Annotated in this window: 113 protein-coding genes, 1 tRNA gene, 4 pseudogenes and 1 riboswitch (2 of these 119 running past the window's edge); of the genes and pseudogenes, 80 read left to right on the top strand and 38 right to left on the bottom strand. The window is 68.1% G+C overall.

The window, feature by feature from the left end; translation table 11 throughout:
- The 4 genes from N0A24_04755 to N0A24_04740 form a co-directional block, all read left to right on the top strand.
- A protein-coding gene (locus N0A24_04755) for a 2-dehydropantoate 2-reductase (protein ID MCS7172705.1) crosses the window boundary here: on the top strand, positions 1-727 show its 3' portion. The gene continues 230 nt to the left of window position 1, outside the view; the window shows 727 of its 957 coding nt (coding positions 231-957); the start codon falls outside the window, past its left edge; it ends in the stop codon at positions 725-727.
- A gap of 114 nt (positions 728-841) precedes the next feature.
- Positions 842-2,446, top strand: coding sequence for a methylenetetrahydrofolate reductase C-terminal domain-containing protein (locus tag N0A24_04750; protein ID MCS7172704.1), 1,605 nt, complete (start codon positions 842-844; stop codon positions 2,444-2,446).
- A gap of 22 nt (positions 2,447-2,468) precedes the next feature.
- Positions 2,469-3,485 carry an ABC transporter substrate-binding protein gene (locus N0A24_04745; protein ID MCS7172703.1) on the top strand — a complete coding sequence of 339 codons (1,017 nt, stop codon included), beginning with the start codon at positions 2,469-2,471 and terminating at the stop codon, positions 3,483-3,485.
- Between the two features lie 9 nt (positions 3,486-3,494).
- Positions 3,495-4,517 (top strand): amidohydrolase, encoded by a 1,023-nt coding sequence (locus N0A24_04740; protein ID MCS7172702.1) that lies wholly within the window; start codon positions 3,495-3,497, stop codon positions 4,515-4,517.
- Between the two features lie 10 nt (positions 4,518-4,527).
- Here the strand turns inward: N0A24_04740 and N0A24_04735 are convergent, their stop codons facing one another.
- Genes N0A24_04735 through N0A24_04720 form a run of 4 tightly spaced genes read right to left on the bottom strand, consistent with a single transcriptional unit; the run spans position 4,528 to position 9,271 of the window.
- A complete protein-coding gene (locus tag N0A24_04735; protein MCS7172701.1) occupies positions 4,528-5,277 on the bottom strand; it encodes an ABC transporter ATP-binding protein in 750 nt (249 codons plus the stop codon).
- Entirely contained in the window at positions 5,274-7,040 is a 1,767-nt protein-coding gene (locus N0A24_04730) for a branched-chain amino acid ABC transporter ATP-binding protein/permease (protein MCS7172700.1), read from the bottom strand. Before N0A24_04730 ends, N0A24_04735 begins: the two co-directional genes overlap by 4 nt.
- The gene (locus N0A24_04725) at positions 7,037-8,050 is read right to left on the bottom strand and encodes a branched-chain amino acid ABC transporter permease (GenBank protein ID MCS7172699.1); all 1,014 of its coding nucleotides are present in this window, start codon (positions 8,048-8,050) and stop codon (positions 7,037-7,039) included. Before N0A24_04725 ends, N0A24_04730 begins: the two co-directional genes overlap by 4 nt.
- 18 nt (positions 8,051-8,068) lie before the next feature.
- A complete protein-coding gene (locus N0A24_04720) occupies positions 8,069-9,271 on the bottom strand; it encodes an ABC transporter substrate-binding protein (protein MCS7172698.1) in 1,203 nt (400 codons plus the stop codon).
- A gap of 145 nt (positions 9,272-9,416) precedes the next feature.
- Between N0A24_04720 and mnmA the strand changes: the two genes are divergently transcribed.
- The 5 genes and pseudogenes from mnmA to N0A24_04695 all read left to right on the top strand — a co-directional run bounded on the left by mnmA (position 9,417) and on the right by N0A24_04695 (position 13,478).
- Positions 9,417-10,541, top strand: coding sequence for a tRNA 2-thiouridine(34) synthase MnmA (mnmA, locus tag N0A24_04715; GenBank protein ID MCS7172697.1), 1,125 nt, complete (start codon positions 9,417-9,419; stop codon positions 10,539-10,541).
- Positions 10,542-10,554: 13 nt separating this feature from the next.
- Positions 10,555-10,731 (top strand): annotated as a pseudogene (locus N0A24_04710) (YtxH domain-containing protein).
- A gap of 149 nt (positions 10,732-10,880) precedes the next feature.
- Positions 10,881-12,251 carry a CCA tRNA nucleotidyltransferase gene (locus tag N0A24_04705; protein MCS7172696.1) on the top strand — a complete coding sequence of 457 codons (1,371 nt, stop codon included), beginning with the start codon at positions 10,881-10,883 and terminating at the stop codon, positions 12,249-12,251.
- Between the two features lie 44 nt (positions 12,252-12,295).
- Positions 12,296-13,177 (top strand): AAA family ATPase, encoded by an 882-nt coding sequence (locus N0A24_04700; GenBank protein MCS7172695.1) that lies wholly within the window; start codon positions 12,296-12,298, stop codon positions 13,175-13,177.
- A gap of 97 nt (positions 13,178-13,274) precedes the next feature.
- The gene (locus N0A24_04695; GenBank protein ID MCS7172694.1) at positions 13,275-13,478 is read left to right on the top strand and encodes a hypothetical protein; all 204 of its coding nucleotides are present in this window, start codon (positions 13,275-13,277) and stop codon (positions 13,476-13,478) included.
- Here the strand turns inward: N0A24_04695 and pfp are convergent.
- Entirely contained in the window at positions 13,462-14,763 is a 1,302-nt protein-coding gene (gene pfp, locus N0A24_04690; GenBank protein MCS7172693.1) for a diphosphate--fructose-6-phosphate 1-phosphotransferase, read from the bottom strand. The genes N0A24_04695 and pfp overlap by 17 nt on opposite strands.
- A gap of 87 nt (positions 14,764-14,850) precedes the next feature.
- On the opposite strand from pfp, the gene asnS reads away from it, so the two are divergent.
- From asnS to recA, 23 genes are all read left to right on the top strand, one after another.
- The gene (gene asnS, locus N0A24_04685; protein ID MCS7172692.1) at positions 14,851-16,149 is read left to right on the top strand and encodes an asparagine--tRNA ligase; all 1,299 of its coding nucleotides are present in this window, start codon (positions 14,851-14,853) and stop codon (positions 16,147-16,149) included.
- A gap of 181 nt (positions 16,150-16,330) precedes the next feature.
- The gene (locus N0A24_04680; protein ID MCS7172691.1) at positions 16,331-16,825 is read left to right on the top strand and encodes a ribosome maturation factor RimP; all 495 of its coding nucleotides are present in this window, start codon (positions 16,331-16,333) and stop codon (positions 16,823-16,825) included.
- Positions 16,826-16,871: 46 nt separating this feature from the next.
- On the top strand, positions 16,872-17,987 hold the full coding sequence (nusA, locus tag N0A24_04675) for a transcription termination factor NusA (GenBank protein MCS7172690.1): 1,116 nt from the start codon (positions 16,872-16,874) through the stop codon (positions 17,985-17,987).
- A gap of 3 nt (positions 17,988-17,990) precedes the next feature.
- The gene (locus tag N0A24_04670) at positions 17,991-18,305 is read left to right on the top strand and encodes a YlxR family protein (protein ID MCS7172689.1); all 315 of its coding nucleotides are present in this window, start codon (positions 17,991-17,993) and stop codon (positions 18,303-18,305) included.
- Positions 18,306-20,747, top strand: coding sequence for a translation initiation factor IF-2 (gene infB / locus N0A24_04665; protein MCS7172688.1), 2,442 nt, complete (start codon positions 18,306-18,308; stop codon positions 20,745-20,747).
- A gap of 21 nt (positions 20,748-20,768) precedes the next feature.
- A complete protein-coding gene (locus N0A24_04660) occupies positions 20,769-21,050 on the top strand; it encodes a DUF503 domain-containing protein (protein ID MCS7172687.1) in 282 nt (93 codons plus the stop codon).
- Positions 21,051-21,066: 16 nt separating this feature from the next.
- Positions 21,067-21,474 carry a 30S ribosome-binding factor RbfA gene (rbfA, locus tag N0A24_04655; protein ID MCS7172686.1) on the top strand — a complete coding sequence of 136 codons (408 nt, stop codon included), beginning with the start codon at positions 21,067-21,069 and terminating at the stop codon, positions 21,472-21,474.
- Positions 21,437-22,456, top strand: a complete 1,020-nt coding sequence (locus N0A24_04650; protein ID MCS7172685.1) for a bifunctional oligoribonuclease/PAP phosphatase NrnA — start codon at positions 21,437-21,439, stop codon at positions 22,454-22,456. The genes rbfA and N0A24_04650 overlap by 38 nt, the downstream gene beginning before the upstream one ends.
- Positions 22,441-23,343, top strand: a complete 903-nt coding sequence (gene truB / locus N0A24_04645; GenBank protein ID MCS7172684.1) for a tRNA pseudouridine(55) synthase TruB — start codon at positions 22,441-22,443, stop codon at positions 23,341-23,343. Before N0A24_04650 ends, truB begins: the two co-directional genes overlap by 16 nt.
- A complete protein-coding gene (locus N0A24_04640; GenBank protein MCS7172683.1) occupies positions 23,343-24,161 on the top strand; it encodes an FAD synthetase family protein in 819 nt (272 codons plus the stop codon). The genes truB and N0A24_04640 overlap by 1 nt, the downstream gene beginning before the upstream one ends.
- A gap of 34 nt (positions 24,162-24,195) precedes the next feature.
- Positions 24,196-24,465 (top strand): 30S ribosomal protein S15, encoded by a 270-nt coding sequence (gene rpsO, locus N0A24_04635; GenBank protein MCS7172682.1) that lies wholly within the window; start codon positions 24,196-24,198, stop codon positions 24,463-24,465.
- A 186-nt stretch (positions 24,466-24,651) separates the two neighbouring features.
- On the top strand, positions 24,652-26,895 hold the full coding sequence (locus N0A24_04630; GenBank protein ID MCS7172681.1) for a polyribonucleotide nucleotidyltransferase: 2,244 nt from the start codon (positions 24,652-24,654) through the stop codon (positions 26,893-26,895).
- A gap of 9 nt (positions 26,896-26,904) precedes the next feature.
- Positions 26,905-28,182 (top strand): insulinase family protein, encoded by a 1,278-nt coding sequence (locus N0A24_04625; GenBank protein MCS7172680.1) that lies wholly within the window; start codon positions 26,905-26,907, stop codon positions 28,180-28,182.
- On the top strand, positions 28,179-29,000 hold the full coding sequence (gene dapB / locus N0A24_04620; GenBank protein MCS7172679.1) for a 4-hydroxy-tetrahydrodipicolinate reductase: 822 nt from the start codon (positions 28,179-28,181) through the stop codon (positions 28,998-29,000). Before N0A24_04625 ends, dapB begins: the two co-directional genes overlap by 4 nt.
- Before the next feature lie 22 nt (positions 29,001-29,022).
- Positions 29,023-30,063: an aspartate-semialdehyde dehydrogenase gene (locus N0A24_04615; GenBank protein ID MCS7172678.1), complete on the top strand. Its 1,041-nt coding sequence runs from the start codon at positions 29,023-29,025 to the stop codon at positions 30,061-30,063.
- A 52-nt stretch (positions 30,064-30,115) separates the two neighbouring features.
- Entirely contained in the window at positions 30,116-31,009 is an 894-nt protein-coding gene (dapA, locus tag N0A24_04610; protein ID MCS7172677.1) for a 4-hydroxy-tetrahydrodipicolinate synthase, read from the top strand.
- Positions 31,010-32,680: a ribonuclease J gene (locus N0A24_04605; protein ID MCS7172676.1), complete on the top strand. Its 1,671-nt coding sequence runs from the start codon at positions 31,010-31,012 to the stop codon at positions 32,678-32,680.
- A 6-nt stretch (positions 32,681-32,686) separates the two neighbouring features.
- Positions 32,687-33,505 carry an undecaprenyl-diphosphate phosphatase gene (locus tag N0A24_04600; GenBank protein ID MCS7172675.1) on the top strand — a complete coding sequence of 273 codons (819 nt, stop codon included), beginning with the start codon at positions 32,687-32,689 and terminating at the stop codon, positions 33,503-33,505.
- A complete protein-coding gene (locus N0A24_04595) occupies positions 33,502-35,730 on the top strand; it encodes a DNA translocase FtsK (protein MCS7172674.1) in 2,229 nt (742 codons plus the stop codon). The genes N0A24_04600 and N0A24_04595 overlap by 4 nt, the downstream gene beginning before the upstream one ends.
- Before the next feature lie 45 nt (positions 35,731-35,775).
- Entirely contained in the window at positions 35,776-36,534 is a 759-nt protein-coding gene (locus N0A24_04590) for a DUF4115 domain-containing protein (GenBank protein ID MCS7172673.1), read from the top strand.
- Positions 36,521-37,783, top strand: coding sequence for a competence/damage-inducible protein A (locus tag N0A24_04585; protein MCS7172672.1), 1,263 nt, complete (start codon positions 36,521-36,523; stop codon positions 37,781-37,783). The genes N0A24_04590 and N0A24_04585 overlap by 14 nt, the downstream gene beginning before the upstream one ends.
- A 2-nt stretch (positions 37,784-37,785) precedes the next feature.
- Positions 37,786-38,349: an RNA 2',3'-cyclic phosphodiesterase gene (gene thpR / locus N0A24_04580; protein ID MCS7172671.1), complete on the top strand. Its 564-nt coding sequence runs from the start codon at positions 37,786-37,788 to the stop codon at positions 38,347-38,349.
- A gap of 54 nt (positions 38,350-38,403) precedes the next feature.
- Positions 38,404-39,477, top strand: coding sequence for a recombinase RecA (recA, locus tag N0A24_04575; protein MCS7172670.1), 1,074 nt, complete (start codon positions 38,404-38,406; stop codon positions 39,475-39,477).
- A gap of 24 nt (positions 39,478-39,501) precedes the next feature.
- Here the strand turns inward: recA and acs are convergent, their stop codons facing one another.
- The 7 genes and pseudogenes from acs to N0A24_04540 all read right to left on the bottom strand — a co-directional run bounded on the left by acs (position 39,502) and on the right by N0A24_04540 (position 47,664).
- Positions 39,502-41,478 (bottom strand): acetate--CoA ligase, encoded by a 1,977-nt coding sequence (gene acs / locus N0A24_04570; GenBank protein MCS7172669.1) that lies wholly within the window; start codon positions 41,476-41,478, stop codon positions 39,502-39,504.
- Positions 41,479-41,607: 129 nt separating this feature from the next.
- A pseudogene (locus N0A24_04565) lies at positions 41,608-42,600 on the bottom strand (lipid-A-disaccharide synthase-related protein).
- Positions 42,601-42,629: 29 nt separating this feature from the next.
- Entirely contained in the window at positions 42,630-43,619 is a 990-nt protein-coding gene (locus tag N0A24_04560) for a glycosyltransferase (protein MCS7172668.1), read from the bottom strand.
- On the bottom strand, positions 43,592-44,503 hold the full coding sequence (locus tag N0A24_04555) for a glycosyltransferase (GenBank protein MCS7172667.1): 912 nt from the start codon (positions 44,501-44,503) through the stop codon (positions 43,592-43,594). Before N0A24_04555 ends, N0A24_04560 begins: the two co-directional genes overlap by 28 nt.
- A 2-nt stretch (positions 44,504-44,505) precedes the next feature.
- A complete protein-coding gene (locus N0A24_04550; GenBank protein MCS7172666.1) occupies positions 44,506-46,242 on the bottom strand; it encodes an ABC transporter ATP-binding protein/permease in 1,737 nt (578 codons plus the stop codon).
- Positions 46,239-47,360, bottom strand: a complete 1,122-nt coding sequence (locus N0A24_04545; GenBank protein ID MCS7172665.1) for a hypothetical protein — start codon at positions 47,358-47,360, stop codon at positions 46,239-46,241. The genes N0A24_04550 and N0A24_04545 overlap by 4 nt, the downstream gene beginning before the upstream one ends.
- Positions 47,361-47,460: 100 nt before the next feature.
- Positions 47,461-47,664, bottom strand: a pseudogene (locus N0A24_04540) (hypothetical protein).
- A gap of 1,271 nt (positions 47,665-48,935) precedes the next feature.
- On the opposite strand from N0A24_04540, the gene N0A24_04535 reads away from it, so the two are divergent.
- The 6 genes from N0A24_04535 to N0A24_04510 all read left to right on the top strand — a co-directional run bounded on the left by N0A24_04535 (position 48,936) and on the right by N0A24_04510 (position 55,328).
- Positions 48,936-50,333, top strand: coding sequence for a phosphomannomutase/phosphoglucomutase (locus N0A24_04535; protein ID MCS7172664.1), 1,398 nt, complete (start codon positions 48,936-48,938; stop codon positions 50,331-50,333).
- A complete protein-coding gene (locus N0A24_04530) occupies positions 50,330-51,052 on the top strand; it encodes a DUF2993 domain-containing protein (GenBank protein ID MCS7172663.1) in 723 nt (240 codons plus the stop codon). Before N0A24_04535 ends, N0A24_04530 begins: the two co-directional genes overlap by 4 nt.
- A 10-nt stretch (positions 51,053-51,062) precedes the next feature.
- On the top strand, positions 51,063-51,629 hold the full coding sequence (gene rfbC, locus N0A24_04525) for a dTDP-4-dehydrorhamnose 3,5-epimerase (protein MCS7172662.1): 567 nt from the start codon (positions 51,063-51,065) through the stop codon (positions 51,627-51,629).
- 47 nt (positions 51,630-51,676) lie between these two features.
- Entirely contained in the window at positions 51,677-52,597 is a 921-nt protein-coding gene (rfbD, locus tag N0A24_04520) for a dTDP-4-dehydrorhamnose reductase (protein ID MCS7172661.1), read from the top strand.
- An 85-nt stretch (positions 52,598-52,682) separates the two neighbouring features.
- Positions 52,683-54,221, top strand: coding sequence for an ABC transporter substrate-binding protein (locus tag N0A24_04515; protein MCS7172660.1), 1,539 nt, complete (start codon positions 52,683-52,685; stop codon positions 54,219-54,221).
- 18 nt (positions 54,222-54,239) lie between these two features.
- Positions 54,240-55,328, top strand: a complete 1,089-nt coding sequence (locus N0A24_04510) for a Zn-dependent alcohol dehydrogenase (GenBank protein MCS7172659.1) — start codon at positions 54,240-54,242, stop codon at positions 55,326-55,328.
- Positions 55,329-55,369: 41 nt separating this feature from the next.
- Here the strand turns inward: N0A24_04510 and N0A24_04505 are convergent.
- From N0A24_04505 to N0A24_04425, 17 genes and pseudogenes are all read right to left on the bottom strand, one after another.
- A pseudogene (locus N0A24_04505) lies at positions 55,370-55,777 on the bottom strand (ATP-binding cassette domain-containing protein).
- 47 nt (positions 55,778-55,824) lie between these two features.
- Entirely contained in the window at positions 55,825-56,778 is a 954-nt protein-coding gene (locus N0A24_04500) for a sugar-binding protein (GenBank protein ID MCS7172658.1), read from the bottom strand.
- 65 nt (positions 56,779-56,843) lie between these two features.
- Entirely contained in the window at positions 56,844-57,842 is a 999-nt protein-coding gene (locus N0A24_04495) for an ABC transporter permease (protein MCS7172657.1), read from the bottom strand.
- Position 57,843: 1 nt separating this feature from the next.
- Complete coding sequence (locus N0A24_04490; protein ID MCS7172656.1) at positions 57,844-58,590, bottom strand: ATP-binding cassette domain-containing protein; 747 nt, start codon at positions 58,588-58,590, stop codon at positions 57,844-57,846.
- The gene (locus N0A24_04485) at positions 58,587-59,573 is read right to left on the bottom strand and encodes a sugar-binding protein (GenBank protein MCS7172655.1); all 987 of its coding nucleotides are present in this window, start codon (positions 59,571-59,573) and stop codon (positions 58,587-58,589) included. Before N0A24_04485 ends, N0A24_04490 begins: the two co-directional genes overlap by 4 nt.
- A gap of 14 nt (positions 59,574-59,587) precedes the next feature.
- Complete coding sequence (locus tag N0A24_04480) at positions 59,588-60,046, bottom strand: ABC transporter permease (GenBank protein MCS7172654.1); 459 nt, start codon at positions 60,044-60,046, stop codon at positions 59,588-59,590.
- A 271-nt stretch (positions 60,047-60,317) separates the two neighbouring features.
- The gene (locus N0A24_04475; GenBank protein MCS7172653.1) at positions 60,318-60,905 is read right to left on the bottom strand and encodes an FGGY-family carbohydrate kinase; all 588 of its coding nucleotides are present in this window, start codon (positions 60,903-60,905) and stop codon (positions 60,318-60,320) included.
- Positions 60,884-61,912 carry a TIM barrel protein gene (locus N0A24_04470; GenBank protein ID MCS7172652.1) on the bottom strand — a complete coding sequence of 343 codons (1,029 nt, stop codon included), beginning with the start codon at positions 61,910-61,912 and terminating at the stop codon, positions 60,884-60,886. The genes N0A24_04475 and N0A24_04470 overlap by 22 nt, the downstream gene beginning before the upstream one ends.
- Positions 61,913-62,012: 100 nt before the next feature.
- On the bottom strand, positions 62,013-62,870 hold the full coding sequence (locus tag N0A24_04465; protein MCS7172651.1) for a carbohydrate kinase family protein: 858 nt from the start codon (positions 62,868-62,870) through the stop codon (positions 62,013-62,015).
- 2 nt (positions 62,871-62,872) lie between these two features.
- A complete protein-coding gene (locus tag N0A24_04460; protein MCS7172650.1) occupies positions 62,873-63,160 on the bottom strand; it encodes an ABC transporter permease subunit in 288 nt (95 codons plus the stop codon).
- Complete coding sequence (locus tag N0A24_04455; protein MCS7172649.1) at positions 63,139-63,702, bottom strand: hypothetical protein; 564 nt, start codon at positions 63,700-63,702, stop codon at positions 63,139-63,141. Before N0A24_04455 ends, N0A24_04460 begins: the two co-directional genes overlap by 22 nt.
- A gap of 32 nt (positions 63,703-63,734) precedes the next feature.
- A complete protein-coding gene (locus N0A24_04450; protein ID MCS7172648.1) occupies positions 63,735-64,598 on the bottom strand; it encodes a sugar ABC transporter permease in 864 nt (287 codons plus the stop codon).
- Positions 64,599-64,607: 9 nt separating this feature from the next.
- Positions 64,608-65,963 (bottom strand): ABC transporter substrate-binding protein, encoded by a 1,356-nt coding sequence (locus tag N0A24_04445; GenBank protein MCS7172647.1) that lies wholly within the window; start codon positions 65,961-65,963, stop codon positions 64,608-64,610.
- Positions 65,964-65,968: 5 nt separating this feature from the next.
- The gene (locus tag N0A24_04440) at positions 65,969-66,172 is read right to left on the bottom strand and encodes a hypothetical protein (GenBank protein ID MCS7172646.1); all 204 of its coding nucleotides are present in this window, start codon (positions 66,170-66,172) and stop codon (positions 65,969-65,971) included.
- A 28-nt stretch (positions 66,173-66,200) separates the two neighbouring features.
- Complete coding sequence (locus tag N0A24_04435) at positions 66,201-66,584, bottom strand: hypothetical protein (GenBank protein MCS7172645.1); 384 nt, start codon at positions 66,582-66,584, stop codon at positions 66,201-66,203.
- 5 nt (positions 66,585-66,589) lie between these two features.
- On the bottom strand, positions 66,590-67,357 hold the full coding sequence (locus N0A24_04430; GenBank protein MCS7172644.1) for a hypothetical protein: 768 nt from the start codon (positions 67,355-67,357) through the stop codon (positions 66,590-66,592).
- A gap of 4 nt (positions 67,358-67,361) precedes the next feature.
- Positions 67,362-68,354 (bottom strand): LacI family transcriptional regulator, encoded by a 993-nt coding sequence (locus tag N0A24_04425; GenBank protein MCS7172643.1) that lies wholly within the window; start codon positions 68,352-68,354, stop codon positions 67,362-67,364.
- 110 nt (positions 68,355-68,464) lie between these two features.
- On the opposite strand from N0A24_04425, the gene miaB reads away from it, so the two are divergent.
- Positions 68,465-69,799 (top strand): tRNA (N6-isopentenyl adenosine(37)-C2)-methylthiotransferase MiaB, encoded by a 1,335-nt coding sequence (miaB, locus tag N0A24_04420; GenBank protein ID MCS7172642.1) that lies wholly within the window; start codon positions 68,465-68,467, stop codon positions 69,797-69,799.
- Between the two features lie 33 nt (positions 69,800-69,832).
- Here miaB and mutL read toward each other — a convergent pair whose 3' ends face one another.
- Together mutL and mutS are read right to left on the bottom strand one after the other, a co-directional pair.
- Positions 69,833-71,509, bottom strand: coding sequence for a DNA mismatch repair endonuclease MutL (gene mutL, locus N0A24_04415; GenBank protein ID MCS7172641.1), 1,677 nt, complete (start codon positions 71,507-71,509; stop codon positions 69,833-69,835).
- Positions 71,487-74,063, bottom strand: coding sequence for a DNA mismatch repair protein MutS (mutS, locus tag N0A24_04410; protein MCS7172640.1), 2,577 nt, complete (start codon positions 74,061-74,063; stop codon positions 71,487-71,489). The genes mutL and mutS overlap by 23 nt, the downstream gene beginning before the upstream one ends.
- Before the next feature lie 78 nt (positions 74,064-74,141).
- On the opposite strand from mutS, the gene miaA reads away from it, so the two are divergent.
- From miaA to hflX, 3 genes are read left to right on the top strand one after another with little or no spacing between them, the layout of a single operon-like run.
- Positions 74,142-75,089 carry a tRNA (adenosine(37)-N6)-dimethylallyltransferase MiaA gene (gene miaA / locus N0A24_04405; protein ID MCS7172639.1) on the top strand — a complete coding sequence of 316 codons (948 nt, stop codon included), beginning with the start codon at positions 74,142-74,144 and terminating at the stop codon, positions 75,087-75,089.
- 16 nt (positions 75,090-75,105) lie between these two features.
- Positions 75,106-76,263: an LL-diaminopimelate aminotransferase gene (locus tag N0A24_04400; protein ID MCS7172638.1), complete on the top strand. Its 1,158-nt coding sequence runs from the start codon at positions 75,106-75,108 to the stop codon at positions 76,261-76,263.
- 1 nt (position 76,264) lies between these two features.
- Positions 76,265-78,112 carry a GTPase HflX gene (hflX, locus tag N0A24_04395; GenBank protein ID MCS7172637.1) on the top strand — a complete coding sequence of 616 codons (1,848 nt, stop codon included), beginning with the start codon at positions 76,265-76,267 and terminating at the stop codon, positions 78,110-78,112.
- Here hflX and lexA read toward each other — a convergent pair.
- Positions 78,051-78,665, bottom strand: coding sequence for a transcriptional repressor LexA (gene lexA, locus N0A24_04390; GenBank protein MCS7172636.1), 615 nt, complete (start codon positions 78,663-78,665; stop codon positions 78,051-78,053). The two genes, hflX and lexA, sit on opposite strands and share 62 nt — an antisense overlap.
- 132 nt (positions 78,666-78,797) lie before the next feature.
- Here lexA and rny point away from each other — a divergent pair, with 132 nt between their 5' ends.
- The 12 genes from rny to N0A24_04330 all read left to right on the top strand — a co-directional run bounded on the left by rny (position 78,798) and on the right by N0A24_04330 (position 88,936).
- Positions 78,798-80,327 (top strand): ribonuclease Y, encoded by a 1,530-nt coding sequence (gene rny, locus N0A24_04385; protein MCS7172635.1) that lies wholly within the window; start codon positions 78,798-78,800, stop codon positions 80,325-80,327.
- A 6-nt stretch (positions 80,328-80,333) separates the two neighbouring features.
- On the top strand, positions 80,334-80,867 hold the full coding sequence (locus N0A24_04380) for a hypothetical protein (GenBank protein MCS7172634.1): 534 nt from the start codon (positions 80,334-80,336) through the stop codon (positions 80,865-80,867).
- Positions 80,868-80,871: 4 nt separating this feature from the next.
- Entirely contained in the window at positions 80,872-81,654 is a 783-nt protein-coding gene (locus N0A24_04375) for a TIGR00282 family metallophosphoesterase (protein ID MCS7172633.1), read from the top strand.
- Positions 81,644-82,486, top strand: a complete 843-nt coding sequence (locus N0A24_04370) for a PHP domain-containing protein (protein MCS7172632.1) — start codon at positions 81,644-81,646, stop codon at positions 82,484-82,486. Before N0A24_04375 ends, N0A24_04370 begins: the two co-directional genes overlap by 11 nt.
- Positions 82,461-82,679, top strand: coding sequence for a zinc-ribbon domain-containing protein (locus N0A24_04365; protein ID MCS7172631.1), 219 nt, complete (start codon positions 82,461-82,463; stop codon positions 82,677-82,679). The genes N0A24_04370 and N0A24_04365 overlap by 26 nt, the downstream gene beginning before the upstream one ends.
- Positions 82,680-82,699: 20 nt before the next feature.
- A complete protein-coding gene (selA, locus tag N0A24_04360) occupies positions 82,700-84,082 on the top strand; it encodes an L-seryl-tRNA(Sec) selenium transferase (protein ID MCS7172630.1) in 1,383 nt (460 codons plus the stop codon).
- Positions 84,054-85,982, top strand: coding sequence for a selenocysteine-specific translation elongation factor (gene selB, locus N0A24_04355; protein MCS7172629.1), 1,929 nt, complete (start codon positions 84,054-84,056; stop codon positions 85,980-85,982). Before selA ends, selB begins: the two co-directional genes overlap by 29 nt.
- Before the next feature lies 1 nt (position 85,983).
- Positions 85,984-86,076, top strand: a tRNA-Sec gene (locus N0A24_04350).
- A gap of 77 nt (positions 86,077-86,153) precedes the next feature.
- Complete coding sequence (locus N0A24_04345) at positions 86,154-86,633, top strand: SRPBCC family protein (GenBank protein ID MCS7172628.1); 480 nt, start codon at positions 86,154-86,156, stop codon at positions 86,631-86,633.
- A 4-nt stretch (positions 86,634-86,637) separates the two neighbouring features.
- The gene (locus N0A24_04340; protein MCS7172627.1) at positions 86,638-86,793 is read left to right on the top strand and encodes a hypothetical protein; all 156 of its coding nucleotides are present in this window, start codon (positions 86,638-86,640) and stop codon (positions 86,791-86,793) included.
- A 77-nt stretch (positions 86,794-86,870) separates the two neighbouring features.
- On the top strand, positions 86,871-87,983 hold the full coding sequence (locus N0A24_04335) for a DegT/DnrJ/EryC1/StrS family aminotransferase (protein MCS7172626.1): 1,113 nt from the start codon (positions 86,871-86,873) through the stop codon (positions 87,981-87,983).
- Positions 87,980-88,936 (top strand): Gfo/Idh/MocA family oxidoreductase, encoded by a 957-nt coding sequence (locus N0A24_04330; protein MCS7172625.1) that lies wholly within the window; start codon positions 87,980-87,982, stop codon positions 88,934-88,936. Before N0A24_04335 ends, N0A24_04330 begins: the two co-directional genes overlap by 4 nt.
- Here the strand turns inward: N0A24_04330 and N0A24_04325 are convergent.
- Together N0A24_04325 and N0A24_04320 are read right to left on the bottom strand one after the other, a co-directional pair.
- Positions 88,933-89,160, bottom strand: a complete 228-nt coding sequence (locus N0A24_04325) for an Lrp/AsnC ligand binding domain-containing protein (GenBank protein MCS7172624.1) — start codon at positions 89,158-89,160, stop codon at positions 88,933-88,935. The genes N0A24_04330 and N0A24_04325 overlap by 4 nt on opposite strands.
- 141 nt (positions 89,161-89,301) lie before the next feature.
- Positions 89,302-90,705, bottom strand: coding sequence for a PLP-dependent aminotransferase family protein (locus tag N0A24_04320; GenBank protein ID MCS7172623.1), 1,404 nt, complete (start codon positions 90,703-90,705; stop codon positions 89,302-89,304).
- A gap of 94 nt (positions 90,706-90,799) precedes the next feature.
- Between N0A24_04320 and N0A24_04315 the strand changes: the two genes are divergently transcribed.
- From N0A24_04315 to hslO, 12 genes are all read left to right on the top strand, one after another.
- Positions 90,800-91,321, top strand: a complete 522-nt coding sequence (locus N0A24_04315) for an ECF transporter S component (GenBank protein MCS7172622.1) — start codon at positions 90,800-90,802, stop codon at positions 91,319-91,321.
- Positions 91,321-92,319, top strand: a complete 999-nt coding sequence (locus tag N0A24_04310; protein ID MCS7172621.1) for an AIR synthase family protein — start codon at positions 91,321-91,323, stop codon at positions 92,317-92,319. Before N0A24_04315 ends, N0A24_04310 begins: the two co-directional genes overlap by 1 nt.
- The gene (gene pdxS / locus N0A24_04305; protein ID MCS7172620.1) at positions 92,316-93,200 is read left to right on the top strand and encodes a pyridoxal 5'-phosphate synthase lyase subunit PdxS; all 885 of its coding nucleotides are present in this window, start codon (positions 92,316-92,318) and stop codon (positions 93,198-93,200) included. Before N0A24_04310 ends, pdxS begins: the two co-directional genes overlap by 4 nt.
- Position 93,201: 1 nt before the next feature.
- The gene (gene pdxT, locus N0A24_04300; protein MCS7172619.1) at positions 93,202-93,774 is read left to right on the top strand and encodes a pyridoxal 5'-phosphate synthase glutaminase subunit PdxT; all 573 of its coding nucleotides are present in this window, start codon (positions 93,202-93,204) and stop codon (positions 93,772-93,774) included.
- 97 nt (positions 93,775-93,871) lie between these two features.
- Positions 93,872-94,009, top strand: a riboswitch (TPP riboswitch).
- Positions 94,010-94,050: 41 nt separating this feature from the next.
- Complete coding sequence (locus tag N0A24_04295; GenBank protein ID MCS7172618.1) at positions 94,051-94,671, top strand: TenA family protein; 621 nt, start codon at positions 94,051-94,053, stop codon at positions 94,669-94,671.
- On the top strand, positions 94,668-95,288 hold the full coding sequence (locus N0A24_04290) for a TenA family transcriptional regulator (GenBank protein ID MCS7172617.1): 621 nt from the start codon (positions 94,668-94,670) through the stop codon (positions 95,286-95,288). Before N0A24_04295 ends, N0A24_04290 begins: the two co-directional genes overlap by 4 nt.
- Positions 95,285-96,661 (top strand): putative hydroxymethylpyrimidine transporter CytX, encoded by a 1,377-nt coding sequence (gene cytX, locus N0A24_04285; GenBank protein MCS7172616.1) that lies wholly within the window; start codon positions 95,285-95,287, stop codon positions 96,659-96,661. Before N0A24_04290 ends, cytX begins: the two co-directional genes overlap by 4 nt.
- Entirely contained in the window at positions 96,651-97,301 is a 651-nt protein-coding gene (gene thiE / locus N0A24_04280) for a thiamine phosphate synthase (GenBank protein MCS7172615.1), read from the top strand. Before cytX ends, thiE begins: the two co-directional genes overlap by 11 nt.
- Positions 97,298-98,107 (top strand): bifunctional hydroxymethylpyrimidine kinase/phosphomethylpyrimidine kinase, encoded by an 810-nt coding sequence (gene thiD / locus N0A24_04275; protein MCS7172614.1) that lies wholly within the window; start codon positions 97,298-97,300, stop codon positions 98,105-98,107. Before thiE ends, thiD begins: the two co-directional genes overlap by 4 nt.
- Positions 98,104-98,610 (top strand): energy-coupled thiamine transporter ThiT, encoded by a 507-nt coding sequence (gene thiT / locus N0A24_04270; protein ID MCS7172613.1) that lies wholly within the window; start codon positions 98,104-98,106, stop codon positions 98,608-98,610. The genes thiD and thiT overlap by 4 nt, the downstream gene beginning before the upstream one ends.
- Before the next feature lie 10 nt (positions 98,611-98,620).
- Positions 98,621-99,271, top strand: coding sequence for a thiamine diphosphokinase (locus N0A24_04265; GenBank protein MCS7172612.1), 651 nt, complete (start codon positions 98,621-98,623; stop codon positions 99,269-99,271).
- Positions 99,272-99,275: 4 nt separating this feature from the next.
- A complete protein-coding gene (gene hslO, locus N0A24_04260; GenBank protein ID MCS7172611.1) occupies positions 99,276-100,148 on the top strand; it encodes an Hsp33 family molecular chaperone HslO in 873 nt (290 codons plus the stop codon).
- Here hslO and rpmB read toward each other — a convergent pair.
- Entirely contained in the window at positions 100,145-100,336 is a 192-nt protein-coding gene (gene rpmB / locus N0A24_04255) for a 50S ribosomal protein L28 (protein MCS7172610.1), read from the bottom strand. The genes hslO and rpmB overlap by 4 nt on opposite strands.
- A gap of 71 nt (positions 100,337-100,407) precedes the next feature.
- Here rpmB and recG point away from each other — a divergent pair, with 71 nt between their 5' ends.
- The 14 genes from recG to N0A24_04185 all read left to right on the top strand — a co-directional run bounded on the left by recG (position 100,408) and on the right by N0A24_04185 (position 110,810).
- The gene (gene recG / locus N0A24_04250) at positions 100,408-102,525 is read left to right on the top strand and encodes an ATP-dependent DNA helicase RecG (protein ID MCS7172609.1); all 2,118 of its coding nucleotides are present in this window, start codon (positions 100,408-100,410) and stop codon (positions 102,523-102,525) included.
- Positions 102,526-102,527: 2 nt separating this feature from the next.
- A complete protein-coding gene (rsmD, locus tag N0A24_04245; GenBank protein ID MCS7172608.1) occupies positions 102,528-103,070 on the top strand; it encodes a 16S rRNA (guanine(966)-N(2))-methyltransferase RsmD in 543 nt (180 codons plus the stop codon).
- Positions 103,067-103,546: a pantetheine-phosphate adenylyltransferase gene (gene coaD / locus N0A24_04240; GenBank protein MCS7172607.1), complete on the top strand. Its 480-nt coding sequence runs from the start codon at positions 103,067-103,069 to the stop codon at positions 103,544-103,546. Before rsmD ends, coaD begins: the two co-directional genes overlap by 4 nt.
- 2 nt (positions 103,547-103,548) lie before the next feature.
- Positions 103,549-103,998 (top strand): hypothetical protein, encoded by a 450-nt coding sequence (locus tag N0A24_04235; protein MCS7172606.1) that lies wholly within the window; start codon positions 103,549-103,551, stop codon positions 103,996-103,998.
- A gap of 39 nt (positions 103,999-104,037) precedes the next feature.
- Positions 104,038-104,541 carry a DUF177 domain-containing protein gene (locus N0A24_04230; GenBank protein ID MCS7172605.1) on the top strand — a complete coding sequence of 168 codons (504 nt, stop codon included), beginning with the start codon at positions 104,038-104,040 and terminating at the stop codon, positions 104,539-104,541.
- Positions 104,542-104,567: 26 nt separating this feature from the next.
- The gene (gene rpmF / locus N0A24_04225; protein ID MCS7172604.1) at positions 104,568-104,756 is read left to right on the top strand and encodes a 50S ribosomal protein L32; all 189 of its coding nucleotides are present in this window, start codon (positions 104,568-104,570) and stop codon (positions 104,754-104,756) included.
- A 75-nt stretch (positions 104,757-104,831) separates the two neighbouring features.
- Positions 104,832-105,818 (top strand): ketoacyl-ACP synthase III, encoded by a 987-nt coding sequence (locus N0A24_04220; protein ID MCS7172603.1) that lies wholly within the window; start codon positions 104,832-104,834, stop codon positions 105,816-105,818.
- Between the two features lie 2 nt (positions 105,819-105,820).
- A complete protein-coding gene (fabD, locus tag N0A24_04215) occupies positions 105,821-106,759 on the top strand; it encodes an ACP S-malonyltransferase (protein MCS7172602.1) in 939 nt (312 codons plus the stop codon).
- A complete protein-coding gene (fabG, locus tag N0A24_04210; protein MCS7172601.1) occupies positions 106,756-107,511 on the top strand; it encodes a 3-oxoacyl-[acyl-carrier-protein] reductase in 756 nt (251 codons plus the stop codon). The genes fabD and fabG overlap by 4 nt, the downstream gene beginning before the upstream one ends.
- Positions 107,512-107,547: 36 nt before the next feature.
- Positions 107,548-107,802: an acyl carrier protein gene (gene acpP / locus N0A24_04205; protein MCS7172600.1), complete on the top strand. Its 255-nt coding sequence runs from the start codon at positions 107,548-107,550 to the stop codon at positions 107,800-107,802.
- Positions 107,799-109,043, top strand: a complete 1,245-nt coding sequence (gene fabF / locus N0A24_04200) for a beta-ketoacyl-ACP synthase II (protein ID MCS7172599.1) — start codon at positions 107,799-107,801, stop codon at positions 109,041-109,043. Before acpP ends, fabF begins: the two co-directional genes overlap by 4 nt.
- Before the next feature lie 11 nt (positions 109,044-109,054).
- Positions 109,055-109,768, top strand: a complete 714-nt coding sequence (rnc, locus tag N0A24_04195; GenBank protein MCS7172598.1) for a ribonuclease III — start codon at positions 109,055-109,057, stop codon at positions 109,766-109,768.
- A 2-nt stretch (positions 109,769-109,770) separates the two neighbouring features.
- On the top strand, positions 109,771-110,256 hold the full coding sequence (locus N0A24_04190) for an HIT domain-containing protein (GenBank protein ID MCS7172597.1): 486 nt from the start codon (positions 109,771-109,773) through the stop codon (positions 110,254-110,256).
- A gap of 128 nt (positions 110,257-110,384) precedes the next feature.
- On the top strand, positions 110,385-110,810 hold the full coding sequence (locus tag N0A24_04185) for a DUF420 domain-containing protein (GenBank protein MCS7172596.1): 426 nt from the start codon (positions 110,385-110,387) through the stop codon (positions 110,808-110,810).
- Here the strand turns inward: N0A24_04185 and ilvD are convergent.
- The 3 genes in view from ilvD to cimA are tightly spaced (at most 17 nt apart) and all read right to left on the bottom strand, a layout consistent with a single transcriptional unit that may run on beyond the window.
- On the bottom strand, positions 110,796-112,463 hold the full coding sequence (gene ilvD / locus N0A24_04180; GenBank protein ID MCS7172595.1) for a dihydroxy-acid dehydratase: 1,668 nt from the start codon (positions 112,461-112,463) through the stop codon (positions 110,796-110,798). The genes N0A24_04185 and ilvD overlap by 15 nt on opposite strands.
- Before the next feature lie 17 nt (positions 112,464-112,480).
- Entirely contained in the window at positions 112,481-113,539 is a 1,059-nt protein-coding gene (gene leuB / locus N0A24_04175) for a 3-isopropylmalate dehydrogenase (GenBank protein ID MCS7172594.1), read from the bottom strand.
- Positions 113,532-113,693, bottom strand: partial view of a citramalate synthase gene (gene cimA / locus N0A24_04170; GenBank protein MCS7172593.1) — the end only. It continues 1,434 nt past the right edge of the window; the window shows 162 of its 1,596 coding nt (coding positions 1,435-1,596); its start codon lies beyond the right edge, outside the window — the gene reads right to left on this strand; it ends in the stop codon at positions 113,532-113,534. The genes leuB and cimA overlap by 8 nt, the downstream gene beginning before the upstream one ends.

The raw sequence follows: 113,693 nt of genomic DNA, 5'->3' as shown, positions 1-113,693 counted from the left end.
GTCCCACCACACCCGACAGGCAGCCCAAAGCGCCGTACCCATGGCGGGTCCCCGCACCTGGGTGGTGACGCTCCAGAACGGGCTGGGAAACGTGGAGGCCCTTGCGGAGGTGTTCCGCGCGGAGCGGATCCTGGCGGGCGTGTGCTTCCTGTGGAGCGACCTGGTGGCCCCCGGGCGGATCCGGTGGACCCCGCACCCCGTGGAGATCCACCTGGGCCCCGTGGACCCCTCCGGCTTCGGCGGCGCCCAACAGCTCGCCACCGTGCTCACCGCCGCCGGCCTGCCCGCGCAGGCCCTCCCCGATCCCTGGGAAGCCATCTGGTACAAGGTGGCCTTCAACGCGGCCGCAAACGCGCTGGCGGCCGTCACCCGGCTTCCCGTGGGGCCGCTCGTGGCGCAGCCCGCTGCGCGGGAGATCTTCGAGCGGCTGGTGGAAGAGGTAGCGGCGGTGGCCGCCGCGGAGGGGATCTCCCTGGATCCCCAACGGGTCCTCGATACACTCCTCCGGCGCCACCAGTCCCCACAGGAGCGCACGCACCTTCCCTCCACGCTCCAGGACGTACTGCGCCAACGCCCCACGGAGATCGGGTTCCTCAACGGTGAGATCGTCCGGCGCGCGGAGCGTTACGGCATCCCCGTCCCCTACAACACCCTCCTCACCCGGATCATAGAGATCCTGGAGCGCACGTACCCTCAGCAGATCCTGCTCCTGGATCCAAGGGTGTGACCGAATTCCATCTGGCGGGACGCCGTGAAGTCGGTGGAGGTTGCCCGTGCGGGTGGGCCCCGGTAAGATGGGAACGCAGCGGAGGAAGGCATCTTGGTGCAACCGAGGGAAGGCATGGCCAACCTAAATCCGCCCGTGGAAACGGTCCGCCCGAGGTACGAGAACCGGATCCAGCAGCGCTTGCAGGCAGGAGCGTTCGTCCTCACCTTGGAGTCCCCACCCCTGAGCGGCTCCAAACCGTTTGAGGAGGTGGTGGAATCCGTGATCCGCATGGGGCGGTGGATCCAGCAGGACGGGCGGGTCGCGGCCCTCACCATCTCGGATCGGGTGCGCACGGATCACGACCATGACGCGCTGCTGGTAGGCCGCATGGTGGCGGAGGCCACCGGGATCCTGCCCGTGGTCCACTGGGCCGGAAAGGGACGCGTCCTCCCCGATCTGGAGCGGGATCTCGAGCGAGCCCGGCAGGAGGGCATGGAGGCGTTTTTGTTCATCACGGGGGATGCGCTCCGGGAACCCCCTCCGGACAGACCCGCCCGGTACCTGGACTCCGTGCAGTCCCTCTGGATTGCCCGCAGAACGCTTCCTGCCGCGTTCCTGGCCGCGGCGGTGAACCCGTTCAAGTACCGGGAGGAGGAGCTCCTGGGGCAGTACGTGAAGGCCATGAAGAAGCTGCGGGCCGGGGCGGACGTCCTCATCACCCAGATCGGGTGGGATCCCCGGAAGTTCCAGGAGCTCCGGGCGTTCCTCGCTTCCCGGGGAATCCCCGCGCCGATCCTGGCCAGCGTGTGGCTCCTCACCCCCTCCCTGGCCCTACGGATCCGGGAGGTGAAGCTCCCCGGCGTGCCGATCCCTGCGGACTTCCTGCGGCGTCTGGAGGAGGACGCGAAGGCGGAGGACGGAGGGAGGTCACGTGCCATCCGCCGGGCCGCTCTGCAGGTGGTGGGCGCACGGCTGTTGGGGTATGCGGGAGCGCATCTGTGCGGGGTGCACGCGGAGCGCACCCTGGAACAGCTCCTGGACCAGGTGGCCGCTCTGGAGGCGGACTGCCCGGATCTGGAGTCGTGGCGCACAGCATGGCAGGAGGTGATGACCCACCCGGACGGGCGTCCGGTGCAGCTGGCTCCTGAGGGGGCCTTCTACCTTGATCAGGGAGAGGGGCCCGCGGAGGCCTCCCCTGGGGAGGTGCGGGCTTTCCGGATCCTGGAGACCATCGACCACTGGATGTTCCAGCCCGCGTCTCCCGTGGCGAGACTGGGAGCGTCGCTGCTGGGCCCCGTAGGCCGGCACAGCGCCGCGGGCCGGGTTCTCGCACGGGTGGAGCATGCCATCAAGGGACCATGGGTGGGGTGCCAGCTGTGCGGGTTCTGTCGGCTCCCCTACACCTTCTTCGTGTGCCCGGAGACCTGCCCCAAGGGGCTGGCGAACGGCCCCTGCGGGGGCACGGACGGGAACACCTGCGAGTTCGGGGATCGGGAGTGCATCCACGCCCGCATCTACCGGCTCGCGAAACACACAGGCCAGCTGGAAAAGTGGGAGCAGACATGGGTTCCGCCCGTTCCCGAGGAGATCCGCGGGACGTGCTCCTGGATCGGACATTTCCAGGAAAGCGGACCACGGTCAGAGATCCTGCCTTCGGCGCCGCAGGTGCAGAGGCGTCCTGCTCCCGCATCACCGGTCCCGGTGCGGGGAGGGAGCGCTCCGTTTCCCGAAGATTGATTGAGGGGAGGAGGTCGGAAGGTTGGGAAGGTGGCTTCTCCTAGGAGTGTTCTGGTGGCTGGCCGTGGCATCCTTGAGCTCCTCCGCCTGGGGACAGGCCGGGGTTCTCATCCGGGTGGGCACTCCGGGCGCGGTGTCGGACGCGGGGATCTTCCTCGGCCTGGAGAGGGGGTATTTCCAGGAGGAAGGTCTGCAGGTCCAGCTCAACCACCGCATGCGGTCCACGGAGATCATCCCGGCGCTCGCCACGGGGCTGCTGGATGTGGGGGGCATTGAGATCATCCCGGCTTTCCTCAACGCCGTCCAGCAGGGGGCGGGGATGCGGATCGTGGCCACCAAGGGTTCCTTCTCCAAGGGCCACGGGTTCAACGTGCTGGTGATCCGCCGGGAGCTGTTCGACGGAGGCCTCGTGCGCAGCGTGCGGGATCTGCGGGGACGCCGGATTGCGGTTACCAACCTGGCCGGGGTGCAGACCTACCTCCTGGAGCGGATGCTGGCCCGGGGCGGGGTGACGCTAAGGGAGGTGCAGCTGGCGCCCATGGCCATCCCGGACATGCCCGTGGCGGTACACAACGGAGCCGTGGACGCAGCCATGATGGTGGAGCCGTCGGCCACCATCTCCGTCCGGAGGCTACGGTCCGGCGTGCCGCTGTTGACCGCGGATGCGGTGGTGGCGGACTTTCCCGCCGCGGTTCTGGTGTACTCGGAGCAGATGCGCGCGCAATCCGAGGTGGCCATACGGTGGATGCGAGCGTACCTGCGGGGGCTGCAGCTCTACAACGACGGATTGCGGAACCCCGCGGTGCGCCGGGAGGTGGTGGAGGTCCTGAAGAAGTACACCCCCCTCCGGGAGGACGCCCTGTTCCAGGAGATGGTGTGGCCGGGGCTGCGGCGGGATGGGGTGTTCGATGCACGGCACCTGATGGCCCTCCAGGCGCACATGGTAGCTCAGGGCGCGCTTGTGTCCCCGCTCCCGGTGGAGCGGCTGGTGGACTTCCGCTTCGTGCGGGAGGCCGCCCGGACCCTGAACATCCGGTAGGAGGAGAGGATGCTCAAGGTCGACGCCTTCTGCCACATCTATCCGAAGGAGTTCTACGACCGGATGACCCAGCAGGCCTCCTCCGGAGCCTATCTCCAGCGTCTGGTCCGGGGTGTGAGCACCCTCTGGGACCTCGACAAGCGGTTCCGGATCATGGACACCCTGGGTGCGTACGTGCAGGTCCCCTGTCTGGCGGCCCCGCCCATCGAGGCTGTGGCCACGGGAGCGCAGGGGGTGGAGCTGGCGAGGATCGCGAACGACGGCATGGCCGCACTCGTGGACCGCTATCCCGACCGGTTCGTGGGATTCGTGGCGTCTTTGCCCCTCGACGACGTGGAAGCCGCGGTGCGGGAGGCGGAGCGGGCGGTAGAGGAGCTGGGAGCCACAGGGGTCCAGATCTTCACCAACGTGCTCGGAAAACCCCTGGACCGCCCGGAGTTCCTGCCCCTGTTTGAGCGCATGGCCACCTACGACCTTCCCATCTGGGTCCATCCCACCCGGGGGCAGGAGCAGGCGGATTACCCCACGGAGACCCGCTCCAAGTACGACATCTGGTGGGCTCTGGGCTGGCCCTATGAGACCGGGGTGTTCATGACGCGGATGGTCTTCTCCGGCATCTTCGATCGGCTTCCGAACCTGAAGATCATCACCCACCATCTGGGCGGGATCATCCCGTACGTGGAGGGCAGACTCGGGTGGGGGGGGCTGGACCGCATCGGCCACCGCACGGATTCCGCAGAGGACGTGGAGGCCCGGCAGAGGCTCAAGCGTTCGCCGTACGAGTACTTCCGGATGTTCTACGCGGACACGGCCCTCTTCGGGAACGTACCGGGGGTGGAATGCGGGGTGGCGTTCTTCGGTGCAGACCACGTCCTCTTCGGCTCCGACATGCCCTTCGGTCCGGAGGAGGGGGCCATGTACGTGCGGGAGGCCATCCGGGCCGTGGAGAACATGACGGCGTCTTTCGAGGACAAGCGAAAGATCTTCGAGGAGAACGCCCGGCGGCTGCTTCGCCTGCGTCTGCCTGGCTAGGGGGAAGGGCTCAACTGGATGTGGTGGGGGCGGTAACCCGGCGGAGGCCGAGGTATGCCTCGGCCACGCGGGGGTCCTGGAGGAGGGCCTGCGGGGAGCCCTGGGCGACCACCTCGCCCGCTTCCAGCACGTAGGCCCGGTCCGCGAGCTGGAGGGCCATGCGGGCGTTCTGCTCCACCAGGAGCATGGTGGTGCCGTGGGCCCTCAGCTCTCCGAGGACCCGGAAGATCTCCCGGACCACCAGGGGGGCAAGTCCCAGGCTCGGCTCGTCCAGCAGCAGCAGCCGCGGTCGACCCATCAGGGCCCGGCCGATGGCCAGCATCTGCTGTTCCCCCCCGGAGAGGGTTCCGGCCAGCTGGCGCCGCCGTTCCCGCAACCGGGGAAAGAGGGTGTACACCCACTCCAGATCCCTCTCTACCTCCTCCCGGGGGGTGCCCCGCTGGATCCGAGAGAAAGCGCCGAGGCGCAGGTGGTCCTCCACCGTAAGGGTCGGGAAGAGCTCTCGTCCCTCGGGGACCAGGACGATGCCTTCCCGGTGGAGCTGTTCCGGTGTGCGGTGCGGGAGGGGATTCCCGTCAAACCGCACTTCCCCCGTGGCGTGAGCCATGCCCACGAGACCCAGCAGCGTGCTGGTCTTGCCCGCGCCGTTGGGGCCGATCAAGGTCACGGCCTCGCCCGCGTTCACCTCCACGTGGATCCCGTGGACCACCTCCACGGCTCCGTACCGCACCCGGAAGTCCCGGAGCTCCAGGATCTTCATCCCGCGGTCTCCACGGGGACGCCTAGGTACGCCTCCAGGACCCGCGGATTCTGCTGGACTCCATCCGGAGCCGCTTCGGCCAGTTTCTCCCCGTAGTGCATGACCACCACCCGGTCCACGAGCCCCATGATGAGGTCCATATCGTGGTCCACGATGAGGATGCTGGTTCCGCCTTCCGCGAGGCGCCGGAGGAGCTGCGCCAGCTCCCGCTTCTCCCGCGCCCGCAGCCCGGCTGCGGGCTCGTCCAGCAGAAGGAGCTGCGGTGAGGAGGCAAGAGCCCGTGCGATCTCCAGCAGCCGCTGCTGCGCGAGGGGGAGCTTCCCGGCCCTCTCGTGGGCGAGGTGTGCGAGACCGACCCGTTCTAGGGCCCGGTAAGCCTCTGCCGTGGCCGCCTGCTCCTCCCCCCGGAGCTTGTCCCACCCCAACAGACACGCCAGCATCCCGCTGCGGGTCCGGCTGTAGGTGCCCAGGGCGACGTTCTCCAGCACCGTCAGGTCCCCGAAGAGATGCGGCTGCTGGAAGGTCCGGGCGATTCCGAGCGGGTGGATGGCGAAGGGGGGACGTCCGGAGATGCGGTGCCCCGCGAACCACACCTCACCCCGCGTGGGCGGATACAGACCCGTGATCAGGTTGAAGCAGGTGGTCTTGCCTGCCCCGTTCGGTCCGATAAGTCCCACCACCTCTCCCCGCCGGATCGCGAAGGAGATGCCGTTCACCGCTACGAGCCCTCCGAAGCGTTTGGTGAGCTCCCGGACCTCCAGGAGGGCCTCCGAGCGGGGAAGGGGGACCGGGGCGGCGGGAAGCGAGCGTCCCTGGGAGAGGAGCGGGAGACGGCGGGGGAGGTAGACCTCCAGGAAGGGCCACAGCCCCCGCGGCGCCAGGATGAGGATGCCCGCCAGGATCAGGCCGTACGCGATCACCTCGTACTGAGCGGCGCGGCCGAACAGCACGGGGAGGATGTCCTGCAGCCAGCTCCCGAGGAGTGTTAAGAGCCCCGTGCCCAGGAAGATTCCCGGGATGCGGTCCACGCCGCCGGCCACCGCCATGATGACGTACCGCATGGAGGCCTCAAGGCTGAAGGGCTGCGGGTTCACGAACCGGAGGAAGTGGGCGTGGAGCCACCCCCCAAGCCCCGCGAAGAGGGCGGCCAGCACGAACACCTGCAGGCGGATCCACGGGAGGTTCACGCCGAAGCTCGCGGCCACCACACCGTCGCCCCGTGCCGCCCGGAGGGCCCGGCCCATGCGGCTGGAGGTCAGCTGCGCGCAGCCCCAGGCGAGCACCACCGCGCACCCCAGGCTCAATAGCCCGAACCACCTGGGATCCCGAAGGGAGAGGGGGCCCAGGCGGAGGGCCGGGATCTCGCTGATGCCTCCGTGCCCTCCCGTGATGGGGACTAGGTTCCCCATGAGGATGGAAAGGGCCATCTGCCATGCGATGGTGGCGAGCGGCAGGTAGTGCCCTTTCAGGCGGACCGTGACGCTCCCGAGCACCACAGCCGCAAGTCCGCAGAGGGCAAGCGCGAGGAGGAGACCCGCCCAGGGGGACCACCCCCAGCGGGTGGTGGTGATGGCGGCGGTGTATGCGGCAAGCCCCATGAAGGCGGCCTGCCCGAAGCTGCTCATGCCCGCAAGCCCCGTGAGGAGGTACAGGCCCAGGGTCACCACCGCGCTGATGGCCATGAAGTTCAGCAGGGTGAGGTAGAACGGGGGGAGGAAGGGGATCAGGGCGAAGGCCAGCGCGAGGAGGATCCAGCGGATCACTCTTCCACCCCTCCGATCTCCAGCGTGCGCAGGCTCTGGACGAACAGGATGGGCAGCAGGAGGGCAAACACCAGCGCCTCCTTGTAGGCACTCGCGTAGAAGGCGCTGAAGGCCTCCAGGGTGCCCACGAGGAGCGCACCCACCGCGGCTAGGGGATAGCTCACGAGTCCTCCCAGGACCGCGGCCACGAAGCCCTTCAAGGAGGGGATGAACCCCATGAAGTAGGCGGCGTTGGTGAGGGGTGCGAGCAGCATGCCTCCCAGGGCGGAGATGAGGGAGGCGAGGATGAAGGCCACGCGGCCCGCCTCCTGGATGCTGATCCCCGTGAGGCGGGCCCCCCGGCGGTTGATGGCACAGGCCAGGAGGGCCTTGCCGTACAGGCTCCGGGAGAAAAACCCGTAGAGGGCCAGGACCCAGGCCAGGGCCAAGGCGTAGACCGCGAAGTTCTGCTTCGGCAGCGGCACGGGGCCCAGCTGTACCTCTCCCGGCAAGAGAGGGGGGAGACGGTACTGCTCCGGCCCGAAGAACACGAGCCCCAGTCCCTGCAGCACGAAGTGGAGCCCCAGGGACAGGATGAGGTAGGTGAGTACGGAGGCGTGCGGGATGGGTTCGAAGAACACCCGGTAGGTGGCGATCCCCATCAGGACCACCACGCCCACCGCCAGCACCCACGCGAGGATCGGGGAACCGGTGGAGGCGGACCACATCCCCATCCCCAGCAGGGCCCCGGCACCGCCAAAGAGCAGGAGGGGCAGGCGACGCGCGCCCCGGAAGAGGTCCAGTACCCCCCAGGCGGTCAGCAAGACCGTTCCGAGCCAGATGGAGCCGGGGAGCTTGTGGTCCACCAGCAGGGCGTATGTGAGGGGCGCGTACATGAGGAGCTCCCCCATGGGCACGAAGAGGACCCGGGTCACGGTGAATACGAGCACGATGGTGATGGCCAGAAGCCCGTAGATCACCCCGCTGGTGATCCCGTCCGCGATCAGAAGCCCCAGGATGGTGGCGTCCACCGACGGCTTCCCGCCTCCCTACTGGCGCGGGAGGAAAGTGCGCAGGAGCTTCAGCTTTCCGCCCTGCACCTGGACGAAGACGTTGCTGTATTCAAACCGGTGGCCCAGGTGGTCGATGGGCGAGTAGCTGAACACCCCGTGGGCTCCCGGGAGGTTCCGGGTGGCCTCGATCTCGTCCCGGAGGGCTGTCCGGAAGGCTGGGAGATTATCGGGGCTTACCCGCCGCAGGGCCCGCTCCAGGGCTGGGCGTACGATGAGCCAGAAGTCGTGGACGTGGGCCCCGAACTGCGAAACGCTGCCCGGCCCATACCGGCTCTCGTAGATCCGCTTGTGCTCCAGGGCGGGCCGCTTGCTGGGGTGGTTGTCCGGCAGCTGGTCTGCCACCACCGCGGGGCCTACAGGGAGGAGGGCCCCCTCCAGATCCTTGCCTCCGACCCGCAGGACATCAGGATCCCCGACGGCGTGCGTGTGGTAGATGATGCCCCGATATCCGCGCTCCCGGAGGGTCCGCTGTGGCAGGATCGCAGGGGTTCCGCTCGCTCCCACCAGCACCGCGTCCGGCCTGGCCGCGAGGAGGCGCAGCACCTGGCCCGTCACGCTGGTGTCCGCGCGGGCGTACCGTTCGTTCGCCACAACCCGGATGCCGAGGTTCGGGGCTGCCTGGGAGAGGGAGGTCCACCACTCCTCGCCCCAGACGTCGTTGAACCCGATGTAGCCCACGGTCCGGACTCCCCGGAGCCGCATGTCCAGGGTCACCGCCTGGATGGCGCTCGCTGCAGTCTGCGGCAGGAGGAACACCCACCGGCGCTTCTCGTCCACGGGGTGGACGATGTTCTGGGTGGCCCCCATGGCCATCTGCGGGACGCCTGCCTCCCCCGTAACATCCACCATGGCGAGCGCGCTCACAGAGACCGTACTCCCTGCGATGGCTACCACCCGGTCCTCCGCAATGAGCTTGCGGGCATTCTGGACCGCCAAGGTGGGATTGGTAGCGTCGTCGAGGATGATGTACTGGATCCGGTAGCCCGGGATGGCGTCCCGGAATAGCTCCTCATACAGCAGGAAGGCGTTCCGCACCGGAATCCCCAGCGCCGCCGCGGGGCCTGTGGCGGAGACCACCACGCCGATCCGGATCACCCGGGGGGCCTGGGCGTAGCCTGCTCCCAGGAACCCCGCGAGAGCAACGCACACCACCAACCCAAGCACCGTCCACCGGCGCATGTTCTCTCTCCCCCCGTCTTGAGGTTTTCTTGAGCCCATCGAGCCTTTCTATTTTTTACTTTTTACTGTGGATCTCGCCCCCCATGCAAGGTGCGGCAGGCTCGGATCAGACGCCGCGGGGTGGTATCATGGGGGGAGAAGGACGATGGCGCGGGTTGCGGTGGCCATGAGCGGCGGTGTGGACAGCGCGGTGGCCGCAGCCCTCCTTGTGGAGGCTGGGCACGAAGTGGTGGGCTTCACCATGAACCTGTGGCCCAGCTGGCTAACGGAGGAGGAAACAGGCCCCACGTGCTGCGGGATCGGGGCCGTGGAGGACGCCCGGGACGTGGCGCGCCAGCTGGGTATTCCCCACTACGTCCTGAACCTGCGGGAGGCCTTTGAAGCCGCGGTGATCCGGCCCTTTGCGGAGGCCTATGCCCGGGGCCGCACTCCCAACCCGTGCGTGGCCTGCAACCGGTACATCAAGTTCTCCTTGCTGCTGGAGAAAGTGGCTGCCCTGGGGATGGAGTACCTCGCCACGGGACACTACGCCCGAGTGCGCTGGCAAGGCGGGCGGTTCCGGCTCCTGCGGGCCGCGGACCGGGCCAAGGACCAGTCCTACGTCCTCTATGCCCTCACCCAGCAGGAACTGAGCCGGTTGCTCTTCCCTGTGGGGGAGCACACCAAGCCCCGGATCCGGGAGATGGCCCGACGCCTGGGACTGGCGGTGGCGGACAAGCCCGAAAGCCAGGAGATCTGCTTCGTGCCCCGGGGACACTACACGCAGGTGGTGGCCCGGTTTGTTCCGGAAGCGCTCCGGCCGGGCCCCATCTACGACACGGAAGGTAGACTCGTGGGAACGCACCAGGGGATTGCCCGGTACACCCTGGGGCAGCGTCGGGGATTGGGAATTGCCGCAGGCAGGCCCCTGTACGTGGTGGCCATCCTGGCGGATCGCAACGCCCTCGTGGTCGGGGAGGAGGCGGATCTTCGGGTCGCGGAGGTGGAGCTGGAGGAGGTGTCCTGGGTGCAGGGGGAGCCCCCGGCTTGCCGGTTTGCGGCCACGGTGCGTCTGCGTCACGGGGCTCCAGACGTCCCCGCGGAAGTGGAGTGCCTGGCGGAGGGGGTCCGGGTGCGGTTCCGGGATCCCGTGGGGGCCACGAACGCGGGGCAGGTGGCTTGCCTCTACCGGGGAGAGGAGGTCCTAGGCGGCGGTGTGGTGCGCCGGGTGCGCACCCTCGGCGGGGAGCGGTTCGAGCAGGCCATGGCGGTACCGGTATGCACAGGATAAGGAGGGATGCGGGATGGCGGAGCGTTCCGAGTTTCTCAGCGGGTTCGTGGTGGGAGCACTCGTGGGGATCGGGTTGGGGTTGCTGCTGGCGCCCCAATCCGGGGAACAGGTGCGGCACCGGCTGAAGGAGCGGACGGAGGAATTCGCGGGACGGTTGCGGGAGGGAACCCAGAACCTCACGGAGCGCGTCCGGGACACCGCGGAGACCGTGATCCAGCGCGGCCGGGAGGTGGTGGAGCACGGGGCCGAGCGGATCCGGGAGGCCATCGTGCGGGGCAAGGAGGCGGCACAGGAGCAGCGGGAGGAGCTGTTGGGCCGCCTGGAGGAGCTGGAGGAGCGCTGAGCCCTGAGGAGGCCGCCCGCGAGGTCGTCCGGCGCCTCCAGCAAGCTGGGTACGAGGCGTACTGGGCAGGGGGGTGTGTCCGGGACCTGCTCTTGGGGCGAACCCCGAAGGACTACGATGTGGCCACTAGTGCCCGCCCGGAGGAAGTCCTGCGTCTATTCCCCGATGCCCTCCTGGTAGGGGCTACTTTCGGGGTGGTTCGTGTGCGGGTGGGGGGCCACTGGATAGAGGTGGCCACCTTCCGGGTGGAGGGCCCCTACCTCGACGGTCGGCATCCCTCACAGGTTTATTATGCCTCCGCGCTGGAGGACGTCCGTCGGCGGGACTTCACCATTAACGGGCTTCTCCTGGATCCCATCACCGGTACGCTCCTCGACTGGGTTTCCGGACAGCGGGATCTAGCGGAGCGGCGGCTGCGCACCATCGGAGACCCCTGGGAGCGCTTCCAGGAGGACCGGCTCCGGATGCTGCGGGCGGTGCGGCTCGCGTGCGAGCTGGATTTCGCCATCGACCCGGAGACCTTGGCGGCCATCCGAGCGCTCGCGGATCGGATCCGCTCCACGAGCTGGGAGCGGATCCGGGACGAGCTCCTCCGCCTCCTCACCGGTCCCCGTCGGGGACGCGGGCTGCGGCTTTTGGACGAGACCGGGCTCCTTCCGCACATCCTCCCTGAAGTGGCGGCGATGAAGGGCATCCCGCAGCCGCCTCAGCACCATCCGGAAGGAGATGTCTTCACGCATACCATCCTGAGCCTCGACGCCCTGCGGGATCCTTCCGCGGTGCTGGCCATGGCCACCCTGCTGCACGATGTCGGCAAGCCCCGCACCTTCACACGAGGTGAGCGGGTATGGTTCCCTGCCCATGACCGGGTGGGCGCGGAGCTCGCGAGGGAGATCTGCCAGCGCCTCCGGTTGAGCCACAGGGAGACCGAACGGATTGTAGCCCTGGTGCGGGACCACATGCGCTTGAGCGACCTCCCCCGCATGCGGGAATCCAAACGCCGGGCCTTCTTCGCCCGACCGGACTTCGAGGAGCTGTTGGAACTGTATCGGGCGGACTGCGTGGCGAGCCACGGGGATCTCTCCACGTACGAGTGGATCCTCGCCCACCGCGAACAACTCCGTCCGGAGGATGTCAACCCGCCGAGGCTCCTGACGGGGTGGGACCTCAGGGCCCTCGGACTGCAGCCCGGCCCCGTTTTCCGGAAGATCCTGGAGGCGGTGCGGGACGCCCAGCTGGAGGGGCGGGTACGGAGCCGGGAGGAGGCGCTGGAGTTCGTCCGCGAACTCCTGCGCACGCAGGAAAAGCCCCACGGGGAGTCGAACTCGCATCCGGAATCCCCGGGGGAGGTCCGGACGGTTCCGTGAACCCATGGGTGGAGCGGACGGGCGAGGTGGCGCAGGGGCGCGGCGTGGGACGCATCGTGGCCCTCGTCAACCAGAAGGGCGGCTGCGGGAAGACCACCACCGCGGTGAACCTCGGTGCGTGCCTGGCGGCCCTGGGCTTCCGGGTGCTGCTGGTGGACCTGGATCCGCAGGCGAACGCCACCGTGAGCCTGGGATTGGAACCCGCGGAGCTCCCGCACACCATCTACCACGTGATCACGGAGAGCCGATCGGAGGAAGGCGGCGTCTCCCTGGAGGACATCCTGCGGCCCTCCACGGTCCCCGGCCTCGTGGTGGCGCCGTCCTCCATCGACCTGGCGGCCGCGGAGCTGGAGCTCGTAGCTCGGATCGGGCGGGAGCACGTGCTGCGGCGGAAGCTGGAGCCCGTGCGGGATCGGTACGATTTCGTTGTCATCGACACCCCCCCTTCCCTAGGGCTGCTGACCCTGAACGCGCTGGTGGCCGCGGACCAGGTCGTCATCCCGATCCAGACCCACTACTACGCCCTGCTGGGCATGCGGCAGCTGCTGCGCACCCTGCAGATGGTGCGGGACGAGATCGGCCACCGGGTGGAGATCCTGGGGGTGCTGGCCACCATGTACGACGGCCGCAACAACCTCAGTCGGGAGATCCTGCGGGGGATCCATGAGTTCTTCGGGGAGAAGGTTTTCCAGACCACCATTCACTTCAGCATCAAACTGGTGGAGTCCTCCATGGCGGGGGTTCCCATCTTCCTGCACCTGCCCCAGTCGCGGGGGGCGCAGGAGTACATGAGCCTTGCAAAAGAGGTGGTGGCACGTGAGCAGATCGCGGGAGGAACTCCGGCGCGGAATTCGGGCCCTTATTCAGGACACGAGCCAGAAGCTGCGCGAGCTGGAAGCAGCCATCCCCCCGGAGCGGACGAGTAGCGGGCAGCTCCTTCCGCACCCGGAGCCTTCCCCATCCGGGCCTCCACAGACCCCGCTTTCTCCCCCCCCAGGGTCCTCCTCGCCCCCGCAGCCCTCCGTGGATCTGGAGGAGCTGCAGAGCTACGACGACCGTCGGGGGGTGTGCTTTGCGTTCTTCCTGAACCGGAAGTGCTGGGAGGTCCCGGAGGCCTACTGCAACCAGGCCCTCCACATCTGCATGCTCCGGCAATGTCCCGTCTACTTCCTGCACCGGGAGGACCTGGAGCGCCGGTTCGCCGCGAAGTTCAGGTATCTGTGGTGAGGACCCCCAGCTGTGCTGCGGGTTCGTATCGGGCCCGGAAGGCCTCCGGTGTCATCCCGGCGGCCGCGCTCAGCTGCCGCAGCATCTGCGGGTCCTGCAGGTCCTCCGGCTCCAGGCGGATCATGTACTTCCGGGCCACCCGGTAGGCGGTGGAGCGGAGGTCCACCCGCCGCACCCTGGTCCGGCCCGTCTGCGGGTCCAGGAGCTCCGTGAAGTCCACGTAGCGCAGCTGCCCGGCCTCCATGCACACCATGGCCCCCTCAGACCCTTCCTCCTCCAGAAGGTAGCGCACCGCGCCGTAGCCCAAGTCCCGCACGTACTCGGAGTCCGAGGCGATGGGCGGAGCGCACCGCAACTCGTACCCGATGCTCTTGTGCACGATGGTGCGTTGCTCCCCTCGGGCCGCAAATCGCCGCTCCACCATGCTCTTCAGGATGTACGCCAAATCCAGCTCCGCCAGACGGATGTGTCCGTACGGATCCCGTACGATCCGGACACCCTCCTGCGCCGCGAGCTCCTCCTCCGGGACCTGCTCCAGGATCCCCTCCGCCACGATGGCCACCCCGTCCTCCCGGCCCATGACCCGGCGCTTCAACATGGCGGCCTCCAGCACGTCCGCCACCAGGGCCAAGGAGGTACGCTCGGGGAACTCCTCTGGAATGAGGGTGAGGGTGGCTCCCGCAGCCTTTCCGATGCCCAGGGCCAGGTGCCCCGCGCTGCGACCCATCACGCTTACGAAGAACCACCGGTTCGTGGTGCGGGAATCCTCCATGAGGTTGCGCACCAGTTCAAAGCCCACCTGCTTGGCGGTGTGGAATCCGAAGGTGGGGGCTCCACCCGGGAGCGGGAGGTCGTTGTCGATGGTCTTGGGCACGTGGGCGAACCGGATGGTGCCCCGGGCCCGTTCGCATACCCGGGCTGCGGCGAAGGCGGTGTCGTCTCCCCCCACGGTGACCAGATATCCGATGCCGAGTTCCCGGAGGTTGGAGACCACCCGCTCTAGGTCCTCCTCCCGCCGGGTGGGGTTCGCCCGGGAGGTCCGGAGGAGGGATCCCCCGTCAAAGTGGATCCGGGAGACCTCCGCGATCTGAAGTTCCCGCACATGCCCCCGCTCCCGCAGGGTCCGGGCGTCCTCCTGCATGAGCCACTGCCACCCGTCGTAGATCCCCCACACCCGGAGACCCCGGTTGCGGGCTTCGATGGTCACGGCTCCGATGACTCCGTTGATGCCGGGTGCCGGCCCTCCTCCCACCAGGATGCCCAGGTCCTTCCCGCGACCTTCCATGGCACACCACCTTTCCCAGGTCTGGGTTTAGAATGAGGGCTCGCACCATCTCCGGGCAACCCGCATGATAGGTTCGGGAGGTGGCGCATGGAGGCGAAGTGGATCCGCGTGCGCGAGGTGGGCCGGCATGTGGGGGAGGAGGTGGAGCTGCGGGGATGGCTCTATGACAAACGGAGCAGCGGCAAGGTCCGGTTCCTCCTGGTGCGGGACGGGTCCGGAATCCTGCAGGCGGTCCTTGCCAAGCCCGAAGCCTCGGACGACCTCCTGGCGCAATACGATGTCCTCACCCAGGAAAGCGCCCTCATCGTCCGGGGGATGGTGCGGGAGGACGCCCGGGCACCGGGCGGGTACGAGCTGGCGGTTCGGGAAATCGAGCTGGTGCATCGGGCAGAAGGGTATCCCATTACCCCGAAGGAGCACGGGATCGAGTTCCTGCTGGACCACCGGCACCTATGGCTGCGCAGCCGCCGGCCACACGCGGTGCTCCGCATCCGGGCAGAGGTGATCCGGGCCGCGGAGGAGTACCTGCAGGCTCACGGATATCTCCGGGTGGACGCGCCCATCCTCACCCCCCTCGCGGTGGAGGGGACCACCACCCTCTTCAAGGTGGACTACTTCGACCGCAAGGCCTATCTCACCCAGAGCGGGCAGCTGTACATGGAGGCCGCGGCCATGGCCTTCGGCCGGGTGTACTGTCTGGGCCCCACCTTCCGAGCCGAGAAGTCGAAAACGCGGCGCCACCTCACGGAGTTCTGGATGCTGGAGCCGGAGGCCGCCTACCTCGACCTCGATGGGTGCATGGCGCTTGCGGAGGGACTCGTGGTGGCCATCGTGGAGGCCGTGCTGGACCGGTGCAGGCGGGAACTGGGGGTCCTGGGGCGGGAGACGGAAGCCCTGGAGCGCGTTCGACCTCCGTTTGCCCGCATCTCCTACGACGAGGCGGTGCGCCGGGTCAACGAGGCAGGGCTTTGGATGCGGTGGGGCGAGGACTTCGGTGGGGACGAGGAGACGATCCTCAGCCGTGCCTTCGACCGTCCCGTATTCGTGCACCGCTACCCCGCCGCCTGCAAGGCCTTCTACATGCAGCCCGATCCGGAACGCCCGGAGGTGGTGCTGAACTTCGACCTTCTGGCCCCGGAAGGGTACGGGGAGATCGTCGGCGGCGGCCAGCGGATCCACGATCTGAGCCTGCTGGAACGGCGACTTTCCGAGCACGGGCTGCCGCCACAGCCCTACGCGTGGTACCTGGACCTGCGGCGGTACGGCTCGGTCCCCCATGCGGGGTTCGGGTTGGGGATCGAGCGGACGGTAGCTTGGATCTGCGGGCTCGACCATGTGCGGGAGGCCATCCCCTTTCCCCGCCTCCTCTACCGGCTGGGCCCCTGACCGGAGCGGCCTTTCCATCCCCAAACTGCGAACTTTTGTACGCAAAGGGCGCCCGAGGAGGTTGCCGGCCGGGCGGAGACGTGGTATGCTGAGCCTAGAGCAGCCAGGCAGGCGAAGGAAGGGGTTGTGCCATGTACGCGGGAGTGGGTAGGAAGCCCACTCCTTCGTTTTAGAGGAGGCTATGGAGCGGCAGGCGATTCTTCGGCGCGTGAGCCAGCTCGCTCAGCCCATCGCGGATCGGATGGGGCTGGAGCTGGTGGACGTGGAGCTAGAAGGACAGGGCTCCCGCACGGTCCTGCGGATCCTGGTGGATCGGGAGGGAGGGGTGTCCGTAGAGGACTGCGCCCGCCTGTCCGAGCGCGTCTCCCGTCAGCTGGACCTGGAGGATCTCTTCCTCCACCGCTACACCTTGGAAGTGGCCTCACCCGGGCTGGACCGACCCCTGCGCCGGGCCGGGGACTTCGAGCGGTTCGCGGGTCGGCTGGTGGAGGTCACTACCGTCTCCGAGATCTCCGGCCAGCGTCACTTTACGGGACGGCTCCGGGGGATCGTGGAGGGACGGGTGGTGGTGGATCTCGGAAGGGGCCGGGAGGCCCACATCCCCCTCGGGGAGATCGCTCAGGCACGGCTGCGGGTGGATCCCGAGGAGATCCGGCGGGATCTGCGTCGCCGCTAGGGCACCCGGGCCGTCCGGAAATCCAGAAACGAGGTGGTGGAGAGGAATGAATGGAGAGCTGATCCGTGCGCTGGACCTCCTGGAGGAGGAGCGGGGGATCTCCAAGGAGGTGCTCATCGAGGCGGTGCAGAACGCCCTGGTCTCTGCCTACAAGAAGCACTTTGGGGGCACGGGCCAGAACGTCCGGGTGGAGCTCGACCCGAGGACGGGGGAAGTGCGGGTGTATAGCACCAAGACCGTGGTGGAACGGGTGGAGGATCCCACCACGCAGATCTCCCTGGACGAGATGCGTCGGGAGGATCCTACCGCACAGGTGGGGGATCTCGTGGAGGAGGAGATCACGCCCCGGGATTTCGGCCGCATCGCGGCCCAGACCGCCAAACAGGTCATCGTCCAGCGGATCCGGGAAGCGGAGCGGGAGCTGGTGCAGAAGGAGTTCGAGAAGCGCGAGAAGGAAGTGGTCACGGGAATTGTCCAGCGGATCGAGAAGCGGAACGTGTATGTGGACCTGGGGCGTGTGGAGGCCGTGCTCCCGCCCACGGAGCAGATCCCCCGGGAGACCTATCGTCAGGGGGAGCGGATCAAGGTGTACGTGACGGAGGTGCGCACCACCACCCGGGGTCCCCAGATCTTCGTCTCCCGGGCGCACCCGGGGCTTGTGCGCAAGCTCTTCGAGCAGGAGGTGCCGGAGCTGCGGGAGGGGATCGTGGTCATTGAGAACATCGCCCGGGAACCCGGCTCCCGCACCAAGATCGCGGTGTACTCCCGGGACCGCAACGTGGATCCCGTGGGCGCCTGCGTGGGGCCCAAGGGGAGCCGGGTACAGGCGGTGGTGGACGAGCTGCGGGGGGAGAAGATCGACATCGTCCCCTGGAGTCCGGATCCTTCCCAGTTCGTGGCCGCGGCCCTTCAGCCCGCAAAGGTGAGTCGGGTGGAGATCGACGAGGAGACCCGGACCGCCACCGTGATCGTACCCGACAACCAGCTCTCCCTGGCCATCGGCCGGGAAGGGCAGAATGCACGGCTGGCGGCGAAGCTCACCGGATGGCGGATCGACATCAAGAGCGAAACACAGGTGCGGGAGGCGGAGGCCCGTAAGCTGTTCCGGGATCTTACCCCCGAGGAGCTGGCGGAATCCACGGAGGTCCAGGAGGGAGCCTAGGGGATGCGGCAGCGAAAGGTCCCCATCCGCATGTGCGTAGGCTGCGGGCAGATGCGTCCCAAGATGGAGATGATCCGCGTGGTTCGGACTCCCGCGGGGGAGGTGGTGGTGGACACCTCTCGCAGCCGCAAGCTCTCAGGTCGGGGGGCCTACGTGGATCCCAACTGGGAGTGCTTGGCCTCCGCCCGTAAGGGGAAGAAGCTCGAGCGAGCCCTGGAGGTACCGGTTCCGGAGGAGGTCTACGGGCAGCTGGAGGCCATGATCCGGCCGTCCGTGCGAACGACGGCGGAGACCGCGGGGAAAACGGAGGGGAAGTGAATGCGCCTGTACGAGGTTGTGAAGGCGACGGGATTGCCGCTCCGGGAGGCCGTGGAGAAGCTGGCGGAGCTGGGATTTGAGGTCAAGCCCAATCCCCAGGCCGCGATCCCGGAGGAGGCCTTGGCGAAGCTGCGGGAAGCGTTTCCGCAGCTGGGTGCGGCGCCGAAGGACGGACCCCAGAAGCGTGTGGCGAAGAAACCCGCCCCCGTACCTCCTGAGCCCGCGGGACCCAAGCGCCGCATCATCAAGCGGGCGGAGGAGATCGAACGGGAACGGGAGGAGCAGCGCATCCTGGCGGAGCAGGCAGCCCGGGCTGCGGAGGAAGCGCGGCTCGCGGAAGAGGCGGCCCGTCGGGCCGCGGAGGAGGCCGCCCGGGCTGCAGAGCAGGCCCCGCTGGAGCCTACCTCCGTCCCCCCCGTGATCGTGGAGCCCCGTCCCGCTCCGCCTCCGGAGGAACCGAAGCCGGTCCCTCTCCCCGAGCGGCATGCGGAACCCGCGGTCACCATCTCCCCAGAGGTACTCCGGAGGGTGACGCAGCCAAGGCCCGAGGCCAAGCGGGTGCCGCCTCCCCCTCCGCCGCCCCTGCGCCAACCCCCCAAGCCCTCTAAGCGTCCCGCTCCCCCTCCCCCACCCCCGCCCCGACCACATGTGACCTCTCCTCCGACGATGGCGGAGCCTAGCCCCCCGGAGGTCCCGGTCCTGGCCAAGGAGATCCGTCTGGAGGGACCCATCACGGTGGGGGAGCTGGCTCAGCGGATGGGCGCTCCCGCTTCCGAGGTGGTGAAGCGGCTGCTCACCATGGGAATCCTAGCGGGCATCAATCAGCAACTCCCCCCTACGACCGCCCGGGCGGTGGCCCAATCCTTCGGAGTGGCGGTGGTGGAGGAGAGACGGGACCTGCGGCCTGCCCTGCAGGCCGCCAAGCGGCTCCAGGTAGAGGCTCAGGGGGAGCCTCGACCCCCGGTGGTGACGGTGATGGGGCACGTGGACCATGGCAAGACCACCTTGCTCGATGCCATCCGCAAGACCAATGTGGCGGCTGGAGAGTATGGAGGGATCACGCAGCACATCGGAGCCTACCAGGTCTCCGTGGATGGCCGCAGGATCACCTTCATCGACACCCCGGGGCACGAGGCCTTCACCACCCTGCGGGCCCGGGGCGCCCAGGTCACGGACATCGCGGTCCTGGTGGTGGCCGCGGACGACGGGGTCATGCCTCAGACCATAGAGGCCCTCAACCATGCGCGGGCGGCCGGGGTCCCCATCCTCGTGGCCATCAACAAAATGGACCTGCCCGGTGCGAACCCGGACCGGGTCAAGCAGCAGCTCGCGGAGCAGGGACTCGTACCGGAGGAGTGGGGTGGGGACACCATCATGGTTCCCGTCTCCGCGCGGACCGGTCAGGGGATCCAGGACCTTCTGGAGATGATCCTCCTGGTGGCAGAGCTCAACGACCTGCGGGCGGATCCCCGCAAACCCGCGCGGGGAACCATCCTGGAGGCCAAACTGGATCGGGGCAGAGGCCCTGTGGCCACCGTCATCGTGCAGGAGGGCACCCTGCGGGTGGGGGATCCAGTGGTGGCCGGAGAGACTTACGGGAAGGTGCGGGCCATGATGGACGACCGGGGCAACCGCCTGCAGGAGGCCGGCCCCTCCACCCCGGTAGAGGTGGTGGGTCTGGAGGAGGTGCCCACCGCGGGGGACATCCTGGAGGTGGTGCCGGACGAGCGGACGGCGAAGGCCATCGCGGAGGAACGGAGGGAGCAGCGCCGGGAGCAGGAGCGGGTGCAGATCCGACGCGGAGGCGTGGAGGAGGCCGCGGGGATGGTCCGCGAGCTCAGGCTCGTGGTGAAGGCGGACGTCCAGGGATCCCTGGAGGCCATCACCGCGGCCCTGGAGCGGCTGAGCACGGAGGAGGTGCGGGTCCACATCCTGCACGCGGCCGTGGGGGCCGTGACGGAGAGCGACGTGATGTTGGCCTCCGCAAGCGACGCGGTGGTCCTCGGGTTCAACGTGCGACCGGATGGGGGGGTCCGCCGCCTAGCGGAGCAGGAAGGGGTGGAGATCCGCCTGTACCGCCTCATCTACGAGGCGGCGGACGATGTCCGTCAGCTCCTGGCGGGGCTGCGGGCCCCGGTGGTGAGCGAGGTGGTGCTGGGGCGGGCGGAGGTCCGGCAGATCTTTCCCATCTCCCGGGTGGGGACCGTGGCTGGTTGCTATGTGCGGGAGGGGAAGGTGGTACGGGGCGCGCAGGCGCGGCTTGTGCGGGACGGTGTCGTGGTCTACCAAGGGCGTATCGCCTCCCTGCGGCGGTTCAAGGAGGACGTGCGGGAGGTGGCCGCGGGGTTCGAGTGCGGTGTGCTTCTGGAGAACTTCAACGATGTCAAGGAAGGGGACATCATCGAGACCTTCGAGGTGCGCGAGGAGCGCCCGACGTCGTGAGCAGGACGAGGGTGAGGTGCCATGGTGGTGGGGACGCTGCGCGTTGCGCTCAGCTTGCCGGGGCCTCGGAGCCTGAAGGACAAGCGACGGATCGTGCACAGCCTCCTCCGGCGCCTGCACAACGAGTTCGCGGTGGCGGCGGCGGAGGTGGACGACCAGGACCTGCGGGGCCGCGCCACCCTGGGCATCGCGGTGGTCACCAACGACGGACAGCACGCGGATCAGGTGCTCGCCCGGGTCCTGCGCTACATCGAGCGGCAGCCGGAAGCCGTGGTCGTGGACTACGACGTGGAGATCCGGTAAAAGCGAGGTGGTCCCTATGGCGTCCCCGCAGCGCGTGGAAAAGCTCCGGGAGCTCATTCGGGAGGAAGTGAGCGAGATCATCCACCGGGTCCTGAAGGATCCCCGCATCGGGTTCACCTCCGTGACGGATGTGGAGCTCAGCAGCGACCTCCGTCACGCGAAGATCTTCGTGAGCGTCCTGGGAAGCGAGGAGGACCGGCGCCGGACCATGGAGGCCCTGCAGAACGCGGTGGGATTCGTACGCACGGAGCTGGGCCGGCGCATCCGGATCTACCGGACGCCGGAGATCCAGTTCCGGCTGGACACCAGCATCGAACGGGGCACCCGGGTCATGGAACTGCTCCGATCCCTCTCCGCTCCCGAGGAGCCCGGGAGGGCCGAGGAAGATGGAGACGGTGCGGAAGCGGATCGCGCGGGCACTTGAGTCGGCCCGGCGCGTCCTCCTCGTAGCCCACGAGCGGCCGGACGCGGACGCCCTGGGAAGCGCCCTGGCCCTGGCGTTGGCCCTGGAGCGGTTGGGCAAGGAGGTGGTGGTGGGCAGTCAGGACGGGGTTCCGCAGCTGTACCGGTTCCTTCCCACCTGGGAACGGGTAACCGTTATCCCTCCCCAGGATCGCTTCGATGTGTCCGTGGGGATAGAGTGCAGCGACCTCGCCCGGGCCGGGAGCTTCGCGGCTCCCCTCGGTGCGGCCCGGGTGGTGGTCAACCTGGACCACCACCTCGACAACAGCGGCTACGGGGATCTCGTGTGGGTGGAGCCGGAGGCGAGTGCGGTAGCGGAGCTCGTGGCGGAGCTCATCCGGGAGCTTCAGGTGCCTTTGGAAGGACCCATCGCGACCTGCCTGATGGCGGGACTCCTCACGGATACGGGATCCTTCCGGTACGCCTCCGTACGGCCCGAGAGCTTCCTGCTGGCCGCGGAGCTGGTGCGGGGCGGCGCCCGGCCCCATGAGATCTACGAGCGGGTTTACGAATCCCGCTCCCCCGCCAGCATGCGGCTGCTCGGCTGGAGCCTCGTGCGCATGCGGCTCGCGCTGGGGGGGGGCCTGGTGTGGACCGTGGTGGACGAGGCGATGTTGCAGGAAGCGGGAGCGAGCTGGGAGGACACGGAGAACATCGTCTCCCACCTGCGGGGCATGGCGGGCGTCCGCGTGGCGGTGCTGTTCCGGGTGGATGCGGGGGAGGTCCGGGTGAGCCTGCGTTCCCGGGGCGGGGTGCGGGTGAACGAGCTGGCGGCCCGGTTCGGAGGCGGGGGGCACGCGCAGGCCGCGGGGTTCACCTCCACCGATCCCCCGGAGAAGGTGATCCGGGAAACCCTCCACGCGGCGGGAGAGCTGCTCGGTGCGGCTCCCGCGTCCGGAATGCATGGGTCCTTCTTAGGGTGCGGGCCATGGATGGACTTCTGAACCTCCTGAAACCTCCCGGCATGACCAGCCACGACTGCGTGGAGGAGCTGCGGCGTCTGGTGGGCATGCGGCGCATCGGGCACACGGGAACCCTGGATCCCGGTGCCGCGGGGGTTTTGGTGTGCTGTATCGGCCGCACCACCCGGCTCAGCGAGTTCCTCATGGAGCAGGACAAGGCGTACCGGGTGGAGCTGGTCCTGGGAGTTTCCACCACTACTGGCGATGCCCTGGGAGAGGTCCTCATGCGCAGGGGGGTATCCGTGCGCGGGGAGGACCTGGAACGGGTCCTGCGGCGGTTTTTGGGGACCATCCAGCAGGTGCCCCCCATGGTCTCCGCGGTGCACCACGAGGGCCGGCGGCTGTACGAGCTCGCGCGGAGGGGGATCGAGGTGGAGCGCGCGCCCCGCACCGTCACCGTCCACGAGATCCGTCTCCTCCGGTTCGATCCCCCCCGGGCTCTCCTGGACATCACGTGCTCCAAGGGCACCTACGTGCGCCAGCTGGCGCACGATATCGGGGAAGCCCTCGGGTGCGGGGCGCATGCGGGCTTCATGATCCGGACCCGGGTCGGCCCGCACCGTCTCGAGGAGAGCTACACCTTCGAGGAGGTCGAGGAAGCAGTGCGGAACGGGGAGTTCCGCCGCCTCCTGATTCCCCCCGCCCAGGCCCTCCCGGATCTCCCGGAGGTGGAGGTGGAGGGCCGTATGCGGGCCGCCGTCCTCCACGGGCAGCCCCTGCCCCTCTGGAAGGTGGCTCCTCATCTTACCCTCCCCCAGGGTACCCTCGTGAAGGTCCTGGATGTGGAGGGGAACCTGCTGGCTATCGGCCGGGCGGTTGGGGGACAGCTGCGGCCCTACAAGGTGCTCCTCGTGGCCTCGGGACGCTGATGCAGGTCTTCCACGCGCCGGAGGAGGTTCCCCCTGCCTCCACCGGCATCGCCTTGGGAACCTTCGACGGCGTCCACCTCGGCCATCGGGCGGTCCTGGAAGCGACCGTGGCGTGGGCCCGGGAGCAGGGGTGGCGGAGCATGGCCCTCACCTTCCATCCGCATCCCCTGGAGCTCCTCGCCCCTCCTCGGGAGCCCTTCCTGCTCACCACCCTGGAGGAGCGGATCCACCGGTTTGCGGCCACGGGCCTAGAGGCCGTGCTGGTGCTGAGGTTTGACGAGACCCTGCGGAACACGGAACCCCAAACCTTCGTGGAGATGCTCGTTCACCGACTGGGCGTTCGGGGCGTGGTGTGCGGTTCGGGATTCGCCTTTGGGCGGAATCGGACGGGAAACGTGCAATTGCTGGAGCACCTGGGAGCCCGGATGGGATTCGGGGTCCGGGTGTGCCCGCCGGTGGAGCTCGGGGGAGCTCCGGTGAGCAGCAGCCGCATCCGGGCTCTGCTCCGGGAGGGCCAGGTGGAGGAGGCCGCGGTGTTGCTGGGCGATCCGTACGAGGTCCGCGTCCGGCTCCGACGCCAGGTGCGGGGGACCGGCGGGTTCGTGTGCTGGTGCGAGACCCCCCCCAGGAAGCTGGTACCCGCCCCAGGAGCCTACGGGATACGGGTGGAGGCAGAGGAGGAGGTAGACGGAGTGGCTCAAGTAGGATCCCAGGAGCTGGTGGTCATGGTCCCTCAAGCCCTCCCCGGCCTCGCCACCCTCCGGTTTGTCCGCCGCCTCGCCCCGGAGCCCGTGTTTGCCCCCCCAGGGGGGGCGTGATAAGATGGACCCGGTTTCCGGAGGAGGGAGGAGGATGGCCCTACTGAAGGAGGAAAAACAGACCCTCATCGAGCAGTTCCGCCGGTCGGAAGCGGACACGGGCTCCCCAGAGGTCCAGGTGGCGCTCCTCACGGAGCGCATCCGGCTCCTCGCGGAGCACCTGAAGGTCCACCGCAAGGATCTCCACTCCCGGCGAGGGCTTGTCCAAATGGTTAGCAAGCGTCGGCGGCTGTTGCGATACCTCCAGCGGGAGGATCCAGAACGGTACCGGCAGCTCATCGAGCGTCTGGGCCTCCGCAGGTAGGGGAATGGACCGTTTCGGGCGGACGTAGTAGGGGGTGGGGAGGTCCGGGGATGGAGGGAGGACGATCATCGCGACCTCTGCTTCGGGTCCCTGCTGACCTGGAGCAAAGCTCCCGGTGATCGGGCCCTCCTCTCCGGCCTCCCACTGACCGGGCACCCGGAGTGCCGGAACACGGAGGAGGATCGTATGACCGTTGCCATCTCGTATGCGACCCCGGAAGTGTACCGTGTCGTCTTTCCGGTGGGGGATGAGGAGTGGGTGATCGAGACCGGGAAACTGGCGCGCCAGGCGAACGGTGCGGTGACGGTCCGGTACGGAGAGACGGTGGTGCTCGTCACGGCCACCGCCTCCGAGAACCCGCGGGAGGGGATTGACTTCCTGCCCCTCACGTGCGAGTTCGAGGAGCGCCTCTACGCCGCGGGCAAGATTCCAGGAAGCTTCTTCCGCCGGGAAGGCCGGCCTGGAGAGCGGGCCATCCTCAGCGCCCGGCTCATGGATCGGCCCCTCCGCCCACTCTTCCCCAAGGGCTTCCGGAATGAGGTCCAGGTGATCGCCACCACCCTGTCCGCGGACAAGATCCACCCGCCGGACGTGGCCGCGGTGGTAGGGGCGAGCGCGGCCCTCGCCATCTCCGACATCCCCTGGGAGGGACCCATCGGCTGCGTGCGGGTGGGGTGGGTGGACGGGCGATTGGTCCTGAATCCCACCCTCCAGCAGATCGAGGGACCGAGCCGGCTGGACCTGGTGGTGGCGGCCACGGACGAGGCGGTGGTGATGCTAGAGGCGGGTGCAGACCAGGTCCCGGAGGAGGTGGTCCTGGAAGCCATCGACCTCGCCCACGCGGAATGCCGCAGGATCATCGCCGCTATCCGGGAGCTGGTGGAAAAGGCGGGCAAACCCAAGCGCCAGGTACCCCTCTTCGCCGTAGACCCGGAGCTGGAACGGGTGGTGCGGGAAGCCTCCGTCCCGGCGCTGGATGCCGCCCTGCGCAACGCCGATAAGCAAGCCAGGGAGGCCGCGGTGGCGCAGGCGGCGCAGGAGGTGGGTGCCCGCCTGTTGGAGCAGTACCCGGATCGGGCCCTGGAGATCCGAGCCGTCCTGGAGTCCGTCCAGAAGGACCTCGTGCGCCGCATGATCCTGGAGGAAGGCGTGCGCACGGACGGTCGGACACCCACGGAGATCCGCCCTCTTTACATCGAAGTCGGCCTCATGCCCCGCACCCACGGGAGTGCCCTCTTCCAGCGGGGTCAGACGCAGGTGCTCACCCTGTGCACCCTGGGCACGGGGGAGGACGAGCAGATCCTGGATGATCTGGGGATTCTGGAGCGGAAGCGCTTCATGCACCACTACGTCTTCCCGCCCTACAGCACGGGAGAGGTACGGCCCCTGCGGGGTCCGAGCCGGCGGGAGATCGGGCACGGAGCCCTGGCGGAGCGGGCTCTGGCCCGCATGATCCCGCCGGAGGAGGCGTTCCCCTACACCATCCGGCTCGTGAGCGAGGTCCTGGAGTCAAACGGCTCCACCTCCATGGCCTCCGTGTGCGGGAGCACCCTGGCCCTCATGGACGCCGGTGTCCCCATTCGGGCTCCTGTAGCGGGCATCTCCATCGGGCTCATGACGGGCGAGGACGGCCGCGCGGTACTCCTCACGGACATCCAGGGAATCGAGGATGCCCACGGGGACATGGACTTCAAGGTAGCGGGCACCCGGGAGGGGATCACCGCCATCCAGCTGGACATCAAGCTGCGGGGGCTTCCGCGGGACCTCATCGCCGAGGCCCTGAGCCGGGCCCGGGAGGCGCGGCTCGCCATCCTGGACGCCATGCTCCAGGTGCTCCCCGCTCCCCGCAGCGAGCTCTCCAAGTACGCCCCACGCTTGGTGACCCTGCAGATCCCGCCCGAGAAGATCCGGGAGGTGATCGGGCCGGGCGGTAAGGTCATCAACCGGATTACCGCGGAGACCGGTACCCGGATCGAGGTGGAGCAGGATGGCCGGGTGATTATCGCCAGCACCAGCGAGGAGGCGGCCCAGCGGGCGATGCAGAGGATCCGGGAGATCGTACAGGAGGTGGAGGTGGGGCAGACCTATCTCGGCCGGGTCACCCGGCTCACCAGCTTCGGCGCCTTCGTGGAGGTGCTGCCCGGTAAAGAGGGCTTGGTGCACATCTCCGAACTCAGCGACCGACGGGTGAACCGGGTGGAGGACGTGGTGAAGGTGGGCGACCAGATCCTCGTGCGGGTGAAGGAAATCGACGCCCTGGGCCGGGTGAACCTCACACGTCGCGGGCTGACGTCGGAGGGGGGGAGTGGGGGAGCACCTGCCTCCGTGGCCCCTGCCCGGGGGCCGGGGGGGCGTGAGGACCGGCGGCCTGAGGGAGGGCGACCGGTTCGGCCGGATGCGCGGCCCCGTAGGACGGAGCCCCGACGGTAGGAAGCGGCCGTGGACGCGGAGGTGCACAGGACCCGGCTTCCGAGCGGGATCCGGGTGGTCACGGAGGACATCCCGGGCGCCCGCACCGTCACCCTCGGCATCTGGGTGGAGACCGGGACCCGCTTCGAACCACCCGAGTGGGTGGGGATTTCCCACTTCGTGGAGCACATGCTGTTCAAGGGGACCCGCCGCCGCAGTGCGCAGCAGATTGCAGAGGAGGTGGATGCCCTAGGAGGCCAGCTCAACGCGTTTACGGATCGGGAACTCACCTGTTACTACGTACGCGTGCTGGCGGATCATCTGCCCCGGGCTACCGACATCCTCGCGGACATGCTGGTAGCCTCCCTCTTCGATCCGGAGGCCATCGAGAGGGAGCGCCAGGTGATCCTGGAAGAGATCAAGATGTACGAGGACAGCCCGGATGACCTCGTGCAGGATCTGTTCCTGGAGACCCTGTGGGCGGGGGACCCCCTCGGATGGCCCGTGATCGGCACCGCACACACGGTGCGCCGCCTCCACCGGGAGGCATTCCTGGAGTACCTAGCACGGGAGTACGTGCCCGATCGCACCATGGTGGCCGCCAGCGGAGCCGTGCGTCACGAGGCCATGGTGGACCTGGTGCAGGAGCTGCTCGCTCCCCTCGACGGGGCGGCCTCGCCGCGGATCCTGCGGGCTCCGGAGGTGCGCCGGGAGGTGCGCGTGCGGGAAAAGGACACGGAGCAGGTTCACCTCTGCTTCGGCTATCCGGGGCTCCCGCAGGCGCATCCGGATCGGTACGTCCAGGCGGTCCTGGAGACCATCGCGGGCGGTGGGATGAGCAGCCGCCTCTTCCAGGAGGTCCGGGAGAAGCGAGGGTTGGTGTACAGTATCGGTACTTTCTCCACCATGTACCGGGAGGCGGGGGCCTTCGCCGTCTACGCGGGGACCAGCCCCGAGCGGGTGGGTGAGGTGCTGGAGGTGGCCCTCCGGGAGCTGGAGCGACTGCGGACGGAACCGGTGCCGGCGGAGGAGCTGCAACGGGCGAAGGAGTCCCTGAAGGGGAACCTCATGCTCTCCCTGGAGGGCACGGCGCCGCGCATGTTCTATCTGGCCCGCAGCGAGCTGTACCTGGGCCGCTACGTATCGCCGGATGAGATCCTGGCGGAGATCGAGGCGGTGACCGCGGAGCGGGTGCAGCTTCTCGCCCAGCAGCTCCTGAGCGGCCCCCCGGCCCTGGCCGCGGTGGGACCGGAGGGAGCAGAGCGGCTGCTCCGGGGCTGGTTCGAATCCGTGGAGGTGGGAAGGTGAGACCGTTCGCTCCGTCCGTCCTACGGGTAGCGGTCTCTGGGGCTGCGGGCCGGATGGGCCGCGCGGTGGTCCGAGCCGTGGTCCGGGAGCCGGATCTCCTTCTCGTGGCGGCCTTCGGCCACACGCGCGCCCTCGGAGAGGACGCGGGAGAGGTGGCGGGAGTGGGGCCAGTCGGGGTCCCCATCCGGCCCGCGGAGGAGATCGAGGGGCTGATGGCGGATGTGCTCGTGGACTTTGCCGTGGGTGCGGCCACGGTGACCAACGCCCTCCGCGCGGTCCATCGGGGCGTGCGGCCCGTGGTGGGGGGAACGGGGTACGATCCCGCCGCGATCGGGGTCCTCGAGCGGGCGTGCGGGGAGCGAGGCCTTGGGGGGGTGGTGGCTCCCAACTTCGCCCTGGGGGCCGCCCTCATGATGCGGTTCGCGGAACTCGCGGCCCGTCACTTTCCGCACGTGGAGATCGTGGAGCTCCACCACGACCGGAAAAAGGATGCACCGAGCGGCACCGCACTCCGGACCGCTCAGCTCATCGCCTCCGCCCGCTCCGCCCTCCCGGAATCTAAGGTCCAGGAGACGGAGACGGTGCCGGGGGTCCGCGGCGGGGTATATGAGGGGATCCGGGTACACAGCGTGCGGCTTCCGGGGCTGATGGCCCACCAGGAGGTGGTCTTCGGCGGGCCCGGGCAGGTTCTCCGCATCCGCCACGATGCCATGGGGGATGAGGCGTACCTTCCGGGAGTGCTGCTGGCCATTCGGCGGGTGGTGGAGCTGGACCACCTCGTGGTGGGCCTGGAGAACCTGCTGACCCTGGAGGGGTAACCATCGGGGTTGCGGAGGTGAAATGGTGTCCAGGGGATACGTGGTCGCTGTAGTGGGTGCCACGGGCGCGGTGGGGCGCCAGGTGGTGAACATTCTGGAGACCCGGGACTTCCCGCTCCGGGAGCTGCGGCTGCTGGCAAGCCCGCGCTCCGCGGGGAAGCGGGTGGACGGGCACCCCGTGGAGGCCGTGTGCGAGGAGGCGTTCGAGGGGTGCGATCTTGCCCTCTTCGATACCCCGGATGAGGTGGCCCGGGAGTGGGTGCCCCGGGCTGCGGCCCGCGGATGCGTGGTGATCGACAACTCCGCGGCGTTCCGGCTGGAGCCGGACGTGCCGCTCGTGATCCCCGAGATCAACGGCCACCGGATTCTGGACCGACCCCGCAACATCATCGCCAACCCCAACTGCACCACCGCCACCTTCCTCATGCCCCTCGCTCCCCTCCACCAGGCGTTCGGGCTGCGGCGGGTGGTGGTCTGCTCCTACCAGTCCGTCTCCGGTGCGGGGCAGCGGGGGACGGAACAGCTGTGGCTGGAGCTGCGGGCCGTGGTGGAGCGGGGAGAACCCCTCACGGAGCCCTTGGGGGATGCGTTCCCGCACCCCATCGCCCTGAACCTCCTCCCCGCCATCGGATCCGTGAAGGAGGATGGGTGGACCAGTGAGGAGCGCAAGGCGCTGCTGGAAAGCCGCAAGATCCTGGAACTCCCAGACCTGGAGGTGGCCGTCACCTGCGTGCGGGTGCCTACCTTGGTGGGCCACGGGGTGGCGGTGCACGCGGCCTTCGCGCGCACTCCTACCCCGGAGGAGGCCCGGAAGGTCCTTGCCCGGGCTCTGGGGATCGAGGTGGTGGACGACCCCCTCCGCCACCGGTATCCCACCCCGCTCTGCGCCGCCAGCCGTGACCCGGTATACGTGGGACGCCTCCGGCGGGACGGAATGGGAAACCTGGCCTTCTTCGCGGTGGCGGACAACCTCCGGAAGGGAGCTGCCCTCAACGCGGTTCAGATCGCGGAGGCCCTCATCGCCCGGGACCCCAGCCTGGGCAAGGCCCCGGCCCGCCGGTAGGGAAGGGAGGGGTGCGTGGGGAATTGACCAGGCAAGACCATCGGGGGAGGCGATGGAGATGAACTGGGGACGGGTCATCACGGCCATGGCCACGCCATTCGGTCCCAATGGCGAGCTCGACGAGGCACGGGCCGCACAGCTTGCCCAGCGCTTGGTGGAGACCGGATCGGATGCCCTCGTGGTGTGCGGTACCACGGGGGAAGCTCCTACCCTCTCCGACGAGGAGAAGATCCGACTCGTGCGCGTGGCGAAAGAGGCGGTGGGGGGACAAGTCCCCGTGATCGCGGGAACCGGGACCTACGACACCGCCCACTCCATCCACCTCAGCGAGGAGGCCAAGCGGGCGGGTGCGGACGGGCTCTTGCTCGTGGTCCCGTACTACAACCGTCCCTCGCAGGAGGGGATCTACCGCCACTTCCGGGCCATCGCGGAACGGGTGGATCTGCCCATCCTCCTCTACAACATCCCGGCCCGCACGGGCACCAACATGCTGCCGGAAACCGTGGCCCGGTTGAGCGAGATCCCCAACATCGTGGGCGTCAAGGACGCCTCGGGAAGCCCGGACCAGGTCTCCGAGATCCGGCGCCGCACGTCCGAGGATTTCCTCATCTACAGCGGGGACGACAGCCTTACCCTGCCCTACCTGAGCGTGGGGGCGGTGGGTGTGGTGAGCGTAGCCTCGCACCTGGTGGGCCGCCAGATCGGGGAGATGATCGATCTCTTCTTCGCGGGCCGGGTGGCGGAGGCCCGGCGGCTGCACCTGCGTCTGTATCCGCTCTTCCGGGTGCTCTTCATCGCGCCCAACCCCGTGCCCCTCAAAGCCGCCCTCAGCCTGGTGGGCTTTCCCATAGGAGCCCCCCGGCTGCCCCTCGTGGCGGCCACGGAGAAGGAACGGGAGCAGATCGCTGCGGTCCTGCAGGAGCTGGCGGTGGCCGCCGTGGCGTAGATGGCTCGGGGCCGTGGGCTTCCTCACGCGGATGGAGCCCTCCGGGTGATCCCCCTGGGCGGGCTCGGAGAGATCGGCAAGAACGCCACCCTTGTCCAGTGGCGCCACGAGGCGGTGCTGGTGGATGCAGGGGTCCAGTTCCCGGAGGAGGAGCTCTTTGGCGTAGATCTCGTGATCCCGGACTTCTCCGTGCTCCGCCGGGACGGGCGCCGGGTGCTGGGGGTGCTGCTGACCCACGGGCATGAGGACCACGTGGGAGCTCTGCCGTTCCTCCTGCGCACCCTGCCCGTGCCCGTCTACGGGACCCGACTTACCGTAGGCCTCGCCCGGGCCAAGGCGCCTCCGCAGGCTACCTTCCACACCACCCAGCCCCGGACGCGGATCCGGTTGGGGCCCTTCGAGGCGGAGTGGATCCGGGTGAGCCACAGCATCCCGGACAGCTGCGCCCTCGCACTGCGCACCCCCGTGGGCACCTTGGTCTTCAGCGGGGACTTCAAGTTCGATCAGACTCCCATCGATGGACAACCCCCGGACCTCGCTCGGCTCGCGGAGCTGGGGGAGGAAGGGGTGCTGGCCCTGTTCCTCGACAGCACGAACGTGGAGCGGCCCGGCGTGACGCCTTCGGAACGGGTGGTAGGGGAGGCCTTCCAGGAGCGCTTCCCTCGAATCTCCGGCCGCATCCTGCTCACCACGTTCGCCACGAACGTGCACCGGATCCAGCAGGCTATAGAGGCCGCGGCACGGGTGCGCCGGAAGGTGGCGGTGGTGGGGCGCAGTATGGAGGAGGTAGTCCGGACCGCCCGCTCCCTCGGCTACCTCCGGGTCCCTAGCGGGCTTCTTGTCTCTGTGGAAGAGGCCAACCGTATGGCAGCTTCCCAGGTCCTGGTCCTGGTGACGGGGTCCCAGGGAGAGCCCTTCTCCGCCTTGGCCCGTATCTCTGTAGGATCCCACCGACAGATCTCCCTCCGACCCGGGGACACCGTGGTCTTCTCCGCTTCCCCCATCCCCGGCAACGAAGTCCTGGTGGCGCGGACCGTGGATGCCCTGTTCCGGGCCGGTGCGGAGGTCATCTATGGGACTGCCTCGGAGATGCACGTCTCCGGACACGCCTCCCAGGAGGAGCTCCGGCTGATGATCAACCTCCTCCGCCCCCGGTACGTGGTGCCCGTACACGGGGAGTACCGGCACCTGGTGCTCAACGCGCGCCTCGCGCAAAGCGTGGGGCTCCCGCCGGAGCGGGTCCTAGTGGGCACCAACGGGACCGTCTTTGCCTTCACCACCGCGGAAGGCCGTGTGGCGGGCCGGGAGGAGGTCTCCAACGTGCTCGTGGACGGGCTGGGCGTGGGGGATGTGGGGGAGGCCGTGCTCCGGGACCGTCAGCACCTCGCCCGGGACGGGATCGTGGTCGCGGTGGTGGGGATTGACCGGGAGAGCGGCCGGATCGTGCATGGACCGGAGCTCGTGACCCGGGGGTTCGTGCACGCACCGGAGGCGAGCGGACTCCTCCAGGAAAGCCGCCAGCGGGTCACCGAGGTGGTGATGCGGTGCTGGCGGCGGGGGCAGACGGAGCTCGGGGTGGTGCGGGGAGAAATCCGCGATGCCCTCTTCCGGTTCCTGCACCGGAAAACGGGGCGGCAACCTATGATCCTCCCCCTCGTCGTAGAACTCTAGCGGACCATGGGGACCCCCTACCTGTGGCAGATGGTGGTCCTGGGTGCGGTCCAGGGTCTTACGGAGTTCCTCCCGGTGAGCAGCTCCGCGCACCTGGTCTTCGCGGAGTTCCTCCTAGGACTTCCCAGGCCGGGGCTTGCCCTGGAGGCCGTGCTGCACCTGGGAACCGTGGGCGCGGTGTTGGTCCTCTACGGGAGGGATCTGGCCCGCCTCCTGCAGGTCTGGAGGCGTTCCCCCCTCGATCTCACCCCAGGACAGCCCGGTCGGGTAGTGTGGCTGTTGCTCTGCACCACCGCCATCACGGGCCTTGTGGGGCTGGCCTTCGCGGAGCCGCTTGGGGCCCTGTTCGCCTCGATCCGGTGGACCGCGATCCAGCTGGTGCTCACGGGTCTCCTCCTCTGGTGGGCACCCCGTAGCGGCAACCGAACTCTGCCCCACATGACGTGGGCGGACGCAGGGTGGGTGGGGCTCGCACAGGCGGTCTCCATCGTCCCGGGGATCTCCCGGTCCGGGATCACCATCGTCACGGCCCTGTGGCGGGGGATCGGGCGGGAAGAGGCGGCCCGCTATTCCTTCCTGTCCGCGGTTCCCGCGATCCTCGGGGCTGCGGCTTTCTCCCTGGCCCGGGATTGGCAGGCAGCGGTCTTCCTGGGATACTCCCCAGCGGAACTCCTGGTGGGGTTCACGAGTGCTCTGGGGTTCGGGATGGTGGCCATCCTGGGGCTGGTTCGCATCCTCCAGCACGGCCGCCTGAGGACCTTCTCCTGGTACTGCTGGATCGTGGGGCTGGGGGTCCTGGCGTACGCATGGAGGTGCGGCGTATGAGCCGCCCAGCCCGCCCCCGTTCCGCCACCCGCCGCCCGAGGCGCCGCAGTCCAGCCCGCAGGACCCTCAGTGTGGTTTTGCTGGTGGCCGCCTCCGCGTGGGCGCTGAGCCTGCTGCCTGGTGCGGACGGTGCCCTCAGCGGCGTCCTCCGGTCCAGTGCCCGGTGGCTGTTTGGGATCCATGCGTGGGGCCTTCCCGCCTTCCTCGCCCTTCTGGGCTTCCTGCTCCTCACGCTGCAACGCCCCCGGCTCACCCCCCGTCTAGGGGGCCTCCTACTGGCCTTCGCGGGACTCGTGCTCTGGTCTCATGCCTCGGTTCCTCCGGGGCGGGAGATCGCAACCGGCGTGGCCGGAGGGGGAGGCGGGGTAGTGGGAGGGGTGCAGGCGTGGGGGTGGCGGCGCCTCATGGGAGCTTTCGGAGCCTGGGTGGGCGTGGCCATGACCGGCCTGTGCGCCTTGTCCCTGCTGATCCAGCGCAGTCCCCTGCGGGGCCTAGAGGCCGTAGCAGACGGGGTACAGGTGCTTGGGGCGCGGATAAGGGCCCGGATCCGGGAGCGGAGGCGGTCGCCGGAGGGCCGCGGGATCTCCGCGAACCGGATGCCGGATACGCCCCTGCCCCACAGGTTGCGGGTGATCCCCCTGAGCCCCAGGCGGGCTTCCCGGCCGCTTCCACCTCCTACACCCGTGGACTTGCCACCACCCGATGCACAGGATCCCGGCGGACACCCTGAACCCCTCCTCATGGTGGAAGCTCCCCCCGCGGGCCGGTGGATCCTTCCGCCCCTGGATCTTCTCCACCCGCCTCCCGACCCCCGCACGCGCCAGAAGCTGCAGCCCCAGGAGGTAGCCCGTACCCTGGAGGCGACCCTCCGCTCGTTCGGGGTGGAGGCCCGATGTGTGGGGTGGGAGCAGGGACCGGTGGTAACCCGCTACGAGCTCCAGCCAGCCCCGGGGGTCAAGGTGCAACGCATCACGAGCCTCGCGAACGACATCGCCCTGGCTCTCGCTGCCCAGTCCGTGCGCATCGAGGCCCCTATTCCCGGGAAATCCGCGGTGGGCATCGAACTCCCCAACGAGCAGGCGGTCCTGGTGACCCTGCGGGAACTCTTAGACGCTTCCCCCTTCGAGCGCCCGGATCCCTTGCTGGTGGCCCTCGGCAAGGACATCGCGGGATATTCGGTGGTGGCGAACCTGGCGGAGATGCCACACCTGCTGATCGCGGGGGCCACGGGATCGGGGAAGAGCGTGATGCTGAACGCCATCATCGCGTGCCTGCTCATGCGGGCCACGCCGGACCAGGTGCGGTTGGTGCTCATCGATCCCAAACGGGTGGAACTGGTGCACTATGAGGACGTTCCGCACCTCCTCGTGCCCGTGGTGCGCACCCCGAAGGAGGCTGCGGCGAAGCTGCGGCGCATCCTGGAGGGCGTGGAGCGGCGGTACGAGGTCTTCGCTCGGGCCGGAGTCCGGAACCTTCAGGCCTTCAACGGCTTACCTCCGGAGGAACGGGAACGCGCCCTCCGGGAGATCCCGGGGGAGAAGCTGGGGGAGGGGGAAGATGGGGCCCTGCCGTACGTGGTGGTGATCATCGACGAACTGGCGGATCTCATGATGGTGGCGCCCGCGGAGTTCGAGGACTGCATCGTGCGGCTCGCGCAGTTGAGCAGGGCCACGGGCATCCACCTAGTGGTGGCGACCCAGCGTCCCTCCGTGGACGTGATCACCGGTCTCATCAAGGCCAACATTCCCTCCCGCATCGCCTTCGCGGTCTCCTCCATGGCGGACTCCCGTACCATCCTCGATGCTCCCGGTGCGGAGAAGCTCCTAGGACGGGGCGACATGCTCTACCTCCCCATCGGCGCGAGCCGTCCTACCCGCGTGCAGGGGGTCTTCGTGTCGGACCCGGAGATTGAACAGCTCGTGGACTTCTGGAAGGACCAGGGACGGCCCGCCTACGACGCCGGGCTGCTCCAGGCGCAGGGCGCGGAGGAGGAGGGGGAGGGGGACGAGTTGCTGGCCCAGGCGGCACGGATCGTGGTGCAGGCGGGCTACGGATCGGTTTCCCTGCTGCAGCGGAAAATGCGGATCGGCTACGTGCGCGCCGCCCGCTTGGTGGACCAGCTGGAGGCCCGGGGGATCGTGGGACCAGCGCAGGGAGCCAACCCCCGGGAGGTGCTGGTGGGACCGGAGGAGCTGGAGCGCCTGTTCCCCCGGACCGGGCCATGAAGCTCACCGCACCCGGTGCGAGGACCCTGTTACCATGGAAGACGGATGGACCGCCCAGCTCCGCCTGCGGGGATCGGGGAGCTCCTGCGCAGACGCCGGGAAGCCCTTGGTCTGAGTCTGGACCAGGTGCATGCGGAGCTGCGAATCCCTGTTCGGTACCTGCTGGCCCTGGAGGAGGATCGGTTTGATCTCTTCCCCGCGCCCCACTACGCCCGGGGATTCCTTCGGAGTTACGCCACGTTCCTCGGCCTGGATCCCGAACCCCTGTTGCCCCGGTGTCCTCCTCCCATGTTGCCTCGTCCCCATGCCCTGACCGCCCAGGGGAGGGTGCCCATCCATCCCGTGCGGCGGGAGGCCCGGTGGCACCGCTTCCTGCGGTGGCTCCTCCTGACGCTCGCGGCGGGGCTCGTGGTGCTGGGGTACGCGGTCTACCGGGAGGTGCGGGCCTTCCTGGATTCCTCCTCCACCCAGCAACCCCAGGCCCACCCGGTGGCCGTCCCGTCGCCTTCCCCGCCATTGGCCCCGGATCTCCCCTTACCCCTCCAGCCCACCCTCGGGGTGCGGGTAGCCCTCGTGGGGGAGGAGGTGAGCTGGATCCGGGTTCTTGCCGACGACCGTCGGGCCTTCGAGGGATTCCTGCGGAGGGGGGAGCGGAGGGAATGGACCGCCCGTCGCAGAATCCACGTGGTGCTGGGGAACGCGGGAGGGGTACGGGTGGAGGTCAACGGAAAAGAACTGGGGCGCCTGGGAGGACCGGGAGAGGTGGTGCGTCGGACGTTTGGGGTACAGGATGGTGCGCGCTGAGATCCTTTCCGTGGGCACCGAGCTCCTGCTGGGGCAGATCACGGATACGAACGCCACGTACCTCTGCCAGCGGCTGGCGGAGCTGGGGATCCCCGTGTACTTCCGGCAGACGGTGGGGGATAACCGGGAGCGGATTCAGCAGGCCTTCCGGCTCGCGGCTAGCCGCGCGGAGCTCCTCGTGTTCACGGGCGGGCTAGGTCCCACGGAGGACGACCTCACCAAGGAGGCGGTGGCGGAGGCTTTGGGTGTGGAGCTGGTGCTCCATGAGGCCTCGTGGGCCCACATCCAGGACCTGTTGCGTAGCCGGAACCGTCCCCTCACCCCGAACCAAAAGCGGCAGGCCCTGCTCCCCCGGGGCGCGAAGGCCATCCCGAACCGGTGGGGGACCGCACCCGGGGTGCTCTGGGAGCGAGACCATCAGGTCCTCGTGATGCTCCCCGGGGTTCCCCGGGAGATGCGGGGGATGTTCGAGGAGACGGTGGTCCCTTACCTTCAGGAACGGGGATGGGCGGGGGAGGAGGTGATCCGATCCCGGGTTCTGCGGGTGGTGGGCATCGGAGAGGGTGCCCTGGAGGACCTCATCAAAGACCTCCTCCGGTCCTCCAACCCCACCATCGCCCCCCTCGCACATCTGGGCGAGGTGCACCTGCGGATTACCGCCCGGGGACGGGTCGGGGAGGTCGATCGCATGCTCTCCGAGGCGGAGGCGGCCCTGCGGGAACGGATTGACCGGTACGTGTATGGCACGGACCAGGAGACCCTGGAGGAGGCGGTGGCGAGGTTGCTCGTGGCTTCCCGCCGTACGGTGGCGGTGGCGGAGTCGTGTACGGGGGGGCTTTTGGGCCACCGGCTTACCAACGTGCCCGGGAGCTCCGCGTACTTCCGGGGCGGGGTGGTGGCGTACGCGAACGAACCGAAGAGCTCCCTTGTGGGGGTTCCTCCGGAGGTCCTGCAGGCTCGTGGAGCGGTCTCGGAGGGGGTAGCGGAGGCCATGGCCCGGGGCGTGCGGGAGGTGTTCGCCGCGGACCTGGGAGTGGCCATCACGGGGATCGCGGGACCATCCGGAGCCACGCCGGAAAAGCCCGTGGGAAGGATGTACGTGGCCCTGGCGGAGGAGGGGGGGGTCCAGGTCCGGCGGTTTGACTTCGGACCTCAATTCGGCCGGGAGGGGGTCAAGCACCTCGCCACCCAGGCCGCGCTCGACCTCCTGCGGCGCCACCTCCTGGGGAGTCCGTCTAAAAGGGAGTGAGGGTGCGCCTCTTTGTGGCGGTCCCCCTCGCGGAGGCCCTTCGCCCTCAGGTGCGGGATCTGCAGCGGGCCATCGCCCGGGCCTGGCCGGAGGTGCGGGTGAAGTGGGTGGAACCGGATCTCCTCCACTTCACCCTGAAATTTCTGGGCGAGGTCCCGGAGGTACGGGTGCAGGATGTGGCGGGCGCGGTGCGGGAAGTCGCGGGGACAAATCCGTTCGAGATCACCATCGAGGGCCTCGGAGCCTTCCCCCACCTGCGGTCCCCCCGGGTGCTCTGGGTAGGAGTCACGGAGGGAGCGACAGAGCTCGTGGCCCTGGCCCGGCGTGTGGAGGATGCCCTGTTCCGTATCCGGTTTCCCCGGGAAGCCCGTCCCTTCGAGCCCCACCTCACCATCGGCCGTATCCGGCAGGGAGAAGGAGGAGCAGACCTCGCGAAGGCCCTGGAACGGTCTGGAAACGCGAAAATCGGCCGACAGCGCGTTGAATGGGTGGTGGTCATGGAGAGCCGACTGAGCCCGAAGGGACCCACGTACGTGATCCGGGAGTCCGTACGACTCGGCGGTTGACATGCAAACAAATGTTTGCTATAGCTTTGGGAAAGCCACGGGAGGAGGGAGGCCATGAGTGACCGGCAGAAGGCGTTGGATTTAGCCGTGGCCCAGATCGAGAAGCAGTTCGGCAAGGGCTCCATCATGAAGCTGGGGGAGGCGAACCAGCGGCTCACGGTGGAGGTGATCCCCACGGGGGCCATCGGGCTGGATACAGCCCTGGGGGTGGGAGGGGTGCCCCGGGGACGGGTGGTGGAGATCTACGGCCCTGAGGCGAGTGGAAAGACCACCCTGGCCTACCACATCATTGCGGAGGCCCAGCGGGAGGGGGGGGTGGCCGCTTTCATCGATGCGGAGCACGCCTTGGACCCCAACTACGCGCGGGCAGTAGGCGTGAACGTAGACGAGCTGCTGGTCTCCCAACCCGATAGTGGCGAGCAGGCTCTGGAGATCGCGGAGACCCTGGTGCGCTCCGGGGCCGTGGACGTGATCGTGATCGACTCCGTGGCGGCCCTGGTGCCGAGGGCGGAGCTGGAGGGAGAGATGGGGGATGCGTTCGTGGGGCTGCAGGCGCGGCTCATGAGCCAGGCCCTGCGCAAGCTCGTGGGCGCCATCAGCCGGTCCCGGTGCGTGGTGGTGTTCATCAACCAGATCCGGGAGAAGGTCGGCGTGATGTTCGGTAACCCGGAGACCACCACGGGTGGCCGGGCCCTGAAGTTCTACGCCTCCGTTCGCATGGAGATCCGGCGGACGGAGAACATCAAGAACGGCGAGGACATCACGGGCATGCGGGCCCGGGTGAAGGTGGTGAAGAACAAGGTGGCTCCGCCCTTCCGGGAGTGTGAGGTGGAGATCCTCTACGGGAAGGGGATCAGCAAGGCCGGGAGCCTGTTGGACCTCGCCACCGCGCAGGGTCTCGTGCAGAAGGTGGGAACGTGGTACAGCTATGGGGAACTGCGCCTGGGCCAGGGCCGGGACAACGCCCGGGAGTTTCTGGAGAACAACCCGGAGCTCGCGGCAGAGCTGGAGGCCAAACTGCGGGAGAAGATGGGGTGGAACCGGAGCCGCAGCCAGGTCCCGGAGACACCCGTGGTGCCGGAGCTGCCAAGCCGGAACCACAAGGACGTCCCCCTTCGGACACGGTAGCCAGGGAGGGAACGGAGGGCCCGTTTACGCCTCCTCCGTTCCCTCCTCCACGTACCGCTGCTTGATCTCCTCGATCACCTTGGGATCCGTGAGGGTGGTGGTATCCCCCAGGGCCCTCCCTTCCGCGATGTCCCGCAGCAGCCTCCGCATGATCTTGGCGGAGCGGGTCTTGGGCAGGTCCGCACAGAAGAAGACGTCGTCGGGCCGCGCGATGGGGCTGATCTTCTGGGCCACCCACTCCCGCAGCTCCTTCCGCAACGTCTCGCTGGGCTCGTATCCGCTCCGGAGCACCACGAAGGCCGCGATGGCCTGTCCTTTCTCGGGGTGACTGCGCCCGATGGTGGCGGCCTCCGCCACCGCGGGGTGGGAGACGAGGGCGCTTTCGATCTCGATGTTGCTGAGCCGGTGGCCTGCTACGTTCACCACGTCGTCCACCCGGCCCTGGATCCAGTAGTACCCATCTTCGTCCCGCCGGGCTCCGTCTCCCGTGAAGTACTTACCCGGGAACCGGCTCCAGTAGACCTGGACGTACCGCTCCGGATCCCCCCAGAAGGTGCGCAGCATGGCCGGCCAGGGGCGGGTGAGGACGAGGTACCCCCCTACGTTGGGCGGCAGCGAGTTTCCGTGCTCGTCCACGATGTCCGCGGCGATGCCCGGGAAGGGAAGGGTGGCGGATCCGGGCTTGGTGGTGGTAATGCCGGGAAGCGGGGTGATCAGGATCATCCCCGTCTCCGTCTGCCACCAGGTGTCCACGATGGGGCAGCGGCCCCCCCCGATGTGCTCGTGATACCACATCCAGGCCTCCGGGTTGATGGGCTCCCCTACGGTGCCCAACAGGCGGAGGCTTGTGAGGTCGCACCGCCGCGGGTACTCCAGCCCCCATTTCATGGCGGTGCGGATGAAGGTGGGCGAGGTGTACAGGATGTTCACCCGGTACTTCTCCACGATGCGCCAGTACCGATCCCGGTCCGGCCAGTCGGGAGCCCCCTCGTACATCACGGAGGTGGCGCCGTTGCTCAGCGGCCCGTACACGATGTAGCTGTGGCCCGTGACCCACCCGATGTCCGCGGTGCACCAGTAGTAGTCCTCCTCCTTCAGATCGAACACCCACTTGGTGGTGAGGTGGACACCCAGCAGGTACCCGCCCGTGGTGTGCAGCACCCCCTTCGGTTTCCCCGTCGTTCCGGAGGTGTACAGGATAAAGAGCGGGTGCTCGCTGTCGAGGGGTTCTGCGGGACAGGTCGGTGCGGCCTGCTCCAGGAGCTCGTGCCACCAGTAGTCCCTTCCCGGCCGCATCGGCACCGGGTTTCCGGCCCGCCGGAGCACCACCACCTTCTCCACCGAGGGACAGGTCTGTAAGGCCTCGTCCGCGTACTGCTTGAGGGGGACAATCTGCCCCCGCCGCCATGCTCCATCCTGGGTGACGAGGACCTTGGCGCTTGCATCCTGGATGCGGCCCGCCAGGGCCTCCGCGCTGAATCCGCCAAACACCACACTGTGCACCGCGCCGATGCGGGCGCAGGCCAACATGGCGATGGGCAGTTCCGGGACCATCCCCAGGTAGATGGTGACCCGATCCCCTCTTTGAACGCCTAAGTTCTTGAGGACGTTGCTGAACCGCTGGACTTCCCGGTGCAGGTCCTGGTAGGTGAGGACCCGGCTATCGCCCGGCTCGCCCTCCCACACGAGGGCGGCCTTGGTGCGCCGCCACGTCTCCACGTGGCGATCCACGCAGTTGTCGCAGGCGTTCAATTGCCCCCCCACGAACCACTTGGCCCACGGCGCGTTCCACTCCAGGACCCGGTCCCACTTCCGGAGCCACCGCAGCTCCTGCTCCGCATATTTCGCCCAGAATCCTTCCGGATCCCGCTCCGCCTCCTCATAGATCCGGGGGTCACGTACATTGGCCCGGGCCGCGAACTCCGGCGAGGGCGGAAACCTGCGGGTCTCCTGGAGTAGGGCCTGGATGGTGGCTTGGGTCTGCACGCCCGTCCAGTCCATACACCTCCCCCTTTCCCCGCGTGCTCTGGGAAGTGAGATTCTCCTCTCCGTCTGTCCTCTCCTGCCCACAAGCCAGTGGGCCAAGCGGTCCGCGGCCCCCGGGGGACCCATCCGGGCCCGCCCCACTTCCCCCCGCCGGGTACGCTCCTCAGGATCCGCCAGCAACCGCAGCACGGTCTGCGCCGCCTCCTCCGGCCCTTCCGTGGGCACCAGGGCTTCCCCCAGGAGTCTGGCCTGGAGCTCCAGGAACTTGCGGGTGAACTGAGGGCCGGGACCCGGCAGGGCCACCACGGGCTTACGGAGCCCTGCCGCCTGCTCGTTCGCTGTCCCACTCATCCCCAGCACCATCATGGCCTGCGCCACCGCATCGGCGAAGGACCGGGTTATCCGGATCCGGAGGCCTCTCCAGAGGAGGTGGTCTTGGGCGATCCGCGCACCCGTGGCGCGGGCCAAAGCCAGGGGGTCCACGGTGGGTGAGAGGGCGCACAGCCACCGAACCTCCGGACGCGCGGCGGCCACCCGCTCCACGGCCCGGAGAAGCAGGCGGAAATTGGCGGGAGCATCCCGCCGGCTTCCTGGAAGCAGCAGCACTACGGGTTCGTCCGCAGCAAACCCGAAATCCTCCCCCGAGAACTCCAGGCAGTCCATCATGAGGTTGCCCACGTACTCCGCGGGGATGCCGGCCTTTCGGAATCGGTCTGTGGTGAGGGAATCCCGGGGGAAGGAGACACGGGCCAGGCGCCGGATCAGGAGAAGCTCCCAGGGCTGGTGGGGCTCGTTGTACTCGGATTTGGCCGTGGGGAGGTACACCGGTCGGGTCCCAGTGGCTGCGGCCATCCACAGGCAGAACAGATCCCCAATGGCCACCACCTCATCCCTCTCCTCCCGCTGCTCCCGCAGGGTGCGGCGCTGGGCCAGGGTGAGGGAGATCCATCCGGCCCGCAGATCCTCCCACGCCTCCCGCCAGCCGGTACGGAACCCGAACCCCTCGGTGGGCAGCGTGCGGCGGGGATCCAGCACGGAGATCCCCGCCGCCTGGTAAGCGCTCCCCAGGCCCACGAGAGGATAGGCTCGCACCTCGGCTCCTTGCCGCCGCAGGGCACGCCCGAGGGCGGCCCCCATGGCGTCCTCCCCGTATCCGTTGGAGACGATCAGGACGCGCATCGGCCAACAGGGATGCTGGGGTGGGAGCCTTCCTGGAGGACCTGCCAGACTCCCTCGTAGTAGGCGTGCCAGAGGAGGTGTGCGTAGCACTCGTTGGCTACCGCGAGCCACAGCTTCCGCGAGGGCCCGGTGGCGGAGAGTAGCCTCCGTTCCGTATGCTCCAGGACCCTGCGGATCCACGGGGTGAAGACGCCGCTCCGGTACACAAGCCACTTCAAAGGCAACAGGAGGGGATGCAGCTCCAGGAAGAGGCCAAGCCCGAGGGGGCGGCGGTGCTTGTTCCAGAAGTACACGGCTCCCCGACCCGCCTCTACCAGCTTACGGCGTGCGCCCTCCAGGTCCTCCACATGGTAGTGCCAGGTCACCGCCCGGGACTCCCAGTGGATGCGTACCCCGCTTCGCCGCAGGCGCACCCCCAGCTCGATGTCCTCCCACCCGTACCCCGAGAAGGCCTCATCGAAGCCCCCCACCCGCCAGAAGTCCTCCGCCCGGACGGAGAAATTCCGGGTGATGACGTGATAGGGAGAGAGGTCGTGAGGGCGTCGCGGGGTGAGGTCAGGGAACAGCTCCTTGACTTCCATGAAGGGGTTCACCTTGCTGCGGGGGTGCGTACGGCTTGGACCCTGCACCGCCACGCGGCCACCTTGCCGGTAGTGGGCGGCGTGGGCCGTGAGGAGCTTCGCTTCCGCCCACACATCCGCGTCCAGGAATAGGAGGACTTCGTAGCGGGCCTCCCGGGCGCCCCGGTTGCGGGCGGCAGCCCGTCCGGCGTTCGGCTGCCGGAGGTAGCGGAGCGGAAGCGAATCCGCCCAGCGGGCGACCACCTCCGGAGTCCCGTCCGTGCTCCCGTCGTCCACCACCACCACCTCGTAGGCGTCCCGGGGGTATTCCTGGCGGCTTAGGTGCTCCAGGGTGGTTCCCAACACATGCGCGCAGTTGTAGGCGGGGATCACCACGCTGATGCGGACCGATCCCATGTCCACTCCCGGCTCAGGATCGCGAGATAGTGACGGTTCAAGGCCCCCCGGAGGAGCAGGTACTTCCGCGCGGGCGGGAGGTGGCGGTCCTGGAGGATCCGGCGCAGGCGCTCTCGGTCCACGCGTCCGCCCAGGGTCATGAGAAAGGCGAGGGCCTGGTGTAGGAGGGTATGCTGGACCATCCACCGGGTGCGCCACCCGGGCTGCTTGCGCAGCAGCCGCACCGCCATCCGGGCCCGCTCCTCCTCCTTCCGGAAGAGGAGCCCGAGCGCTTCAGGATCCGGGAGAGGCTGGTAGTGGTACGCCAAGGCCCCGTGACGGTAGACCCGGCGCAGTCCCATTCGGATTAACCGCATCCCCAGCTCAAAGTCTTCCCAGCCGTACTCCCGAAAGTCCTCGTCGAAGCCGCCCGCCTCCAGCAGGTGCCGTCTGCGCACGGAGGCGTTCGCGGTGTCCAGGAAGGCGGGGGAGGGATCCCGCAGGTAGGGAGGGCGTTCCAGGGGATCATCCAGGTGCTCCGTGAGCAGGATCGGTCCTCGCCCCACCGCGTTCCGGTGGCGCTCGTGGATCTCTCGGTGTACCGCTAGGAACCGGGGCACCACGAAGACGTCGCTGTCCACGAACACCACCACCTCCCCCCGTGCTTCGGCGATCCCCCGGTTGCGGGCCGCCGCGCGGCCGAGATTCCGCGGCAGCCGGCAGAACCGTACCTGCAGGGCTTCCCGGAACGACTCCACCGAGGGGCGGAGATCCTCCTCTGACCCGTCATCCACCACGACCACCTCATAGCAGTTCCGTGGAAGGGTTTGCCGACTCAGGCAGCGCAGGCACACTTCCAGCACCCGGGGTCGGTTGTAGGCGGGGATCACTACGGAGAGCTCCATCGCTAGGAACCCGGAACCGGGACGGGGAGGAGCTGTCCTTCCGCGAGGATCCGGAAGAGTCCTCCGGCCCGCAGGAGCTCCTCGTAGGTCCCCTCCTCCACGAGGCGTCCTTCTTGCAGCACCAGGATGCGGTCCACCTCCCGGACCGTGCTCAGGCGGTGGGCGATCACAAGGACCGTCCGCCCCCGGAACAGCCGCTCCAGGGCCTGCTGGACTGCGGCCTCCGACTCCGCGTCGAGGTGGCTCGTGGCTTCGTCCAGGACGATGATCTCGGGGTCCAGAAGGAGGGCCCGCGCGATGGCGATGCGCTGTCGCTGCCCCCCGGAGAGATTCAGGCCTGCCTCCGCAAGGGACGTCTCATAGCCTCGGGGGAGGGCCCGGATGAACTCGTCCGCGTGGGCCGCCCGCGCCGCCTGGACCACCTCCTCCAGGGAGGCCTCGGGGCGGCCGTAGGCGATGTTGTCGCGGATCGTGCCCGCGAACAGCATGGGATCCTGCGGTACGTACCCGATCCGGCTGCGCAGGGCAGCGGTACACACCTCCCGCAGGTCCACCCCCCCGATGGTGACCCGTCCCCGGGTGGGGTCGTAGAACCGCAGGAGGAGGTTGACGATGGAGGTCTTGCCCGCACCGCTCGGTCCCACCAGGGCCACCCGTTCTCCCCGCCGGATCCGGAAGCTCACCCCGCGCAGGGCCCATTTCCCGGGCTCGTACGCGAACCATACGTCCTCGTAGGCGATGTCCCCCAGGGGGCGTGGGAGGTCCCGGGCACCGGGGGGGTCGGTGTGGAGGGGCAAGCGCAGCACCTCCTCGATGCGCTCCAGGGCTGCCTGGGCCTGTCGAAGGTTCGTGTACATGCGGGTGAGGTTCACACCCGGCTCGATGGCCAGGGCCACGTAGGCCACGAAGGCCACGAGCCTCCCGGGCGTCATCCACCCGGAGGCCACGAGCCGGGCTCCGATCCACAGGAACCCCACAAGCCCCAGGGCCGTGGCCAGGGTGACGGCGCACACCTCGCGCGCCACAAGGCGGCTCATCCGCAGCTGCTGCCGCACGAGCCGTGCGTTCTCTTCCGAAAAGCGGGCCTCCTCCCGGGCCTCCTGCACGAAGGCCCGTACCACCCTGGCGCCCGCCACCACGTCCCGCACGCGGGTCGCAAGTTCCGCCACCTGCTGCTGGGCCTGGGCGCTCGCACGCTGGATCTGCCCTCCGAAGTGGCGGGCCAGGATCGCCACTCCAGGGAGGATGACGAGGGTAAGGAGCGCAAGCCGCCACTCCAGCACGAACAGCATGACCACGGTTCCCGCCAACGCGGCCAAGGTGCCGAGGAGGTCCACAAGTCCCACCAACAGATGGGTGTGCACCAGCTGGGTGTCCGACAGGGAGCGGCTCAGCACCTCCCCGCTGTGCCAGGCTCCGATCCGCTCCACGGGCCATCGCAACAGGGAGGAGAAGATGCGGCCGCGCAGGGCCGCGGTGGCCCGATGCGCGAAGGCGAAGTTGGCGTAGATGGAACCGTAGAGGAACAGGGTGCGCAGGGCCAGCACCCCCAGCACCCCCAGGCCCGCCCGCTCGATGAGGTGGACTTCCGCGCGGGCTACCAGCTCGTCGATGGTCCGGCCGAACACGTAGGGCACAGCTAAGCCCAGGGCCGTCACCACCAGCACGCACCCCGCCGCCAGCGCCAGCAAGCCCAGCTGGGGTCGGATGGTGTCCCGGAGGAGAGGGGAGAACTTCATGCGCCTCCCTCCGCGATCCGGCGCACAAGGCGGTCCGCGGCGCCGGGAGCCCAGGGGAAACGGAGCTGCAGAGCCCGCTGCATCCGGGCCCGGCGGGCTTCGTCATCGAGCAGCTCCACCACCCTGCGCGCCACCGCCTCCACGGGCTCGTCCCCCACCACCTCCTCCACGACCCGCTCGCCCGCCAGGCGGTTGGGGAGCGCCACGGGCCTGGGCGTGCGGAAATACCGGCGCACCGCGGCAGCCTTGAGGGCCCGACCCCCGAGCGGTATTCGTCCCACCCACTCCCAGAGGCCCTCCAGGGGCAACCGGGCAGGGTCGTAGAGGGGCAGCCACACCACCATGGGGGTGTGCAGGTATGCCAGCTCCAGGGTGCCGGTTCCGGGGATAGTGAGAGCCAGAGTAGCCCGACGGTAAGCCCGCAGGCGTTCTTCCTCCTCCGTGAGGACGTGGATGCGGTGGTTCAGGACAGCACTCTCCAAAAGCCCAGGGGGCAGGAACGGGGAGGCTACCATGGCCACCTCCACATCCCGGTGTGCCCGGCGCACCAGCTCCCCGATCCGTGCCATGAGGGGGGCCAGATCCCGGACGAGGGGAGGGCGGGACCCGGGGAGCAGGAGCAGCAGGCGATCCCGCTCCGCGGCCCCATCCTCCCCTGCAGGACGGAACCCGGCTGCGAGCGCGTCCACCCGCAGCTCCCCTACAACCTCCACTTTCCGCTCGGGAACGCCGAGCGCTACGAGCCGGCGGGCCACTTCCTCCGTGGGAGTTCCGATCCAGGTAAAGGCCCGGTGCCGGGAAGCGATGAGGGTGCGCTCCGTGTAGGCGGCTACTGGGCAGCGCGCCCGACGGCCGAACCGCACCGCGTACCAGAGGTCTCCGCCCAGGTGCACCACCCGGTCCGCCCGAAGGCGCCCCAGGCCCAGGCTCCGCTGGACGCACGTTCTGGGGTGCAGCACCTCCTGAAAGAGGCCGGTTCGCCGGGCTACCTCCGCCTCTCTTCCCGTGGCGTACTGGCAGGGCGGCAGGGCAAGCCGCACCGTAGCCCGGAATAGGCGTCGGAGGGCCCGGGCCACGGGGATGGCCCAGCCCCACACCTCGCCCGGACCGTTGCTCACCAGCAGCACCTCCACGCGGCCATTATAGGCAACGGAGGACCGCCGCGGCCGGGTCTAGAATTCCTGGAATCCGTGCGCAGGTGTTTTGGGGGAGCGCTCCTCGTGGTGCTCCTCTTGAGCCCGGGACTGGGAGCCCAGGAGCTGGTCCTGGAGGCGGACCGCGTCCAGTACGATGCTGGGGCCCGTACCCTGGAGGCTACGGGGAACGTACGGCTGCGGTACCTGGATGTGCGCCTGTGGGCGGACGAGGCGTTCGCGGACCTGGAAAGAGGAGAGGTCCTGGTGCAGGGGCGGGTGCTCCTGGAGCAGGCAGGAAGGCGCCTTGCCGCGGACCGAATCCGGTACCAGCTGCGTACCCGCGGGGTCTCCGCGGTCCGGGCCCGCACGGTGGTGGATGGCATCTACTACCGGGCTGAGGAGGTGGTGGTGCAGGGCGAGGTCCTCCAGGCCCTCGATGCCCTGGCTACCCTGTGCAACCCCGCGTCACCCCTTTTCCGTGTCATCGCCCGACGGATCACGCTGGTACCCACCCAACGGCTGGTGGCGGAGGACGCGAGCCTGTGGGTGGGCAACACCCGGCTTTTGAGCTTGAGGCGGCTTGAGGTCCCGCTCCGGGAGCCTTCCTTCGAGCAGTTCGCGGAACACCTCCCCCGGCCGGAGGCCGGCTACGATGCCATCAGTGGATCCTGGGTGGCCCTGCGATACCCCTATCAGGCGGGGGACCTTTTGGGAGAGGCCTACCTCCGCTACGGCACCCTGCTGGGGTGGGAAGGGCGTCACCGCTTGCGGTATCCCGATTGGTCCCTGGAGCTGGTGGCTGGCGCGTTGCGGGACGACGAAAATCGCCCCTATGAGGCCCTGGAGCTCCGGTATGCGCCGGCACCGGGACGGCTTCCGTTTCTCCCAGCCGCCGCGACCCCCACCCTGCTGGTGGGCACCTACCGGGAGCGGGTTACGGGGGCCCAGGGCCCCAAGCTCGAAGGGGCCCTGGGCCTCACGTGGGATCCGGTTTCCCTCTCTCCTCAGACCACGCTCGTGCTCTCCACCTCCCTCCGCGCGGCTCTGTACCGGGATCGGTCCCTGGTGATCCCTACGACCAGCCTGCGCCTCACCCACCGGCTGGACGCCCGTTCCACGGTGACGGGGTCGTATGTCCGGACGGACCTCCTGGGCAGTACCCCCTTCCTGTTCGATCTGGTGGATCGTACGGAGGCGGTGTCCGTGGACTACGCATACACAGGACCGGAGTTTAGGTTCCGTGCGGGCGTGGCCTACGACTTCGTGCCCCGGCACCTGAAACTTTCGGGAAGCGCCTCCGTGGACCTCTCGGACAGCTGGAGGCTCCGCGTCTCCGCCGTCTACAACGCCACCCTCTCCGGCTTTGAGGACCTAGACCTGGACGTGGGCACGCGGTGCGACTGCCTGGCGGTTTCCCTGACCTACCGGATGGTCCGTCGGGAGATCTTCCTGAACGTGCGTCTGACGCCTTCCGATGCCCTGCGGACGGCCTTCCCCGAGCCGCCGGAGTAGCGGGGTGCGTTGATAGAATGGAGAAAGGCATGAAGGAGGGAGCGGATGGTCCTTCAACCCCGCATCTTCCGGGAGTACGACATCCGGGGGGTGTTCGGTCAGGATCTCACGCCCGAGGGGGCGGCTGCCATCGCCCGAGCCTATGCCCGCTACCTGGCGGACCGGGGAAAGCGGGAGGTGGTGGTGGGCCACGACAACCGCGTCTCCTCCCCCGCGCTCCGGGACGCGGTGGTGGAAGCCCTGGTTCGTTCCGGGTGCGCGGTCACGGACGTCGGCATGGTGACCACCCCCGTGTTCTACTTCGCCCGGGTACACCTAGGAATCGATGGCGGCGTCATGATCACCGCAAGCCACAACCCCCCCGAGTACAACGGATTCAAGCTCGCCCATGGGTTCGGGACCCTGTACGGTCCGCAGATTCAGGAGATTCGGCGGCTCGCGGAGGCGGGGGAGTGGGTAGAGGGCGTGGGGAGTGTACAGAAGGTGGACGTCATCCCCGCCTACCGCCAGATGCTCCGGGAGAAGGTGCAGCTGGGTCCGCGGCGGCTGCGGGTGGTGCTGGATTGCGGGAACGGCACCGCGAGCGTCATCGCGCCGCAAGCCCTTCAGGACCTGGGAGTTGAGGTGATCCCGCTCTACTGCGAGAGCAACCCCCGCTTCCCCCACCACCACCCAGACCCCATCGATCCCCGCAATCTCCGGGATCTCATCCAGACCGTCCTCCGGGAGGGGGCGGACGTGGGGATCGGCCTGGACGGGGACGGTGACCGGATCGGCGTGGTGGACGAGGGGGGGCGGATCGTCTGGGGGGATCAGCTGATGATCCTGTACTGGCGGGAGATCCTCCCCCGGCATCCCGGTGCCGTGGCCCTCATCGAGGTAAAGTGCAGCCAGGCACTGGTGGAGGAGGTGGAACGGCTGGGGGGCAGGCCGATCTATTGCAAGACCGGGCACTCCCTCATCAAGGCGAAGATGCAGGAGGTCAAGGCGGTGTTCGCGGGTGAGATGAGCGGCCATATGTTCTTCGCGGACGAGTACTACGGGTACGACGACGCGGTGTACGCGGCCGCGCGCCTGTTGCGCATCCTCTCCCGTACGGAGAAGCCCCTTTCCGCACTGCTGAGCGATATCCCCCGGTATCATGCGACCCCGGAGATCCGGGTCGCCTGTCCGGACGAGCGGAAGTTCGAGGTGGTGGCAGAACTGGTGCGCCAGTTCAAGGCGCGGTACCCCGTGATCGATGTGGACGGGGCCCGGGTGATCTTCCAGGACGGATGGGGACTTGTGCGGGCCAGCAACACCCAGCCCGTGCTGGTGGTCCGGGCGGAAGGGAAGACCCCGGAGGCGCTCAGGCGGATCAAGGGGATTCTGGAGGAGGCCTTGGCGACCTTTCCGGAGTGCGGCCCCCTGGATTGGCTGGAGACCGTGACGGAGGGACGGTGAGCGGAAGGGGACGGTGGGCTCTAGGTTTTCTGATCTGTGGACTCCTCTCCGCGCTGTGGGGAGGTTCTGTACCCGCGGCCAGCTCGGAAGACGCCGTCCGCGCCGCGTTTGCGGAGCTGCTGGGAGGTCCCCCGGTGCTCCACGTGGAGGCTGTACCAGACCTCCACGAAGGGATGTACGCCCGGATCTCCCTGTACGCGCAGCGGGCCCGCATTGCGGGCCTCCGGGTGGACCACCTTTGGGTGCGACTGCGCGGAGTAACCCTGGATCCTGCGGAACTGGGGCGGGGTGCGCTTCGGGTCCTCTCCTACCGCGAGGCGGCCCTGCACACCCTGGTGGGCCTTCGCAGCATCGAGGAGTTCCTCGCACGGAACCCGGACGTGGAGGAGGTCCGGCTCGAGGTCGACCGGGGACTCATCGCGGGCCGGGGAGTCGTGCGGATGAGGGGGATCCCCGTGCGGGTGGGGATGGTGGTGGGGTTCGAAGCCGTGGGGACCCCCGCGGTCTACGTCCGTGTGCACGCCCTGCGGGTGAACGGGATCCCTCTGCCCCCCGCGGCGGTGGCGGAGTTCGAGCGCCGGATCAATCCTCTCCTGAACATGGTGGAATGGCCCGTGTCGGTGCGCATCCGGTCCGTGCGCATCACCCCCACGCACGTGGTGTTGACCACCTTGCGACACCCCATGGATCCCTGTGACTTCTGCCAGACGCTGCCCTGAGGGAAGCCGGATGCCGTTCGCCTTCCTTCCCCTGGAGATCCCGGATGTGGTCTTGATCCGGGCCCAGGCGTTCGCGGATGCCCGCGGGTTCTTCCTGGAGGCCTACCGGAGATCGGAGTTCGAGCGCCACGGGATCCCGGTAACCTTCGTGCAGGACAACTTTTCCCGCTCCATCCGGCGGGGCGTTCTTCGAGGGCTGCATTACCAAAAAGCGCCCAGAGCCCAGGGCAAGCTCGTGATGGTGCTCCGGGGGGAAATCTATGACGTGGCGGTGGACATCCGGAGGGGATCGCCCACCTACGGCCGGTGGGTGGCGGCCGTCCTCTCGGATCGAGAGCATACCCTGCTGTACGTCCCTCCCGGATTCGCGCACGGATTCTGCGTGCTGAGCGAAGGGGCGGACGTACTGTACAAGTGCACGGAGGAATACGATCCCGCCCTAGACCGGGGTATCCGATGGGACGACCCGGATCTGGGCATTCCGTGGCCCGTGGAGGATCCCCTGCTCTCCGAGAAGGATCGAGCGTGGCCCCTCCTGCGGGAGGCGGACCACAACTTCGTCTACAGGGGAGCGTGAGCCTTCGGGGACGCCCCGAGCAGGACTCCGGCAGAAGGGGGAGACGGATGCGACGGGTGGTGGTGGTGGGCGCCACGGGGCAACTGGGCCGCGCGGTGGTTCGGGCCTTCGAGAAGGCGGGAGCGTGCCCGATCGGCCTGGGGCACAGGGAGATAGAGTGCGCGGATCCTGCCTCGGTGGCGGAGGCGATCCTTCCCCTGCACCCGGAGGTGGTAGTGAACTGCGCGGCCTACGTGCGGGTGGACGAGTGTGAGGACCGGCCGGAGGTGGCGTTTCGGGTGAACGCCCTGGGCGCCCTGCACATAGCCCGGGTATGCCAAGAAGCGCAAGCCCGCTGTGTGTACCTGAGCACGGACTACGTCTTCGACGGCGGGAAGCCCGATCCCTACCGGGAGGAGGACCCGCCAAACCCCATCAACGTGTACGGGACCTCCAAGCTGGCCGGGGAACACCTGGTCCGGCAGACCTGCCCGGATGCCCTGGTCGTGCGGGTGGCGAGCTTATTTGGAGGAAGCGGGGCCCGGGGCAAGGGCGGCAACTTCGTGCTCTCCGTGCTGGAACGGGCCCGGTGCGGGGAACGTCTGCAGGTGGTGGCGGATGTCCGGATGTCCCCGACTTATACGGTGGACGTGGCATCTGCCCTGGTAACGCTCGTGTGCCAGGGAGCGGTTGGGGTGTTCCACGTGGTCAACGAGGGATCGTGCACCTGGTACGACCTCGCCTGTCGGATCCTGGCCCTGGCGGGGTACAGGGTTCCCGTGCAGCCCATCCCCCAAAACGCCTACCCCACGCGGGCCCGGCGTCCGGCGAACTCCGCCCTCTCCACCGCCAAACTGAAGGCCTGGGGGATCCGGATGCGGCCATGGGAGGAGGCCCTCGCGGAGTACCTAGCCGATCTCCGCACCTCGGGGATTCCCCTCCCGGATAAAGGGGGAGGAAAGCAGGAGGAGAGGGGGGGGATTCCGTAGAATCGAGAATGCCATGGAGGGATGTGTTGACAGCCCTGACTACAGGATCGTAGTTCGGGCAGACCAGCAACGGGGGTGAGGAGCGATGTGCAGGTCTTGGAAGGTGGCTTTAGGGATCCTGTTGGTGTTGAGCCTCGGCCTGGCAGGGTTTGCGGGACCTGCAACACAGAAACAGCGGGGAGGAGTCGTCCGGATCGCGGAACCTCCCGCGGGCGGTCCCATCGGGGTTCCGTGGCTGATGCCCATCTTCGGGATCCTCCCGGCCATCCCGGTCTACGAGACTCCGGTGTTCGTGGACGCGTGGAACCGGGTGTACCCTCGGCTGGCGGAGCGGTGGGAGGTGGCTCCGGACCGGAAGGCCCTCGTCCTGCGGCTGCGCCGGGGAGTTCTGTTCCACGACGGCACGGAGATGACCGCGGAAGCGGTGAAGTTCAACCTGGACCAGCAGATCGAGGTCCGGCGGCTTCCTTCCTACATCCAGTCCGTGGATGTCGTGGATCGGTACACGGTACGGCTCAACCTCTCCCGGTGGGACAACGGCATTTACCTGGCCCTGTCCGGGAGCGGGGCTCTGATCGCTTCCCCCACCACCATCCGCCGGTTGGGCGTGGAGCGGGCCCAGTGGCAGCCCGTGGGAACCGGCCCCTTCCGGATCACCCGGTATGATCCCAACGCGTACGCGGACTTCGTCCGGTTCGACCGATACTGGGATCGACCCAAGCCCTACCTGGACCGCATCGAGCTCCGGTTCTTCCCCCAGGCGGAGCCCCTAACCATCCAGGCGGCACTCCTCGCGGGTCAGCTGGACGTGGCGCGGTTCGCGGATCCCCAGATCGTGAACCAGCTGCGGCAGACGGGGAGGTTCGACGTCATCACCGGGCCCCCGTCCCGGGCCGTCCTCATGCTCATCCCCGACAGTGCGAACCCGGATTCCCCCTTCGCAGACCCACGGGTGCGGGAGGCCGTGGGGTACGCCTTGGACCGGGAGGGCCTTGCCCGGGTGCTGGGTGCCGGCCTTGGGGAGCCCTGGAACCAGATCGTTCCTCCGGGGACCCCTGCCGTCCTCAACGACTACCGGGGGACCACGTACAATCCGCAGCGGGCGCGGGAGCTGCTGGCGCAGGCGGGTTACCCAAACGGGTTCAGCACCCGGTTGATCGTGGCGTTCTACCTCCAGCGGGACACGGGGGTCGCGTTGCAGCAGGCCCTGCAGCAGGTGGGGATCCGGGCGGAGCTGGAGTTGCCGCAGATCGGCCGCTACGTGGAGTACCAGCGGAAAGGCTGGCGGGGACTGCTGGTGCACCTCTACGGCTACTTCCCGAACATCAACAACTACATCGGGTTCTACCTGGGCGATACGGCGGCAGAGGTGTGGGCCAGTCTGAAGCGCCCGGAGGGTCTGCAGAAGCTGTTGGAGGAGTCCGCGGGGACCCTCACCCCGCAGCGCCACAAGCTCCAGCAGCTCCACCGGATGCTGCTCCAGGACCACACGGTGATCCCCGTCTACACCCATCCCGGGGCCGCGGTGGTGGTCCGGAAGGGAATCCGGGATACCGGACACCTCCAGGGGGCCACCTGGCCGTTCTGGAAGCCCGCGGAGGCGTGGATTAGCCGGCAACCGTAACCTGTGCGGAGGATCGGCATGAAGGCGGCGGTCCTGCAGGAGTACAAAAAGCCCTTGGTGATCCAGGAGGTAGAGGTAGACGAGCCCGGTCCCCGGGAGATCCTGGTGCGCACCATGGCCGCGGGGGTGTGCCACAGCGACCTTCACATCGCGGAGGGAGATGCCCCCTGGCCCGTTCCCGTGGTGCTGGGGCACGAGGCCGCGGGGGTGGTGGAGAAGGTGGGGAGCCTCGTGACCCGGGTGAAGCCCGGGGACCACGTGGTGGTGTGCGTGACCCCCTTCTGCGGGCAATGTGAGAAATGCCTCACGGGACACATGAACCTGTGCCAGAGCCCCCTCACGAGGCGGGGTCCGGAGGATCCTCCGCGCCTGCGGTGGAACGGGAAGCCCATGGGCCAGTTCGCCGGCATCGGGGCCTTCGCGGAGCAGATGCTGGTGCATGAGAACGCGGCGGTGGCGATTCCGGAGGACGTGCCCTTCGAGGTGGCGGCGCTCTTAAGCTGCGGGGTGCTGACCGGGGTGGGGGCGGTGTTCAACAGAGCCAAAGTACAGCCGGGCAGCACGGTGGCGGTCTTCGGCCTGGGAGGTGTGGGGATCGCGGTGCTTCAGGGGGCGTACTTGGCCGGAGCCCGTCGGATCATCGCGGTGGACATCCTGCCGCAGAAGTTGGAGATGGCGAAGCGGTTCGGGGCCACGGACGTGGTGAACGCTTCGGAGGTGGACCCCGTGGAGGCCATCCTGCAGCTGACGGGGGAGGGGGTGGATTACTCCTTCGCGGTGGCGGGATCCGCGAAGGTGTACCGGCAGTGCGTGGACTGCCTGGCGCCTCTGGGAACCGCCACCGTGATCGGGTTGGTCCCTCCCGGAGAGCGGCTTGTGCTGAATCCCCGCCAGATCCTGTGGGAGCGCGCCATCCAGGGATGCATCATGGGATCCAACCGGTTCCCCGTGGACATCCCGCGGTACCTGGAGCTGTACCGGCAGGGACGGCTGAAGCTGGACGAGATGGTGAGCCGGAAGGCGGGGCTGGAATCCGTGAACGAGAGCTTCGAGTGGATGCGCCGGGGGGAGGTGATCCGCACCGTCCTTACCGTGGGTGAGCGCTAAAGGCCCTGTTCACGGGCTGCGGTGGCCCGGTCTCCCGCGATGAAGAGCTCCAGGAGCTCTTCGATGACCAGTCGCTCCAAGACGCGCTGTGCCGCTTGGTCCATGCGGGAACGGTCCACGAACAGCCCCCGACGGGGCTACCGTCCCAGCCAGATGTTCCCCGCCACGTCCAGGTTCTCGCACAGGGCGAGGTCCTGGTAGACCATCTCGATCCCCAGGGCCCGGGCATCCGCGGGCGTGCTGAAGCGCACCCGACGCCCCTCGAACAGGATCTCCCCCTCGTCCGGCTGGTAAGCACCGGAGAGGACCTTCATGAGGGTGGATTTTCCGGCCGCGTTGTCCCCCACCAGCCCCAGGATCTCTCCCGGGTACAGCACGAGATTCACCCCGCGCAGCGCCTCCACACCTCCGAAGCGCTTGCGGATTCCCCGCATCTCCACGAGCGGCATCCGGCCCTCCCGCGCGGAGGGAAAGGGGGGCCAGGGGCCCCCCGCGCTCACCTCAGGAACCTGTCCACGTTCTCCTTGGTCACCAGGTCCACACCGGTGTTGTAAAAGCTCCGGATGGGCTTTTGCCTGCGGACCACGATGTCGTAGAGGAGCTCCATGCTCCGCACACCCATCTGGTAGGGACGCTGACCCACCAGCCCGTGCACGTACCCCTCCTTGAGGAGCCGCAGCTCCGGCTCCAGGGTATCGAAGGACACGATCACGAACTTCCCCGCCTTGATGTCCGCCTCCTTCTTCTTGACCGCGTTCTTATAGGCCTCCGGTGCAAAGAGGGGCCATCCGCCCACCATGACGATGGCGGTGAGGTCCGGGTTTGCCGTGATCATCTGTTCCACCAGCTGCACCGCCCGGTTGATGTCGTCGTTGCTGGGGAATGGGGATCCCCGGACCTCCCGGTACTGTGCCCCCCGCACCACGCTCTTAAACCCCTTGATCCGCGCGTTGAGGTTCTGGGCACCCAGTCCGCCCGTGATGATCCCGTACACGGCCCCCTGGGGCGCAAACCGCAGGAACAGCTTCCCCAGCTCGCGGCCCGCGGCTTCGTTGTCCGTCCCCACGAAAGCCAGCCTTCCGCTCTCCGGAGCCGCATCGGAGTCAAAGGTGATGACGGGAATGCCGCCTGCCATGGCCTTCCGGATCACGGGCACCACGCTCTTCGCATCCACGGGCGAGATGGACATGCCGTCCACCTTCCGGCTCACCAGTCCCTCCAGGACCTGAATCTGAGGTGCGATCTCCGTGCGCTCCGGTCCCGTGTACTCGCACACCACCCCCAGACGTCTGGCGGCTACCATGCATCCATCTCGTGCCTGATTGAAGAAGGGGTTGTTGATGGCCTTGGGGACCAAGGCGAAGGTCAACCGACGCGCCTGCCCTCCGAGAGCAGCAGACGCCAGCGCCAAATCCAGTACAAGGCCTAGGGCCAGTCTGATCCGGTACATGGTTCTCACCTCCGGTGTGGAATGGAGTTCTTTCATGAGAGGTGCTCTCCGTCCATCACCCCCTTTCACACAGACATCAGACGCACCCGCAGCCGGTCCACCAGCACGGCCGCGATGATGGTGATCCCGATCACCACCTGCTGCCAGAAGGCGGGGACTCCCACAATGACCATGGCGTTCTGCAGTACTTCGATAAGGGCGGCTCCGATAAACAGGCCCAGGATAGAGCCACGTCCGCCCTGTAAGCTCACTCCTCCGATCACCACCGCGGCGATGACGCTGAGCTCCATTCCCTGTCCCAGAGTAGCGTCCCCCACGGAGAGCCGGGCCGCGAGAAGAATCCCGGTGAGGGCCGCGAGGCCCCCGCTGGTCACGTACGCAAAGAACCGCACCCGGCCCACGGGAATCCCCGCCAGGCGGGCCGCCTCCGCGTTCCCGCCCACCGCGTACAGGTTGTAGCCGTAGGGCGTGCGGGTGGTCAGAAGCCAACCCAGGAGGACCACGACCACCATATAGATCACCGGTGCGGGAACCGGGCCCACGAATCCCGCGCCCAGGGACACGAACAGGTCCGCCTGGGGGCCGAGGTCGGTGATGGGGAAGCCCCGGGTGATGACCAGGGCAAGTCCCCCCGCGATGGAGAGCATGCCCAGGGTGGGGATAAGGGGGGTCATGCGGGCCCGGGTCACCAGGAGACCGTTTGCGGCACCGGCCAGCACTCCGGCCAACACCCCCGTCCCTATGGCGGGCAGAAGTCCGTACCCCAGGCTCAACAGCTTTGTGGTGACCACGCCCCCCAGGCTCATCACGGACCCCACGGAGAGGTCGATCCCACCCCCGCCGCTCAGGATCACCAGGGCCTCGCCCACACCTGCCGCCGCGATGAAGGCGAAGTTGCGGGCGATCTGGAAGAGGTTGTCCGGCTGCAGGAAGCGGGGGGCGAGGGTTCCTACCAGGGCCATGAGGAAGCCCAGGGCCGCCAGCATGGCGAGCTCGTACGAGATCTCCATCCGTTGCGGTCCCCGGGCCGGGGAGGCCGCCACCCCACCCGTCTTCTGTGCCACCCTAAGCCGCCTCCACCCCCATCATCATCCGTACGATCTCCTCCTCCGTGGTCTGTGCGGTACGCCGCTCTCCCACCCGCAGCCCCCGGCGCAGGACCACGATCCGATCGCACACCGCGAAGATATCGGGCATGCTGTGGCTGATGAGGAGCACGCTTTTGCCCTGTTCCCGCAGACGACGGACCAGCTCCAGCACCCGGGCACGCTCCCGCACCCCCAGGGCTGCGGTGGGTTCGTCCATGATCACGATGCGGGCCTCCCAGTATACTGCGCGGCTGATGGCCACCGCCTGACGCTGCCCACCGGACAGGTGCCGCACCAGGGTCCGCACGGAGGGAAGAGAGATCTCCAGCCGCTGGAGGACCTGTGCGGAAGCCGTCTCCATCTGACGGCGGGCGAGAATTCGAAGCACTCCCCATCCGTATCCCGGCTCCCGGCCCAGAAAGATGTTCCCCGCCACGTCCAGGTTCTCCGCGAGGGCGAGGTCCTGGTAGATGGTCTCGATGCCCGCGGCCCGGGCCTCCCGGGGGCTGCTGAACCGTACGGGTCGCCCCTCCAGATCGATGCTGCCCGCATCCGGTGGATAGACCCCCGAGAGGATCTTGATGAGGGTGGATTTTCCTGCCCCGTTGTCGCCCACCAGCCCCAGAACCTCCCCCGCGTACAGATCCACATCCACATCCCGCAGGGCTTGGACGGCCCCGAACCGCTTGCTGATCCCTCGCGCCCGGAGGAGCGGTACCCTCATGGCCTCCATGTGCGCGGGATCCCCAGCTCGTCCAGCTTCCTTGCGTACGCGGCAAGGGTGGCCCGGGTCACCACGTCCACGCCCGTGTCCACGATGCGGCTGGGAGGCACCCTAGAGAGCCGCAGGGCCTGCTCCACCCCCTCCCGGGCCATGAGGGTCAAGAGCTCCACACTCCTGTAGCCCTGAAAGTACTCCCGCTGGGCCACGAGCACGTGGATGACACCCTCCCGGAGCAGGGCGATGTGCTCGTCCGTGGCGTCGAAGGCCACGATCCGGAGCTTCCCCGCCACCTTCGCCTCCTTGGCCGCGCGAGCCCAGGCGGGACCGTTGTAGGCATACACCCCGTACGCACCGGCCAGATCTGGATGGGCCCGGAGGGTGGCGGCTGCGAGGCTCACCGCGGTAGCCGCGTCCTCCCGGTCGTTGTTGGTGGCCACGATGCGGATGAGGCTTCCTTGGATGGCCTGCTTGAATCCCTCGATGCGCTGCAGGGAGTTCAGGGCTGTGAGGCTCCCCGTTCCGATGGCCACCTTCCCTCCTCGCGGCAATAGCCGACGCATCTCGCGGCCCGCAATGCGACCCGCGGCCAGGTTGTCCGTTCCGATGTACGCGATCCGCACGCTCTCAGGTGCGTCCGTGTCCAGCGTGATCACCGGGATTCCCGCGTCCCGCCCCTTCTTGATGGTGGGCCCAAGCGCTTTAGGATCCGAGGGAGCGACGGCGATGCCGGAGACCTTCTGGGCAATGTAGGTCTCCATGGTGCTGATCTGGGCAGCTACGTCCTCCTTCTGCGGCACGAAGAAGACAGCCTGGACACCCAGCTTCTGGGCCGCGGCCTTTACGCCCCGCTCTACGTTGGCCCAGTAAGGATGTACGGACTTGCTGATCACCACCACGCGGATCTGGGGCGCGGGTTCTGCGCCCTGACCCACAAGCGCCACGGCGGCCAGCACCGCGGCCACCAGAAGGATCGTCCCTCTCATGTGCATCCCTCCCTTCATGGGGTTTTCCGCCGCCGGAGGATGTCCACGGTGACGGCGGTGAGCAGAATGAAGCCCAACACGATGTCCTGGTGGTACGAGGAGACATCCACGAGGATCATCCCGTTCACCACCACGGCCATGAGCGCGCCCCCCAGGAGTGCCCCTAGGATCGTTCCTTCCCCGCCCAACAGGCTCGTGCCACCGATGACGGTGGCAGCGATGGCCCACAGTTCGTATGCGCTGCCCACGTTGGGATTGCCCTGCCCCAGTCGGGCGGCCACCACGATCCCCGTAAGCCCCGCGATGAACCCACAGGCTCCGTACGCGAAGATGCGGACCCCATCCACGTGGATGCCCGCGGCCCGGGCTGCCTGGAGGTTCCCTCCCACCGCGTACAGGTGCCGGCCCAGCACCGTGGCGTGCAGGATCATCCCGCACAATCCCGCCACCAGCAGCAGGACCACGAAGGGCATGGGGATTCCCCGGATCCCACGGAGAGGTCGATTCCGCCCGTGATGATCACCAACGTCTCCCCTACCCCCAGCAGGGTATAGCGGGACATGTCCCGGAGGATGATGTTGAGGTTGGAAGCGGAGAGGAAGGTGGGGTTGCGTCAGGAGAAGAAGGCGACGAGGACTCCGAGCGCCAGGAGAATGTTGAGCTCCCGGAATCGGATCGAAGGGACGATCGGCCGGCCGTGGGCCGGCCGTTGACGTTCCACTACAAGCGTTTCGCGCTCCCCCATCAGCGCAACCGCCCCAGGACGTGCATCCCCCGCCGGAGCACAGGGTAGAGTTCGACGTACACCCGGTACAGTTCCTCGTAGCGTCCTCCGGCTTCGCCCGGAGAGGTCCGATCCACCACGTGCACGGTACGCTCACACGCGGCCTCCACGGAGACAAAGGCGCCCACCCTCACGCCCGCTAACAGAGCGGCTCCGTATGCGGTGCCCTCTGTGGTGGTCACGGTGGCGACCTCCGTCCCGAGTACGTCCGCGAGGATCTGGCGCCAGAGCGGGCTTCGGGCACCCCCCACGGAGATCCGGACCTCCTGAGTCGCCACCCCCATGGCCCGCAGGATCTCGAAGGCATCCCGCAGTCCGAGCGCCACGCCCTCCAGCACCGCCCGCACCAGGTGTTCCCGGCGGTGCCGGAGGGTGAGCCCCACGAAGGCTCCCCGGGCGAAGGGATCCGCGTGCGGGGTGCGCTCGCCCGAGAGATAGGGAAGGAAGATGAGCCCCTCCGCCCCCGGAGGGGTGGAAGCGGCCTCCGCGGTCATCTGGTCGTAGGGATCGGTCTTCTCCCAGGCCTCTACCCGGAGCGCCTCCCGCAACCAGCGCAGCGCCCCCCCCGGCCGCCAGCATCACCCCCATTACATGCCATCTCCCCGGAACCGCGGCGCAGAAGGTGTGTACCCTCCCACGGGGATCCACCCTCAACTCGTCCAGGTGCGCGAACACCACCCCGGAGGTGCCGATGGTAACGGAGACGAGCCCCGCCCGTACGATCCCCGTCCCCACCGCCTGGGCTGCCTGGTCGCCCGCTCCCGCCACCACAGGCGTTCCCGTCCGAAGCCCTGTGGCCCGGGCGGCTTCCTCCGCGATCCTCCCGCTGACCTCCGGCGATTCCAGGACCCCCGGCGTGCCCCTCCTGGAGGAGCCGCCGGTTCTCCGGGTGGGAGAGCATTCCCTCCACCCGGTGGGCCAGGAGCAGCCCCTCCGCCGTGGTGCCGAAGAGAATACGACCGCGGGGCTCGTACGGCTTGGGTTCAAACGCCACCCGGACGCCGGGCACCGCGTCCATGGCCTCCGCCAGCCCTTCCGCGAACCGCGCTCGCAGTTCTGCGAAGTTCTGGCCAAAGGGGTTCTCGTAGCCGTCGATTCCCGGCCAGAGGATGGCCACGTCCGCCGCAAGCTCCCGGCAGAGCTCCAAGGTGCGGATGGTGCGCTGGATGGCCTTGCGCCGGACCTCGGGAAGGTGCGAGGAGAGGGCTCCGAATTCGAAGTCCCGGTCGTAGAAGATCCCCGGCGCCAGGGCTACGAGTCGAATCCCCGTATCCCGAATAAAAGCCCTCCACCGGTCCAGGTTGTCCTCGTTGAGCTCCGTGGGGTAGTGGGCCTCCACGCCTACCACCCCACGGCCCTTGAGGCTTGCGATTAGGTCCAGGCGGGCCGGAAGATCCCGGTCCGGCGTGTACTTGTCATGGAAACGGCTGGCGAAGGGGGAGAGGTACCACACCCCAACGGAGAACTTCGGCTCCAGGACGAAATGCTGCAGGTGGCGGACGAGCTCCTCTCCCGAGCGCCGCACCGTTTGCCCGCGCAGATCCCGTAACGGCATCGCCGTCCCCCCCTTTCCCCTCAGTTTCGAACCCGCGCTCGACGCAGGAAATCCATGGTCTCCTCGAAGCTCCGCACGCCCGCCGTGCCTCCCACCGCGGTCACGCAGAGCGCCCCCACTGCGTTCGCAAAGCGGGTGACTTCCTCCCAGCTCCAGCCCTGTAGCCAGGCGGCCAGGAATCCGCCACAGAAGGCATCTCCCGCACCCGTGGTGTCCACCACGGGACCTCGAACGCGGGAACCCATCCCTGCCACTCCCCCGCGTCCACGTACGCTCCCCGTTCGCCCAGCTTCACCGCCACCACGCCCACCCCCCGCTTCCGCAAGACGGCCGCTGCCCGTTGGGGATCCCGCATCCCCACCAGCTGCGCCACTTCGTCCTGGTTGGCGAACAGGGTGTCCACATGCTCCAGGCAGGGAGCTAGGTCCTCCATCCAGCGGCCCCGGGCGTCCCAGGCTACGTCCACGCTCGTACGGCACCCCCGGGCCCGTGCGCGCTCCAGCAACCGGGCCGCGGGGAGACCGTCCATGCCGGGCAGCAGGAAGTACCCGCCCAGGTGTAGGATCCTTGCTCCCTCCAGGAGGTGGTCGGGGACGTCCTCCGGGCCAAGGTGGGCATTGGCGCCCGGGAAGTGGAGGAAAGATCGCTCCCCGCCGGGGGCCACCGCCACCACGGTGACGGAGGTGCCGGTCACGGGATCCTCCGTCACGTGGGGCTCCACCCCGTGCTGCCGGAGCGCCTGGATGAGGTAGCTCCCGAAGACGTCCTTTCCTACGCGCCCCACCGCGGCGGTAGGGACCCCCAGTTTGGCCAGGGTGATGGCCGTGGTATGGGCGAGGCCTCCGCTCCGCAGCTCGATGGATTCCACCAGCCGAAGGTGTCCCAACTCCGGCCAGGCACCCACGGTCCGCACCATCACGTCGGCCACCATAATCCCCACGCTCAGCGCCTGCGGCATCGCTAGTGCAGCGCTCCCAGGGTGAGGCCCTGTACCACATACCGCTGGACGGCGAATGCCAGAAGCACGGGAGGCAGGAGGGCCAACAGCACGCGGACGGACACGAACCAGAACTGGATCCCCTGGCTCATCTTGGCCCCCGCGATCAGAAGGGGGATGGTGGTGGCCCGTTCAAACGTGAGCGTGAGGGCATAGATGAACTCGTTCCAGGAGAAGGCGAAGGCCAGGATCCCGGTGGAGACCAGGGCAGGGGATGCGAGGGGGAGTGCTACGTGCACGAAGGCGCGCAACGGCTGGCTCCGTCCACCATAGCGGCCTCCTCCAGCTCCACGGGAAGTCCCAGAAAGGTATCGCGCATGAGCAAGGTGGCAAGCGGTAGGTTCATGGTGGTGTGCGCGAGGATGAGGGATGTGGGCGTGTCCAGGAGGCCTCGCCGTTGCATGAACAGGAAGAAGGGAATGACCACCACCGCGGGGGGGAGGATCACCTGGGAGAGGAACCAGGTGGCGATGTCGTGGTTGCGGAGGGGGCCGATGTGGATCGGAAAGCGGGCCAGGGCGTATCCTGCCATGGTTCCGAGCAGGAGCGCCAGGGAAGCGCTCGCAGCGGCTACGAGCAGGCTGTTCTGGAGGTCCCGGAGGATGTCGCGCCCCGCCAGCTGGAGCTGGTCCTGCCAGTTGGCCAGGGTGGGCATGAACTGCACGAAGGGAAGGAGGGTGGGGCGAAAGGTTTCCGTGGGCTCCTTGAGGGAGGTAATCCCAGCCCAGTAGAGGGGAAACAGCACCCAAACCAGGACCGCCAAGAGCAGCACTCCCAGCCCCACCCGCTCCATCCGGCGCGCGAGCCCTCGGGAGGAGCGAGCGGCTAGAGACGTTCGTACAGATGCCGTACTCGGAGCACCAGACCCATGCATGTCAGGGACACCAGGACGGGAAAGATGTACGATAGGGAAGAGGCATATCCCAGGTTGAAGAACTCCAGGCCCTGCCGGTGGATGTACAGAGCCAGAACCTCCGTGGAGATCCCGGGGCCGCCTCCCGTGAGTCCGAACGCGAGGTCGAAGACCTTCACGGAGTAGATGAGCTTGAACAGTAGGGCGGTGACGATCACGGGCGCCAACAGGGGAAGCAGCACGTGCCGAAAAAGAGCCCACCGCCCCGCACCGTCCACGATGGCGGCCTCCAGGGGCTCCGTAGGAAGCCCCTGGAGGCCGGCGAGGAACACCAGGAAGGCGAAGGGAGTCCACTGCCAGATATCCAGGAGCACCACGGATCCCAGGGCGGTGGCGGGATCCGAGAGCCAGTGGACCTTCCCGAAGCCCACGGCTCGGACGAGGTGCGCGATAGGCCCGTCCTCTTCGTGGAAGAGCATCATGCCCAGAAAGGCCAGGGCGATGGGAGAGGTAAACAGGGGCGCTACCACCACCGCCCGCAGGGCACGGATCCCCCACATGGGCCGGTGGAAGAGCAGGGCGAGCACGAACCCCAACAGGAGCTCCGCACTGACCGTCGCTCCCACAAAGAGACCCGTCACCCGGAGCGCGTTGTGCATGCGGGGGTCCTGCACAACCCGCACGTAGTTGGCGAACCCCGTCCAGGTGGGCGGGGATGTGAGATTCCAATTCCGGAACGAGAGAAGCAGGGAGAAGAGGAGAGGGTAGACGGTGAAGGTCAGAATCCACCCTACCGCGGGCAGAAGCAGCGCCCACTTGATCCCCTCGCCCCGCACCTCTCCCTCCTAGCGCGGCCGGTACCGGGGTGCAGGCCTGCCGTAGCCAATGGACTCCTGGTACGCGCGCCGTAGCTTCTCCCGGCCCAGCTTGTTCACGATCTCCGTCCATTCCCGGGCCACGGCATCGAGGGCCTGCTTGGGCGTCTCCCGCCCTACCAGGGCCTGGCTGAGGTGCAGGTCAAGGCTGTTGATCATCTCCGGGGCGCCCGGGATGCGGAGGTACTCCTGCCAGGCATCCATCTCGTAGTAGTTCTGCCAATAGGCCCGCAGCCAGTCCAGAGCGTCCTCCCGGTCGAAACCCTGCTGGAGGTAGGCCTGGATGGATCCGGTGCCCTGGCCGTTGCTCACCTCCGGTGGGAAGTCGTAGATCTTGCCGGGATCCACCCCACCCCAGCCGAAGGTGGTGATCTGGAAGAGCCGGGGCCGCTCCGCCATGTAGGCGAACAGGTGGTAGATGGTCTCCTTGTTGCGGCTGAGGGAGCTGATGAGGCCATGCCACGAACAGCCCAGCAGATTGCCGACCCGGTTGAGCTTCTGGACCCACCGGCCGGTTCGCCGGTCGTAGTACTCCGTGCTGGCCGGCATGGGGCCTGCGGTGAGCTTGCCCTTGATCCGGGAGCGGTCGGGGTTCTTGGCGAGGGACCCGATATCGCCGGGGCTGTAGGTCAAAGCCGCGTTGCCCTTCAGGAACACATCCCAGGATTCCACGAGATCCCAGCCCAGCTGGGCCCGGGGGCCGTTCTTCGTGAGCCGGATGTAGTCCTCCAGAGCCTTTACGTGTCCGGGGGAGTTGATGATCGGCTCCATGGTACGGGGGTTGAAGAAGAACACGTTGCGGTACTCGTCCACGGTGGGGCCCGGGACCACCACATAGGGGGCCGCGAAGGCCAGGTAGAAGAAGAATCCCTGGGCATTTACCTTGAGGGGGAGGACGATGCCGAAATCCGGCCGCCCGTCCCCGTTCCAGTCCCGGTTGTTGAAGAACTCGCTCACATCCAAAAGCTCCTTGATGGTCCGCGGCAGCCGTAGCGCATACCCGTACTTGGCCTGGCAGGCGGCCTTCTCCTTAGGATCGTTGAGGAGATCCCTCCGGCCGTAGAGCACCCAGGCGTCCGCGTCGTAGTTGGCCCCGTACTGCCGTCCGCCCCACCGATAGAGCTGCCGGATGGGCGGACCCATGTCGTTCGGATCCCAGCGGGGAAACCGCGGGTCCCGGATCCATGGATCCACCGGCACGATCCAGTTGTTGGCCACCAGGTCTCCGTAGAGGGTAGCGCATGGTACGAACCCGTCGAACCGTCCCGCCCGGGTGATGAGGTCCGTCTTGATCTTCGTGGGGAGCTGATCGAAGGGGATCTCCACGATATTCAGCTTGGCCCCCGTGCGCTGCTCCCACGCGAAGCGGAAGTAGCGGAGCGGAAGTAGGAGATGGCTCCCCGGCTACCCCCCGCGAATACCCCCAGCGTAACGGCCCGGCCCATGAAGGGCCGGGCCGCGGCGAATGCCACGCCCACCAACGAGAGAAGCACCACACCCAGCACGCCCCATCGTACCGCCTTCACAGGATTCACCCCCTCTGACCGTGCTGAATGCCCGAACTCAGGCGCGGATCGGGTTCGTCCCTCTCACCTCCCTCGGCGCGTAGGTCTGCGGATCGGGTCCGAGCAGCTTGAACACCTCAAGGGGCTCCTCCGCCTCGTAGACGTGCGGGTGCAGAGCCGCCTCCGCGATCACAAAGCACTCCGTTCCCGGACGCAGGGGATGGCCCAGCAACCGGCCGCGCCCGCGCCACACGAAGAGGACATACGGGGCCTGCTCGGTACTCTCGAACCGCTTCCAGACCACCAATCGCTTTCCGCTGAACTTCCGGAGCCTGGGCGGAAAGATCCACGCCTCCTCCCCGCCCCGGGTACGGATGATCCCCTCCGGAGCCAGACGATTCCGCTCCAACAGATCCGGCGCGCACGCGGTCTCGAAGTCCAATCGCTTCAGGGCCTGCTCCAGGCGCGCAAAGCCAGGGTGAACCTGTTCCGGTGGCAGGGGGTCCCTCCCGCGGTGGGCTCCAGGAGGGTGTACACGTCCGAGGGCTGCTGGATCTCCAGGGTGAGGGCAGTCCCTGGGCGGTGGGGGACACCGGCCGGCACGAAGAGTCCTTCCCCGACCCGCTGGTGCACCACGGGGGAGAGTTCCAGGGCCCGCTCCCGCCCCTGCTGGATGGCCTGGCGCAGAGCGCGGAGCGTGACCCCGGGGTAAAGGCCCACGTGGGTGTAGGGGATCGGGCCTTTGGGAGCGTCGAGAAAGTAGTACGCCTCATCCTTGCCGAACCGGTAGCCGAACCGGGCGGGGTCCTGCCATACGTCCTCGTCCCGGACGTGGAAATGGAACACGATGGGCTCTCCCGGGTCGAGCAGCTTCGTGAGGACCGGAAAGTCCGGTCCATATGCGGCGAAGTGACGGGGTCCCAGGATCCGCTCCCCGCGCAGACGGAGGGCCTGTGGCCAGCTGAGCGGTACCCGAAAGGCCAGGAAGCTGATCCCCTCGTTCGGCACGGGGGAGGGGTTGGTGGCCGGAACACAGGAGGCGATCCAGCGTTCAGGCTTCCACAGGCGCTGGCGCGGATGGGAAGTGCCTCCTGAGCGAGCCAGAGGGCCCAGGCGACCTCCGTCTGGGTAAAACCGGCGCACGTACGTGGGGCGGAACGGCAGGATGCCGCGGTCGAGCCAGCTGTCCAGGCGGGAAAGCACGGCGTTGGACACCCGGTTATCCCTCACACCCGCACGAACGTCGGACCACGAGGTCCGCGCGGAGCGCTGCCAGCCGGGGCTCCCGGTCTTTTCCCTCCCGGAGGCGATCGAGCAGGCACCGGGCCGCAGCGGCTCCCAGCTCGTACATGGGCTGGGCCACAGTGGTCACCGGTGGTTCCGCCACGGACATCCACTCCACGTCGTCAAACCCCACCAGGGCACAGTCCTCCGGAACCCGCAGGCCGAGCTCCCGGGCCGCCCGCAGGACCGCCAGCACCATGGTGTTGTTGGCCGCAAAGACTCCATCGGGCCTCCGCCGGAGGAGCTCCCGGGCGGCCTCCTGGGCGTGCTCCAGGGAAAGCCGGGAGAGTGCCACAAGCCCCGCGGGCCGCAATCCCGCTTCCTGGAGGGCCCGTCGGTAGCCCGCTAGGCGTTCCTCTCCCGTGGAAAGCCCCGAACGGAATCCCAGGAGGCCGATCCGCCTTCGTCCGTGCGCGATCAGATGCCACACCGCTTGGCGGGCGGCTTCCTCGTTGTTCACCACCACCGCGTCCGCGTAGAGGTGCCGGGGACGGACGTCCACGAACACCACCTGGAGGCCCTGGCGTCGAAGGGCCTCCAGGTGGCTCCGGGGAATCACGTGGGTCAGGATCACCCCCTCCACCCGGCGTCCCACCAGGGTGGCCAAGTAACCCTGGATCTTCTCCGGCCGGCGGTCGCTGTTCCCCAGGATCACCGTGTATGCGTGCTCCTGGGCCACGTCCTCCACCCCGCGCACCAGGCCCGTGTAGAAGGGGTTGCGGATGTCGGAGACGAGCAGGGCGAGGGTGTGGGTGCGGCGCGTCTTCAGCCCTCGCGCCAGGGCGTTGGGGTGATAGTTCAAGGACCGGATGGCCCGCTCCACCCGGCGGCGCAGAGGCACACTCACGGAGGCGCGGTTGTTGAGCACCGCGGAGACGGTGGCCGGGGAGACCCCCGCGAGCCGCGCTACGTCCTTGATGGTGGCCACGCTGAAACGATTCGCTAAACGTTTCAAAACTCCAGCTGGCCAGCCCCCCTTTCCCTCGAATTCCCCCCTCCGGCGTGTGTAAGATTTCTTCGGGGAACCGAGGAGGAGCCATGACCAGGCGTTACCACATCATCACGTACGGCTGTCAGATGAACGTCCGGGATTCGGAGACCCTGGCGGGGCTACTGGAGCAGATGGGGTATGTCCCCGCGGAGCGGCCTGAAGAGGCGGACGTGGTCCTGGTGAACACCTGTACCATCCGGGAGAACGCGGACGAGCGGGCCTACGGTCGGTTGGGGGAGCTCCGGCGGCTCAAGCAGCGGCGACCCGGCCTGATCCTGGGCGTAGCAGGGTGCCTGGTGCAGAAGGACCGGGAGGAGGTACTGCGCCGGGCCCCGCACGTGGACCTGGTGTTCGGGGTGCACAATCTACACCGCCTCCCAGAGCTCCTGCGCCAGGCCCAGGAGGGGTGCCAGCCTGTCTACGAGGTGTGGGACCGGTTTCCCAAGGACGAGCCCCTACCCATCCTGCCCACGGCGCGCGCGGGGGGGATCCGGGCCTACGTGAACATCATCCTCGGCTGCAACAAGTTCTGCACGTTTTGCATCGTGCCCTTCGTGCGGGGGCGGGAGCGCAGCGTGCCCCCCGAGGTGGTGCTCCAGGAGGTGCGGCAGCTGGCGGAGCAGGGATATCGGGAGGTCACCCTCCTCGGGCAGAACGTGGACTCCTACGGCCACGACCTCCGGCCCCGCACGGACCTGGCGGACCTCTTGCGCTTCATCCACGAGGTGCCGGGCATCGAGCGCATCCGGTTTACCACCAGTCATCCCCGGGACATGACAGAGAAGCTCATTCGCACCGTGGCGGAACTCCCCAAGGTGTGCGAGCACTTCCATCTTCCGGTTCAGTCCGGAGACGATGAAGTCCTCCGCCGCATGCACCGCACCTACACGGTGACAGATTACCTGCGCATCGTGGACCGCATCCGCTCGTGCATCCCGGAAGCGAGCATTACCACAGACCTCATCGTGGGCTTTCCGGGCGAAAGCGAGAAGCAGTTCGAGAACACCCTGAAGCTGGTGGAAGCCGTCCAGTTCGATGCCTGCAACACCGCCGTGTACTCCCCACGGCCCGGCACCAAGGCCGCCACCTTCCCCGACCAGGTGGACGAACAGACCAAGCACCGCCGCCTGCAGGTCTTAAACCGGCTCGCGGAACGGGTGGCCTACGCCCGGAACCGAAGGCTGGTGGGCACGGTCCAGGAAGTGCTGGTGGAGGAGCCCGGAAGGCAGGGGGGGGTTGTGGGCCGCACCCGCACCAACAAGGTGGTGGTCTTGGACGGAACCCGGGACCTTGTGGGCCGGACGGTAAGCGTATGCATCACGGAGGCGGGATCCTGGGTCCTGCGGGGGGAGCGGGTGGCAGAGCCCGTGCCGGTTGGGTGAGGGGCGCGAAGGGCTGGACCCGCGGCAGTCCGTCTAGCGGCGTAGGAACCAGCTCTCCAATCGTTCCCGGGGCAACGCCACCAGGGTGGGCCGGCCGTGGAAGCAGGTATAGGGATCCCGACACCGTAGGAGATCCGCCACCAGGGCCTCCATCTCCGCGGGGGTGAGTTCGTCTCCGGCCCGCACCGCGGCATGGCAGGCCACCGTGATCCGCATGCGGTCTACGGCATCCTCCAGGGAACGGGTCCGGGGGCCGGCGAGAAGATCCTGAAGGCAGGCGCGGAGAAGGTCTGTGGCGCCGTCCCGGACGACCGCGGGGACGGCCCGCAGGAGATAGGTGTTTCCGCCGAAGGGCTCCACCACAAACCCCACTTCCCGGAGGGCATGGGAGAGGTCTTCCACCAGCTGCGCCTCCGCGGCGCTGAGCGCCACGGAGGCCGGGACCGCCAAGGTCTGCATGGGACCTGGCAGCCGAGTTCGATGGCACAACCGCTCGTACAGCACCCGCTCGTGGGCCGCGTGCTGATCGATCAGCACAAGACCCTCCGGGGACTCCGCTACGATGTACGCCCGCACCACCTGGCCCAGGATCCGGAAAGGAGAAGGCCCGCGTGGCTCAGCCGGACGGTCTGTGGACCAACACACCCCGGGCTCACGAACCAGCAACGGCTCCTGCCGGCCCTCTGTCCACCTGGAAGCCTTGGAGGGAGGACCTTCGGGGGTACGCCCCAGGGAGCGGGATCGGTAGGCCTCCCGCACCGCGGCCTCCACAGCCCGGTAGACCCGGTCCTCGTGGACGAACCGCACCTCCAGCTTGCGGGGGTGCACGTTGGGATCCACGGCCACGGGAGGAAGGAAGACCAACACCACGCAGACCGGGTAATGCCCCGTGGGGATGAACGTATGCGCGCCCTGCTCCACCGCCCGGGCCAGTAGGGGGCTATGCACGGGCCGGCGGTTCACGGAGAAGTACTGGCCCGTGCGGCTGCGGCGTGCCAGCTCCGGAATCCCCACAAATCCGGTCACCCGCATCTCCCGGGGAAGGTCTGGAATGGGGAGGAGCTGATCGGGCCGCGCACGGAGTACCCGTGCGGCCCGATCCAGCGCGTCTGAGGCGGGGCACCACAGGACCTCCTCGCCGTCCCGGATCACCCGGAAGGCCACCTCCGGATGCGCCAGGGCGAGCCGCTCCACCGCCTCCACGCAGAGCGCGGCCTCGCGGGCAACGGACCGCAGGAAGTTCCGGCGGGCCGGGGTGTTGTAGAACAGGTGGCGTACGGTGACCACGGTCCCCCGACCTGAGCCCACCTCCTCCACCCGCGTGATCGCACCGCCCTCTGCCCGCACCCGGGTGCCCCGGTTCCCATCGGAGGTTACAAGCTCCAGGTAGGACACCGCGGCGATGCTGGGGAGGGCCTCTCCCCGAAAGCCCAAGGTGGTGATGCGGTACAGGTCGTCCGGGGAGGCAATCTTGCTGGTGGCGAACCGGCGCAGGCTGGTGACCGCGTCCTGGGGATCCATGCCCTCCCCGTCGTCCGTCACCCGGATGAGCCGGAACCCGCCCTCCTCCAGCTCCACGGTGATGGTCCGGGCGCCTGCATCCAGAGCGTTCTCCACCAGCTCCTTCACCGCGGAGGCGGGGCGTTCCACCACCTCGCCTGCCGCGATGCGGTCCGCCAGCCATGCCTCAAGGATCTGGATCTTCGCCATGGAAGATGGAGGCCTGCCTGGCTATGGTGCGGCGCCGGGATCGCGGGCGGGTGCCTCCCTCTGCCGCACCGTCCCGATCCGGGGGAATCCAGCCCACGCCCGGAGAGAGGGATCCGAGGGCGAGACTCGTCTGGATCGCCTCCACCCGCCGCTCCAGGCCCGGCGAGACGCCTTTCCGCTCCCCGCTCCCTTCCAGCCGGGCCAGGATCTCCTCCGCCCGAGCCACCACCTCCCGCGGGAGGCCCGCAAGCCGCGCTACGTGGATGCCGTAGGAGCGGTCGGAAGATCCCTCCGCCACCCGGTGGAGGAACACGATGCGATCCTGTTCCTCCCGCACCATCACGTTGAGGTTGAACACTCCGGGAAGCCGCTCCGCGAGCTCTGTGAGCTCGTGGTAGTGGGTGGCGAACAGCACCCGGGCCCTCTTCCGTTTCCACAGGTATTCCACCACCGCCCACGCGATGCTGAGCCCGTCGTAGGTGGCGGTACCGCGGCCCACTTCGTCTAACAGCACCAGGCTGTGGGGAGTGGCGTTGTGGAGGAGGTTCGCCACCTCCTGCATCTCCACGAGAAACGTGCTGCGTCCCGAGGCGATGTCGTCCGCGGTCCCGATGCGGGTGAAGATCCGGTCCACCAGCCCCACCCGGGCGTATTCGGCGGGCACGAAGCTGCCCATCTGGGCCAGGATTACGATGAGGGCCGCCTGGCGTAGGTAGGTGGATTTCCCTGCGAAGTTGGGGCCCGTGACGATGGCGATCCGCCGGTGTGCGTCCATCCACAGGTCGTTGGGCACGAACCGCTCCTCCCGCAACGTACGCTCCACCACGGGGTGTCGGCCTGCCCGGATCTCCAGAACGGGCTCGGGCACCACTTCGGGCCGGGTGTAGCCGTAGAGTTCCGCTATCTCTGCAAGGGTGGTGAGCACATCGAGGGTGGCCATGGCCCGGGCGGTTCGCAGGAGGGTAGGACCATGCCGGGCCACCTCCTCCCGCAGCCCGAAGAAGAGCTCCTGCTCCCGCTCCACCATCCGCTCCCGGGCGTTCAGGATCAGTGCCTCCCGCTCCTTCATCTCTGGGGTCACGTACCGCTCCGCGCCCACCAGGGTCTGCCGCCGCTCGTAATGGGGAGGGACCCGATCCCGGTATGCCCGGCTTACCTCGATGTAGTACCCGAACACCTTGTTGTACCCCACCTTCAAGGATTTGATTCCCGTGCGTTCCCGCTCCCGGACCTCCAGGTTCCGAATCCAATCCTGGGCCTCCTGTACCGCCCGGCGTAGGGCGTCTAGATCCGAGTCGTACCCATCCCGGATGAGTCCTCCATCCCGGAAGGTAACCGGCGGGTCCGGCACCAGGGCCCGCTCGATGCGGTCCGCAAGCTCCGAATGCGGGTCCAGGTCCTCTGCCAGGTCCCGGAGCAGGGTGCTTCGAAATCCCCCTACCAGCTCCCGGAGCGTCGCCACCTCCCGCAGGGTGCGGCCGAGAGCCACTAGGTCGCGGGGGTGTGCGGACCCATGTCCGCACCGGCCCACGAGGCGCTCGAGATCCGCACAGCGCGTCAGGACCTCCCGGATCCGGGGCCGGGCGGACGCGGAGAGGAGCTCCTCTGTGGCGTCCAGCCGTTTCCGGATGCCATCGAGATCCCGGAGCGGGGTGGTGATCCACTGGCGCAGCAGCCGGCCGCCCATGGCGGTCCGGGTCCGATCGAGAGCTCCCAGAAGCGTGGCTTCCCGGTTCCGGCCCCAAAGAGGTTCCAGGAGTTCCAGGCTGCGGATGGCACCCCCATCCAGGAACAGGAATTGTCCAAGGACCTCCACCTGGAGCCGGTGGAGGTGTCTGAGCTCGCTGCGCTGGGTCTCCCGGAGGTACTGCACGAGGGCGCCAGCCGCCCGGGTGGCCACCGGTACCTCCGTACACCCAAACCCCTCCAGCCCCTGGACCCCGAACTGCTCGCACAGCGCGCGGTGCGCGGTCTCCGGGTCGAACCGCCAGGTGGGATAGGGGGTGAGGGCAGGGGAGGGTTCCGGGAAGGTAGGGGGAGATTCCCCCTCCGGATACAGGACCTCCCGGATCCCCCGCCGGGCCACCTCCTCCCGCACCAGGTTCGTATCCGGGAACTCCGCGATCCGAAACTCTCCGGTGAGCAGATCCGCGAAGGCGAGTCCCCACCGCCCCATCCCATGCACCACCGCCCCCACGTATACGTTGGCCCGGGGAGGAAGGAGACCCTCTTCGGTGACCGTGCCGGGCGTGACAACCCGCACCACCTCCCGTCGCACCAAGCCCCGGGCCTTCTTGGGATCCTCCACCTGCTCGCAGATGGCCACCCGGAATCCGGCCTCCACGAGGCGCGCCAGATAGCTTTCCAGGGCGTGGTGCGGGATCCCGCACATGGGAACGCGTCGCCCCTTTGCCACAGGCCGGGAGGTGAGGACAAGGTCCAGCACCCGGCTCGCCACCACCGCGTCCTCCCCGAACAGCTCGTAGAAGTCCCCCAGCCGGAACAGCAGGAGCGTCCCTGGATAGGCCCGGCGGAGGGCCTCATACTGCCGCATCATGGGGGTATCCATACCGATGAGGTGTTCGATCCGGACGCGATTCCCTCCTCCTGCTGTTGGTCTACAATGAAGGCGATGCGGCGGCTGCCCATCTTGGCCATCGTGGGTCCCACGGCGGTGGGGAAAACGGAGGTGGCAGTGCTGGTGGCGGAACGGGTCGGGGGGGAGATCCTGTGCGCGGATTCCCGCACCGTGTACCGGGGGATGGACATCGGGACCGCAAAACCCTCCCCGCAGCTGCGAGCCCGGGTTCCCCACCACCTCCTGGACGTGGCGGATCCCCACGAGGTGTTCACTGTCCAACGGTTCCAGCAGCTGGCCCGGGAGGTCCTGGTCCAGGTCCGGGCCCGGGGCCGGGTGCCGGTGCTGGTGGGGGGAACCGGACTCTACGTACGGGCGATACTGGATGGGCTGCAGATCCCTCCCGTTCCGCCGGATTGGGAACTGCGCCGGCGGCTGGAGGAAGAGGAGTACCGCCACCCCGGGGTGCTCTATGCGCGGCTCCGGGAGGTGGATCCCGAAAGCGCTTCCAGAATCCACCCCGCCAACCTCCGGCGCCTCATCCGGGCCTTGGAGATCTGGCACCACCTGGGCGTGCCGCCAAGCCAGATCCGGAGTCGGGGACCGGAGGAGCCCTCCCTGCGGGTGGGTCTCACCATGGACCGCGGCATGCTCTATACCCGGATCGACCGCCGCATCGAGGAGCAGCTTCAAGCGGGATTCGTAGAGGAGGTCCGTAGGCTGCTGGAAGGAGGCGTGCCTCCCTCGGCTCCCGCACTCCAAGCCCTGGGGTACCGGGAGATCGCGGCGTACCTGCGCGGAGAGGTGAGCCTGGCGGAGGCGATCTCGCGGTGGCGGCGCAACACCCGCCGCTACGCCCGTCGCCAGCTCATCTGGTTTCGGGCGGATCCGCGGATCCAGTGGCTGGATGTAACGGGACTCCCGCCGGAGGCGGTGGCGGGACACCTCGTGCAGTGGGTCCGTGCGGGAGTCGGTGAAGGGGTTGCTTTGCGGGGATCCTGATCGGGCGGAGGCCGAGATGCCACAGTCCCAACGGCTGCAGCGAATTCCCCCCTACCTCTTTGCGGACCTGGACCGCCGGAGGGAGGAGCTGGAGCGAAGCGGCGTGGAGGTGGTGAGCCTTGCCGTAGGAGATCCAGACCTCCCCACTCCCGAGTACATCGTGCGTGCCCTGCAGGAGGCGGTGCAGGATCCCACCACCCATCCGTATCCACCGTATGCGGGCACCCGGGGGTTTCGGCAAGCCGTGGCCGAATGGTACGCGCGGCGGTTCGGGGTACGGCTGGATCCCGATCGGGAGGTGCTGGCCCTCATCGGCTCCAAGGAGGGAATTGCACACCTGCCCTGGGCCGTGGTGAACCCGGGGGATGTGGTGCTGGTGCCGGATCCGGGGTATCCCGTATACGGGGCCGCGGCCCTCCTGGCGGACGGAGAGGTGCATCCCCTCCGGCTGCGGGCGGATCGGAGGTGGCTTCCGGACCTGGAATCAATCCCGGAGGAGGTGGCCCGCCGGGCCCGCCTGCTTTTCCTGAACTACCCCAACAACCCCACGGGCGCCACCGCGGACCTGAGGGTGTTCGAGGAGGTGGTACGGTTTGCCCGGGAGTACGGCATCGTGGTGGCGCACGACAACTCCTACTCCGAGATCGCCTACGACGGCTATCGCCCTCCCTCCTTCCTCCAGGCCTCGGGCGCGCGGGAAGTAGGAGTGGAATTCCACTCCCTCTCGAAGACGTTCTGCATGACGGGATGGCGGCTGGGGTTCGTGTGCGGGAACGCAGAGGTGGTGACTGCCCTCGCGAAACTGAAGACCAACCTCGACAGCGGTGTGTTCGTGGCCATCCAGCGGGCCGGGGAGGCGGCCCTGCGGGGCCCTGAGGAACCCGTACGGGAGCGGGTTCGGATCTACCAGGCCCGGCGAGATCTTGCGGTGGCGGCCCTTCAGGAGGCGGGCTGGCGCCTGGAAAAGCCGCAGGCCACCTTCTATCTCTGGGCGCGGGTACCGGAGGGGTTCCGCTCCATGGACTTCACGGCCCATGTTCTGGAGAGGACGGGGGTGCTCCTCACCCCCGGAGTGGGCTACGGGGAAGGGGGCGAGGGATACGTGCGCCTGTCCCTGACGGTTCCGGATCACCGCCTGCGCGAGGCCTTACGCCGCCTGCAGCGGGTGGACTAGGGTGCGGCTGCCGTTCCTCCTGGGGATTCCCCGTCGGCTCCCCCGCTTCATCCGCCAGGAGCTTGCCTTGCTCCGTACTTTCGTAGTCCGCGAGGATCTCGCCTGCCCTCCGGAGCTGGCGCGGCGGCTCGCCTCCCTTGCGCACCGGATGCAGCGGGAGGTGGGGGTTCTGATTTCGCGGCATGGCACCGTGGTGTACGGGCTGGTGGGGCGCAGCTGGCCGGGCCTGGAGGAACGGCTGCTGGCCCGACGCAGGGGTGCGCTGTGCGGCCTGCGGTTGGTGCTGGCCTACAACCAGGCGCTGTCGGAACCCACGGAATCCGACCTCGCCCTATTGGAGCGCGTCCGGTTGGATCTGCTGGTGACGGTAGGACACCGGAAAGGCACCCCCACGGAGGCATGGGTGAGTTTCTTGGATCACCGGGGGCCCCGGGTGGAGGGGCCGCTTGATCCGGAGGAACTGGAGACCGTACGGAGCACGGAGCGGATCCGGTCTGCGGAGGCCGCCCTTCGCCGCCTTCCGACCAACCGGCAGGTGGAGGGGAGGACGGAGCGGGCCATTCTCGTGGGCGTGCAGGTCCCTGGGGGGGACGGTTGGTCCACGGACGAGACCCTGGAGGAGCTGCGGCGGCTCGCGGAGACCGCGGGCGCGGAGGTGGTGGATGTGGTGGTGCAGACCCGCCGCCGGCCGGATCCCGGAACCCTGATCGGAAGGGGGAAGGTAGGGGAGCTGCGGTCCCTGGTCGAGCTGGAAGCTGCGGATCTCGTGGTCTTCGATCAGGAGCTCAGCCCGGCCCAGCAGCGAACCCTGGAGGAGGAGTTGGGGGTTAAGGTGCTGGATCGGACTGCCCTGGTGCTGGACATCTTCGCCCGCCGGGCCCGCACCCGGGAAGGGGCGTTGCAGGTGGAGCTGGCGCAGCTCTCGTACCTGCTGCCGCGGCTGACAGGTAAGGGGGGGCTGCTCTCCCGTCTGGGCGGTGGGATCGGTACGCGGGGTCCGGGCGAGACGAAGCTGGAGATGGATCGACGGAGAATCCGGGCCCGGATCACGGATCTGCAGCGGGAGATTGCGATCCTCAGTCAGGTTCGCCGCACGCAGCGGCGGGCCCGGCAGCAGGCGGAGACGCCCGTGGTGGCCCTGGTGGGGTACACCAACGCGGGCAAGTCCACGCTCCTCAACGCCCTCACCCAGGCAGGGGTCTTCGTGGAGGACAAGCTCTTCGCTACCCTGGACCCCACCGCCCGTCGGGTGCGGCTCCCCGGGGGTGGGAGCGCGATTCTCGTGGACACCGTGGGGTTCATCCGTAAGCTCCCGCCCCAGCTCATCGCCGCCTTCCGGGCCACCCTGGAGGAGGTGACGGAGGCGGATGTGCTCGTGCACGTCCTCGACATCTCCCATCCCGACTGGCCCGCGCAGCGACAGGTGGTGGAGGGGATCCTGGCGGACCTGGGTGCGGGTGGGAAACCCTCCATCCTCGCCCTCAACAAGGTGGATCGCCTCCCCCCAGAGGAGGTGGAGCGCATCGCGACGCGGACGGGCGGAGTCCCCATCAGTGCCCTCCATGGCACGGGGCTTGCGGAGCTCCTCCAACGGATCCGGGAGGCGATCCCGGACCCCGTCACCCGGGTCGCGTTGGAGGTCCCGTACGCACAGGCCGGGATCCTCCATGCGCTCTACGAGCACGGTCGGGTACTCGCCCGCCGGGATGGACCAGAGGGGATGCGGGTGGAAGTGGAAGCCCCCCTCTTCCTGGTGCGTCGGATTCAGGCCCTGCTGCGGCAGGGGATCAGCGGAGGCGGCGAAGAAGGCCCACCGCCTTCCCCTCGATCACCACTTCCCTGGACTTGATCGGCTCCAGCAGGGGGTTCTCAGGCTGAAGGCGGATGCCGTCCGGTTCCCGATAGAACCGTTTCACCGTAGCCTCCTCCCCGATCCGGGCCACCACGATGTCCCCGTTGTCCGCATGGGACTGCCGGCGCACGATGAGGTAGTCTCCGTCGTAGATCCCTGCTCCGATCATGGAGTCCCCCCGGACCCGGAGAAGGAAGTGCTCCCCCGGGCCCAGGAAATCCTCGGGCAGGAGGAAGGCGTCCTCGATGTTCTGCTCTGCCAAGATGGGAGCTCCCGCGGTGACCCGACCCACCACGGGCAGCACTACAGGGCGCTTGTGGGGAAGCGCCGTATCGTCCCGAATGACCTCAATGGCCCGGGGTTTGCTGGGATCCCGACGGATGAATCCCTTCTTCTCGAGGGCGCTCAGGTGGCTGTGGACGGTGGAGCTGCTGGTGAGGTGCAACGCCCCACCGATGTCCCGCACGGACGGGGGATATCCGTGCCGGCGGGTGTAGTCCACGATGAACTGGAGAATCTCCCGCTGCCTGCGGGTTAGGGGCCTAGGCATGCTCTCCCTCCTCAGCCCGATGTTAGCAAACAGGAATTCGCCTGGCAAACATCTGTTCCCTCCTTCCTTGACCCCTTTTTGGGAGAGCGAATACAATGGGAGAAAAGGAGGTGAGGTGCCACGAACACCGCGATGACCGTTCTTCTGGTCATGGCGGTGGGTGCGGTGGCCTTCCTCGCCGGATATGTCTTCCGGAAGTGGATCGCGGAGTCCAAGATCCGCTCTGCGGAAGAAGAGGCGAAGCGAATCCTCCTGGATGCCCAGCGGGAGGCGGATGCGAAGCGGAAGGAAGCGCTCCTGGAGGCAAAGGATGAAGCCCTCCGGATCAAACGCGAGGCGGAGCGGGAGATCCGGGAGCACCGGGCGGACCTCCAGCGGTTGGAACGGCGTCTGAGCCAGCGGGAGGAGGCGCTGGAGCGGCGTGCGGAGCAGCTGGAGCGTCGGGAGCGCGCGCTTCAACAGCAAGAGCAGGAACTCGCCGCCCGAGCGGAGGAAGTTGCCGCACTCATCGCACAACAGCACCGGAAGCTGGAGGAGATCGCCGGGTTAACCCGGGAGGAGGCTCGGCAGCGTCTGCTGGAACAGGTGGAGGCGGAGGCCCGGGAGGACGCCCTGGCCCGAATCCGGAAGGTGGAGCGGGAGGCCCGGGAGGAGGCGGAACGCCGCACCCGGGAGATCCTGGCCCTGGCCATCCAGCGGACTGCCGCGGACCATACCGCGGAACTTACGGTTTCCGTGGTGCCCCTGCCCACGGAGGAGATGAAGGGACGGATCATCGGGCGGGAGGGCCGAAACATTCGGACCCTGGAGGCTCTCACGGGCGTGGACTTCATCATCGACGACACGCCGGAGGCCGTGACCCTCTCCTCCTTCGATCCCATGCGTCGGGAGGTCGCGAAGATTGCCCTCGAGAAGCTCATGGCGGACGGCCGCATCCATCCCGCCCGGATCGAGGAGATGGTGGAGAAGGCCCAGCAGGAGTTGGATCAACGGATTCAGGAAGCGGGGGAGCAGGCGGCGTTCGAGGCAGGGGTGCACGGACTGCATCCTGATCTGGTGAAGCTCTTAGGCCGGCTCCGGTTCCGGACCTCCTATGGTCAGAACGTCCTGCAGCACTCCGTGGAGGTGGCCTTGCTGGCGGGGGAGTTGGCGGCGCAGCTGGGGGCGGACGTCCACATGGCCCGACGGGCAGGGCTGTTGCATGACATCGGGAAGGCCCTGACCCACGAGGTCCAGGGAAGTCACACCCAGATCGGGGTGGACATCGCCCGACGGTACCACGAGCCGCCTCCGGTGATCAACGCCATCCTGTACCACCATGGGGAGGAGGAGGCGAAATACCTGGAGAGCGTCCTGGTGGCCGCCGCGGATGCCATCTCCGGATCCCGGCCGGGGGCCCGGAAGGAGTCTGTGGAGGCCTACATCAAGCGGCTACAGGCTCTGGAGCAGCTCGCCCAGTCCTTCCCAGGAGTGGAGAAGGCGTACGCCATCCAGGCGGGCCGGGAGATCCGGGTCATCGTCCGCAGCGGGGAGGTGGACGACCTGGCCGCGTACCGCATTGCCCGAGACCTGAGCCGCAGGATCGAACAGGACCTGGAGTACCCAGGCCAGATCAAGGTGACCGTCGTGCGGGAGACCCGGATCGTGGAGTACGCCCGCTAGGCTCCCATGCGTGCCCCACGTGCGGACCGTTCCCTTCCTGACAGCGCCAGCTTCCTGGCTACCCTCCTGGTGCGCTTCGGGGAGTTCTCCTCCGCGACCCTGGATCCCGCGAAGGGAACCCTCCGGCTTGTCCTCTTCCTGCCGCAGGCCCTCTCCCCTGCGGTCTACCGGGCCTTCCGACGGCGGGTGCTGGACGCCCTTGCGGTCCTCCACGAGCTGGAGCGCCGCCCCGCTCCCAGGGTGCGGATTCGGCAGATGAGGACCCGACACTTCACCCGTATCGAGGTGGTGCGGGAGCTGGCGGATCTCATGTGCGAGGAACTCGGCGTGGTGGCACACCTCGCACGTGAGATGCTCCCCTTGGGGAGCCCTCAGGAGACCTGGCCGAAGGAGGAGCGGGCGCGGCAGGAGGAGCGGCTGCGGGAGGAACTGGAGCACCTCCGGGAGAGAGGGAGCCTGCGCCCTCTGGTGGGGCTGCGGGAGGAGGACCGCATCTTCATCTACGCGGTAGAAGGCGGTCGACAGAGCACCTGGGACTAGGCCCGTGCGGATCCTGTTCATCGGGGACATCTGCGGCAAGCCGGGGCGTCGGGTGGTGGCTCGCCGGGTGCCCGTCCTCCGTCGGGAGCTGGGTTTGGACTTCGTGGTGGCCAACGCGGAGAACAGCGCCGCAGGAGCGGGCATTACCCCCGGCACCGTCCAGGAGCTGTTGGGCTGCGGAATCGACGTGCTCACGGGAGGAAACCACACCTGGCACCGGAAGGAAGCGTACGAAGTCCTGGACCGGGAGCCCTGTGTCCTGCGTCCCGCGAACTTCCCATCGGGCGTGCCGGGACGCGGCAGTACCGTGGTCCAACGGGGAACCCTTCGCCTCGCGGTGCTGAACCTCCAGGGACGGGTGTTCATGGATCCGCTAGAGGATCCCTTCCGCTTGGGCAGGGCGGAGGCAGCGCGCCTGCGGGAGATCACCCCTCATGTCCTCGTGGACTTTCACGCGGAAGCCACCAGCGAGAAGATGGCCCTGGCTTGGTACCTGGATGGCTGGGTCACCGCGGTGGTGGGCACCCATACCCACGTGCAGACAGCGGACGAGCGCATCCTGCCGGGGGGCACCGCCACCATCACGGACGTGGGCATGACCGGTCCCTTCCACGGGATCATCGGTATGGACCGGGAGGCCATCCTTCAGCGGTTTCTCACCCACCTGCCCGTACGGTTCGAAGTGGCCCAAGGCCCCGTGCAGTTCAACGCGGTGGTGGTGGAGGCCGACGAAGCCGGACGGGCCACCGCCATCCGCCGCATCTTCGAGATACACGATGCGGATTGACCTGCACACCCACACCACCGCCTCCGACGGACTGCTAAGCCCCCGGGATCTGGTGTACGCGGCCTACAGGGTGGGCGTGGGGGTCTTGGGCGTGACGGACCACGACACCGTGGACGGGATCCCCGAAGCCCTGGAGGCGGCCCGGGGGCTGGGCATCACGGTGATCCCCGGGGTCGAGCTGAGCGTGGAGGAGGGGGAGGAGGAGCTGCACCTGCTGGGATACTTCGTGGACTTCCAGGCCGATTGGTTCCGCGAGCTCCTCGCGGAGCTGCGGGCGAGGCGGGTGGACCGGATCCGGGAGATGATCCGACGCCTGAACGAACTCGGGATACCCCTCTCCCTCGGAGAGGTGGCCCGGCTGGGGCAGGGTGCCGTTGGGCGCGCACATGTAGCCAGAGCCCTGGTTGCGGGGGGGTTCGTGCGCACGCATGCGGAGGCCTTCGAACGATACATCGGCCGGGGGAAACCCGCGTGGGTTCCCCGGAGCACCCTCTCCCTGGAGAGGGCCATCGGGGCCATTCGGGAGGCGGGGGGGATCGCGGTGCTGGCGCATCCCGGTCGGTCCAGCGCCCTCGCGCGCGTGGCGGCCCTCCAGGCCGCAGGCCTGGAGGGGATCGAGGTGTACTACCCCGAGCACACGCCCCATCAGGTGGCGCGGCTTTTGGCCCTCGCCCGGGAGCTGGGTCTCCTCGTGACGGGTGGAAGCGACTACCATGGCGATGGGGTCAGCACGGGGGCGGCGCTGGGCGGACAGTACGTGCCGCCCGAGGTGGTGCGGGCCCTCTGGGAACGGAGGAGGGTGCGGAATGCGGTGTCCGAAATGCGGAGCTGAGAACCGGCCGGGCAAGATCGTTTGCGCCCGGTGCGGGATGCGGTTACGTCCAAGCCCTGCTGCGCCTGCGCCCGTGACCCGGGAGACCCCGGAGATCCTGATCCACCGCGTGCGCTACGATCTCCTGCGGTTTGCGGTCTGCGTGGGGGTGGCCGTGGTCGTGGGGGCCGTGTTGGGGTTCGTGCTCCCGTGAGGGAGGACCGTTCGAGGGAATTGCAGCAACATCTGCGGCGACTCCCCTCCGTGGATCGGGTGCTGTCGGCCCTGCGGCTGCAGAACGGGGTGGAGGGGATGGCACACGCCATCCTGGTGCGGCTGATCCGGGAGGTTCTGGAGGAGGTCCGGGCAGAACTCCGGCATGGCCATCGGGAAGGTATCGACCTCGCGGAGCTCACGGAGGCGGTGGAAGGCCGCATCCGCACCATGGCCCGTCCCTCCCTACGCCGGGTCCTCAACGCCACGGGGGCCCTCCTCCACACGAACCTGGGCCGGGCTCCCCTCGCCCCGGAGGCCCTGAAAGCGGTCCTGGAGGCCGCGGGGGCCTGTAACCTGGAGCTGGACCTACGGTCGGGCGGCCGAGGCTCCCGACAGGACCACGTGACCTCGCTGCTCCGGCACCTCACGGGGGCGGAAGGGGCGCTGGTGATGAACAACAACGCCGCCGCGGTTCTCCTTGTCCTCAGCGCCCTGGCGAGTGGTCGGGAGGTGGTGGTGGCCCGAAGCGAGCAGGTGGAGATCGGGGGCTCCTTCCGGATGCCGGATGTCATGCGGGCGGCGGGGGTCCGGCTCGTGGAGGTGGGGACCACCAACCGGGTGTACCTGCGGGATTACGAAGCCGCCATCACCCCGGATACCGCCCTGCTGCTGAAGGTGCATCGCAGCAATTTCCAGATCCTCGGGTTCGCGGCGGAGGTCTCCCTTCGGGAGCTGGTGCACCTGGGACGGAGGGTGGGGATTCCCGTGGTCTACGACCTGGGGAGCGGGGCGATGGTGGATCTCCGAAGCCGCGGCCTGCCCTACGAACCCACGGTGCCGGAAGCCGTGGCGAGCGGCTGTGACCTGGTGCTCTTCAGCGGCGATAAGCTCCTCGGAGGACCTCAGTCCGGCATCGTGGTCGGTCGAATGTCCCTTCTCGAGCGGCTTCGGACGCACCCCCTGTATCGGGTGGTACGCGTGGACAAGCTGGACCTGGCGGCCCTGGAGGCCACGCTCCGGCTGTACCTGAATCCCGAGCGGGCCTGGCAACGGATCCCTGTGCTGCGGATGTTGGCGGCTCCCGTGGAGAGCCTGCGCGAACGGGCCGAGCGTCTGGCCCAGCGGCTGCGGGAGGCAGGGCTTCCCGCGGAGGTGGTGTCCTCCGAGGCAGAAGCCGGTGGGGGATCACTTCCCGGTGCGGTCCTTCCCTCCTACGCGGTTCGCCTGCGGCACCCCTCCCTTCCGGCCCACGTCGTGAGCGCCCGGCTCCGGGCCGCAGATCCCCCGATCCTTGCGCGGGTCCAGGAGGAAGCGGTACTCCTGGACCTGCGCTCGGTACTTCCGGAGGACGATCCGGACCTGGAGGCAAGCCTTGTTGCCGCCCTCCTCGAGCGGGAGTGAACCGATACGGGCCGCGGTGGTGGGGACCGCGGGGCACGTGGACCACGGCAAGAGCACCCTTGTGTACGCCCTCACCGGGATAGATCCCGACCGCCTGGAGGAGGAGAAGCGTCGGGGCATGACCATTGACCTGGGGTTCGCCCACATGGATCTGCCGAGCGGGGTCCGGGTGGGCTTCGTGGACGTCCCCGGCCACGAGCGCCTGATCCGCAACATGCTGGCGGGAGCCGCGGGGTTCGACGCGGTGATGCTGGTGGTGGCGAGCGACGAGGGAGTCATGCCCCAGACCCGGGAGCATGTGGACATCCTGCGCTTCCTGCGGATCCCCCGGGGGGTAGTGGCCCTCACCAAGCGGGATCTCGTGGATGAGGAGTGGCTGGAGCTGGTCCAAGAGGACGTCCGAAGTTTCCTCGCGGAGACGTTTCTGGAGAACGCGCCCATCGTCCCGGTCTCCGCGAAGACCGGGGAGGGGCTTGCGGAGCTGGTGGCCGCCCTGGATCGGGTGGTGGCGAGTGGTTCCCCACGTCCGGCGGAGGGACCCGTGCGACTGCCCGTGGACCGCTCCTTCCAGGTGGCGGGCTGGGGTACTGTGGTAACGGGAACCCTGTGGAGCGGCCGCATCCGTCCGGACGATACCCTGCAGATCCTCCCTTCGGGGCGGACGGTGCGGGTGCGGGGCATTCAATCCCACGGGAGACCGGTACCCGAGGTGCGGGCGGGGCAGCGGGTGGCCCTCAACCTTCTGGGGATTTCCCGGGAGGAGGTGGGGCGGGGAGACGTGTTGGTGACTCCGGGGGCGTTTGAGGCGGCTACCTCCCTGGACGTACGCCTTCAGCTGCTCCCGGGAACTCCCGCGCTGCGGCACGGAGACCGGGTCCGGTTGTACCTGGGAACCGCGGAGGCCATCGGTCGGGCATTCCTTCTGGAGGGAGCGACTCTGTCCCCCGGGGCAGCCGGCTTCGCCCACATCCGGCTGGAGCAGCCCATTACGGCTGCCTTCGGTGATCCCTTCGTGATCCGCCGCCCCTCACCCATGCTGACCTGGGGCGGAGGGGAGGTGCTCCAGGTAAACCCACCCCGTTCCCGGAGGCAGGACCCCACGGTCCTCGTGCACCTCCGGATCCTGGAGTCTCAGGATCCGGAGGGAGTGCTCCTGCTGGCCGTGGAGTCCTCCGGGACCGATGGGAGCACATTGCCGGACCTCGTCCGCCGCACGGGGATGGCGGCGGAGCGGCTCCACACCCTGCTCCTGCAGGCCCAGGCGAAGGGACTGGTGTGGAGCGTCCGGGATCGGTGGATCCACGGGGCCGTGCTGCACCGGATCGAGGAGGAGATCCTGCAGGCACTCTCCGCGTACCACCGGACACGGCCCTGGCGGCGGGGTCTGCCGCAGGGGGAGTGGCTCACCCTAATCCGCCGTCTTGGGGGTGCGGCTTGGGAGCTGGCGGCGGAGCGGGTGGCCCACCGGGTGGTGACGGACGGAGGATTCGTGCGGCTGCCCGACCACCACCCCGTGCTTACCCCGGACCAGGCCCGGGCGGTGGATGAGCTCCGCTCGTGGCTGGAGCGGAGCGGACTGGAAGGACCGAGCCGGACGGAGGTGGAGCAGGCCCTGGGCGCGCGAGCGGAGGTGGCCCTCCAGTTCCTCCTGGATGCGGGCGAGGCGTTGGAGCTGCGGGGATTGCTGTACCATAGGAAGTCGTTGGAGCGCGCCATCGCCGTGATCTCTGAGGCGCTGCACGTTCAGGCCTCACTCACCGTGGCCGCGGTTCGGGATCTACTGGGCACCTCCCGGAAGTACGTGCTGCCTCTGTTGGAGTACCTGGACACCGTGGGCGTGACCCGGCGACAGGGCGACCTGCGCGTGCCGGGACCGAAGCTGGTGCGGGGAGCCTGTTAGCGGAGGGCGAAGGGCCCTGGTGGGTCTCCCGGTCTTCAAAACCGGTGCCGCCCCGCCCGGGCGGGGTGGGTTCGATTCCCACCGCCCTCCGCCAGAAGGCATTCCCCCCTGCGGCATCGTATAGTAGGCTACCGGGGAGGAGTCCCCAAAAGGAGGTCGGCGCATCCGGTCATGCCGCGCGTGGAGGTAGAGGCGCTCATCCGGGCTCCCGTGGAGGCCGTGTATGCCCTCGCGAAGGATGTGGAACGGTTTCCTGAGTTCATGCCAGACCTGGAGAGCGTGCGCTTGGTGACGCGGGATGGCTCCCGCACCGTTACGGAGTGGGTGGGGCGGGTCCAAGGGCGACGGATCCGGTGGGTGGAGGAGGATACGTGGGACGATACCGCGTACACGTGCACCTTCCGCCAGCGGGAGGGGGATTTCGACCGGTACGAAGGGGTGTGGAACTTTGAACCCGTGCAGGCTGGGTGCCGAACCCGCCTCGTGGTGGACTTCGACCTGAACGTCCCCTTTCTCGGACCGCTGCTTGCAAACCTCGTACTCCTGCTCATGCGTAAGAACGTGGAGAGAATGCTGGATGCCCTCCGACGACGGGCAGAGGAGGGCCCTTCCTCGGACCCGGCGTCGGAGGAGGACCGGAGCTGGAGGTGATTCCATGCTGCCCCTGATTCCCCTCCTGGAAATGCGGATACGCGGCTTCCTGCGTCGTTTCCTGCGGGACGAATCGGGCCAGGCGGAGCTCTTCGTGGTCCTGCTCCTGGCCTTCCTCATCTGGGTCCTGGCCACGAACCGACGGGTGGTCATCCAGTAATCTCCGGCCCGTCTCCCGGTGCCATCGGTTGCCCAGAGGCGACGATTCCAGAACATTCCGTTACCATGTGCGGTAGGATGATCCCCATCGCGCGGCCGGTGATTACGGAGGTGGACCAGGCTAGGGTCCTGGAGGTGCTCGCCTCCGGACAGCTCTCCCATGGGGCATGGGTGGAGCGGTTTGAGGCAGCCTTCTCCGCTTATGTCGGGGCACGCTTCGGGATCGCCACCTCCTCAGGGACCACGGCCCTGCAGGCGGTGCTGGAGGCCGCGGGCATCGGGCCGGAAGACCGGGTGATCGTGCCTCCCTTCACCTTCGTGGCCACCAGCAACGCGGTGGTGCACCGGGGCGCGGTCCCCGTATTCGTGGACATCGAGCCGGATACCTTCAACCTAGACCCCAACCGGGTGGAGGAAGCTCTCCGCCGGCACCGGGACGTGCGCGCCATCCTGGTGGTGCACCTGTACGGGCTTCCGGCCCGCATGGATGCCCTGTGCGACCTCGCACGGCGATACGGGCTTCTGCTCATCGAGGACGCGGCTCAGGCGCATGGGGCCGCCTTCCGGGGGCGGCGAGTAGGGGCCTTCGGGGACGCGGCCATCTTCAGCTTCTACCCTACGAAGAACATCACCACGGGGGAGGGCGGGATGATTGTCACCTCAGACGAGGCCCTGGCCCGTCGGGCACGCCTGTTGGTGCACGCGGGGGCCCAGGACCGGAGCTACGAGTACGAGGTGGTGGGATACAACTTCCGGATGACGAATCTGGCCGCGGCCCTGGGCCTATCCCAGCTCGAACGCCTGGACGCCCTCAACGAGATCCGCCGGCGGAACGCCTCGTACCTCACCGCACGGCTGCAGAACCTTCCAGGCATCCAGCCGCCTGTGGAGCCCGCGGACGTGTACCACGTGTACAACCAGTATACCATCCGCACCTCGGAGCGCGATGCCCTCCGGGAGTTCCTCGCAAGGCAAGGGATTCAGACCCGGGTCTACTACCCGAAGCCCGTGCCGGCCACGCAGGCATACCGCCGCGTCCCCTACGAGGGGGGGCCCTGGCCAGAGACGGAGCGGGCATGTCGGGAGGTTCTGTCCCTCCCGGTCCATCCCGCCCTGGGCCCGGAGGACCTCCACGAGATCGTTGAGGCGATCCGGGCCTTCGTCGATTCCCGGGCTGTGGTGCAGAAGTGAGGGGCAACCCGGAGTTCGCGGGTGGGGAACGGGTGCGGGTGGCCGTGGTGGGGCTGGGTCGGTGGGGCCGGCACCATGTCCGGATCTATCACGAGCTCCCGGAGGCGGATCTGCGGGCCGTGGTCTCTCCGAATCCCGCGGAGGTGGAGGAATTCTCCACCCGTTACCGCATCGCGGGCTACCTGGATCACCGGGAGCTCATCGGGAAAGTGGATGCGGCAAGCGTGGTGACCCCAACCAGCCACCACTACGAGATTGCCCGGGACTTGGTGGAGGCGGGGATCCACGTTTTGGTGGAAAAGCCCATCACGCGCCGCGTGGAGGAGGCGGAGGAGCTCATCGCGCGGGCCCACCGCCGGGGAGCCATGCTGCTGGTGGGCCATGTGGAGCGGTTCAAGCCCGCGGTGGAGATCCTGCTCCATCGGGCGCGGGATCCCCTTTTCATCCGAGCCCGCCGGGTGCGGCCCTTCCAGGCGGGCCGCGCCACGGACGTGGGGGTGGTGGTGGACCTCATGATCCACGACCTCGACCTGGTCCTTGCCCTCACCGGCTCGCCCGTGCGGTCCGTCTCCGGAGTCGGCGCCCGACTCCGGGGAGAAGCTGAAGATCTCGCTGCGGTACAACTGGTTTTTGAGGAGGGCTGTGCGGCAAGCCTCCTGGCAAGCCGTGTGGATTCCACAAAGGCCGCGGAGCTGGAGGTGGTCACCCCGGAGGAGCGATGGCATCTGGATTTCCTCCGGGAGTCCTTGACGGTATGGAAGGGGAACCGGCGAGAGGAACTCCTCCTTCTGCAGGAGGAGCCCCTCCGAGCGGAGCTCCGGCATTTCCTCGCCTGCGTCCGAGGAGAGCAAACCCCCCGGGTTCCCGGGGAGGCGGGGCTCGCTGCTCTCGCCCTCGCCCACCGCGTGCTACAGGCGATGCACGTGGTCACCCCCCGCGTCCGAACCCGCTAGGCCACCGCCACGCAGGCCAGGACCTTCACCACCCCATGGATCCGGCCCACCCTCTCAGTGATCTGCGGGATCTCCCGGGTGTGTTCCGTGTGGACGATGGCCACCACGTCGTATTCCCCCAGAGTGGCGTGGGCTTCCGAGATCCCCGGAATGGTACGGACCTCGCGGGCGACCTGGGCCGGCGTATTGCCGTCCAGAGAGATCAGGAGGAACGCAATGTGCATGGCCTCCTTCCCGCCTCCTGCGAATCCCTGCTGCCAGGATCGTAGTCCCCGTGGAACGGGTCTGCCAAGGAGGCCCGGGTTCCCGCTCGGGAAGGCTACGGGCCCAGGGCGGCCACCCGGAGGGGTCGGTCCCGTCGTTCCTTATGTGGTCCGAGCCAGTTCCCAGATCACCGCGGCCAAGATCTCAGCTCCCCGGCGGACGTCCTCCAGGGAGAGTCCTCCATATCCCAGAAGGATGCCGGAGCGGGTGGGGGGACCCAGGTAGTACGGGGCCAGGGTTCGGACGTGTACCCCCCGTTGCGCGGCGCTGCGGGCCACCTCCTCCGCCACGAGCCCGCCGCAAAGCTCGAGGAATGCGTGGAGGCCTGCCTCCAAACCCCGGAGACGAGCCAGGGGCTCCACTAGGCGGAGGGCAGTCTGCAGGGCCGCTCGCAGCGCCGCGTAGTGGCGCCGCATCCGCCGGATGTGCCGATCGAAATCGCCGCTTGCAAGGAAAGCCGCCAGAGCTCTTTGAACCGGCCAGGGGGTGTGGGACTCGGAGGGGTCGCGCACGCGCAGCAGGCGATCCCGTAGTTCCGGGGGCGCCACCAGGTATCCCACCCGCAGACCGGGCAGGAGGATCTTGGAGAAGGTCCCCATGTACAGGACGCGCCCCGAGACGTCAAGGCCTGCAAGCGCGGGAAGGGGAGGGCCGTGGAACCGGAGCTCGCTGTCGTAGTCGTCCTCCACCACGAATGCGCCGGTCTTCTGGGCCCACTCCAGCAGACCGATCCGTCGGGCAAGAGGGAGACGGCCCCCCAAGGGGAACTGGTGCGAAGGGGTGACGTACACCAAGGCCGCGCGGGGAGGGAGCAGGTCTACACGGATCCCATCTTCGTCCACAGGCACAGGTTCTACCGGAAGTCCCCGGCTCAGGAAGACCCGACGCGCCGCGGGATATCCAGGCTCCTCGTAGGCCACCCGATCCCCGGGGCGCAGGAAGGCCCGGGCGATGAGATCCACCGCCTCCACCGCCCCGGAGGTGATGAGAACGTCCTCCGCGGTGCACACCACGCCCCGGGCCCGGCCCAGGTAGGCGGCGATGGCCTCCCGCAGCTCCGGATCTCCCGCGGGGTCCCCATATCCGGCCGGAGGCTGCTCCCGGGCCACGGCCCGCCACATCCGACGCCAGGCGGCCGGGTGCAACCGCTCCACCGAGGGTCTGCCTGGCGCGAAGTCCACCACGGATCCGGGGAAGGGATCCTTCCGCGGTGGGATTTGGGGGCTTTCCTTTCGCCGGGCGACCCAGGGGAACCCGGGAAGAGTCCGGGTCACATAGGTTCCGGACCCCCTCCGCGCCTCCAGATATCCCTCCGCCACCAGCTCCTCGTATGCGGAGGTCACCACCACCCGCGAAACTCCCAGGGAGGCCGCCAGCACCCGGCTCGGAGGGAGGCGCTCTCCTGGCCTTAGCCTCCCCTCCAGGATGGCCCCTCGAACCTCCTCCGCCAGCTGGCGGTATAGGGGCAGACGGGCTCTCGGATCAAGCCGCAGCGCGAGTTCCATGGATTGGCTCTATTTATCTTGCTTGAAATTGGTTCTTTTCTCAAGCCAAATTGGGGCGTAAAAACCAAACCGAGTCCCGTTAACGGAGGCCCTCATGCGCACGCGGCACCTCACGCTGGGAGGTCTGAGCGTGGCCCTGGTAGCCGTGGCGACCCTGGTGATCCGTATTCCGGTGCCCGCCACGCAGGGCTACATCAACCTCGGGGAGACCATGGTCTATCTCACCGCGCTGCTCCTCGGTCCCGTTTCCGGAGCGGTGGCCGGAGGGGTGGGCTCTGCTCTCGCGGACCTCCTGGCGGGATACACCGCCTTTGCGCCCTTCACCCTCGTGATCAAGGGGATAGAAGGCGGGCTATGCGGGTGGCTGGCCTGGCGGGTGTTCCGGTGGGGAGAAGGGAAGGGCGGGAGGTGGTTGGTGGGGGGAGTGGTGGCCTCCGGGGTGGCCGGAGTCTGGATGGTTCTAGGCTATTACGTGACCGAGGCATACCTCATGGGACTGGGCCCGGGGGCCGCGGCCGCGGAGGTGCCCGGAAACCTCTTTCAGGTCGGCAGTGGCATCGTGGTAGGGATACCGGCCGCGGCCCTGCTGCGGCGGTCCGTTCTGCGTCCCGCCTGATGCGGCCCGGCAAGGTGCCACCGGAGCTCCTGCAACGCCTAGTCTATCCGTATCTGGGCCGGCGGCCCGACGTGCTCGTGCACGCCGGATGGGGGCAGGACTGCGCGGTGCTGGATTTCGGGGAGTGGGTGTGCGTCGTGACCACGGACCCCATTACGGGAGCCACCCGGCACCTGGGGCAGCTCGCGGTACACGTGGCCTGCAACGACCTCGCGGCCACGGGAGCCGAACCCGTGGGCCTGCTCTTAGACGTGCTTCTCCGGGAGGGGAGTACGGAGGAAGACCTCCGGCGGCTCATGGAGGAGGCGGGCAGGACCGCGGCGGCGATCGGGGTGGAAATCGTGGGCGGACACACGGAGGTCACTCCGGGAATCGATCGGACCCTAGTGGTCATGACGGCCATTGGGAAAGCCCCCAGAAACAGCTACGTGACCACCTCCGGAGCCCGCCCCGGAGACGCCTTGCTGATCACCAAGGCGGCGGGCCTGGAGGGGACCGCCATCCTCGCTACAGACTTCGCCGCCTACTTCATTGAGCACCTGGGGCAGGAACTCGTGCGCCGGGCCCAGGCCTTCCTCGGGGAGATCAGCGTGCTCCCGGAGGGGAGGGTGGCGGTGCACGCGGGCGCCGTGGCCATGCACGACGCCACGGAGGGGGGGATTGTGGGCGCGGCCCTGGAGATGGCCCACGCCTCCGGGGTCGGATTGGAGCTGTGGGTGGACCGAATCCCCGTGCGGGAGGAGACCCGGAGGATCTGCGACCTCGTGGGGATCGATCCCCTGGGACTCATCAGCAGCGGTAGCCTGCTCATCGCTACGCGGGATCCGGACCGGACCCTGGAGGCGCTGGCACAGGCCGGGATCCCTGCGGCGGCGGTGGGCCGGTTCCTGACCTCTGGCCTCACGCAGGTTCGGGATGGGAAGCGGGAGGAACTGGTGCCGTTTGCCCGGGACGAGCTGTGGCGGGCCTTGGAGATCCTGGAGGAGGTGAAGGCATGAGGGAAGAGGGGACGGAGCGCGTCAAGCGCGGGTTTGCGGCCATGCTGAAGGGTGGGGTGATCATGGACGTGACCACCCCGGAGGAGGCCCGCATCGCGGAGGAGGCCGGGGCCGTGGCGGTGATGGCCCTGGAGCGGGTGCCCGCGGATATCCGGGCTCAGGGCGGGGTGGCCCGGATGGCGGATCCCGCCCGTATCAAGGCCATCATGGAGGCGGTCAGCATCCCCGTGATGGCGAAGGTACGCATCGGCCACTTCGTGGAAGCCCAGGTGCTGGAGGCCATCGGGGTGGACATGATCGACGAGAGTGAGGTCTTGACCCCCGCGGACGAGCGGTACCACATCGACAAGCGGCGCTTCCGCACGCCCTTCGTATGCGGGGCACGGGATCTCGGAGAGGCCCTGCGCCGGATCGCGGAGGGCGCCGCGATGATCCGGACCAAGGGGGAGGCGGGGACCGGGAACGTGGTGGAGGCGGTGCGCCACGTGCGGCAGATCCTGGATGAAATCCGCCGCCTCCAGGCCCTTCCGGAGGAGGAGCTGGTGACGGTGGCCCGGGAGCTGGGAGCGCCGCTCGAGCTCGTACGGGAGGTGCGGCGGCTGGGACGGCTCCCGGTGGTGAACTTCGCCGCGGGCGGGATCGCCACGCCCGCGGACGCGGCCCTGATGATGCAGCTCGGGTGCGATGGGGTGTTCGTGGGAAGTGGGATCTTCAAGTCGAGCGATCCCGTCCGTCGGGCCCAGGCCATCGTAGACGCGGTGGCCCATTTCCGCGATCCCCATGTGATCGCCCGGGCTAGCGAGAACCTGGGGGAACCCATGCGGGGCGTGGACGTACGGGTACTCCCAGAGCGGGAACTGCTCCAGGTGCGGGGGGCGTAGGATGGTCCGCATCGGAATCCTGGCCCTGCAGGGAGACGTGGCGGAGCACGCGGAGATGTTGCGGAGGCTAGGGGCCGAAACGGTGGAGGTACGGACCCCTGCGGAGCTGGTGGAGGTAGATGGGCTGGTTCTCCCCGGAGGCGAAAGCCCGGCCCAAAGCCGCCTTGCGGAGCGAGCGGGGTTGGTGGAGGCCATCCGGGAAAGGGCTCTGGCAGGCATGCCCATTCTCGGTACGTGCGCGGGCCTTATCCTGCTCGCGCGGGAGATCACGGGCGACCCGGTGGAGAGCCTGGGACTGGTGGACATCACCGTAGCCCGCAACGCCTACGGAAGGCAGCGGGAAAGCTTTGAGACGGAGGTGTGGGTGGAGTTCCTGAGCCCTCCGCCCCTTCGGGTGGCCTTCATCCGGGCTCCCCGCATTACCCGAGTGGGTCCGGGGGTGGAAGTGCTGGCCACCTTCGAGGAACATCCCGTACTCGTGCGGCAGGGTCCGTGGTTGGGTGCCAGCTTCCACCCGGAGGTCACGGAGGAGGCGCGGCTCCATCGGTTCTTCCTCTCTCAGTTGGGGCGGTAGGGAGGTTCTTTAAAAAAAATATAAAGAAACCGTTGCTTCAAGCACTAATCGAACCCCCTTGCATACCGTGCCATAATCGACATTGAGAAAAACCGAATGACCGCCCTGGGGGAGCTCGGAAGAGCCGGGCTGAGAGTGCAGCCGGTCCGGACGGAAGTGGTCCAGGCCAATGCTGCAGACCCCGCTTGACCCGATCCAGGTAATGCTGGCGTGGGGAATGGGCAGTTTCCCAAACCGCCAGGTCCTCGGTCGGGCCTGGCGGTTTTGGTTGGACACATGAGTCTAGCGGAACGGCTGTGGCGGGAAAACCAAGACCTGGCGCAGGAGTGCCTCCGCCATCCCTTCGTTCAGGGGATCGCCTCCGGGAAGCTGGAGCGGTCCAAGTTCGCTTTCTACGTGGGGCAGGATGCGTACTTCCTGGAGGCCTTCGCCCGGGCCTATGCCCTGGCCATGGCGAAGTCCCCGGATCGGGAGGGGTTTGGGGCGTGGAAGGAGCTGCTCGATGGTGTGCTCCGGGAGCTGGAGCTGCACGCGGAGTACGCCCGCACCTGGGGCATTGATCTCACACCGCAGCCTGCACCCGCAACCAGCGCCTATACGGATTTCCTTCTGCGGGTGGCAGCCCTGGAACCCGTAGGCCCCATCGCGGCGGCGATGACGCCCTGTATGCGCCTATATGCCTACCTGGGCCGCTCCCTGGAACCCATCACGCATCCGGGGAGCCCCTACCTGGAGTGGGTGCGCACCTACGCGAGTCCGGAGTTCGAAGCCCTGGCCAAACGGCTGGAGGAACTCCTGGATCGCTACGCCGGAGAGCCCTCGCGGCTTTCCGATCTCTACCGCCGCGCCATGCAGCTAGAGCACGCGTTCTTCGAGGCCGCCTGGAGGTCGGGATGACTCCCCAGGCCTTGAAGGAAGCGTGGGCGGATCGGTGGCTCATGGCCACCCGGCATCCGTTCCTCGCGGCCGTGCGGGACGGGACCCTGCCGCAGCAGACGTTCGCCACATGGTTCGTGCAGGACTACCACTTCGTGCGGGGGCTGCTACCGTTCCAGGCGCGCCTGCTCGCCCTGGCCCCACGACGGGACCAGGCGGTGCTGGCCCGGGGGATTTTGGCGCTCGTGGAGGAGCTCGGGTGGTTCGAGGATCAGGCCACTCGACGCGGGCTGAACCTGCAGGCAGCCGTGCACCCCGCCTGCCGCAACTACGTGAACTTCCTGTGGGCCCTTTCCAGTGGACCGTACGTGGCGCAGCTCGTGTCCCTGTGGGCCCTGGAGCGCATCTACTTCGAGGCCTGGAGTGAAGCGCGGCCCGGAGCGGAGCCGTACCGGGAGTTCGTGGAGCGCTGGACCAACCCCGGCTTCGGGCGCTACGTGCAGGAACTGGAGGCGGCGGCGGAGCGGGCGCTGAGGGAAGCAACCGAGAAAGAGCGGGAGGCGGCGCGGGAAGCGTTCCAGGAAACCGTCGAGCACGAGATCCGGTTCTGGGAGATGAGCTGGGAGGTGAAGACGTGACCGCCGCGGTGTCCGAACGCGAGGTGGTGACGGAGTGGGGGATCGAGCCCCTCCCGGAGGCGCGGCGGCCTCTGGGAGGCTGGGACATCTTCGTGCTGTGGCTCAACCTCGGCATCAGCCTGCTGCTCTTGGTGGCCGGAGCCCTGTTGGTTCCTGGGCTGGGGCTGCGGGATGCGCTCCTGGCCACCGCGGTAGGCGTCGTCCTGGGGAACCTTCTGTTGGGGCTGGGGGCGTGGATGGGGATGCGGGTGGGGGTTCCCAGCATGGTCCTGCTGCGGGCGCCGCTTGGGATCACGGGCTCCGCGGCGCCCACGATCCTCAACATCTTGCAGAACATCGGGTGGGGTGCGTTCGAGCTCCTCATCATCACCCAGAGCGCGGACGCCATCACGCGCCGGATCCTGGGGGCCTCCAGTTCCGTGGCCTGGGTGGCGGCCTTCGGGCTGTTGACCACCCTGATGGCCGTGGGCGGGCCCATCGTGGTGGTGCGGCGGTGGCTGCGTAAGTACGCCATCTGGTTCGTCGTAGCCTCCACCCTGTACCTCACCTGGTACGCCCTCTTCCGGTTCGACGTCGCGGGTCTGTGGAACCAGCCGGGCACGGGGCGGTTGCCCTTCTGGCTGGGGGTGGACTTGGTGGTGGCCATGCCCGTCTCCTGGATCCCCCTGGTGGCGGACTACACCCGGTTCGGGAGCGATCCCCGTGCGGCCTTCTGGGGCACGGCCCTGGGGTACGGACTTGCGAATTTCTGGTTCTACGCCCTCGGGGCGCTGTTCATGCTGGCCCTGCGGGCTGAGGACCTCATCGCCGCGGTCCTGGCCATTCCCGCGGGAGCCGTGGCCCTCGGGATTCTGCTCGTGGACGAGACGGACGAGGCCTTCGCCAACATCTACTCCACCTCCGTCTCCCTCCAGAACCTCTGGCCCCACGCAGACCGGCGACGGCTCGCGGTGGGGGTAGGGGGCATTTGCTCCATCCTTGCGGCCACCATCCCCCTCGCCCAGTACGAGGCCTTCCTGTTCCTCATCGGGGCCTTCTTCGTGCCCTTGTTCGGGGTTCTGGTGGCGGATTACTTCGTGGTGCGTCGGGGCCACCTGAACCCCGATGACCTCTATGGGCCACAGGCGGCGGGGGTCCGATGGGGGGCTTTTGTGCCGTGGCTAGCGGGCTTTCTCCTGTACCAGTGGATCGTACCCACGGAAGCTCCGGGGTGGAAGGATCTGTTGACCGCGCTGTTTCGGGCCCTGGGTCTTCCCTTCCCCCTGAGCGCCTCGCTGCCATGGCTGGGAGCCTCCCTCCCCAGCTTCCTGGCCGCCTTCCTCCTCCACGCGCTCCTCGGGGGTCTGGTGCGGAGGCAGGGCCGTGCCACTTGACCTGCGGCTGTACGTGATCACAGACGCCACCTTCCGGGGGCGCACCCACGAAGAGGTGGCATCCGCGGCCCTGCGGGGAGGGGCTACCGTGCTCCAGTTCCGGGAAAAGCGGGCGACAACCCGACAGCTCTATGAGACCGCCCGGCGGCTACGGGAACTGTGCAGGAGCTGGGGGGTGCCGTTCATCGTGAACGACCGGCTGGACATTGCCCTCGCGGTGGACGCGGACGGCGTGCACGTGGGGCCGGACGATCTCCCCGTAGGGGTTGTCCGCGGGATCCTGGGACCCCACCGCATCGTGGGTGCCTCCGCGGGAAACGTGGAAGAAGCCCTACGGGCACAGGAAGAGGGAGCGAGTTATCTGGGGGTGGGTTCCGTGTACGCCACAGGCACGAAGCCGGATGCGGGAGCGCCCATCGGCCCTGAGGCGCTTGGGGAAATCGCCCGGGCGGCACGCATCCCCGTGGTGGGGATCGGCGGGATTACCCTGGATCGGATTCCGGAGGTGATCCGGGCAGGGGCGGCTGGGGTGGCGGTGATCTCCGCGGTGGCCGCGGCGGAGGACATGTGGGAAGCTACCCGGGCCCTGCGCCGGGCTGTGGACGAAGCCCTCGCACGGCGAAAGGAGGTGCGGACGTGACCGTGCCCAGAGCCCTCACCATCGCGGGCTCAGACTCCGGCGGCGGGGCGGGCATCCAGGCGGATCTCAAGACTTTCTCCGTCCTTGGGGTCTTCGGGATGAGTGTCCTCACCGCCATCACGGCCCAGAACACCGTGGGGGTCTATGCGGTGCACGAGGTACCGCCGGAGGTGGTGGCCGCCCAGATCGACGCCGTGGTGGAGGACATCGGGGTGGACGCAGCGAAGACCGGGATGCTCAGCAGCACCGCCATCATCGAGGTGGTGGCGGACCGGATCCGTGCACATCGTATGACGCGGCTCGTGGTGGATCCCGTCATGGTGGCGAAGAGCGGTGCGCCACTCCTGCGCCCGGAGGCTCAGGAGGCCTTACGCACGCGGCTCCTGCCGCTCGCCCTGGTGGTGACTCCGAATCTCCCGGAAGCCCAGGTTCTGACGGGTCAGGAGATCCGGGATCTCGGGGAGATGAAGGAAGCCGCCCGCCGGATCGCAGACCTGGGGCCCCGTTTCGTGCTCCTGAAGGGAGGTCACCTCCCGGGGCACCCCGTGGACGTGCTGTACGACGGGGAAGAGTGTTCAGAGCTTGCAGCCGCGCGCATTCCCACCAAGCACACCCACGGCACGGGCTGCGTCCTCTCCGCTGCCATCGCGGCCTATTTGAGCCGGGGGCTGGAGCCCCGGGAGGCCATCCGGGAGGGAAAGGCCTTCGTCACCCGTGCCATCGAAGCAGCCCTCCCCCTTGGGAAGGGGTTCGGTCCCTGCAATCCTCTCTTTTCCTTCATCCGACCCGGAAAGGGGGATCCGTGAAGGCGCCGGCTTCCCGGTGGATGGCGGAGGTGGCCGTGGCGGTAGCCCTCAGCGCGACGCTGGGAATGCTGAAGGTGTACCAGCTGCCGCAGGGTGGCTCCATCACCGCGGGGAGCATGGTGCCCGTATACTCCGTGGCCCTCCGATGGGGGGCGGGACGGGGGATCCTGGCAGGGGTGCTCACGGGTCTCGTGAACTTCCTGCTGGAACCGGTGTTCCTCCATCCCCTCCAGTTCCTGCTCGATTACCCCGTGGCCTTCGGCGTCCTGGGACTTGCGGGACTGCTGCGCTCCATCCCCTGGCTGGGCGTGGTGGTGGGGGGAGCGGGGCGCTTCTGCGCGCATTTCCTGAGCGGGATCGTGTTTTTCAACCAGTACGCGCCCCGGGGGATGAGCCCCGTGGTGTACTCCGCCCTCTACAACGGCTCGTACATGCTTCCGGAGGTGGCGATCAGCGTCGTCCTCACCCTGCTCCTCCTGCGGGCGCTACGACGATGGTCATGAGGGGATCCTCGTGCGGGATGCGGAACCCGTAGCGGTGATGGTGGCAGGCAGCCGGGGCCGGCTGCCCGCGGCACTCAAATCCGCCCCGTTCGTCGTGTGTGCGGACGGCGGGGCCAAGAGGGCCCGGGAAGCCGGGTGGCGGCCACACGTGGTGGTGGGCGACCTAGATTCCCTGGACCCGGATACCCTCGCCTGGGTGGAGCGGATCGGCGCGCAGGTCCTCAGGCATCCCCGGGACAAGGACAAAACGGACACGGAGCTGGCGGTGGACTTGGTGGCAGAGCGAGGCTACCAGAGGGCCTACCTCCTCAGCGCCCTCGGAGGGCGTCCAGACCACCTACTGGGGAATCTGCTCCTGCTGCACTATGCGGCCCAGCGGGGTCTGGACCTTCGAATCCGACAGGGTGGGATCCTGGTCCAGTTGGTGCGGGGTCGGGTTCGACTGGATGCCCGGCCGGGAGACCTGGTCTCCCTCTTTTCCATCCTCCCGGCGAGCTCGGGAATCTCCACCCGGGGCTTGCGGTTCGCCCTCGTAGACGGCACCCTAAGGCTCGGGTCCTCCCTGGGGATCAGCAACGAGGTGACGGCTCAGGACCCGGAGGTGGAGGTGCGGGAGGGAGAACTGCTGGCCATCCGAATCCGTGGGAGGCGGTGGGGGTAAGCGGATGGATACCCTGGTGCGGGCGCTGGGAGCGGAGGGGTCGGTACGGGCGTTTGCCTGCGTGACCACGGAGCTGGTGGAGGAAGCCCGGGTTCGCCACGGAACCGCGCCCACAGCCACGGCGGCCCTAGGACGGGCCCTAACCGCCTCGGGGTTGCTGGCGGGCACCCTTAAGCGAGGTCAGAAGGTCACCCTCCGCATCCTGGGGGATGGCCCTCTGGGCGGGATTCTGGCAGATGGAACCGCGGAGGGAGCCGTGCGGGGGTACGTCCAGAACCCCCACGTCCACCTCCCGCTTCGACGGCCCCGCAAGCTCGACGTAGGCACCGCGGTGGGTCGGGGAGTACTCCACGTGACCCGAGACCTGGGGCTCCGGTACCCGTACCATGGTGCCGCTCCCCTCGTCTCCGGGGAGATCGGGGAGGACCTCGCGTACTATTTCGCGCAGTCCGAACAGATCCCCTCGGTGGTGGCCCTGGGCGTACTGGTGGAGGCCCAAGGCCACGTAGCCGCTGCGGGCGGCTTTCTCGTGCAGGTCCTGCCGGGCACCCGCGAGGAGATCCTCGCCTACCTGGACGCCCACTCCCGCACGCTCCCACCCGTCACCGCCCTGGTTTGGCGAGGATTGCGGCCCGTGGAGATCCTCCAGGTGGCACTGGGAGACCTCCCCTTCCGGGTACTGGAGGAGCGACCCCTTCGGTTCCAGTGCACCTGCTCGGTAAAGCGCGTGCGGGAAGTCCTCACAAGCCTAGGCCCCCGGGAGCTCGGTGCCCTCCTGCGGGAGCAGGGAAGGGCGGAGGTCCGGTGCCGGTTCTGCGGAGAACATTACCTCCTCGAGGGCCCTGCCCTCCACGATCTCCTTCGTGGCTTCGTCTAGACCGCCCGCTGGACGCGGCCGGAGCGCAGGCAGGTGGTGCAGACGGTGATCCGGCGCGCGGCTCCCCCTATCCGGGCGCGCACCCGCTGGAGGTTGGGCAAGAACCGTCGCTTCGTGTGCCGGTTGCTGAAGGAGACGTTGTGGCCGCTTGTGGGCCGCTTGCCGCAGATCTCGCACACCCGTGCCATATTCCTCCCTCCTTGACCCGACGCATTCTACCATAGGCAGGAGGAGAGCGCGAAGTCCGGGAGCGCAGGAAATGGGACAGGAGGATGCGAACACCACCCCTCGGATGCCGGCGGGACAGGGAGGACTACAGCAGGGCGTGGAGGCGGTGCGGGGCGTAGGCCCCGCCCTGGCGGAGCAGCTGCGCCGTCTAGGCCTGCATACGGTGGAGGACCTTCTCTACCACCTTCCCCGTCGCTATGAGGATCGGCGGCACTTCAGCCGTCTCTACGACGCTCCCCATGGCGAGTACCGCACCTTCCGGGCCACCGTGGTGCGGCTGCACACCCCGCAGCTGCGTACGGGCCGGACCCTGACGGAAGTGTACGTGACGGACGGCACCGCAGTAGGGGTGCTGAAGTTCTGGGGGAACCGCCACCTCCACAGAACCCTCCAACCCCGCACGGAGATCGTGGTGTGGGGTCGGGTGCGCCGGGCCTTCGGGCAGATCGAGATCGAGAACCCGGAGTTCGAGGTGCTCACGAAGGGCGCGGCTTCCTTCCTCCACACGGGCCGCATCGTTCCAGTCCACTCCGTCACCGAGGGCCTCTCGCCCCGCCTCCTGCGGCGGGTGATCTACACCGCGGTTCAGCAATTCGCCCCATGGGTTTCCGAGACCCTTCCAGAGGGGATTCGGAAGCGATTCGGACTCCCCTCGCTCCCGCAAGCCTTCAAGGCCGTGCACTTCCCCGCGAGCCTGCCGGAGGCCGAGGCCGCCCGGCGGCGGTTGGCGTTCGAGGAGCTCCTGATCCTGCAGCTGGCCCTGCTGCTGCGCCAGCGGGAGGTGCGCGCGGCTATGAAGCCCCACCGGTACCGGACGGAGGGAAAGATGCTGGAGGCCTTCTTCGTCTCCCTCCCCTTCTCCCTCACCCGGGCCCAGCAAAGGGTCATCGGAGAGATCGCCCGGGACATGTACTCCCCGCACCCTATGAACCGCCTACTGCAGGGGGATGTGGGTTCCGGAAAGACCGCGGTGGCCGCGGCCGCGGTGGTGATCGCAGTCCAGGGAGGGTATCAGGCCGCGGTCATGGCCCCCACGGAGATCCTGGCGGAGCAGCACTACCTCACCTTCCGTCGCCTGCTGGAACCCCTCGGGATTCGCACGGTCCTGCTCACGGGAGGGCTCGGGCGAGGGGAGCGGGAGGTGCGGCGGGCGGAGATCGCCTCCGGGGAGGTCGATCTCGTGGTGGGCACCCATGCGCTGCTCCAGGAGGATGTGACCTTCCACCGGTTGGCCCTGGTGATCGTGGATGAGCAGCACAAGTTCGGGGTGGCTCAACGGGCCGCCCTCCGTCAAAAGGCGCGGGATCCGGACGTCCTGGTGATGACCGCCACCCCCATTCCCCGCACTCTGGCCCTCACCCTGTACGGGGATCTGGACATCTCTGTGCTCGATGAACTCCCTCCGGGACGTGTCCCCGTGCGCACCTATCTCCGGACCCCGCAGGATCGGGAGCGTATCTACGCCTTCGTCCGACGGGAGGTGGAGGGGGGCCGTCAAGCCTACATCGTATGCCCCCTCGTGGAGGAGTCCGAGAGGCTGGATGTACAGGCGGCCGTGGAGCTCTACGAGGATCTGCGTTCCCGGGTGTTCCCGGACTTGCGGGTAGGGATCGTGCATGGGCGGATGGGGGTAGAGGAGAAGGAGCGGGTCATGCAGGCCTTCCGGGCGGGGGAGATCTCCGTCCTGGTGGCCACTCCTGTGATCGAGGTGGGGGTGGATGTGCCGAACGCCACCGTCATGGTGGTGGAGCACGCAGAGCGGTTCGGGCTCGCCCAGCTGCACCAGCTCCGGGGTCGGGTGGGGAGAGGGGGGCAGAAGGCCTACTGTATTCTGATCGCGGAGCCGAGCACGGAGGAGGGGAGGCAACGGCTGGAAGCCTTGGCCCGTACCACCGACGGCTTCGAGATCGCCCAGGTGGATCTGGAACTCCGGGGGCCCGGGGAGCTGTTTGGGACGCGACAGCACGGCCTCCCAGACTTCCGGGTAGCGAACCCTCTCCGGGATGGGGCCCTCCTGGAACGATCCCGGGAGGCGGCTTCCCTCCTCCTCGCCGCAGACCCCAGACTGGAGCGGCCCGAGCACCAAGCCCTGCGACGGGCCCTTTTGGCCCGGTATGAGGGATCCGCGGCGTTGCTGGCGGTTGGCTGATCATGCGGACCAGGGCGGGGAGGGGACGGAGGATCCGGGTCCCCCCTGGGGTACGGCCTACCCAGGAGCGGGTGCGGGACGCCATCTTCAACATGTTGGGGGAGCGGGTCCAGGAAGCCCGGGTGCTGGACCTCTTCGCCGGTACGGGGAGCCTGGGGCTGGAGGCCCTGAGTCGGGGAGCAGGGGAAGCTGTGTTCGTGGAACGGGATCCCCGGGCGGTCCAGGTGCTCCGGGAGAATCTCGTGAGGGGAGGGTGGGAGGATCGGGCAGAGGTGTGGCCTTCGGATGTCTTCCGGGCCCTGCGGTCCCTGGGGCGAAAAGGCCGTCGGTTCGATCTGGTGTTCCTGGATCCACCGTACGGGCTGGGACTCGTGGGTCAAACGTTGGAGGCCCTGAGGACCTCCGGGCTCCTGGTGCCGGGGGCCACCGTGGTGGCGGAAAGCGGGGCACGGGAGGAGGTGCCGGTGCCTCCGGGCTACACGGCCGTGCGGGATCGGCGGTACGGGGACACCCGGGTGCGAATCCTGGTCTGGAGGGGAGCATGATCGTCGCCGTCTATCCGGGTACCTTTGACCCGATCCACCTCGGACATCTGGACATCATCGTGCGGGCCGCGGGGCTCTTCGACGTTCTGGTGGTGGGGGTTGCGCACAACCCTGCGAAACGTCCCCTCTTCAGCCCCGAGGAACGGGTGGAGATGGTCCGGGAGGCCACCTCCGGCCTTTCCGGTGTCCGGGTGGAGGCCTTCGAGGATCTCACCGTCACCTTCGCACGCCGCTGTGGAGCCCGGGTCATCGTCAAGGGGCTCCGGGCCACCATGGATTTCGACGCGGAGATGAAGATGGCGATGATGAACCGCCGTCTCGCTCCGGAGGTGGAGACCCTCTTCCTGCCCACGAGCCCCGCCCTTGCCTACCTCAGCTCCACCCTCATCAAGGAAGTGGCCAGGCTGGGGGGGGACGTCTCAGAGCTGGTGCCCTCTGGGGTACTGGAGCGACTGCGCGGGAAGGTACGGCGGTAACTGTGGAGACGGTTTGGGAGTTACTGGATCGTCTGGAGCATCTGCTCTCCACAAGGCCCTCCCTGTGGGAACGCAGGGGGCTGGATGAAAAGGAGGTGCGTACGCTCCTGCAGATGATCCGGGCTCGCCTCCCCCGCGAGCTCCAGGAAGCACAACGGATGCGGGCAGAGGCGGAGCAGCTGCTGCTCCGGGCTCAGGAGGAGGCCCGGGGGATCGTCCTTCGGGCCCAGGAGCATGCCCTGCGCCTGAGCGGGGAGCACGAGGTGGTGAAGCTGGCGCAGCGCCAGGCGGAGGAGATCCTCCACGCGGCTCAATTGGCTGCGGAGGAGACCCGGAGGGGGGCGGATGCATACGCGCGGCAGGTTCTGGACGATCTGGAGCAGGGGGTGCTGCGGGTCCTTTTGAGCATCCGGAAGGGGAAGCAGATGCTGGAGGACCGGAAGGAAAAGTAGGAGATACACGTTTCCTCAAAACGGACTCGGGGTGCGGAGATGCGGATCACGGTTCAGGAGATCTTTCAGGCTCCCGCGGGCGTGGCGGTAGAGCTCCGGGGATCCGTTCCCCCGGAGGGAGAGGACGCGGTCTTCATAAGCCCGGTGCGGGGCCGGGCATGGGTACGGGCCGAGGGAGGACGCGTCCGGTTGAGCGGGGAGGCGACGGTAGAGGTTCGGCAGACCTGTGCCCGGTGCCTGCGGGAGTTCGTGGGAACGATCTCTGTACAGGTCTCTGAACTCTTTGACCCTGCCCTCCGGCCGGAGTGGGGCGGAGCGCTGGAGGAGGAGGATTTCGTCTTCCCCCTGGACGGGGAGCTGGATGTGGAGGAGGTCTTCCGGCAGCATCTCCTGCTGGCCCTTCCACACGCCCCCCTGTGTCGGCCGGACTGCGCGGGCCTGTGCCCTGTGTGCGGAGCAGACCGCAACGTCGCCTCCTGCGGCTGCACGCCCCTCGCCCGGGACCCGCGTCTTGCCCTCCTGGAGCGGTTCAGAGTAGAGTGAGCGTAGTGTGTCCGGAGGTGAGGGAGATGAGCCGATCGATGCGTCACTCCCACATGCGGGTAGCCCGGCGTCGTGCCCTATGGCGGGTGGAGCCGCCGAACCTGATCCCGTGCCCGCGCTGCAAGGAGCCCATCCTTCCCCACCGGGTGTGTCCCCAGTGCGGGTTCTACAATGGCCGGGCCGTGGTCACGGAGGAGAAACCGAGCCGCTCCTAGACACGGAGACGCGTTCCGTGCTTTCCGGGAAGCAACGGGCCGAGGACGAGGCGATCCACGGAGAGGAGGAGAACCATGGCAGGGTCCAGCCGCATTGTGGGGATGGGACGCTATGTCCCCGAGCGGGTTCTCACGAACGCGGAGCTGGAGCGGAGGGTGAATACTACGGATGAATGGATCACCCTCCGCACGGGGATCCGGGAGCGGCGCGTTGCCCGGGAGGACCAGGCCACTTCGGATCTGGCCCTGGAGGCGGCCCGGGAGGCCCTGCGGGCCGCCTCCGTGTCCCCAGAGGACCTGGACCTCATCCTGGTGGGGACCGCAACACCGGATGCCGTCTTCCCCGCTACCGGCTGCATCCTGCAGGACCGATTGGGCGCCCGGGCGGCGGCGGCAGTGGACGTCTCTGCGGCCTGCAGCAGCTTCCTGTACGCCATGGCCATGGCACATGCCCACATCGTGGCAGGCCTGGCACGGCGGGTGCTGGTAGTGGGCGCGGACGTGCTGAGCAAGATCGTGAACTGGGAAGACCGGACCACGTGCGTGCTGTTCGGGGATGCCGCGGGGGCGGTGGTCATGGCCCCTTCGGATGGCCGCCGCGGGGTCCTTTCCTTCTGGCTTGGAGCGGACGGTTCCGGAGCATCCCTCATCGCCCAGCCCGCGGGCGGAAGCCGTTTGCCCGCCTCCCACGAGACGGTGGAACGGGGGCTCCACTACATCACCATGAACGGGCGGGAGGTGTTTAAATTCGCCACCCGGGTGATTCCCCGGGCCATCGAGGAGGTGTGCCAGCGGGCGGGTGTGGATCCCGAACAGGTGGACCTCTTCATCCCCCACCAGGCAAACATCCGGATCATCCAGGCGGCCGCACAGCGGTTGGGGCAGCCCATGGAGAAGTTCTTCGTGAACGTGGACCGGTACGGGAACACCTCCGCGGCTTCCGTCCCCGTGGCCCTCTACGAGGCGGTGGCCACGGGACGTCTGCAACCCGGAGATCTCACGGTGCTCGTGGCCTTCGGGGCCGGGCTTACCTGGGGGGCCTGTGCTCTGCGCTGGGGGTGACCGTGCGGCTGGCGTACGTGTTTCCGGGACAAGGCGCCCAGTACGTGGGGATGGGGGTGGAGGTGGCGGAGGCCCATGCGGAGTCGCGGGCCCTGTTCGAGCGGGCGAGTCAGGTCCTGGGATTCGATCTCCTGGAACTGTGTGCCCGGGGTCCTGAGGACGTCCTCCAGCAAACCGCCAACACCCAGCCCGCCATCCTGACCACGAGTCTGGCGTGCTTTGTGGCCGTGCGGCCGCACCTTCCCCCTCCGGTGTATGTGGCAGGTCTCAGCCTGGGAGAGTACACGGCCCTGGTGGCGGCCGGAGCCCTCTCCTTTGAGGATGCGGTGCGGGTGGTACGGCTGCGGGGGATCTTCATGCAGGAGGCTACCGCGGGACGGGACGTGGCCATGGCGGCCCTCCTGCACCTGGACGCGGAGACGGTAGAGGAGATCTGCCGGGAGGCCGCAACGCTGGGGGTCTGCGAAGCAGCCAACTACAACGCTCCAGATCAGGTGGTGGTGGGAGGGGATCGGTTGGCGGTGGAGGAAGCCATCCGCCTCGCGAAAGCTCGGGGAGCCCGGAGGTCCGTGCGGCTCCCGGTCTCCGCTCCTTTCCATACAAGCCTCATGCGCCCGGCGGCGGAGCGGCTCACCGCGGTTCTAGAGGAGGTACCGATCCGGGATCCCGAGATCCCCGTGGTCGCCAACGTGACCGCACGGCCCGTGCACCGGGGTGACGAGATCCGCCGGCTCCTGGTGGAACAGGTGACCTGTCCCGTTCGGTGGGCGCAGTCCGTGAGGTGGATGGAGGCGCATGGTGTGGATACCTTTGTGGAGTGCGGCCCCGGAAGAATCCTCGCCGGGCTGATCCGACGCCAGGTCCCGGGTGCGCGGGTCTTCTCCGTGGAAGATCGGGCGTCTCTGGCGGCGGTGAAGATGCAGGAGGCCCTGGGCGGATGAACTGGTTTCGTATGGAGGGGAAAGTGGCCCTGGTAACAGGTGGAAGTGGAGCCATCGGGGGGGCCGTGTGCCGGGCCTTGGCGGAGGCAGGATGTCGGGTGGTGGTGCACTACGGAACCCGCCAGGAGGCCGCGGAGGCGGTGGTGCGGGAGATCGTGGGGGGGGGAGGGGAGGCCATCGCCCTGCCCGCGGACGTGCGGCGGGAGGAAGAAGTGGCGCGCCTCTTTGCGCGGGCCCGGGAGGCCTTCGGTCGGGTGGACATCCTGGTGAACAACGCAGGAACGCTGCGGGATGTGTTGCTGGTGCGCATGCGGCTGGAGGAGTGGCAGCGGGTTCTGGAGACGAACCTCACGGGGACGTTCCTCTGTACCCGGGAGGCACTCCGGGACATGCTGCGGGCTCGGTGGGGCCGTGTGATCAACATCACCTCCGTGGTGGGGGAGGTGGGGAATGTGGGGCAGGCGAACTACGTGGCCGCGAAGGCAGGGGTCATCGGGTTCACGCGAGCGGTGGCACGGGAGGTGGCGAGCCGCAACATCACGGTGAACGCGGTGGCCCCGGGATATGTGGAGGCCGGGCTCACAGAGGCCCTCACGGAGCAACAACGGGCGGCGCTGCTGGCGAACATCCCCATGGGGAGGACGGCCCGGCCAGAGGAGGTAGCGGCCGCGGTGGTGTTCCTGGCCAGCGAAGCGGCGGGGTACATCACGGGGCAGGTCTTGAACGTGGATGGCGGTATGGTTATGAAATAGGAGGTCCCATCGCTGATACGGGAAGGGAGGAGCGGGATGACCACGCCGACCTTTGAGCGGGTGAAGGCCATCATCGTGGAGCAGCTGGGAGTCAACGGGGAGGAAGTGACGGAGGAGGCCTCCTTCGTGGAGGACCTGGGCGCGGACTCCCTGGACGTGGTGGAGCTGGTGATGGCCCTGGAGGAGGAGTTCGGAATCGAGATCCCGGACGAGGAGGCAGAGAAGATCCGGACGGTGGGTCAAGCGGTGCAGTACATCGAGCAGCGCCTGGCCGCCAAGGAACGTGCATGACCAAACGCCGGGTCGTTGTCACGGGGATCGGGGTCGTCACCCCCATTGGGATCGGGAAGGACAGTTTCTGGAACGCCCTCATGGAGGGTCGGAGCGGGGTCCGTCCCATTCAGGGTTTTGACGCCTCCCGGTACCCCACCCGGATCGCCGCAGAGGTCCTGGACTTCGACCCCCTGGACTGGATGGATCGGAAGGAGGCGAAGCGCAACGACCGCTTCGTCCAGTTCGCCATCGCGGCAACCCGCATGGCCCTGCGAGACGCGGAATTTCAGGTCACGCGGGAGAACGCGGACCGTGTGGGGGTGGTGATCGGCTCCGGGATCGGCGGAGCCACCACGTGGGAAGAGCAGCATAAGGTCCTTCTCACCCGGGGACCGGACCGGGTCAGCCCCTTCTTCATCCCCATGCTCATCATCAACATGGCGGCAGGGGCGGTGAGCATCCTCACGGGCGCCCGAGGTCCGAACACGGCGCCGGTAACCGCCTGCGCCACGGGAGGGCACGCCATTGGGGATGCGTTGCGGATCATCCAGCGAGGGGAGGCGGACGTGGTGATCGCGGGTGGTACGGAGGCGGCCATCACGGAGCTTTCCATCGCGGGGTTCTGTGCCATGCGGGCCATGTCCACGCGCAACGAGGAGCCGCAGAAGGCGGTACGCCCCTTCGATGCCCACCGGGATGGATTCGTCATGGGAGAGGGAGCCGGGATCGTGATCCTGGAAGAGCTGGGGCACGCCTTGCGCCGGGATGCCCGGATCTACTGCGAGGTGGTGGGGTACGGGATGAGTGCGGACGCTTACCACATCACCCAACCGGATCCGGAGGGAGAGGGGGCGGCTCTGGCCATGGCCCGGTGCCTCCAGGATGCGGGTCTGCGTCCGGAGGAGGTGGACTACATCAATGCGCACGGAACCAGCACCCCGTACAACGACAAGTACGAGACCCTGGCCATCAAGCGGGTGTTCGGGAAACACGCGTACCGTCTGGCGGTGAGCTCCACCAAATCCATGACGGCCCATCTCCTGGGAGCCGCGGGCGGCGTGGAGCTCATCGCGTGCGTGCTGGCCATCCATCATCGGGTGCTTCCGCCCACCATCAACTACGAGGTTCCGGATCCGGACTGCGATCTGGACTACGTGCCGAACCGGCCTCGGCCCGCGGAGGTGCGGGTGGCTCTCTCCAACGCCTTCGGATTCGGTGGGCACAACGCGACCCTGGCGGTCAGGAGACTCGAGCTCTGAGCGCGTCCTCGGTGTCGCACCCATCCGGGCCATCTCGGACGGAACAGCTGCTGGAGCTGGCGGAACGGCTGGGTGTTCGGTTCCGGGATCTGCGGATCCTGGAGGTGGCCCTAGTGCATGGATCCTATGCCCATGAGGACGCCTCCAGCGGTCTGGAGTCGTACGAGCGGCTGGAGTTCCTGGGGGATGCGGTGCTGAACTTGGTGGTGAGCGACCATCTCTACCGGCGGTTTCCCGCCGCGCGGGAGGGGGAGCTGGCCCGGATGCGGGCGCGGCTGGTGAGCGAACCCACGCTGGCGGAAATTGCCCGCAGCCTCCACCTGGGGAAGTACATCCTGCTGGGCAGGGGGGAGGATCGGAGCGGTGGGAGAGAGCGAGCCTCCCTGTTGGCGGATGTGCTGGAGGCGGTGGTGGGGGCCGTATACGTGGACGCGGGCTACGGGGTCGCACACGCGGTGGTGAGCGGATGGATCGGACCTCTTCTGGAGCGGTTGGAGGAGGTGCGTGGGGACTTCAAGGGGCAGCTGCAGGAGGTGGTCCAGCGGCGGGAGCGGGTGGTCCCCCAATATCGGATCACGGCCACGGAGGGGCCGGACCACGCGAAGGTGTTCGTGGCGGTGGTCGAGGTGGCTGGAAGGGTACTAGGGGAAGGGAAGGGGAAGAGCAAGAAGGAGGCCGAGCAGGCGGCGGCCGCGGATGCGCTGCGCCGGCTGGGGGTGTTGTGAACATGCGGCAGCTATGGGCGCCATGGCGACTCGAATACATCCAGGCCCCTCCCGAGGAGGGCTGCATTTTCTGCACCAAGCCCCGGCAGGGGAAGGACGAGGAGAACCTCATCGTGTGGAGGGGCCAGTGGTCCTTCGTGATGCTGAACCTGTTCCCCTACAGCAGCGGGCACGTGATGGCGGTTCCTTACCGGCACACCGCGGATCTCGGAGGGCTAGGGCCGGAGGAGGTGCTGGGGCTTTGGGAGGCGGTGACGCGGACGGTCCGGGCTTTGCAACGGGCCTTTCGACCGGATGGGTTCAACGTGGGCATCAATCTGGGGCGGGCCGCGGGAGCGGGAATTGAAGGCCACCTGCACGTCCACGTGGTCCCCAGGTGGTTTGGAGACACGAACTTCATGCCCGTGCTTGCAGATGTGAAGATTATTCCCCAGCACCTGCGGGAGACCTATCGGAGCCTGCGGGAGGCGTTCCAGGCGGAGGAGTAGAGATCCTGGGATCCGAATGCAACATAATGTTCATTATGCGCAGAAACCGCTGGCCTGGGGGGGTCGTCGTGGTTTGTGGTGAGGTTGGGCATGTAGAAACCGTTTCTATGTTTATTTTGTAGGCGCCAATGGACCAGTGGCTCGCGTCGTTCAACACTGCCCTTATCGGGATCAGCGGCCTTGCCGTCCTGGGGGGGTACGCCTTTATCCGCCGGCGCCAAGTCCGCCAGCACCATCTGGCGATGCTGGTAGCCGCCCTGTTTGCCGCCCTTTTCCTCGTGGTCTACCTGGTTCGGTGGGCGGTCTTCGGAGCCAAGCCGTTTTCGGGTACGGGCCTTCTCCGCGTCATCTACCTCGCCGTCCTCGTCACCCACACCGTTCTTGCCACTGTCCTCATCCCCCTCGTACTCCTCACCCTCCTCCGGGCCCTCCGCGGGCAGTATGGAGCACACCGGGCCGTTGCCCGGATCACCCTCCCGCTGTGGCTGTATGTGGCTGCAACCGGGTGGGTGATCTATGCCATGCTCTACGGGCTGCCCTCAAGCGGGCGGTAGTCGGAGCACGGCTCCTTCGGACGCGGGGGAAACGAGCGCCGCATAGCGGCCGAGGATCCCACTGCGCTCCGGAGTCGGCCGCGGCTGGAAGCGCGCGCGCCGCGCGCGCAGGACTTCCTCCGGAACCTCCAGATCCAGCCGCCTTTTCTCCACGTCGACGGTGATGAGGTCTCCTTCCTCCACCAGGGCAATGGGACCGCCCACCTGGGCCTCAGGGCAGACGTGTCCCACCATCAGGCCTCGGGTCCCCCCAGAGAACCGGCCGTCGGTCACCAGGGCCACCTCCGCGCCCAGGCCTTCCCCCACCAGGGCTGCGGTAACCGCCAGCATCTCCGGCATCCCCGGAGCACCCTTGGGTCCCTCGTACCGGATCACCACCACGTCCCCCGCCCGGATCTGCCCTTCCAGCACCGCCCGGAGGGCGGCCTCCTCCCCATCGAACACCCGAGCAGGTCCCCGGAAATGCAACCGTTCCGTTCCTGCCAGCTTCAGCACCGCGCCCTCCGGGGCCAAAGACCCCCGCAACACGACAAGCCCCCCGTGTGACTTAAAGGGGCGTTCTGCGCGGCTCACGACCTGCTGCCCCGGAGTCTCCGTAGCGTCCGCCACCTCCTCCTCCAGGGTCTTCCCCGTCACGGTGCGCTGCGTGCCATCCAGGAGTCCCGCCTCCAGCAGCCGCTTCACCACCAGCCGTGTTCCCCCGGCCTCGTACAGTTCCCACGCGGTGTACTTTCCCCACGGCCGGAGGTCTGCGATCACGGGGGTGTGACGGCTCACCGCGTCGAAGTCGTCCAGGGTCAACCGAACTCCCGCCTCCTGCGCCAAAGCCAGCAGGTGCAGGACCGCGTTGGTGGATCCGCCCGTGGCCGTGACCACGGCGATGGCGTTCAGGAAGGATTTGCGGGTGAGGAACTCCCGGGGCGTGCGACCGGATCGGAGGGCATCCAGAAGCACCCAGGCGGCCCGCCGCGTGGCCTCCCGTTTCTCCGGCACCACCGCGGGGATGCTGTTGTAGCCCATGGGTGAAAGCCCTAGGACCTCCAAGGCCATGGCCATGGTGTTGGCGGTGTACTGCCCCCCGCATGCCCCCGGTCCGGGAACCGCATGTCGCTCCACCGCCTCCAGCTCTTCCTCCCCAATTCTGCCCGCGGCGAACTGTCCAATGGCCTCGTACACCTCCACGATGGTGAGCTTGCGCTCCCCCCACACACCCGGCGCAACAGAGCCCCCGTACAGCACCATTCCCGGTACCCCGCTGCGCAACAGGCCCAGGGCCCCCCCCGGGATGGTTTTGTCGCAGCCCACGAGGACCACCATAGCGTCGTACAGGTAGCCCTGGGCAACCAGCTCCACCGCGTCCGCGATCACCTCCCGGCTCACAAGGCTCGCCCGCATTCCTGGTGTTCCCATGGAGATCCCGTCCGCGATGGCGGGCGCCCCGAACTCAAAGGGTACCAGCCCCGCCTCCTGGATGCCCGCCCGCAGCTCCTGGGCAAGGTCCCGCAGGTGCACGTTGCAGGGCATGCCGTTCGTCCAGGTGTTCACCACGCCCACAAACGGCTTGTGGAAATCCGCATCCCCCACCCCCACCGCCCGGAGCATGGCCCTGGCTCCCGCGCGGGGAACGCCGGCTTTGATGAGGTCGCTGCGCATCCCCGTCCCTCCTGCCCTCACTCCGAGTTCCGGACGACGCGTGCCGCGATGGCCCGTCCCACCTCCTCCGTGGAGGCGGTCCCCCCCAGGTCCGCGGGCCGTACCCCCTCCTGAAGCGCCAGCTCCGTGGCCCGCTCCACCGTCGCGGCTGCCTCCTCCATCCCAAAGGAGTACCGGAGCATCATAGCCGCACTGAGAATGGCCCCCACGGGGTTGGCCATCCCCTTCCCCGCGATGTCCGGCGCGGATCCATGCACAGGCTCGTACAGGAAGGGAGGACGGTCTCCCAGACTCGCGGAGGGCAGCAGGCCGATGGAGCCCACCACCGCGGCGGCTTCGTCGCTGAGGATGTCCCCGAAGGTGTTCTCCGTGAGGACGACATCGAAGGCGGTGGGTCGACGCACCAGCTCCATCGCGCAGGTGTCCACCAGCATATGGTGCAGCTTCACCCCGGGAAACTCCCGGGCCACCCGGGAGACCGTCTCCCGCCAGAGCCGGGAGGTCTCCAGCACGTTCGCCTTGTCCACGGAGTGCACCACCCCACGCCTGCGTGCCGCGGCCCGGAAGGCTACCCGCGCCACCCGGGCTACCTCCTCCGCGGAGTAGGCCATGGTATCCACCGCCCGGACCTCCGTTCGGAACTTGGGTTCCCCGAAGTACAACCCCCCCGTGAGCTCCCGGACCAACAACAGGTCCGTGCCCCGCACCACCTCCGGCCGGAGCGGGGAGCACCCTTCGAGGCCATGGAACAGGACCGCGGGGCGGAGGTTCGCGTACACGCCAAGGAGCCTGCGGAGTTCAAGCAGTCCCGCCTCCGGCCGCTTCTCCCCCTGGTCCCACCTGGGCCCCCCCACAGCCCCCAGCAGCACCGCATCCACCTCCCGGAGCTTGTTGCGGGTTAGGGGGGGCAACGGGTCTCCGTAGCTGTCAATGGCAACCCCTCCCACGGGTGCCTCCTCGAACCGGAAGCGGACCGCCCACCGCCGGGCGACCGCCTCCAGGACCCGCACCGCCTCCGCGGTGACCTCCGGTCCGATTCCATCCCCGCCCAGCAGGAGAACCCGAAACTCACGCATCAGAGGTTTCTGGGACGGGCTGAATCCGGGTGCGACCCCTCCAGAGGGCGTAGTTCAGACTGTCCACCAGGGCGATCCAGCTGGCCTCCACCACGTTCTCCGAAACCCCCACCGTCCCCCACTGCTCCACGCCGTCCGTGGACTGGATGAGAAC

It is taken from the genome of Armatimonadota bacterium, from assembly GCA_025059775.1.
Classification (GTDB): Bacteria; Sysuimicrobiota; Sysuimicrobiia; order Sysuimicrobiales; family Sysuimicrobiaceae; genus Sysuimicrobium.
This window is presented reverse-complemented; position numbering and strand designations above follow the sequence as displayed.

Coding starts and splice junctions, on each gene's coding strand:
- N0A24_04465 (MCS7172651.1), bottom strand. CDS start 62,870: ATGCCGCAGGCGCTGAGCGTGGGGATTATGGTGGCCGACGTGATGGTG.
- N0A24_04485 (MCS7172655.1), bottom strand. CDS start 59,573: ATGAGAGGGACGATCCTTCTGGTGGCCGCGGTGCTGGCCGCCGTGGCG.
- N0A24_04190 (MCS7172597.1), top strand. CDS start 109,771: ATGCGGCAGCTATGGGCGCCATGGCGACTCGAATACATCCAGGCCCCT.
- N0A24_04680 (MCS7172691.1), top strand. CDS start 16,331: ATGGAGCGGCAGGCGATTCTTCGGCGCGTGAGCCAGCTCGCTCAGCCC.
- N0A24_04340 (MCS7172627.1), top strand. CDS start 86,638: ATGCTGCCCCTGATTCCCCTCCTGGAAATGCGGATACGCGGCTTCCTG.
- miaA (MCS7172639.1), top strand. CDS start 74,142: ATGCGGCGGCTGCCCATCTTGGCCATCGTGGGTCCCACGGCGGTGGGG.
- recG (MCS7172609.1), top strand. CDS start 100,408: ATGGGACAGGAGGATGCGAACACCACCCCTCGGATGCCGGCGGGACAG.
- rpmF (MCS7172604.1), top strand. CDS start 104,568: ATGAGCCGATCGATGCGTCACTCCCACATGCGGGTAGCCCGGCGTCGT.
- N0A24_04660 (MCS7172687.1), top strand. CDS start 20,769: ATGGTGGTGGGGACGCTGCGCGTTGCGCTCAGCTTGCCGGGGCCTCGG.
- truB (MCS7172684.1), top strand. CDS start 22,441: ATGGATGGACTTCTGAACCTCCTGAAACCTCCCGGCATGACCAGCCAC.
- N0A24_04555 (MCS7172667.1), bottom strand. CDS start 44,503: ATGGAGCTCTCCGTAGTGATCCCCGCCTACAACCGACCCCGGGTGCTG.
- N0A24_04615 (MCS7172678.1), top strand. CDS start 29,023: ATGGTGTCCAGGGGATACGTGGTCGCTGTAGTGGGTGCCACGGGCGCG.
- N0A24_04490 (MCS7172656.1), bottom strand. CDS start 58,590: ATGAGGGTACCGCTCCTCCGGGCGCGAGGGATCAGCAAGCGGTTCGGG.
- rfbC (MCS7172662.1), top strand. CDS start 51,063: ATGCCGTTCGCCTTCCTTCCCCTGGAGATCCCGGATGTGGTCTTGATC.
- pdxS (MCS7172620.1), top strand. CDS start 92,316: ATGAGGGAAGAGGGGACGGAGCGCGTCAAGCGCGGGTTTGCGGCCATG.
- fabG (MCS7172601.1), top strand. CDS start 106,756: ATGAACTGGTTTCGTATGGAGGGGAAAGTGGCCCTGGTAACAGGTGGA.
- N0A24_04650 (MCS7172685.1), top strand. CDS start 21,437: ATGGAGACGGTGCGGAAGCGGATCGCGCGGGCACTTGAGTCGGCCCGG.
- N0A24_04720 (MCS7172698.1), bottom strand. CDS start 9,271: ATGCGCCGGTGGACGGTGCTTGGGTTGGTGGTGTGCGTTGCTCTCGCG.
- N0A24_04535 (MCS7172664.1), top strand. CDS start 48,936: ATGGTCCTTCAACCCCGCATCTTCCGGGAGTACGACATCCGGGGGGTG.
- rbfA (MCS7172686.1), top strand. CDS start 21,067: ATGGCGTCCCCGCAGCGCGTGGAAAAGCTCCGGGAGCTCATTCGGGAG.
- miaB (MCS7172642.1), top strand. CDS start 68,465: ATGACCAGGCGTTACCACATCATCACGTACGGCTGTCAGATGAACGTC.
- N0A24_04670 (MCS7172689.1), top strand. CDS start 17,991: ATGCGGCAGCGAAAGGTCCCCATCCGCATGTGCGTAGGCTGCGGGCAG.
- N0A24_04455 (MCS7172649.1), bottom strand. CDS start 63,702: ATGGAGCGGGTGGGGCTGGGAGTGCTGCTCTTGGCGGTCCTGGTTTGG.
- N0A24_04595 (MCS7172674.1), top strand. CDS start 33,502: ATGAGCCGCCCAGCCCGCCCCCGTTCCGCCACCCGCCGCCCGAGGCGC.
- N0A24_04630 (MCS7172681.1), top strand. CDS start 24,652: ATGACCGTTGCCATCTCGTATGCGACCCCGGAAGTGTACCGTGTCGTC.
- N0A24_04585 (MCS7172672.1), top strand. CDS start 36,521: ATGGTGCGCGCTGAGATCCTTTCCGTGGGCACCGAGCTCCTGCTGGGG.
- N0A24_04740 (MCS7172702.1), top strand. CDS start 3,495: ATGCTCAAGGTCGACGCCTTCTGCCACATCTATCCGAAGGAGTTCTAC.
- acs (MCS7172669.1), bottom strand. CDS start 41,478: ATGGACTGGACGGGCGTGCAGACCCAAGCCACCATCCAGGCCCTACTC.
- recA (MCS7172670.1), top strand. CDS start 38,404: ATGAGTGACCGGCAGAAGGCGTTGGATTTAGCCGTGGCCCAGATCGAG.
- leuB (MCS7172594.1), bottom strand. CDS start 113,539: ATGCGTGAGTTTCGGGTTCTCCTGCTGGGCGGGGATGGAATCGGACCG.
- N0A24_04600 (MCS7172675.1), top strand. CDS start 32,687: ATGGGGACCCCCTACCTGTGGCAGATGGTGGTCCTGGGTGCGGTCCAG.
- hslO (MCS7172611.1), top strand. CDS start 99,276: ATGGATACCCTGGTGCGGGCGCTGGGAGCGGAGGGGTCGGTACGGGCG.
- N0A24_04315 (MCS7172622.1), top strand. CDS start 90,800: ATGCGCACGCGGCACCTCACGCTGGGAGGTCTGAGCGTGGCCCTGGTA.
- N0A24_04480 (MCS7172654.1), bottom strand. CDS start 60,046: ATGCCCTTCGTGGTCCTGCTGCTGGTGGCGGGATTGTGCGGGATGATC.
- N0A24_04295 (MCS7172618.1), top strand. CDS start 94,051: ATGAGTCTAGCGGAACGGCTGTGGCGGGAAAACCAAGACCTGGCGCAG.
- N0A24_04320 (MCS7172623.1), bottom strand. CDS start 90,705: ATGGAACTCGCGCTGCGGCTTGATCCGAGAGCCCGTCTGCCCCTATAC.
- N0A24_04365 (MCS7172631.1), top strand. CDS start 82,461: ATGCGGTGTCCGAAATGCGGAGCTGAGAACCGGCCGGGCAAGATCGTT.
- ilvD (MCS7172595.1), bottom strand. CDS start 112,463: ATGCGCAGCGACCTCATCAAAGCCGGCGTTCCCCGCGCGGGAGCCAGG.
- N0A24_04345 (MCS7172628.1), top strand. CDS start 86,154: ATGCCGCGCGTGGAGGTAGAGGCGCTCATCCGGGCTCCCGTGGAGGCC.
- pfp (MCS7172693.1), bottom strand. CDS start 14,763: ATGGAAGGTCGCGGGAAGGACCTGGGCATCCTGGTGGGAGGAGGGCCG.
- N0A24_04550 (MCS7172666.1), bottom strand. CDS start 46,242: ATGAAGTTCTCCCCTCTCCTCCGGGACACCATCCGACCCCAGCTGGGC.
- coaD (MCS7172607.1), top strand. CDS start 103,067: ATGATCGTCGCCGTCTATCCGGGTACCTTTGACCCGATCCACCTCGGA.
- N0A24_04370 (MCS7172632.1), top strand. CDS start 81,644: ATGCGGATTGACCTGCACACCCACACCACCGCCTCCGACGGACTGCTA.
- N0A24_04290 (MCS7172617.1), top strand. CDS start 94,668: ATGACTCCCCAGGCCTTGAAGGAAGCGTGGGCGGATCGGTGGCTCATG.
- N0A24_04230 (MCS7172605.1), top strand. CDS start 104,038: ATGCGGATCACGGTTCAGGAGATCTTTCAGGCTCCCGCGGGCGTGGCG.
- N0A24_04400 (MCS7172638.1), top strand. CDS start 75,106: ATGCCACAGTCCCAACGGCTGCAGCGAATTCCCCCCTACCTCTTTGCG.
- rfbD (MCS7172661.1), top strand. CDS start 51,677: ATGCGACGGGTGGTGGTGGTGGGCGCCACGGGGCAACTGGGCCGCGCG.
- lexA (MCS7172636.1), bottom strand. CDS start 78,665: ATGCCTAGGCCCCTAACCCGCAGGCAGCGGGAGATTCTCCAGTTCATC.
- N0A24_04325 (MCS7172624.1), bottom strand. CDS start 89,160: ATGCACATTGCGTTCCTCCTGATCTCTCTGGACGGCAATACGCCGGCC.
- dapA (MCS7172677.1), top strand. CDS start 30,116: ATGGAGATGAACTGGGGACGGGTCATCACGGCCATGGCCACGCCATTC.
- mutL (MCS7172641.1), bottom strand. CDS start 71,509: ATGGCGAAGATCCAGATCCTTGAGGCATGGCTGGCGGACCGCATCGCG.
- N0A24_04590 (MCS7172673.1), top strand. CDS start 35,776: ATGGACCGCCCAGCTCCGCCTGCGGGGATCGGGGAGCTCCTGCGCAGA.
- rpmB (MCS7172610.1), bottom strand. CDS start 100,336: ATGGCACGGGTGTGCGAGATCTGCGGCAAGCGGCCCACAAGCGGCCAC.
- N0A24_04640 (MCS7172683.1), top strand. CDS start 23,343: ATGCAGGTCTTCCACGCGCCGGAGGAGGTTCCCCCTGCCTCCACCGGC.
- N0A24_04185 (MCS7172596.1), top strand. CDS start 110,385: ATGGACCAGTGGCTCGCGTCGTTCAACACTGCCCTTATCGGGATCAGC.
- asnS (MCS7172692.1), top strand. CDS start 14,851: ATGGAGGCGAAGTGGATCCGCGTGCGCGAGGTGGGCCGGCATGTGGGG.
- acpP (MCS7172600.1), top strand. CDS start 107,548: ATGACCACGCCGACCTTTGAGCGGGTGAAGGCCATCATCGTGGAGCAG.
- N0A24_04735 (MCS7172701.1), bottom strand. CDS start 5,277: ATGAAGATCCTGGAGCTCCGGGACTTCCGGGTGCGGTACGGAGCCGTG.
- N0A24_04470 (MCS7172652.1), bottom strand. CDS start 61,912: ATGCCGTTACGGGATCTGCGCGGGCAAACGGTGCGGCGCTCGGGAGAG.
- pdxT (MCS7172619.1), top strand. CDS start 93,202: ATGGTCCGCATCGGAATCCTGGCCCTGCAGGGAGACGTGGCGGAGCAC.
- mutS (MCS7172640.1), bottom strand. CDS start 74,063: ATGCGGCAGTATGAGGCCCTCCGCCGGGCCTATCCAGGGACGCTCCTG.
- fabF (MCS7172599.1), top strand. CDS start 107,799: ATGACCAAACGCCGGGTCGTTGTCACGGGGATCGGGGTCGTCACCCCC.
- nusA (MCS7172690.1), top strand. CDS start 16,872: ATGAATGGAGAGCTGATCCGTGCGCTGGACCTCCTGGAGGAGGAGCGG.
- N0A24_04510 (MCS7172659.1), top strand. CDS start 54,240: ATGAAGGCGGCGGTCCTGCAGGAGTACAAAAAGCCCTTGGTGATCCAG.
- rsmD (MCS7172608.1), top strand. CDS start 102,528: ATGCGGACCAGGGCGGGGAGGGGACGGAGGATCCGGGTCCCCCCTGGG.
- rny (MCS7172635.1), top strand. CDS start 78,798: ATGACCGTTCTTCTGGTCATGGCGGTGGGTGCGGTGGCCTTCCTCGCC.
- N0A24_04515 (MCS7172660.1), top strand. CDS start 52,683: ATGTGCAGGTCTTGGAAGGTGGCTTTAGGGATCCTGTTGGTGTTGAGC.
- N0A24_04560 (MCS7172668.1), bottom strand. CDS start 43,619: ATGGGATCGGTCCGCATCAGCGTGGTGATCCCCGCCTACAACTGCGCG.
- N0A24_04750 (MCS7172704.1), top strand. CDS start 842: ATGGCCAACCTAAATCCGCCCGTGGAAACGGTCCGCCCGAGGTACGAG.
- infB (MCS7172688.1), top strand. CDS start 18,306: ATGCGCCTGTACGAGGTTGTGAAGGCGACGGGATTGCCGCTCCGGGAG.
- N0A24_04220 (MCS7172603.1), top strand. CDS start 104,832: ATGGCAGGGTCCAGCCGCATTGTGGGGATGGGACGCTATGTCCCCGAG.
- N0A24_04380 (MCS7172634.1), top strand. CDS start 80,334: ATGCGTGCCCCACGTGCGGACCGTTCCCTTCCTGACAGCGCCAGCTTC.
- N0A24_04310 (MCS7172621.1), top strand. CDS start 91,321: ATGCGGCCCGGCAAGGTGCCACCGGAGCTCCTGCAACGCCTAGTCTAT.
- N0A24_04605 (MCS7172676.1), top strand. CDS start 31,010: ATGGCTCGGGGCCGTGGGCTTCCTCACGCGGATGGAGCCCTCCGGGTG.
- rpsO (MCS7172682.1), top strand. CDS start 24,196: ATGGCCCTACTGAAGGAGGAAAAACAGACCCTCATCGAGCAGTTCCGC.
- mnmA (MCS7172697.1), top strand. CDS start 9,417: ATGGCGCGGGTTGCGGTGGCCATGAGCGGCGGTGTGGACAGCGCGGTG.
- N0A24_04335 (MCS7172626.1), top strand. CDS start 86,871: ATGATCCCCATCGCGCGGCCGGTGATTACGGAGGTGGACCAGGCTAGG.
- N0A24_04500 (MCS7172658.1), bottom strand. CDS start 56,778: ATGTACCGGATCAGACTGGCCCTAGGCCTTGTACTGGATTTGGCGCTG.